This is a genomic window from Streptomyces sp. CB03238, from assembly GCF_002099185.1.
GTDB lineage: Bacteria > Actinomycetota > Actinomycetes > Streptomycetales > Streptomycetaceae > Streptomyces.
Window position 1 is genome coordinate 396212 of the sequence record NZ_NBCN01000004.1, and the last position, 81051, is coordinate 477262.

Sequence of the window (81051 nt, forward strand, 5' to 3'; positions counted from 1 at the left end):
CTCGGCGATCCACTTCTGGGCCTCGGCGACGTCGATGACGGTGGCCGTGCGGGCCTCGGTGTCGGTGAGCGTGGCCACCGAGTTCTTCACCGGCGGCCGCCCCAGCAGCTCGGGGCGGCGCTCGCGTACGTACCCGAGATAGCTCTCCACCCGGTCGCAGACGATGAAGACGGCCGTCCGGCGCTCCGTCAGCTCCGCGTCGAGCGGCCGGAGGTGGCGTACCGCGCCGTAGTACGCGGCTCCGCCGGTCGGGCCGGCGAGCAGGCCGCAGCGGCGCAGCAGGGTCACCATCCCGTCGATGGCCTCGTCGGCGCTCACCGCCTCGATCGTGTCGTACGTCGCCGGGTCGAACAGGCCGACCTCCTGCACCTCGTCGGCGGTGCGGATGCCGGGAATGAAGTCGCTCTTCCCGCCGACGAGCCCGACGACGTTCACCGACGGGTCGTGGGCGCGCAGTGCCCTGGCGACGCCGGTGGACGATCCGGCGGTGCCCACGCAGGCGATGAACCAGTCCGGGGCCCGGCCGTCCAGGTCGGCGATGATCTCCGGGCCGGTGCCGGAGGCGTGGGCCTCGGTGTTGCGGGCGTTGAAGTACTGGTCGGTGTGGAAGTGGGCGCTGCCGGGCCGGTTCAGCCGCTGGTGGAAGAGGGTCAGCGGGTCGTCGGTGTCGGTGGGGTCGAGGCACTCGGACCGCCCCGGCAGCTCCTCGATCTCGGCGCCCAGCAGGAGGAGCAGGTCCTTGATCTCGGGGATGCGCATCCGGTTGGTGACGCTCTTGAACGGCAGTCCGTGCAGGCCCGCGATGAGGGCGAGGGCCTTGGCGGTGTTGCCGCTGGACAGTTCGACGACCGTCTCGCCGCGCTCCTTGGCGGCGGCGAGGCCCCCGCGGGCCATGTTCCACGCGGCCCGGTCCTTCAGGGAGCCGAAGGGGTTGAGCATCTCCAGCTTGGCGTAGAGGTCGATGCTGCGCAGACCGTGTACGTCGGGGTCGATGCGCACCAGCGGGGTGTTGCCGATGGCGTCGGTGATGCTGTCGTACCTCATGTGCGCTGTCCCCCCGGTCGTGTGATCGGCCAGTACTGCTCGTCGAGGCACCAGTGCCAGGACTCCCCTTCCCGGTGAACGGCGACTTTGCGGGCGACGGGCTGCCGCTGGGCGTGGGTGGCGCCGAAGTCCATGCAGTAGCCGGCCGTGTTGGGGAAGGCGAGGAGGTCGCCGGGGCGCGGCAGCCGGGGCAGGTGGACGGCGCGGCGGGTGATCAGGTCGGCCTCCAGGCAGAGGTTGCCCATGAGGTACACGGCCGCCCCGTCCCCACGGGCCGGCGTGCCGTCGCGGGGCAGGAGGACGGGGTCCATGAGGACGCCGTGGTCCTCCAGGCCGACGTCGCCGGCGTTCATCGCCAGGCGCACCAGGTGGCCGCCCGAGCCCGTGCCCATGCCTGAGCCCGTGTCCGGGCCTGTGTCCGGGCCCGTGTCCGTGTGCCGTACGTCCAGCACCCTGCCGAGGGTGAGCCCGCACTGGTCCACGAGCGCCCGGCCGGGCTCGACGTACAGGTCGTGGAGGCTCTCCAGGAGCAGGGTGCCCAGGGGGCGGCCGCCCAGGGCCGGGGCGGGGCGCGACAGCAGCGCGTCGAGGTAGTCGGCGCCGGCGAGCGGGCGGTGGGCCGGGTAGAGGCTCAGGGAGCCCTTGAGGGTGCCGCTCTCCATGCGGAGCCCGTAGCCGTGGCCGCCCCAGGTCATGGGCGGGCGGCGGCCCATGACCGCGTGGGTGAGCTCGGTGGTGTAGCGGGCCCACTGCTCGGCGTGGGCCAGGTAGCTGATGCCGAAGCCGCCTCCGACGTCGACGGCGCGCGGGGAGAAGCCGCGTGCCCGCATCTCCTCCATGGCGCGCAGGCACCCTTCGAGCGCCGTCGCCTTCTCGTCCAGGCTGGTGGTGTCGAGGTGGTAACCGACGCCGATCGGCTCCACCGCGTCCCGGTGCCGGTCGACGGTGTCGAGCAGGTCCTTCAGGGACCGCGCCGGGGTGCCGAAGCGGCTGCGGCGGGACAGCAGGGTGGTGCCGGACGTCTCGAACTCGGACAGCCGCAGCACGGCACGCAGACGCGGCAGGTCGTACGCGCGGACGAGAGCGGCGGCCTGTTCCACCTCATCCGGCCCGTCGGCGTTGACGACCGCCCCGGTGCGGGCGGCCAGCCACAGGAACTCCGGGTCCTTGGGCCCGGTCGTCATGATCCGGTCGCCGGTCCAGCCGGACGCGAGGGCGTGCTGCAGCTCGCCGAGCGACGCGGCGTCCAGGGCGGCGTCCGTGGTGACGAGCCGCCGGACCAGCGCGCTGGAGCGGTTCGCCTTGTGCGCGAAGAAGATCCGGCCGGTGAGCCGGTGGTGGCGGAAGACGGAGCGGAAGCGTTCCACGTTCCGCGCGATCTGGTCCGGCAGCACGATGTTGAGGGGCGAGCCCAGCGCGTCCACCAGGGCGTGCAGGAACGGGCCGCCCGACTCCAGGAGGGCGGCCGACCGCCGCTCCAGTCGCGGTTCCAGGTACAACGGCTCTCCGGCCGTACCCGCTGCGTTGATCCCAGCCGTGTTCCTGGCCGTGTTCGTCCCAGCCGTGCTCATCCCAGCTGTTCCTCCCGCGAGGAATGCCGACCGGCGCCGTCGTCGTCCCGCTCTTTATGCCCAACTTTCCCCGACGGGATGGCCTTGCGGAACGAGACGGCCGGATTCAGCCGTCGCGGGCCGTCACGTCACGCCCAGGGTGATCCCCAGGCCCATCAGCGTCGCGCCGATGGCGCGATTGAGGGTCTTCTGGGCGCGCAGCATCGACGTACGCAGCCGTGAGTGGGAGAAGAAGAGCGCGACCAGGCCGAACCAGAGAAGGTGGGCGAGGGACATGAACAGGCCGTAGGCGCCCTGCTGCCAGCGGGCCGTGTCGGGGCCGACGACCTGGGTGAAGGTGGAGACCACGAACAGCGTGGTCTTGGGGTTCAGTACGTTCGTCAGGAAGCCGGTGCGCAGCGCGCCCCACCGGGACAGGGTCTGCTTGCTCTCCAGGTCGACCGTCACGTCCGCGCGGGAGAAGAACGTCCGCAGGCCGATGTAGACGAGATAGGCCGCGCCGACCAGCTTGATCGCCGTGAACAGCGCGGTGTTCGCGGCGATCAGCAGGCCCACACCCAGCATCGTGTACGTGACGTGGACGAGTACGCCCGCCGCGACTCCCGCGGCGGCGAAGAGGCCGGTCGTACGGCCGTAGAGGTAGCTGTTGCGTACGACCATCGCGAAGTCGGCGCCCGGGCTGATGACCGCGAGGACCGTGATGACGGCCACGGCGAACAGCTCAGGCATACGGGGCGCTCCCCGCCTTGCGGTCCACCTCCACGGGCGGCTCCTGCGGTGCCTCCAGGTCGCGGACCATCAGCGTCGCGCCCGCGACGGCGCCCGGCATCAGGAAGACGGCGACGAACGGCACCAGGAAGGCGAGGGTCAGCGGGACGCCGAAGCCCAGCGTGAGCATGCGGCGGCCTCGCAGCATCGCGAGGCGCTCCTTGAGCTCGACGCGGCGCCGCTGGAGCGCCACCGCCGTGAGTTCCTCCGCCAGGAAGAAGCCGGAGACGCAGAAGCCGAGCACGGGGACGACGGTCTGGCCGACGACGGGGATGAAGCCGAGCGCGAAGAGGACGATCCCGTACAGCGCGACGCGTACGAGGATGCGCACGCTGTCGCGGGCGGAGATCCACAGTTCGCGCCAGAGCGGCAGCCCGGACCGGGGCACGTCGCCGCCCTCGGTGCGGTCGACCTCTTCGGAGAGCGACTCGTAGAAGGGCTGTCCGACCAGGAGGGTCACGGCGGTGAAGGTGACCACGGCCAGGAACAGGCCGAAGGCGAAGAGCAGCGCGGTCAGGAAGCCGCGGAAGACGCCCTGCCAGGGCGAGGACCAGTCGTCCGCGAAGGGCGTCGCCCACGCGGTCAGGTCGTCAGCGCCGTACGCCAGACCGACCAGCGCACCCGCGTACAGCACCAGGGTGACCAGGCCGGGCAGCAGCCCGAACCCGAACCACCGGCCGTGCCGGCCGACCCAGCGCTGGCCCTTCATCAGATAACCGAAGCCCACCCCGAGATCACGCATGGGGTCACCCTATCGGGGCACGGCGGGGAATTTCACGGGCCGGTGGGCTGCTTGATCATCCGAGACGACCATGGATACGAGGGAGCGCGGATGTCGGACCAGCAGGCCGTTCAGGGGACCGTCGCCGAGGGTTTTGAGGTGGTCCGGGAGGAATTCGCCGCCGTGGCGGCCGGAGAGAGACCCGACCATTCGGCACAGTTGACCGCGTACATACATGGGCGGAAGGTCGTCGACCTGTGGGCGGGGCCCGACACGGACGGCGACACCCTGTACGCGGTCTACTCCTCCACGAAGGGCGCCGCGCACCTGGTGGTGGCGCTGCTCGTGCAGGACGGGACGCTGGATTTGGACCGGGAGGTGGCGCACTACTGGCCGGAGTTCGCCGCGGGCGGCAAGGGCGCGGTGACGCTGCGCGAGCTGCTGGCCCACCGCGCGGGCGTGGTCGGCGCGGACGACGGCTTCACCTCCGAGGAGCTGGCCGACGACCGGATGATCGCCGCGCGGCTGGCGGGGCAGCGGCCGTACTGGCGCCCCGGCGCGGCCTTCGGCTACCACGCGTACGTCATCGGGGCGCTGACCGGTGAGGTGGTGTTCCGGGCGACCGGGCGGACGCTGCACGAGCTGTACGAGGAGCGGATCCGCGCCCCCTACGCGCTGGACTTCCACCTGGGGCTGCCGGAGGAGCACGAGCCGCGTTTCCGCTCGGTGCGGCCGATGGACCCGACGCCGGAGCAGCAGGCGGAGATCGACTCGTGGGCGGTGCCGGACGTGCCGGGCACGCTGATGTCGATCGCGTTCAACCGCAACGGTGAGCAGCCCACCGACATCGAGACGGTGCTGAACTCGCGGCCGGTGCGCGCCAAGGGGCCGGCCTCGTACGGCGGTGTGGCGTCGGCGCGCGGGCTGGCCGGGATGTACGCGGCGGCGATCAGCGGGACGGACGGGCGGGCGCCGCTGCTGAAGCCGGACACGGCGGCGCGGTTCGCCCAGGTCCACTCGGTGGGCCACGACCTGGTGTCGGGGCAGCACAAGTCGTTCGGGCTGGGCTTCCAGGACATGACGTCCCTGTACCCGTTCCTGGGCATCGGATCGTTCGGCCACAGCGGGGCGAGCGGCTCGCAGGCGTTCGCGGATCCGCGGTCGGGCCTGGCGTACGGGTACACGCGCCGCCGGTACGCCTTCCCGGGCGGCGCGGCGCCGGAGAACGTCCGCCTGGCGCGGGCGGTGCATGCGGCGGCGCGGGCGCTGCAGCGGTGATACGGCCGGAGGGCCGCACCCTGGGCGGGTGCGGCCCTCCGGCACACGTACGGACGCGTACGCGGGCGCGTGATCAGGCGACGTCGAGGTCGACCGTGATGTTGCCACGGGTGGCCTTGGAGTACGGGCAGACCTGGTGGGCCTTCTCGATGAGCTCCTTGGCGGTGGCGGCGCTCACGTTCGGGATCTTCGCCGAGATCTTGACGATGATGCCGAAGCCCTCGGCGTTCTTGCCGATACCGACCTCGGCGGTGACCGTCGAGCCGGAGATGTCGGCGCCCTCCTGGCGGGCGACGACACCGAGCGCGCCCTGGAAGCAGGCGCTGTAACCGGCGGCGAACAGCTGCTCGGGGTTGGTGCCCTCGCCGGACCCGCCCATCTCCTTGGGCGGGTTCACGACGACGTCGAGCTTGCCGTCGTTGGTGGCGACGCGGCCGTCACGCCCGTTCTCGGCGGTGGCGACGGCGGTGTACAGGACGTCGGACTGCTGGATCGACATGTAGAGGTTTCCTCCTGTGATGCGCCGCGACTCGCGCCCACGATCGCGGCGGGCTGGAGGTGAGCCTATCGGGTGAGCGAGACGATCATCTTTCCGGTGTTCTCGCCGCGCAGCATGCCCAGGAACGCCTCGACGCCGTTCTCCATGCCCTCGACGACGGTCTCCTTGTACTTGAGCTCGCCGGAGGCCAGCCAGCCGGCGACCTCCTTGACGAACTGCGGCTGGAGGGCGGCGTGGTCGCCCACCAGCATGCCCTGCAGGCGCAGCCGCTTGCCGATGACCAGGGCGAGGTTGCGCGGGGCGGGGGTCGGCTCGGTGCTGTTGTACTGGGCGATCATGCCGCAGATGGTGGCGCGGCCGTGCACGTTGAAGGAGGAGATCGCGGCCTCCAGGTGCTCGCCGCCGACGTTGTCGAAGTAGACGTCGATGCCGTCCGGGGCGGCTTCCTTGAGCTGGGCGGAGACGGGGCCGTTCTTGTAGTTGAAGGCGGCGTCGAAGCCGTACTCCTCGGTGAGGAGCGCGACCTTCTCGTCCGAGCCGGCCGAGCCGATGACCCGGGAGGCGCCCTTGAGCTTCGCCATCTGGCCGACCTGGCTGCCGACCGCACCGGCCGCGCCGGAGACGAAGACGACGTCGCCCTCCTTGAAGGACGCGACGTCGAAGAGCCCGGCGTAGGCGGTGAGGCCGGTCATGCCGAGGACGCCGAGGTAGGCGGAGAGGGGGGCGAGGGAGGCGTCGACCTTGGTGGCGTGCTTGGCGTTGACGTCGGCGTACTCGCGCCAGCCGAGGCCGTGCAGGACGTGGTCGCCGACCGCGAAGCCCTCGGCGTTCGAGGCGATGACCTCACCGACGGCGCCGCCGTCCATGGGGTGGTCGAGCTGGAACGGGGGTACGTAGGACTTCACGTCGTTCATCCGGCCGCGCATGTACGGGTCGACCGAGAAGTGCAGGTTGCGGACGAGGATCCGGCCCTCGGCCGGCTCGGCGACGGGCGCCTCACGGAGGGCGAAGTCCTCGGGCTTGGGCCAGCCGTGCGGGCGGGCGACGAGGTGCCATTCGCGGCCGGACGCGGGAAGAGCGGACATGCGGCGTGCCTCCTGGATTTGCTCATACATTTACTTCACTACCTGAAACAACCATGCGCCTGGATATTTCAGGTTGTCAAGTAAGTGGGTATCCTGATCCACATGGCCAGCAGACGCACAGACCCGCTCACCCTCGAAGTGGTCGAGCTCATCGGCACGGTGGTGGCCCGCTACCACGAGGAGTACGAGCAGGCCGCCGCGCAGCACTCCCTGACCGGCGCACAGGCACGCGTCCTGGGGCTCCTCACTCTGGAGCCGACACCGATGCGCCGCATCGCGCAGTCGCTGCGGTGCGAGCCGTCGAACGTGACGGGCATCGTGGATCGCCTGGAGGCGCGCGGCCTGGTGGAACGCCGCCCGGACCCGGCGGACCGCCGGGTGAAGATCGCCGCGGCGACGGACGAGGGCCGCGCGACGGCCCGGCGCCTGCGGGAGGCCCTGGACTTCGCCCGCGAGCCGCTGGCCGCCCTCTCGGAGGAGGAACGGACGGCCCTGCGCGACCTGCTGCGCCGCATGCTGGGGGAGGCGTGACGGAACCCCGGACGGGGGCCTACACGCACCACCAGAGGAACCAGTCGCAGGACTCGGTCGGGGTCGGGTCCGGGGAGGGTTCCGAGGGAGGCGGATCGTTGGGGGCCGGCTCGTCGGGCGCCGGCTCGTCCGGATTGTCGGGATTGTCAGGTTTGCCGGGGTTGTCCGGAGGCGGGTCCGCCGGGGCGGAATCGTCCGGGGCCGGGGCGTCCGGCGCGCCCGGCTCCTCCGGGTCGCCCGACGGCCGCGGGGCCGAGGGACCGGTGCCCGGCTCGCCCGAGCGCGCGGAGGCGGACGTGCCGGGCACGCCCGACGGGGCGCCGGACTCCACCTCGCCGGCGCCCGGGCCGTCCTCGGGGCCGCCCGACGCGGAGGTCTCCGCCACCGGTTCGTCCACCGGGCTCGGGGCGTCCGGCCGGCCGGAACCCTCCGGCTGCTCGGGCGGCGGCTCCGGTAGGACCGCGTCCTCCTCCTGTACGGCGGTGGCGGCACCGTCCTCGCCGGGGTGCTCGATCGCCAGCTCGGCCAGGCTCAGCAGACCGGCCGCCAGGATCAGCGCCACCAGCCCGATCAGCAGCTTGCGCCCCCGCCGCTTGCGGGCCCTGCGCCCGGCCGGGCGGGACCGCCGGGAGGCGGGCTGCGCCCGGCGCTCCTGCCCACGCGCACGGCGAGGCCCCGCGGGCGGATGCTCCTCGTCCCGGTCCAGCTCGTAGACGTGGTCCGCCGCGGACACGTGCGCGTCGTCGTGCCGGAGCTCCTCGACAGGCGTACCGCACCCGGCACAGGCCAGGGCCCCGTTGAGGTGCCGCTGACACTGGTGGCAATAATCCATGGCGCCCGCAGAGTATGCGGCCCCCACACACCACAGGTACCCGCACCTGTGAGGATCCTGTGTGGAAACGGCCAACGCCCGGCGCGCCCGCTCGTTTCATGCGGAACGGGCAGGATGTCGGCATGAGAGCCTCCGGCACCCCCTCCGCCCCATTTGGCCCCCTGGACTTCCAGCTCGTCCTGCTGCGCCGGATGGCCGACCACCAGCCTGGCCTCGTCGAGGACGCCCGCCGCGAACTGGGCGTGTCGATCGCCGACATGCGGGAGGCCAACCGCCGCTGGCAGGCCATGACCCGTTCCCCCAGGTCCCGCGGCACGCTCGCCCGCTACCGCTCCGTGCTCGGCGAGCCCGCGTCCCGGGCCCGCCGCACCATCGGCGACCTGGAGTGCGACGCCCTGCTGTGGCCGGTGCCGCTCTGGCCCGGCCTCCGCTTCGAGGTGCTGGTGGCACCCGGGGGCGGCCCGGTGTGGAACGAGTGGCTCGTCCGGGCCCCCGGAGCGCCCGGCCCCGACCTGCGTACGGTCGCCGACCTGCGCCCCTGGAGCTGCACCGTCGACGAGGTGGCCCGCGCCTTCCCGCCGGCCCGCCCGCTGGAGGGCAGCGCACCCACCCGGTGGCGGCTGGCGTTCACGCCGCCCGACGGCGCGCCGGTCGTGGCGGAGTTCACCTGGGGGCTGCTCCAGCGCCTGCTGTAGGTGGCGCGCCAGGTAGCTCCTTCGGCCGCTGTCTGTCACCCCGTCAGCTCCCCCGGCGCGCGCCGCGCGCCCCGCGAACGCACGATGCGAGGACGTACCGCTCCTGGGAGGATCCGCACCGTGACCGTCAGTCTCGAGCAGTTGCGCCGCTGCCACGTCGCCGTCGACCTGGGGGCCGCCAGGACCCGGGTCTTCGTCAAGGGTGTCGGACTCGTCGTCGACGAGCCGAGCGTCGCCGCCGTCAATACGCGTACCGGCGCGCTGATCGCCGTCGGCGAGTTCGCGGAGAAGATGACCGGCCGCACCCCCGATTACATCCGCGTCGTACGCCCCGTCTCCGGCGGCAGCGTCGTCGACATCGACATGGCGCAGCGGATGCTGCGCCACCTCCTCGGCGAGAAGCTCCGCCGCCAACTGCGCCGCAAGCCGATGCTGCGCGCCGCCGCCTGCACCCCGCACGACAGCGACCCGCTCGCCCAGCGCGCCACCATCGAGACGCTCGTCGGGCTCGGTGCCCGCCGCGTCGAGCTGGTCGACACACTGATCGCGGCGGCCGTCGGCTGCGGGCTGCCCGTCGAGCAGCCGACCGCCACCATGATCCTGGTGTGCGGGGCGGCCACCACCCAGGTCGCCGTGCTGTCGCTCGGCGCGATCGTCACCGCCGAGCGCATCCCGGTCGGCGGCAACGCCATCGACCACGCCGTCATCCAGTACCTGCGCCACCAGCACGAGCTGATGCTGCCCAGCCAGTCCGTACGCCCCCTCCAGCTCGCCCTGCACGGCAACGGCCTCACCCCGCACGGCCCGGCGTCCACCGAGATCCACGGGCGGGACGTCGCCACGGGCCTGGCCCGCTCCGTCCTCGTCGACACCGCCGCCGTACGCCAGGCGCTGCACACCCCGCTGACGGCCGTGCTCGACGGCATCGGCAAGGTGCTGCGCGACTGCCCGCCCGACCTGGTGGCCGACCTGGTCGACCGCGGCATCATGATGGTCGGCGGCAGCGCGCTGCTCCCCGGCCTGGACCAGATGCTGCGCAACGCCACCGGGATGCCCGTGCACATCGCGGAACGGCCCGACATCTGCGCCGTCCTGGGGCTCGGGGCCATGCTGGAGGGCCGCATCCAGCCCCTCACACTGAACCCGCTCGCCGAAGCCGAGTGACGCGACGGGAGACACGACCGGTGACGCAGGGATGACGCCGGGGTGACCGCGGGCGGGCTTCCGGCGCTGCTCGAAGCGGTACTGAACGTCGGTACCGACCTCGAACTGCGCACCACCCTCCAGCACCTCGTGGAGACCGCCGCCGAACTGACCGACGCGCGGATCGGCACCCTCACGGTCGTCGGCCCCGGCCCCGACCGCGGCCGGCCGGCCGACGTGTACACGGTGGGCACGACCGAGGCGGAGCCGCTGCCCGACGGGCCCGGAAGCCTCGGCGTGCCGGTCCGCGTCCACACCGAGGTGTTCGGCCACCTCTGGCTGGCCGGGAAGCGCGGCGGGCCGTTCACCGAGGAGGACCTGGCGACGCTGCGCGTCCTCGCCTCACAGGCGGGCATCGCGATCGGCAACGCCCGGCTGTACGAGACGGCCCGGCAGCGCGAGCGGTGGATCGAGGGCGCGGCGGCCGTGACGACGGCGCTGCTGACCGGCGAGGCGGCGGCCGACGCGCTGACGACCGTGGCCGAACGGGCCCGGCTGCTCGCCGACGCGTCGGCGGGCGTGGTCCTCCAGCCCACCGGCGAGGGCGGGATGGAGATCGTCGCCGCGTCGACGCCCCACGACCCGGGCGACCTCATCGGCACCACGATCGCGCCGGGCTCGCCCGTCCTGGTCCAGTTGCTGGGCGGCGAACCGGTGTTCATCGAGGACTCGGCCACCGATCCCCGGATGACGACGCCCGTACGGGCCCGGTTCGGTCCCTCGATGATGCTGCCGTTGCAGAGCGGCGGGAAGCTGATCGGCACCCTCGCCCTGCCGCGCAGGCACGGCGGCCGCCCGTACACGGCGGTGGAGCGGCTGCTCGCGTCCCAGTTCGCCTCCCAGGCCGCACTCGCGCTGGTCCTCGCGGACGCGCAGGCCGACCGGGAGCGGCTCGCGGTGTACGAGGACCGCGACCGGATCGCGCGTGACCTGCACGACCTGGTGGTGCAGCGGTTGTTCGCCACGGAGATGATGCTGGAGTCCACCCGGCGGCGGGCGTCCGGCGCGGCCGCGGACCTGCTGGGCCGGGCGGTGGACGAACTGGACTCCACGATCCAGGAGGTCCGCACCGCCATCTTCGCGCTCCAGCAGCCCCCGGCCGAGGCGCCCCGCTCCTTCCGCGGCCGGGTGCTGCGCGAAACCGGCGGCGCGGCGGTGCCGCTGGGCTTCCAGCCGTCCGTCCACTTCACCGGCGCGGTGGACACCCTGGTCACCGGCCCGGTGGCCGACCGGCTCCTCGCCGCCCTGCGCGGCGCCCTGGCGGCGGCCCACCGCCGCGAGGGGCTGACGGCGGTGGACGTCGAGGTCGACGCCACGGCCGCCCTCCCGGACGGCCGTCCGGGCATCCGCCTGACGGTCACCGACGACGGCACGCGGGACGACGGCACGCGTGGCACCACGGTCACGTGGCAGGCGCCGCGCTGACGCGGCTACGGCGCGGGTGCCGTGCGGGTCGTCTGCTGCCGGAAGCCTCCCGGGCACCAACGCAGCCTGGGCAGGAAGGCCCCACCGGCCTCGTCGAGGTGATCCTCGGTGTACCCGATCGACGCGTCGCCCGGCCCGCGCGGGTGCCGTGCGGGTCGTCTGCTGCCGGTGGGTGGGGGGCATGGCCCCTCCGGGCTCACCTCCTCGAGGCCGGCGGCCTCGGGTACGTCGGAAAGGGAGCCTTTCCGACGCCTCCCCCATTCTCTGCGAGGGCGACCCTGCACAGCCCGCTCCGGGCCGTCGTCCGGCTGACGGTGAGCGCCGAAGCGCATCATTCGGCGCAGCAGCGCGCGGCACCCGGACCGCGCCCCGCCTTGACTGGTCTCGTGGACACCGCCGTGAAGACCGACGACACCGCCGCCCCGGCAGCGGTCCCCACCGCCGCGTACCGCAACCTCGTCGTGGCGACGGTCGGGTTCACGCTCACCTTCTGGGCGTGGAACCTGATCTCGCCGCTCGGCGGCGACTACCGGGAACGGCTCGGCCTCAGTTCCTTCCAGCAGTCGCTGCTCGTCGCCGTGCCCGTGCTCGTCGGGTCCCTCGGCCGGATCCCCGTCGGCGCGCTGACCGACCGGTACGGCGCCAGGCTCATGTTCCCGGCCGTCTCGGCGCTCACCATCGTCCCCGTACTGCTCCTCATCCCGGCCAGGGGCTCCTACGGCGCGATGCTCGCCGTCGGCTTCCTCCTCGGGCTGGGCGGCACGACGTTCGCGATCGGTGTCCCGCTCGTCAACTCGTGGTTCCCGCCCGCCAAGCGGGGCTTCGCGATCGGGGTGTTCGGCATGGGCATGGGCGGCGTGGCCCTGTCGGGTTACTTCACGCCCCGGATCGCCGAGCACGGCGCCACGCTGCCCTTCCTCGTCGTCGCCGTCGCGCTCGCCGCGTACGCCGTGCTGGCCGCCCTTCTCATCACCGACCGCCCCGACCGGCCCGTTCCGTCCGACTCCCTGATCACGCGCCTGGGCCGGGCCGGGCGGCTGCGCGTGACGTGGGAGCTGTCGGCGCTGTACGCGATCGGGTTCGGCGGCATCGTCGCGTTCGGCGTCTACCTCCCGACCTACCTGAAGAGCTGGTACGACCTGTCGCCCACCGACGCCGGGACGAAGGCGGCCGGTTTCGCCCTCGTCACCGTCGCCTTCCGGCCCATCGGCGGATGGCTGTCCGACCGCGTCCACCCCGCGCTGGTGACGGCTGGCGCGCTCGGCGTGGTCGCGCTGCTGGCGATCGTGCAGGCCTTCGACCCGCCCCTGTACCCGGGCGGCACCGTCGCGCTCCTCGTCATGGCAGCGGGCCTCGGCACCGCGAGCGGCAGCGTCTTCGCGCTGGTCGCGCAGGTCACGCCACAGGCGCAGGTGGGCAGCGCCACCGGCATCGTCGGTGCGATGGGCGGCCTGGGCGGGTTCGTACCGCCGCTCGTCATGGGCGCGATCTACAGCGCGAAGGACTCCTACTCCATCGGCTTCATGCTCCTGTCCGACCTGGCACTCGCGGGCTGCGTCTACGCGTACGGGCGGATGCGTACGTCCTAGAACCGCGCACCTCCGGGGACAATGGCGGGGCCCATGTGCTGCGATGCGAGGAGGACGACGAGTGAGTTCGCTCTTTCCGGCCCTGGAAGCCGGATCCGGACGGTCCGCGCTCCACTTCGGGGACCGCTCGCTGACGTACGGCGAACTGCGCGCCGCCGCAGGCTCGTTGGCCGCCCGCCTGGCCGGGGCCGAGCGCGTCGCCGTGTGGGCCACGCCCACGCTGGAGACCGCCGTCGCGGTGGTGGCCGCCCTGCTCGCCGGCGTACCGGCCGTACCGCTCAACCCGAAGACGGGCGAGCGCGAGCTGACGCACATCGTCACCGACAGCCGCCCCGCGCTGGTCCTGGCGGCACCTGGCGACGAACTGCCCCCCGCCCTCGCGGCGCTGCCCCGAGCCGACGTCCTCACCCGCGGTGACGCGCCGCCCCCGCCGGAGCCGCAGGACCCGGAGGCCCCCGCGCTCGTCGTCTACACGTCCGGCACCACCGGCCCGCCCAAGGGCGCCGTCCTCCCCCGCCGGGCCATCGCCGCGACGCTCGACGCCCTGGCGGACGCCTGGACGTGGACGTCCGACGACGTCCTCGTGCACGCCCTGCCCCTCTTCCACGTCCACGGGCTGGTCCTGGGCGTTCTGGGCCCGTTGCGGCGCGGCGGGTCGGTGCGCCACCTGGGCAGGTTCACCACCGGCGGCGTGGCGCGGGAGCTGGCGGGCGGCGGGACGATGCTGTTCGGCGTCCCGACGATGTACCACCGCCTCGCCGAAGCCCTGACGGACGACCCGCAATTGGCGAAGGCGCTGGCGGGCGCGCGGCTGCTGGTCTCCGGCTCGGCGGCGCTGCCCGTCCACGACCACGAGCGGATCGCCGCGCTGACCGGACGGCGCGTCATCGAGCGGTACGGCATGACGGAGACGCTCATGAACACCTCCGTCCGTGTGGACGCCGACCCGCGTCCCGGCTCCGTCGGCGTGCCGCTGCCCGGCGTCGACCTCCGCCTGGTGGAAGAGGACGGTACCGAGATCCACGACGGGGAGACGATCGGCGAGATCCAGGTGCGCGGGCCGAACCTGTTCACCGGCTACCTGAACCGGCCGGACGCCACGGCCGCCGCGTTCGACGGGACCTGGTTCCGCACCGGCGACATGGCGGTCCGGGACGCGGACGGGTCGGTACGGATCGTGGGACGCAAGGCGACCGACCTGATCAAGAGCGGCGGGTACAAGATCGGCGCCGGTGAGATCGAGAACGCGCTCCTCGACCACCCGGGAGTGCGGGAGGCGGCCGTGACCGGCGAACCGGACCCCGACCTGGGTGAACGGATCGTCGCCTGGATCGTCCCCACCGACCCGGACAACCCACCCCCGGCGGACGAACTCGCGGACCACGTGGCCACCCAACTCGCACCGCACAAGCGCCCCCGGACGGTCCGACACCTCGATGTCCTGCCCCGCAACGACATGGGAAAGATCATGAAGCGGTCGCTCCATGGCTGACCGCAGCTCCGCCCGCGAGGTCATCGCGCTCGTCACGGACTCCTTCACGGAACACACGCCACCCGCCCGGCCCTGCGGGCCCGACGGGCCGCTGTCCTGGGAGGGTTACGGCGCTTCCCGCGCGCGTGCCGCCGCCCGCACGGGCGAGGACGAGTCGATCGTGTACGGCACGGCAACCATCGGCGGACACCGTTGCACCGTCCTCGCCTTCGAGTTCGGCTTCCTCGGCGGCTCGCTGGGCGAGCGCGCCGGTGACCGCCTGGAGGACGCGTACTGCCTCGCCCGCGAGGAACGCGTCCCCCTGCTCTCCCTCGTAGCGACGGGCGGCAGCCGCATGCAGGAGGGCATGGTCGCGCTCACCCAGCTCCAGCGGGTGGCCCGCGCGACGGTGCGACTCCGCGAGGCGGGGCTGCCGCACATCGCCGTGCTGCGCGACCCGGCGACCGGCGGCGGATGGGCGACGGTCGGGGCGGGCGCGGATGTGATCCTGGCGCTGCCCGGGGCACAGATCGGGTTCGCCGGATCACGGGTTCGCCCGCCGGACGCCGACCCGGCCGCGTACACGGCCGAGGGCCAGCTGGCGGCGGGGCACGTCGACGCCGTCGTACGCCCGGAGGAACTGCGCGGGACGGTCACCCGCTGGCTGACCGCGCTGACGAGCCCCGCCGAGCAGGCCCCGCCACCGTCCACCCTCTCCGACACCCCGCTCCCCACCACCGGGTGGGACGCGGTGCGCCAGGCCCGCCACCCGGCCCGCCCCCGCGCGGAGGCGTACCTGGACGCGTACTTCACGACCCGGCTGCCGCTCGTCGGCGACCGCTGCGGCGGTACGGACCCGGGGCTGCTGTGCGGCTTCGGGATCCGCGCCGACGGGCGGGCGGTGGCGTACGTCGCGCAGTGCGGCACGGCGACCCGTCCGGCCGGTTACCGCACGGCCGCCCGGGTGATCCGGCTCGCGGACCGGCTCGGCGTCCCGGTGCTGACGCTGGTCGACACACCGGGCGCCGCGAACGACGCGGAGGCGGAACGGGCGGGCGCGGGCGCCGCGATCGCGGACGCGTTCACGGCCGTAGCGGGTGCCCGCGTCGCCATCACGACGCTCTTGATCGGCGAAGGCGGCTCGGGCGGGGCGCTGGCACTGGCCGCCCCGGGCAACACCTGGGCCACGCCGGACAGCTACTTCTCGGTGATCGCCCCGGAGCTGGCCGCGGCGATACTCAAACGCCCGCCCGAAGACGCCCCGCACACGGCCGAACAGCTCCGCCTACGCCCCCAGGACCTGCTGGAACTGGGAGTGATCCGAGGCATCGTCTGACCCGGACCCGCACCCGGAAGACGACCGGGGTGGGGCCGTGCGGGGTCGGCCCCGCAGAGGTTGGCGGCGCCGTGACGGCCCCTTTTCCCGTGCCCAAGGCCGCCGGCCTCGAGAAGACGAGCCCGGAGGGGCCACGCCCCCACCCACCGGGCGTGGCCGCCGCCCGGCACGTTCACCGCTCCGTGACGCAGTCCTCGGACAGGGCGCCCGCCTCGGCGGCGTCGAGGGCGGCGGCCAGTTCGTTGAGGCGGGCGCGCAGCTCGCGGACCTCCTCCAGCGGCATCCCGGTCGCGGCGGCGATCCGGCGCGGTACACCCACGGCCCGCTCCCGCAGCTCGGCCCCGGCGGGGGTGGGCCGGACGGTGACGGACCGCTCGTCCTCGGCGCTGCGCCGCCGCTCGACGTACCCGGCCGCTTCCAGCCGCTTGAGCAGCGGTGACAGGGTGCCGGAGTCCAGCCGCAGGTGCTCACCGATCTGCTTGACGGGCAGTTCACCGTGCTCCCAGAGGACCAGCATCACCAGGTACTGGGGGTAGGTGAGGCCGAGGTCCTTGAGCACGGTGCGGTAGACGCTGTTGAAAGCGCGCGTGGCGGCGTGCAGCGAGAAGCAGATCTGGTGGTCGAGGCGGAGGAAGTCCTCGTCCCGCACAGTCCCGAGCGTGTCCATGGCTCCAGGGTACGTGAGCACGATTAAGTTGCGCACAACTAAATAGCGCGCAATACTCCACCGGTACCCACCACACCCCGCTCCGAGAGGACAGGACCCATGGACGCCCTGTACACCGCCGTCGCCACCGCCAACGGCCGCGAAGGCCGCGCCGTCAGCTCCGACAGCCACATCGACCTGCCGCTCGCCCACCCCACGCCCCTCGGCGGCAACGGCCGGGGCACCAACCCCGAGCAGCTTTTCGCCGCCGGGTACGCGGCGTGCTTCGCGAGCGCGATGGGCGCGATAGGCCGCCAGGAGAAGATCGACGTCAAGGACGTTTCCGTCACCGCCGAGGTCAGCATCGGCAAGGACACCGACGGGGGCTTCGGCCTCGCGGTCGTGATGCGCGTGGAGCTGCCGGACCACCTCCAGGGCGAGCCGGGCCGCGACCTGCTGGAGAAGACCCACGCGTACTGCCCCTACTCCAAGGCCACGCGCGGCAACATCCCGGTCCAGCTCGTCATCGAGTGACGGTCAGGTCCAGACGCCGCGTGCGGTAGCTGTCGCCGTCGAGGGTGACGACCTCCGCGTGGTGGGCCAGCCGGTCCACCGTCGCGGAGGCCGTCGCGGCGTCGCCGAACACCTCGTCCCAGCGCCCCAGCGGCCGGTTGCTGGTGACGATCAGCGAGGACCGCTCGTAGCGGTGCGAGACGAGCTGGAAGAAGAGGTGGGCCACCTCGGGCTCGAAGGGCACGTAACCGACCTCGTCCACGATGAGCACCGGATACGCGTCCAGCCGGGCCAGCTCCTTGCGCAGCCGCCCCGCGGCCTTGGCGTCCGCGAGCCGGGCGCCCCACTCGGCGGCGGTGGCGAACAGCACCTGGTGGCCGGCCTGGCAGGCCCGTACGCCCAGGCCGACGGCCAGGTGCGTCTTGCCGGTGCCCGGCCCGCCGAGCAACAGCACGTTCGCCTTGCGCGCGACGAAGTCGACCTTCCCCAGCCGGGCGATCACCTGGGGCTCCGGGGCCCGCAGATGCCCCTCGTCGAACATCTCCAGCACCTTGCGGGCCGGGAACCCCGCCGCCTCGATCCGCTCCTCCGCCCCCGTCTCGGGGTCCTCCGGCCCCTTCCGCTCCCCCTCGGCCGCCCCGTCCCGCTGCGCCGGAATGACCACCGCCTGCCGTTCCTCCTTCGCCCCGGGCGCCTTCGTCTCGTGCACCCTGGTCTCGTGCGCGGCCATGGGCCCGGACATGTACGCCAGGATCGCCGCGGAGGCGATGAACGCCATGTGGATGACCGTCCCCCAGAGCAGGTCGTGCCGGGGCGTGTGGTGCACGTCGACGAACATCTGGAGCAGGTGCACCGAGGAGATCCCCACAATGGCGGTGGCCAGCTTCACCTTCAGCACGTTGGAGTTGACGTGCGACAGCCACTCGGGCTGGTCCCGGTGCCCCTGCAGCCCGATGCGGGAGACGAAGGTCTCGTACCCCCCGACGATCACCATGATCAGCAGATTGGCGATCATCACCACGTCGACGAGCTTGAGGACGGCGAGCATGACGTGCGTCTCGTCCGCGTGCCCGCTGATGACGTGGTGAATGAGGTGCCACAACTCATTGAAGAACTTGTAGACGTACACCCCCTGCGCGGCCACGAGGCCGAAATACAAAGGGGCTTGGAGCCAACGGGTGGCGAACAGAGCGCACCCCAGGGTGGTCATGTTCGACGGGGACGAGGCGGAGCGCGGCACGGGACCTCCAACGGCGGGGGATTCGTCATTCTTGTGTGCCGCCGCCGACAATCTGAATTGGATCCACCCGTTGGGGTTAATAGAATTCCAGTATGGAAGCCGAAAAATGAGCGACGCTGTCCACCCGGCACGGGGCGGCCACCTCGGTCTCGCTGAACGGCCCTGCCGAGGACCGGGGTGAGTACGGCCACGATCTGAAGGACCCGCGCCACGCCTTCGACCTGGCGGCGGAGCTGGGCATCGGCTCCCCTGTCGGCAAGGCCGCCGGAGAGCGCATGGCCGAAGCCGCCGAGCAGTACGGGACCGATGTCGGCGCCGGCTCCGTGCCCCACCTCAGCGGCTGGTAGCCGACGGCCCACGAGGCCCACGAGGCCCACGAGGCCCACGGAAGACCTACCCGCCCGCGGGGCTCACCCGCCCGGGAGCGAGCCGCGCCGCACCCGCGACCGCTCGGGTACTCGTGTCGGGTTGCCGGAAGAGGTCCGTCGGGCGAACGTGGCTGAAGGTGCCCGTCCAACCGCGGTGCCTCCCGGCGGCTGTACAGGTGGGGAGCGTCCGGGTCCCCGGCGAGGTAGTGGGGCTGAAGCCCTTCCTTGGTCCGCTCCATGCCGAACTCCCGTGGGCAAGCCCGTCACCGTATGATCAGTGGCCGGAACGCGTCCTGTACGTGCGACTTGGACTCCTTGACGTACTGCTTGGCGTCAGGACCGGTGTCGAGGCCGATCAGGCTCTCGTACTGGATCTTTGCCGGGCAGCTGGAGCCGGCGATCTGTACCTTGCGCTCGGCGACGAGCCTGCCGGTGCGCAACTCGTACACCCTCACCGGGATCGCGATCTTGTGGAAGGTGACGTCGATGGCCTTGTCGTAGCCCAGGCCGTACTCGTAAGTGCAGGTCTGCACCGCCGTCCCGAACGTCGCCTCTCCCGCGCAGACCACGAGGACGGCCTTGCTGGGGTCTTCCGTCCGCCACGAGCCGGGCAGCTTTCCGTGGTACGAGGTGTCGTCGGCGAGGAACAGCGCCCGGTTCGTACCCTCGCGGTACGGGGCGGCGCCGCTGTACTTGGCGGGGGCGGAGCAGTACTGCGACGACGAGGGGGTCTCCGCAGAGATGAGCTGGCGCACGTGGTCCAGCTCGATTGCCCGGGTGGCCTGTACCTCGCCCTTGCGGGCGGGGCCCGCCTCTTCGGCCTTGGGGTACTTGTCGAGCAGTTGCCGGTAGCGGGCCTGCGCGTCCTGCCACTCCTGGGCGTCCATGTGGGTGTCGCCGCATTCGAGGAGCGACTGCGGGGCGATGGCGGCGGCCCGCTCGGGAGCTTCCTCCAGGAGATTGCCGTAGGAGTCCCGGCCGGTCAGCAGCCAGTCGGTGACCGTGGCCGTCTCGCACGGGTCGCCGTCCGGCAGCGTTTCGAGGAACCGGTCGAGGACGGTCCTGGCCGCGGGCTCGTTGGCGTCGTCGGCGAGGACGTCGTCCAGACGCTCGAAGCCCGCGTGCAGTTTCCCGGTGTCCCCGGCCAGGCCGGCCTTCAGCGCCCGGTCTGCCGACCTCACATCGGCGCAGACAGCGGCGAGTTCATCGCCGTGTGCGGACGCCGAGGCTCCCGTCACCCGGTGGCCGAACCACACCGTGTCCTGTTCCTTCACCACTCGTGTGCAGTCACCGGCCGCGTGGGCATCGGCGACCCGGCTCTCGATGCCGAGGGCGTCGGCCCTGAGCGTGCCTATGACAGCTATGACTGTGACGGCCACGGCTGCCGCACTCACTCGGCGGGCGATGTGCACGATGCGGCCGGCCGGCGCACGGGTCGCCGCGTACCACCCGTGCGCGGTCACAGCCATCCAGCACAGCACCGCGAGCACCTCGCACCAGGGCTTGGCCACTGCGGCCACCATCCAAACCAGTGCGACCGTCAGGGCCAGCGCGGCCAGGCCGAGGCCGCGCCGGCCGAGCCGGAAGTAGCCGAGGCCGAGCAGGGAGGCGTTTCCCAGGGCTGCGGCCCAGGGATCCTGCGGTCCGTCCGTCGGCGGGGGTGGTGGTGCAGGGTCGTCGGGCCAGCGCAGTGGCGGCAGGGCGGGGGCCGGGCCCTGCGATGGCTCGGGCCGGCGCGTCGGCTGTGGCTCCCGCTCGGGGTCGTGCCCTCCGTGCGTACCGTTCTCCATGCGACTGCTCCCCCCGTAGTCGTATGCGTCGGGGCCCTTACCCGCCGCGGATATCCAGAATGCGCGAGTGCGCCCGGGACCGGTCCCGGTGCGAGTGCCGCGCCACTGCGGTCGAGTGCTTTCGGGGTGCTGGGAGGGTGGAGGCGGATCTTGTTTCGACAATGCCGTGAACGAGGCGCTCAACAGTGTCAATCCCCTCGCTCTGTGGAGACCTTCTTATGCAGCCAGTTCCTCGGTGGAGCCGCCCCAGTAGTCCTGTTCGTAGTCGATCGGCCTCTTCCAGCCGCACGCGCTGTGCAGCCGGCGTGCGTTGTAGAGACCGCTGATCCACGTGGCGAGCTTCAGCCGGGCCCCGGTGCGGGCGGCGAAGGTGTGCCGGTGGACGTACTCGGCCTTGGGGATTGCTGTCGAATGCCTCGCTGACGGCGTTGTCGAAGCATGAATCGACGCGGCCCATGGCTGGGTCCTCGCTACCGAGAGGCCCTGCCTTCGTGTCCGCAGCCAGCGGCGATCAAACCGATCGGGACCGCGTTCGACGCACACCCCTCAAGATCGGGACTCCAACAGCCACTTACGCCAACGCCTTGGTCCTCACACGCCGTAGTGGACGAATGAGACCCATGCCGGGGTGGTCGAGGGTTCGCGTACGTTCGCTGATGAGAGCCTTGCCCAGGGCCTGGACGCTGCCGCCCCCACCCTGGGCTCGCATCCGCACGCCGATCAGCAGGTCTCTGCTCCCGGCATCGAGCAGCCCACCTCATCAGACTTCCCGCCCGTTGGACGACTGGGCGTTGCCACTCGGCATCGCGTCCTCGAACTCCTCCACGTGACCGGCGGGGAGCTGTTCACCGTCGGGGTCGGACACAACGCACACCCCCCATGTGAACCCGCTGTCGAAGGCGCCCTCACTGGTGTACGACCCCATCTCCAAGCCGCTGCGAGCGAGTTCAACGTCATAGGCGTCCACACACTGGTCATACGACGCGTCTGCCGCCTTGTCATAGTCCGGGCCTTTGAGGCTTACGAAGCCGACGACCTCGTTCTCATGCTCCTCCGAGCAGTCCTGCAGGTACGGCACGACAGCTCCCTTGTCCTCCCCTTCCTTGTCCTCTTCGAGGCGAATGCAGTCACCCACCCCCATGTTTCCGAAGAACAGTTCGTCTCCGACTCCGCGGAACTGTCCCACCGGCCCGGCGATTCCATGGTCACTCTTGGTGAAGATGATGCATGCGGTCCGCTGCGTTGCCTGCCAACCCTCCTTGCTCGGAACGAGCGCGTAGATCCGCGTGTCCGGGAGGCTTTCCGTCAGCTTGACGTGCTTCTTCTGGCAGGTGGCTTCGGCGTGAGCGCGTGCCTGGTCGAGCGACTTACCGGGCAGCAGCGAAACAACCTGCCCGTCGACCCAGTCGTCCTCGCAGTGTGCGGGCTTGAGCTGAGGCAGTCCCTGGAATTTGGGCCACGTGGCCTCGAGGCAGTCTCCGCTGCGCAGCTCGTCGTCGAGGCCGACCGCAGCACCGTAGGGAGGGCCGGTATAGGCCGGCGACGGCTTCTTTGAAGCTGACGCGGCCGGGGGAGACTGTTTGCCTTCCCCGTTGGCAACGGTGGCGTACACAGCACAGACAACCGCTGCGACCACCATGGCCGCGAGGACCCCGCCCACCCATACATACATGCGCCGGGAGGCCCCCGTACGGCTCGGCGGCGGATCCCCCATGGGCAGGTAGTCCTGCGAACCTTGGGCCTGGAATGTCATGACTGCCTCCGTTCTCGCGGCACTCGCTGTGCTGCCGTCACCGATGTGCGGCTTACTGTGCTCCACGACAGTTGGGACCGGTCCCGACCGCCTCGACGCGACGGCGTCGCGAGGGAGCCGGCCCGACCTGGGCATCAGGAGGGCAGCCCGCGGACGCATGGCAGGGCTCTACGACGGAGCCGTGCGCGACAGGCACCGTGATGCCATGACCGGGGAAGGCGGCCCCGGTACCACCTGCTGAACATCCCCTGCCGCCCCCGCGGCCCCCACTTCCTCCGCGTCGCTGTCGGCACCACCGGCCGCGCTGGTGAACGCTCCGTCGGCGACAGCGACGAGGAAGGCGGGTTCCACCGCGCCGGGCAACTCGTTGCCGCCGTGAGAGGGCCGGTGCCATCATGCATGGGTGCGCGCCCAGGTCATTTACCTGCTCACGTAGGGCTGGGAAGGCCACGCTGCGTGCACGCAGAGCGCTGACAGCACGTCTGCACCGAAAAGGCACCCTACGGCCTGGGCCGCCGTGGCGGGACGGGGTGTGACTGAGCCGCGCCGCACCAGCGCACCAGGTCGCAGGCGGGAAACGACCGGAGGAGGGGCTGGGGGCTGGAGCATGGAGTCTGGTGAGGTTGTCGACGGGCGGTACACGCTGGTCCGGCTCATTGGGGAGGGGGGCTTCGGCGAGGTCTGGGAGGCCGAGGACGCTCGTATGCAGCGCACCGTGGCGCTGAAGATCGCCAAGCTCGGCACCGGTACCAAGGAGGCCGAACGGTTCGTACGCGAAGCGGTGACCGCCGGCAGGCTCAATCATCCGCACATCGTCACCGTGCACGACTACGGCACCGCGGAGGTCGACGGTCTGATCCGGCCCTACCTGGTGATGGAGCTGATTGATGGCGAGCCGCTTGACGCGGTCCTGGCCCGCGCGCTCCCGCTGTTGAGCCAGGCACTGCTCTGGGCGGAGCAGATTTGCGACGCCCTGGCCGCAGCACACCACCACGGCGTGATGCACAGAGACATCAAGCCGGCGAATGTCCTCGTCCAAGCCGACGGCCGGGCCAAGGTCGTCGACTTCGGAATCGCGAGGAACCTCGCAGAGGATCGGAAGCTCACGACGACTGGCGGGTTCATCGGCAGCCTCGCGTACATGGCACCGGAAGGCTTTTCCGGCGAGGTCAGCGGTCCCCGCTGCGACCTGTACGCGCTCGGCTGCCTCCTGACCGAACTGTGCACCGGCCACCCGCCGTTCCCCGGCCCCCACCCCCACAATTTCCTGCACCAGCACACCCAGGTTCCGCCGCCGGCCCTGCGGACCCGGCGCCCCGGCCTACCGGTCGACCTCGACGCTCTGGTGCTGCGCCTGCTCGCCAAGGCCCCCCACAGCCGTCCGCACCATGCGACTCAGGTCCGGCACCAGCTTCACGCGCTGCGCCGCGGCCTGCCCATCCCTGACCAGGGCCTCGGGCTCACACCGCCGGCCGGGGCGGGCAACCCCATCCATTCCGTACCCACGCTGCCTCCCCACAAGGCCGTCCTCGGCCCCGCTTCGGCGCCACGTTCCCTCGGGTCTGCACACCTGAACGACGCACAGCTTCCTGGCACCGCACCGCCTGGCCTGCATGAGCGGGACGCCGGACCCGCAGTGGACGAAGGTCCGTTGCAAGACGCATACGACGTTGCCGTGCCCCCCGGCAAGCGTGGGGCCGCGTTCATCCGGCTGGATTGCCTCGGCAGAGGTGGCAAACTGGCAGCGCTGGGCGTCGCCGCCGTCGTGGCGGCCCTGCTCACCACAGTGATCAAGTGGCCGTTCGATTCCCATCCGGTGCCTCCACGTCCCAGGGTGCTCGCGGTGGTGGGCGACTTCGCCGGCGTCGGCAAGGTCAAGGCGCAGGCGGCGTTCAACAGCGTCCAGCTGGCCCTGGCGCGAACGGAGGGGATCACGGCCCGCACGTACGACAACTCAGGGACACCGGACGGCTCCCAGCAGGTGGCCGAGCGCATCGTCGCCGACGAAGAGATCGTCGGCGTCATTGCCCCGGTGGGTGAGTCACCCTCCGACGTCATGGCCCAGGCTTCGAAGACCTTCGCGCAGCAAGGCATCGCCGTCCTCAGCCCATGGACGCGCCTGACCGGCGACCTCGGCACCACCACCTACCAGGTCATGGGGGCAACGAGCGTGCTGGAGCGGGCCACGGCCGACTTCCTGACCAGCCTTGACGACACCACCATGAGAGTGACCGGCGCGAGCTACGTTTCTGACGGTTCCGACGAAGCCACCGCTACGGTCGAGCGGATCTCCGCCGCCACCGGCAGCGGCTTCCCGTCCGACATCCGCACCGTGGACAGTGGCGTCGCCCAACTGGGCATCGACATCGCGGAATCGGGCCACAACGTCGTGTACTACGCCGGCGCGCCCAAGGCGTTCCACGAACTGGACGCGGCCCTCTCCAGGGCGGACTATCACGGACTGAGGCTCGCCCAGGACACCGCTCTGGACGGCGTCTACAAGGTGAAATCCTCGTGGATGGGCACCCGCAACTACTGCTTCCGCAACTCCGGTTTCGACACCGCTTACCAGAGGAAGTACAGCACGTACCCACAGCTCGGAAGCGTGGAGTCCTACGAAGCCGCCCTGGCGCTCACCGCGGCGCTGGAAGCCGCCAGTCCTGATGCCTCGGGTCAGACCTTGCGGCAGACGGTGACAAACGGCCTCGACAAGGTTCGCCCCAAGGGGCCGTGCAACTACGACCTGCGCTTCGGCCGTGACGGATATCTGCGCAACCCTCCGACTTTCATGGACGTCTACGAGCCAGGCACGAACCTCGGCGAAGAAATCCGCGGTATCACCAGCAAACAGGCCCTCCAGCGTGCAAAGAAACTCATGCGCTGACAGCTGAGGGGGCGGGGCAGGGCTGGAGCCTGCCTGCCGGGCGCTATCAGCGGCGTCGAGTTCCGGGCTTCGGCAGCTTTCCGTTGGTGAGGAAGTTCTCCATGCGGCGACCGGCAGTCGCAGTCGCACGGAGGCGGCCCCTGGTCCGGAGGAGCCCGGGGGTGTTCGGCGGTACGGATGATGCGTTCCACGTCCCGCGGCGCGATCAGGAGCCCGACAAGGAACTGGCAACCTTCCGGGCTCCGACGATCCGGTGCCCGGCCCCCAGGTCGCCCTGGGCCCCGATCACTTCGTCACACGCACCGTCGGCACGAGCCGAGACGGACCGGTCACTCACGGCGTCGAAACTCAGCGTTGCCACAGCGAGGAAGGACGGGAGCGGCGGCAGCGAGCGCGACCTGGCGCTGCCTGAGCACGGAGCCCCGGCCCGTGCCGCGCCGTGCCGGGAACCATCGTGCGCGATGACGGCCGCCCACCAGGCCAGTGCCACGGTTTTGCTCCCAGGGCTGTGCTGTGGTGGCCACCAGCCGGCCGAGCCCGGCGGTTCGGGCCACGGTGGCGACGCACGACTTGCGTCGGCCCAGCATCAGGTAGCCGACGCCGAGCAGCACGCGTTGCCCAGTGCGACAGCCGGAGCGTCATGGGCCCGTCACCTCGGCGCGGGCTCCGGCACGGCAGGTGTTGCCTCATCCATCTCGTTGCCCCTGACGACAGACCAGTACGTCCTGGTCCCGAGTGTCGACGGAGCAGTCCGGGACCGGTCCCGCTGGCCGCTGCCTACGTTTGCCGGACGCCGGTGGCCGGACATCGACAGCCCCCGGGGCGCACCGGACCTGTACCAGGGCACCGGGCGGGGCCGCTGCCACTGAGCAGCCGACCGGAAACGCCGAGGGCACACCAGCTCATGAAGCTGTGGCTTGGCGTGTTGCGCTGCCGTTGCGGCCCTCGTGACAATGAGCGACGAAGGCCACGGTGGCCGGAGGAGAAGACGTGGAAGACTCTCAAGGTCGGTTCAGGGAACATGGCCCAGCGGGGACGACACACGAAGAACTCCTGCGTCAGCAGCGCTTGTTGGCGACTCAGCTGCGAAGCGCCGCAGGCACCCCTGCCGGCCCTTGGCTGCGGCTGCTTGCGCTGGTGATCGATGTGGTGGCGTGGCTAGGGGCGACGGCCGTCCCGATTCTTCTCACCGGCGGGATCGCCAAGCTGTTCGGTTTCGATGCGGGAGAGAGCGGCTCGGGGCCCCCGGCACTCGCCATACCGGGAGTGCTCATCACCATGGTGATCTTCTGGGGTTACGTGCCGATCTGTACGCGCCTTTGGGGGGCGACCCCGGGAAAGCTGGCGCTGCGCCTCCGAGTGATCAACTACACCACGGGGGAGCCGGTGACACCTGCCAGATCCTGGGGTCGCTTCCTGCTGCACGCCCTGTTCGCCGTCACGTGCTGGGGCATCCTGTTGCTGATCGACCACTTGTGGGTGTTCGGCGAGGAAGGCAGAACCCTGCACGACAAGGCGTCGGGGACCACGGTGGTGCGGATCTGAGCAGGGCGCACAATGGCCGGAAACGGTCCGTGGAATTCACGCCGGCCCCCCGCACATCCCACGCGGCCCACCGCCGTCGCCGTATGCCCACCGGCGGAAGCAGCTTCCCCCCTCAGACATCGCCCTCGCCCAGAAGGCGCAGATCCGGCGGCACGAGCGTGGTACTGACCAGCAGTTCCTGGATGAGGTTGTGGTTGAGCGAGTTGCCGACCGGCTCGCCGACCTCTTCCCGGGTCAGGCCGGCCACCCCGTGGGCGGACAGGCGGATACGGACCCGCTCCACGACGTTCGCCGCACGGTGCGGGTTCCAACCGGGCTGCCCGGGCAGCGCGTTGAGGTCGTCGGAGACCTGTCGCCACGACTGGGGCTGCGGATACGCCTCCTGGCGCAGGTACCGCTGCGCCAGGGCGGTGAGGACAAGGCGTTCGTCGAGAGTCAACTCCCATGCGCGGTGCTGGCGCGTGGTCTCGTGCGGCGCGGCCGTCATCGCCGCGGAGCGGGCTCCGATGATCCTCACCTCGAGCAGGTATTCCCGCCCGGTCGGGCTCGGGATGAACAGGGCGCTGTAGCCCCGCAACACCTCTTCCTGCCCCGACAGCAGCAATCGCGTACCGGGCAGCTTGATCGGCAACTGCCCGTCGTTGCGCAGCCACCAGTCCGTACCATCACAGGTGACCCGGCCGTGGATGCGGCTGACGTGGGGATCGTCGGTGCCGATGCAGACGTGTACCTCGGGTTCGTTGCGACCGAAGAGCAGGCTGAAGTGGCGCCGTGGCGTCGACATGACACCGCCGGAAGCGGCCAGTACGTAGATCGTGCCCGCCGGGGCATCGAGGCGCGCACCGACGAGGCTGGCGACGGACGCGGGGAGAAGTTCCACGCGGTGCCGCCCTGAGTTCTCCGCCTTCATGCACGACATGATCAAGGAGCGCGGGCGCCGCGTCCAGACCGGTTCCACCTCGGCGTACAGAACACGACAGCCTGGAGAGCCGCACGACAATGGCTGCCGGAACCCTGGTGGGCAGCGGTCTCGGGCGCACTGAGCATGGCCCTGCGCGGCAGTCGACGGTCGGCGGCTCAGGGGCAGTGCACGAAGGCGGTGACCGCCCGGTCGTTCTGCTCCGGGGAGAGGTTGGTCGACGTCCAGCTGTTCACATGGGCCAGTTGCCTGCCGTCCTGGTCGAGCAGGGAGACGGGGTTGCCCCACGTGCGCACGGACGAGACCATGAATTTCAGTCCGCCGAGGTCGATGGTGCCGCAGCTCGGCGCGTACCCCATCCAGCCCGTGCCGTCCCAGCCCTCGAAGATGCACGTGCGGCCGTAGGGACAGGCGTCGTAGCCCGCCGTCTGCCCGCTGCTGACGAGGGCACCTGCTGCCTCCCCGGAGGATGGAGCGTCGGGCTTCGGCCGTCCGGTGTCCGGTGCAGGGGTGGACTTCGAGGGCCGGTTCGCGGGTGCAGCGGATGAGCCTTCGGGCTCGGGGCGTTCTTCGCCGTCGCCGGGGCGCTGCCGTGACGGTGAGGCACTTGTGCTCGGCCGCTCGCGGTCCCGGCTCTCGCTCGGGGTGGGGGTCGGCGTACCGGTGGAGGGGCTCGCCGATGCGGATGCGGACGGCCCGGCCGTGACCCGTTTGCCGCGCGGCAGCAGGTCCACTGCGAGCCAACTCCCCGCGCCCGCCAGCAGGACGGTGGCCGCCGCGACGGCACCGACGAGCGCGCGGCGACGTCGGGGCCGGGCCGTCCGCGGGCCGGTGTCCTGCGGAGTCGGCGGGTACGGGGCGGCCGGCTGCCCGGCCGGTGGTGGCGGCACCGTCGGCGCGCCGGCCGCCACAGGGGGCTCGCCGGTGGGGACCTTCCCCCAAACCCGTACTGGATGGCTGTGTCCGGCGGCCGCCAGCGTGCGCAGGAGGTCGCGGACCTCGTCCGCACGCTGCGGCCGCTCGCCCGGGTTCTTGCTCAACAGCTGCAGCACGAGGTCGTCGAGTTCGGCCGGAAGGTCCGGGCGCAGGCTGCGCAGCGGCGCCGGCGGTGTCTGGGTGTGCTGCTGACGCATGGCACCGAGGCTGGAACCGGGAAACGGCGGCCGGCCGGTGCACAGCTCGGCCAGCAGGCAGCCCACCGCGTACAGGTCGGAGCGGGGATCGGCCGTGATGCCCGCGAAGCGCTCGGGCGCCGTGTAGGCAAGCGTTCCGATGACGATCCTCGGATCGGTCCGGGTGCGTTCCTGCGCCGGGCTCTTGGCGATGCCGAAGTCGACGAGCTTGGCCCGGCCGTCGGCCTGGACCAGGACGTTCGCCGGCTTGACATCCCGGTGGACCACGCCCCGGTCGTGCGCGGCGGCCAGGGCGGCGCAGATGTGCTCGACCCACGTCAGGGCCTGGGAGAGTGGCGGCAGCCCGCGCCGCAGTACGGCGTCCAGCGGCTCGCCGTCGACCAGTTCCATCACCAGATACAAGCGCTGTCGCCCACCGGATTCAGCGACGCCGTAGTCGTGGACCGTGACGATGTGCGGATGGTTGAGTCCGCCAGCGGTCAGTGCCTCGCCCAAGAACCGCTCAGCGTGTTCCGGGCTGCCTTCCTGGTCGGCGACCTTGAGGGCGACGGGGCGTTGCATACGAGTGTCCCGGGCTTCCCAGACCGTGCCGAAGCCCCCCGACCCCAAGCGCCGGATCAGCCGATACCGGCTGTCGACCACTTCGTGCGGCTGCATGTATCGCTCCCCCAGTCGGCACCGGCTGCTACGTCTGCTGCGCGACGCGGCCTGTCATCCGCGGCAAGGGAGCCTATCCGGGACACGATCCGGCCCATGAGGCGCCCGCACAAGTCGCGCCGCGCACCCGTACGCCGTGCCTCGCGGGACCGGTCCCGACACGCCGTCGGTAGCTTGCTGATGAGCGCCACCGGCACAGCGAATGACGGCTTGAGCCACAGCTTCACGAGGTCGAGCCGGCCTTCCGTAAGGCAATCCACGGTCCGTCCGCAGACGACAGGAGGAACAAGGTGAGCTCGGAGTACAACGTCAATGTCAACACCGACGTGCTGCGCGGCATCGAAGGGATCGTCAACGACGCCTTCGACCGCATGACCACGTCGGCCAAGACCATCGGCGCGCAGAGCGACGCGGTCGGTGTCGCCTACCGCGGCTCGGGCACGGCCACCGCGATGGACACCTACACCAACCTCTCCGGCGCCGCGCAGGCCCTCGGGGAAGCACTTTCAGGGCTGCGCGACGACATCGGTCTCACCGGCGAACACGGCCACGCGACCGATCAGGAAGCACAGGCCGCGACGGCTCGCGGCGCGGGGATCGGCGTCGAGCAGGGAATGCGGCACACGGCGGTGTAGCAGCGTCGGGGCCGCTTGTGCGCGACGGCCCCACAGATCAGCAGTCCGGACATTCACGAGGAGATCCCATGGCAGGCGGCCACTATCAGTTCAGCGACACCGGTCTGTCGGACATCCAGTCCGTCGGCCGCACCCAGATCGAGGAGTGCAACGCGATCTGGCAGGACGTGATCACCCGGATCCAGGCGCTCTTCCCGAACGGCGACATCGACGCCGGACTCGCGGGCGTACTGGCCGAGCGTAACGACAAGTACGTCCAGGACGTGACGCGTTACGCCGATGACCTCGGCCTGCAGAACACCGCGATCGGCAACGTCCGCGACATCGCCCTTGAAGGCGGCGCGGCGATGCGCCGGGCAGCGGCGCTCTGACCCGGCCACGACGGGACGGAACAGCACAGTGCATCGGGGGACAGTGACGATGACAGACGACGGAGTTCAGCATCTGAACGCCGCGGCCGCGCGCGGCACACAGCGTGACGCGGCCGGTGCGGAGGGCCTTGCGGCGCTCAAGGAGAGGTTCGCCGAGATCGCCTCGGCGGGCACCATGTTCGGACGCGTGCCCAACGGCGCGGCGGCCGCGGCCGCCTTGGAAGAGGCCGCGCGCCGGATGCTCGAAGAGCTCGAGCGCGCGGGCGTCTCGGTGCAGAACGTTGTCAACAACGCGGGTGTCGTCGCCGGGATCGCCGACGCCACGGACGAGCTCGCGGAACTGCAGGCGCGTTTGGCCGTGCCGGACGGGCCTCCTGGAGCCGGGGCGGGCCCGCCCGCTGACGGTGGCGGGCGCTGAGGGGTGACGTGACCGTCATGAGTGACGACTTCGAGCAGACCGTACAGATCGTGCACAGCGCCGACCACCTGGCGATCCGCGCTGCGGCGGGCGCCTGGATCGCGCTGGCCGCCGCGGCCCAGCAAGGCCAGGACCAGCTGAGGGGGGCCGCGCAGCGGACCACCCAGGAGAAAGGCGAAGGCCTCGCCGAGCTGGCCACGCGCCTGGAAGCCCTGAGCAGTTGGGGCGGCGGCGCGTCCGACGTGGCGATGGCGATCGGCCGTCAGCTGCAGACCGCGGGCGACGCCACGGCGGTCGCCGCGGAGCGGGTCATCAGCCTGCAGGTGGAGTACGAGAAGCAGTCCCAGGGGGCGCAGAGCGACGCCGGTACGGGACGGCAGGAGCAGGAGCGGCAGCTGCTGGGCGAGGAGGCCCGCAAGGTGCTGCGCACCCTGGACTCCGAGTACGGCCGGGTGACCGGCGGGGGCGCGCCCACGGCTCCTGATGTCGGCGCGGCGTCGGCGGACGGTGGCGACGGTCGGGGCACGGCTGACGCGGCCCGGCCCGCAGCCGCGGGCACTTCGGCCGACGGCCCGTCGGTCGCGGCGCCGAACGGCAGCGAGGTCGGGGCGGGGGCCTATCCGCATGCTTCGGTGGTCGGTCCCGAAGGCGGGGAGTTCGCGGGCTGGGTGACAAGTCCGAGCACCGGATTCCTCGTCGACCCCGTCACAGGGCGGGAGTTCGACCCGGTCACCGGCCGTTGGATCGACCCGGTGACGGGCCGCCCGTTCGGCGCGGTGACCGAGTACGCCACGCGTCTGTCGGGCCTGGGCGACGGCCCCGGCGCGCTGGCCCTGGTTACCGGGGTGGGGCTGGTCGCCACGGGCGGCGCGGGCGTCACGAACGGCGGCCTCGGCAGCTTGTACGGCGGCGTCGTCCCACCCGGCGTGGGCGCCGCAGGCCCGACCTCGGGTCAGGTCTCACAACAGGCGCTGCGCAATCTCGCACACCGGGCGGAGGTCGCCAATCGCTTCGCCCAGCGCGAGGCGGCCCTGGGCGGGCGACCGTACATGCCGCCGCCGGGGGCCGCGCACTGCGGTGCAGCGCGGGGGAACGCACCACGTGGCGGCCCCGGCCGTACACCTCTGCCGGGTGCGGGCGGAGTATTCAGGGGCGGCGGCGTGCGAACGGCGGACGCCCTGGCGCGCCACGGCTTGGCACCCCGCCCGGCGCCCGCACCGCCCGCGCCCTCCGCTGCCCACGCGTCCGCCGCCGACCGGCGCCCGCAGCAACGCCGTTCCGGCGGCGATCTGACCGAAGACCCCGACGTCTGGTCCAGCGGCCGCACAGCCACCCACGGCACCCTCGGCGAAATAGGACCCGCCCCCGGGCGCGGGCTACGACCCGGCCCTGGGCCCGGCCCTCAAAACGGAAGGCAGAATCCCTGATGCCCGACGACGGCCTTGAATACCTGCCAGACGGCCTGCGTGAAGGCGGCCGCGGCAGCTACCTGTGCGCAGACGAGGCGGACGAAGCACAGCAGCGGCTTCGGTCGATACGGGCAGACGCGTCGTCGTGGGGCGGGGCCGAGGAGTTCGTAGGGTCAGTGAACGAGACACGGGACGTACAGGCTGGCGGCGTACAACGTGCTGCAGAAGAGCGCGAGTTGATGGGCAGAGGCGCCCATCGGTCGGCGGGCATCGGGGAGGCGACGGACGCCGATGCCTCGGCTGCGGTGACCCAGCGCGGGGCCCCCGGGCAGGAGGCCAGTGCCCCGGCCCGGATCGTCGCTGACGGCATGTGACGGCATACATGGTGACCGATGAGAGGGGACCGATGCCCAGTGTGAGCTTCACGCGTGAAGAGATCGTCAAGGCCGCAAACGTCGACCCGTGGGACGTCGCCCAGGGCTTCGACCAGGAGGTGAGCGAGCCGGAAATGGCCGCCGCTTCGCGTGCCTTCGCCGAAGCGGCGTCGTCGGCCGGCGACGCCGGGAAGACGGCACGCCTCGCCTCGGCCATACAAGGAGAGTCGGCGCAGACCGACTGGATACCTCATCACGACCCCGAGGAGAACATCCGGATCACGGACCAGTCGCTGCAAGGAGGAGGCACGGACATCGAGGTCACCGCCCACCGCCTGAACCAGGCGATGGGCTTGGCGATCGAAACGCAGGACGAAGTGACGCGACAAGAGGAGAAGCTCACCCGGCTCTTCGCCGAGCGCGTGGAGGCAGCACATAGGGCACTGAGCGAGCACTCCGCCGCACAGGGCGGGCCCCTGGCCAGATCCGCCGAGCAGGACGGCATGGCCGCCGCTGCCACCGCTGCCGCCGCAGAGGCAATCAGGAAGCAGTACCTGGACCTGGCAGTCCAGGACGCCCACAACGCCCACACCGCGATGCGGGACGCGATCGGCCACTACCGATCTCAACTGATGAAAATCGGAGCCGACCTCAAAGACCACGGCTACGACGTCGCGTACGGGCCGCACAGGGACATGTGGTACGGCGAGGGAGCCGCGGAATATCAGGCCGAGTTGACGCGGGTGGAGGCTAACCGCGACATCGCCGACCCGGCCGGTGTGCAAGAGGCCGTCGGCCCGCTGAAGCAGATGATGGAGCAGGTCAGGAACGGAGAACCGCTGAGTCCTGCCGAGCGGGCGTACCTGATGAGGTACTTCAACACGCTGCGGCCGGAGGATCTGCGGAACCTCGGGAATCTCGACGCGCAGGTCTCCTCCACCGAGGACTTCTTCAACGCTCTGGTGCAGATCGGGGACGCGCAGAGCACCATCGCGAACGGCATCAACGCACTGACCAACCAGGCGATGAACGTGGAGCAGGGCGTGGAGACGGCGGATATTCCGCAGTCCGTCGCCCATTTCGTGCACGCCTACGACGCCAACATGTTCCTCGGAATCAGCCAGCAGGGGGATGAGGAGGCCCGCCGCAGAGTCGATGAGTTCAATGCTTTCGGAAGCCTCATGGGGCAGTCCGACCTCGCTGGAGGTAAACGGTTCAGCGCCGACTTGATCGGTGCCGCGGTCAGTTTCCAGGAGGCCGTGGAAGCCGGGAACGCAGAACTGGCGACAGACAGTCAAAGCGGGACGACCGTCCAGGTCGACAACCCGCTGCGTAACCACGGAAGCAGCGGCATGCTCCACGCCGCCGCACTCAATCAGCCGGCTGCCATCGGTGCCTTCGCCGACACCGAGATGACCAGCCGCCTTCTCGGGAAGCAGTGGGCCGACAGCGCCGGGGTGGCCGAACTCGTGCGGTCGGCCGCCATCCAGGCCCCGGGCGACGAGGGCCTGGCCCATCAGCAGCGCGATGCCACCAGGAACATTCTCAGCCAGACGGCTCGGCACCCCGACCTCGTGCTGGGCGACGGGATGGTGCAGGGGAACGCTGTGCATCCCGTGAACCACGACGCCCTGCAGACTGCGGTGGTGGACACCGCCATTGCACACATAGGGGACCTGAACACCCCGGGCGGCGGCCGGATGGGTTTGCCCACGGCCGAGCAGGAGCAGCTCTTCGAATTCTTCGCGAAGACCGAGCCGGGCACGCACGAGCGGTTCAAGACGCAGGTGGCGGAATGGGAGCGGCGCCAGATTGAGCAGCTCCTGGAATCCATTCCGCATAAAGCGAACCCCGCTCACGGGATGGAGGTGCAGCGGATCGTGGACGAGGTCGGATTTGTGGACGGGATGGTGGCACACGGCGAGCGCAAGGCATACGAAGACGTGATGCTTGACGAGGACGACAGCCGGGAATTCAAGCAGAAACTCGCCACGGGCGGGGCGAAGGCCCTGGTGGGGGCAGTTCCCATTGTGGGAGGCGCCTTGAGTGAAGGCGTCGACCTGCTTGTTCCCGAATACGAACAAAGGGTCAAGGACCAGATGGAAGCGCGGAATCGCGAGGGCGTCCACACCGGCGATCTGGCCATCCGCCAACTCGCCGCCTCCGTGGCGGAGCAGAACCGGCTGGACGCCCACGCGCCCGCGGAGCGGCGCCTTAACGGTTCAGAGGTACTGCTTCCGAACTTTCGCATGAACCCAGGTCGTCTGGCTCCCGAGCTGAGGGACATGGAAGTCGTCCATAAATACAGCGACGAGATGGAGGACATCGTGATCAGACGCGCACAGTTCGCCGGAGGATGAGCGGACGACCGACCGGCGTTGGTGTCCCTTCCGTTAACCGTCACACCGGGTCGAAGGAGCCTCAGTGACCCACGGCACCCTGTTCCATCGCCCTCCGCGGGTATCCCAGCCCGCCGTGCCTCAAGGCGATCTGCCCCTCCGTCCACCCCCCGCGCTCCCGCACCCCACCACCTCCAACGTGTGGTTGATAGCCCTGCCCGCGCTGAGTGGGCTCGGGTCGGTGATGTACATGCTGACCATGGGGCGGGGCCCCCTGGGATACATCGTGGGGACGATGTTCCTCGTGTCCTCGCTGGCCATGGTCGGCGGATCGCTGATCCGAGAGCGGGGGCAGGGCAAGGGACAACTGCAGGCCGAGCGGCGAAAGTTCCTGAGGTATCTGGAGCGGATGCGGGGCCAGGTGCGCGCGACCGCCCAGGCGCAGCGGCAGGCCCTGCGGTGGGGAGCGCCCGCGCCTGACACTCTGTGGGCCGTTGCCGAGAGCCGTCGGCTGTGGGAGCGGCGGGCCACGGACGAGGACTTCGGGGTCGTGGGGATCGGCACCGGGCCCCGCTATCTGGCGACGCCGCTCGTGCCGGGGGAGTCCGCGCCGGTGGAGGACCTGGATCCGCTCAGCGCCACCGCCCTCAAGCGCTTCATCAGCGCGCATTCCGTCGTACCCGACCTGCCCGTCCAGATCGCCCTGCGGCGCTTTGCGTCCGTGCGCTGCACGGGCGGCGCCGACGACGACAAGGAGGCCGTGCGTGCGCTGATGCGGGCCATCGTGCTCCAGGCCGTCACCTTTCACGCACCCAAGGACCTGCGGCTTCTCGTGTGTACGGGTGATCCGGACGCGGGCGACTGGGGGTGGGTGAAGTGGCTGCCCCACGCCCGCCTCGAGGACGAGTTGGACCATGCCGGGCCGGCACGGGCCGTGCATCCCACCCTCACGGGTCTGGAGGACATGTTGGGTGCCGAGTTGAGCCGGCGGACCCGGTTCAGCAGGGATGCCGAGCCCGATCCCGACCTGCCGCATCTGCTCGTCGTCCTCGACGGAGGCCTTGCCCTGGGGGGAGAGGCGGTCCTGGACCGCGGCGGGATGCAGGGTGTCACCGTGCTCGACGCCGACGGTGCCGCCGACGCGCTGACCGAAGCGCATGGAATTCACCTCGAAGTGAGCGGCGAGGGACGGCTGTTGGTGCTCGGGCAGGGGCCGCTGGGCGAGGCCGACGAGGTGGGGCGGGCCGATACCGTCTCCGTCGCCGAGGCGGAGGCCTTGGCGCAGCAGCTCGCCTCCCGGCGGCTCGACACCGCGACCGCCCGCAGCGGCGACCTCGGCAGCGCCGACACCACCCTCCCGGCCCTCCTCGGCATCGCCGACCCCGCACGCCTCGACCTCGAACAGCTGTGGCGGCCGCGACCGGTGCGGGACCGGCTGCGCACACCCATCGGGATCACCGACGACGGCGGCGTCATCGAACTGGACATCAAGGAGTCGGCCCAGAACGGCATGGGACCGCACGGGCTGCTCGTCGGCGCCACTGGGTCCGGCAAGTCCGAGCTCCTGCGCACCCTGGTGATCGCGATGGCCGCCACACACTCCACCGAGCAGCTGAACTTCGTGCTCGTCGACTTCAAGGGCGGCGCGACCTTCACCGGAATGGCAGGGCTGCCGCACGTCGCCGCGGTCATCACGAACCTCGAGGACGACCTGGGCATGGTGGACCGGATGCAGGAGGCCCTGTCCGGGGAGATCAACCGGCGGCAGGAAGTGCTGAGGGACGCCGGAAACCTGCAGAACGTCCGCGACTACGAGCGGGCCCGCCAGCGCGGGACGCCCCTCGCACCGCTGCCGAGTCTGTTCATCGTCGTCGACGAGTTCTCCGAACTGCTGGCTCAGAAACCGGATTTCGCCGAGCTGTTCGTCCAGATCGGGCGCCTCGGACGGTCTCTCGGACTGCATCTGCTGCTCGCCTCGCAGCGCCTGGACGAGGGGCGCCTGCGCGGCCTCGAGGCGCATCTGTCGTACCGCATCGGACTGCGCACCTTCTCGGAACAGGAGAGCCGCACCGCGCTCGGCGTGCCCGACGCGCACCATCTGCCCACCGCGCCGGGCCACGGTTATCTGCGCACCGACACCACCACGCTGCGCCGCTTCCGCGCCGCGTACGTGTCGGGCGCGCACCGCCCGCACGAAGAGGGGCCGCTTGCCCTCGCGGGCCCGGTGACGGTGCGTGCGTTCCCCGCGGCATATGCCCCCGTACCCGCCGAGCTGCGCGCCCCCGAGGGGCTGCCCGCCCTTGACGAGGAGCAGGAGGGGGACGGTGAGGCCGAACCGCGGTCCACGGTCCTCGGCGTGCTGGTGGAGCAGATGGAGGGCCAGGGCCCGCAGGCCCACCAGGTGTGGCTGCCGCCCCTGGACGAACCGGAGACCCTGGACGGCCTCTACCCGGACCTCGCCGTACGGGAGGGGCGCGGCCTGGGCGCCGACCCGGCGCGGCCCACGCTCGAAGCGCACATCGGCATCGTCGACCGACCCTTCCACCAGCGGCGCGACCCGCTGACCGTCGACCTGTCAGGCGCCGGCGGCCACTTGGCGGTGATCGGGGGCCCGCGCAGCGGCAAGTCGACCGTGCTGCGCTCCCTCATTGGCGCGCTGGCGCTGCGGCACACACCGGCCGAAGTGCAATTTTACTGTCTGGACTTCAGCGGCACCCTCTTCGCCATGTCGGGGCTGCCCCACGTGGGGTGCGTGGCGGGACGGGCGGACGCCGAGGTGGTCAACCGCACCGTCGCCGAGGTCCTCGAGGTCCTGGAGCAGCGCGAGGCGCGCTTCAGGGAGCTCGGCGTGGACGCCATGGCGGACTATCGCAGGCTGCGTGCCGAGGGCACGGCGGAGGACGCCTTCGGCGACGTGTGCCTGGTCGTCGACGGCTGGCAGGTGCTGCGCCAGACCTACCCCGACCTGGAGGCCACGCTGATGGCCGTGGCCGGGCGGATGCTGACGTACGGCATCCATCTGGTCGTCACCGGAAACCGCTGGCTCGACCTGCGCATGGGCCTGCGCGACCTGGTCGGCACGAAGATCGAGCTCAAGCTCGGAGACGCCCTCGACTCCGAGATCGACCGCAAACTGCAGCGCACCGTGCCCTCGGGCAGCCCAGGCCGCGGTCTGAGCCCCGACCTGCAGCACTTCCTGGCAGCGATGCCCCGCCTGGACGGCGAGCGCAGCGACACCCGACTGGCGCAGGGCATGGCCGATCTGGTGGCCCGGGTCGCCGACGCCTGGCCGGGGAGCCCGGCACCCAGGGTGCGGATGCTGCCGCGGCAGTACCCCCTCGCCGCCGTGCCCGCCGAGGCACGGGCGCGCGGCGTGGTCATCGGCGTCGAGGGCAACCGCCTGGACCCGGTGGTGTTCACGCCCGGCGAGGACCACGGGCTCATCGCGATCGGCGACAGCGAGTGCGGCAAGACGACCCTGCTGCGCGCCGTGGCCCACCAGGTCGTCGACGCCTGGCTGCCCGAACAGGCCAAGCTTGTCGTCGTCGACCACCGGATGAGTCTGCTGCGGGAGTTCGACGGCCCGAGCCTGCTCGGCTACGCCACCAACCAGAGCCTCACCGAGGAGATCGTCAGCGGTCTCGTCGAGGGCTTCACGCGACGGCTGCCCGGCGCCGACGTCACCCCCGAACAGCTCCAGGACCGCTCCTGGTGGCGGGGCCCGGACATCTACGTCCTCGTCGACGACTACGACCTGGTGGCCACCGCCGCCGGGAACCCGCTGCGGCCCCTCCTGGAGTTCCTGCCCCAGGCGCGCAGCGTCGGACTGCACCTGTACGTCACCCGGCACTCCGGCGGGGCGGCCCGCGCCACCGGCGACCCGCTCCTGGCCCGGATGCGCGAACTGAACTTCCCCGGCGTGGTGATGAGCGTGCCCAAGGACGAGCAGCCCTTCTGGGGCCAGCGCCCGACCCGCCGCTACCCCGGCCGCGGCCTGCTACTGCACCGTCGGCTCGGCACCGTACCGGTGCAGCTGGCGCGCCAGGACCGGCCACGGCCCGCCACCCCGACCACCGCCCACTGACCGGCACCGCCCCAAGCCCGACAGGACCCCGAAGGATGTGCGCCGTGGGACCGACGTCATGACCGCCCCCACCTCCAACAGCCCGACCGCCGGCAGCCCCACCGCCGAGCGCCCCGATGCGCAGGAACACCACACCGCCACGTACAGCAGCACCATGCAGCTGACACCGCTGCGGCAGAGCCCCACCGCGCCCGGCGACAGCGGCTTCTGCCGCGTCGCGGTCGCCGGCCCCCGCGGCCGCGCCGACCTCGCGGTCCCCACCGAGGTGCCGCTGGCCCGCCTCCTGCCCGCGCTGCTGCGCCACGCGGGCGAGGAACCGGGGCCCGACGGCGGTACGACGCACGGCGGTTGGACTCTGCGGCGCCTGGACGGCAGCCGTCTGCAGCACAGCAGAACGCTGGCCACCCAGGAGGTGCGCGAGGGCGACGTGCTGTTCCTCACCCGCGGGGACGAGGAGCTGGGCGGCCCGCTGTACGACGACGTGGTCGAGGTCATCGGCGACGAGGGGGTCCGTCGGGCCTGGGGCGGATCCGGAGTGCGTCCCGCCGCTGCCGTGTTCGCGGCCCTCGCCGTGTGCGCCGCCGCCGGTCTGCTCGCCACGGCGCCGGGACGGCTGCCCGGCGTGATCGGGGTGCTGCTTGCGCTGCTCGCCCTCGGCCTGGGCGCGCTGTTCTCCCGGGCGTTCGGCGATCTGGCCGCGGGCGCGGCGGCCGGTGTGCTCGCCGCGCCCCTCGCCGTGGTGGCGGCGGTGCGCCTGCTCGGCGGCCCGGCCCCTCTCACCCACGGCATCGGCCCCGGCGGGCTGTTGCTGGCCTGCGTGGTACTCGCCGCGATCGGGTCCGCGGGCCCGGTGCTGATCGGGGGCGCCGACGGGCTGTTCGGTGCGCTGACCACCGCGGGCCTGCTCGCGGCGTTCGGTGCGGCCGTCTCCGCCGCGGGTGACACCAGCCCGGCCCGCGCCGCCGCCGTGGCCGCGCCCTGCGCCCTGGCCGCCACCACCCTGCTGCCCGCCCTGGCCCTGCGCTTCACCCGCGTCCCCGGCCCCCACCTGGCTGCCACCGCCGACGACATGGAGCAGCTGCCGGAACCGCCGCCCCAGGACGCGCTTCGGGTACGGGTACGCAGGGCCCGGACACTGCTCACCGGCATGCTGGCCGGAAGCCTCACGGTGGTCGCCACCGGAGTGCTGGTCCTGGCGGGCGCGGGCCGGCCGTGGCCCGGTGTCCTCGCCGCGCTGCTCGCCCTGCTGACACTGCTGCGGGCCCGCCTGTTCAAGGAGTTCGCGCAGGTGCTGATCCCGCTGGCGGCCACTGCGGTGATGTTCCTCGGCGCCGCAGCCGTGGTGATCACCGGGCAGCGTGGTGAGCAGCCGGCCCTGGTCGCCGTGGCCCTGCCGATCTGCCTGGTCGTCGCTGCGATCGCGGCCACGGTGGCAATGCTCAGCGGACGGCGCGGCCTCAACCCCCGCCTCGCCCGCACGCTCGACGTGTGCGAGACGACGCTACTGCTGTCCGTGATCCCGGTGGTCCTCGCCGTGTTCGAGGTCTACACGGCCCTGCTGAAGCTCAAGGCGTGAGCGCCATGACGCCACGTTCCGCACCCCGGCGGGCCCGGGCGCCACGCCGGTCGGGGGCGGCGCTGCTCGCGGCCGCCACCGCGGCGCTTCTGCTGCCCGCCGCTCCCGCCACCGCTGCCCCGCACCGCGTGGACACCTCCTGCCGCACGCGGCCCGAGAAGGGAGAGCCACTGCCCCCGGACGTGCCGAAGGAACCCCTGGCCGAGCGGCTCGGCCTGGCCTCCGCCTGGGACCTCACCGAAGGTCAGGGCGTCATGGTCGGCGTCATCGACTCCGGCGTCGACCGCACCCACCCCGAACTGCGCGCCGCCGTCGACGCGGGCAGCGAGTTCGTCATGGTGCGCAGCAAGAAGGAGTTCGAGCGCCAGGAGCCCGAACCGGACGCGGACTGCGAGGGACACGGCACCGCCGTCGCGGGCATCATCGCCGCGAGCCGCGGCGGCGAAACCCGAATCGCCGGAGTCGCTCCCCGGGCCCGGATCCACCCGGTCCGCATGGTCGACGGCGTCGACCGGAGTTCGCCCCGCGCCCTGGCCGCGGCCATCGACGACGCTGTGGACGCCGGGTCCACGGTCCTCAACCTCTCCCTGGCCCTGCCCGTCGACCGGGCCGAGGTGCGCCGGGCGATCGCCCGGGCCGTCGCGCGCGACGTCGTGGTCGTCGCGGCCGCGGGCAACGAGGGTCTCCGCGGCACGAAGGTCTACCCGGCCGCGTACGACGGCGTCATCGCGGTCGCGGCGGTCGGCGACGACGGCACGGTGATGGAGGAGTCCAACAGCGGCGACTGGGTGGACCTCGCCGCTTACGGCGACGGCCTCGTCTTCCCCGCGGCGGGCGGCTCCGGCTACCGGACGGACCAGGGCACCAGCTACGCCGCGCCCCAAGTGGCCGGCGCTGCAGCTCTGTTGCGCAGCCGCTTCCCCGACCTGTCGGCCGCGCAGATCGGCGAACGCCTGACGGCCTCCGCCGACCCGTTGGGCGGCGCGGACGACACGCGGGCCGGAGCGGGGCTCGTCGACCCCTTCGCCGCGCTCACCCGCCTCGGCCCCGCCACATCCGACGCGGTCCGGCCGAAGGAAGGCTCCGGACGCGTCCCGCTGCAGGCGCTGCCGCGCGAGGAACCCTGGCTGTCCCGGCAGGCCGCCACCGCCGTGCTGTGGAGTGCCGGACTGCTGTGCGCCATCGCGGCCGCGCTGTTCGGCGCCCCGGCGATCCGCCGTGCCGCCGCCCGCGGCTGGCGCCCCGGCCACCCCGGTGTCCGCACACATCGGGTGAACCGTCACCCGGACCGTGCGGCGGCGCCACACGCCGACACGCTAGCCCGCCTCACCCGACGAGCGGAGCCCGGGCACCACCCGACGACCCCGGCCACGGCACGTCAGCCGTCGGCCCTCACCACTCACCGGACCGGATGATGGCCACCACACGAGAACAAGCCGAATCCCATGCCTACGAGAACCGGCGGCAGGTCACCAGCCTGATCCAGGGCCGCGACGAGGCACAGCACGACCCGCGGCGGCGCCTCAACCGGGCACTGGCGGGCGGCAGCGCCCTGGCCGTCCTCGCCATGGCGGGCTTTGGGACCGCCGGCTGGCTGGGCGCGGGCAGCGGCCCCGACCTGCCCGGCGACGGCGCCGTCGTGGTCAGCGGCAGCGGCGATCGCTACGTCATCACCGACGGGGTCGCCCACCCAGCCCTGAACCTCTCCTCGGCCCTGCTCGTGGGCGGCGGCAAGGAGCCGGTGAAGGTCCGCGCCGAAGCGCTCGACGCGGCGCCGCGCGGCCTGCCCGTCGGTATCCCCGCCGCCCCCGACGCCCTGCCGCCCGCGGACAGGCTCTCCACCGCGCCGTGGACCGTGTGCACCGTGCCCGCGCACAGCGGGAGTTCCGCCGCGCGCACCGAACTGTTCGTCTCCGTACCCGACGCCGCACCTTCCGGCGCCGCCCGGTCGGCCACCGTCCTGGTCAGCGCCCCCGACAAGGAGCTGTGGCTGCTCACCGAGGGCCGCCGCCACGCCCTGAGCCCCGCCATGCGGGACGCACTGGGCCTGCAGCGCGCCGAGCCTGCACCACTGTCCGACGACATCCTGGCAACCGTCCCTGAAGGCCCGGCCATCGAGGCTCCCGAGCCACCGCCCGCCGCCGGGGACGCGCCCGGCGCGTCCGGGCTGCCCGACGGCGCGGCCGTCGGCGACCTCGTCACCGGTGACCCCAAGGGCCCTCACCCGCAGTACTACCAGGTCCGCCGGGACGGACTGCTCGCTGTCTCCGCCCTCACCTACGCCGTGCTGCGCACCGACAGCGGCGTCGAACACATGCTGTCGGCAGCGGACTTGGCGCGTGCTTCACGTTCCGAGGAGAGCGACCCCGGGCAGGACGCCTGGCCCGAACAGTTGCCACGGGCCGAGGAACCGGCGCGCGATCAGCCGGTATGCGTCAGCACTACCCCTGGCGGTGCGAGCGGGGACGCCGCCTGGCAGGCCACCGTGCACCTGCCCGCCCAACTGCCGCGCCCCCAGGGCCTGAAGCCCGTGGCCGCCGCCGACAGCGCCGCACTCGGCGAACTCGACCGGCTCTACATTCCCGCAGGCCGCGGCGCCCTGGTCCGCGCAGCCACCGCCACCGGACCGGGTGGCACCCACACCCTGATCACCGACAGCGGCACCGCCTACCCGCTGTCCTCGGCGGACGCCGTCAAGCGGCTGCGCTACGACCCCGACGCCTCGCGCACCGTACCCAAGAGCTTCGTGCGCCTCCTGCCCGAAGGGCCCGTCCTCGACCCGGAGGCGGCGGCGGAGGAACACACCGGACGTACCACGGAGGACCAGTGACCACACCGCCCACCACCCCGGCCGCCACCACCCGGTTTTCCACCTCCCGGGCCGTCACCGCCTCGGCGCCGCGCGCCGAGACACGCCCCGGCCGCACCGTCGTCAACAGGGGACGTCTCGTAGCGGCCGAGGCGGGCCTGGGCTGTGTGGCGGCGGGCATCGCGGTCACCGGGCTCGCCGGTTACGCACTCGCCGCGGCCGGAACCGCCCTGCTCACCCTGACGGTGCTGCGGATACGCGGACGCCGGGCGAGCGGACACCTGCTGCGGCTGCTCCAGCGGGACGCGTTTGCCACGCCGCCTCCCGCTGTCCCACCCCGCACGATGCCGCGCGGACTGGCCCGCACGCTCTTCCCCGCGCTGGAGGTCACAGACGCGAGCGACCGCAACGGCGCCACCGTCGGCGTCATCCACGACGGACGCGGCTACGCCGCCGTACTTGAAGTGCCCACCACCACCGGCGCCGCCAGGATCAGCGTCAACGGCCTGATCCAGTGGCTCGGCCGGGACCCGGCACGGCCCGCGGCCGTACAGGTCGTCGTCGAACAGTTCGCGCCCCCGGGCATCGGACATCTGCGCCACTTCGCGCCCGCACGCTCCTACCGCAGCATGCCGCAGACCGACCACCCCGTGGCCGCCCGGGCCTGGCTCGTGCTGCGCCATGAACCTCTGCAGGCCCCGGAGGTGGCCGAGGCCCGGGGCGGCGCGGCGGCCGGGGCACGGGCCGGCGTCGTCGCCGCCACCGCACGGCTGCGTGCCGCCCTGCGCTCCGACGGTCTCACCACAGAGCCTCTCGACGCCGCCCGCACGGCCCGCCTCCTGGACGACCTGGGCGACCCGAGCGGCACCGGCCGCCTGCACGCCGACCACTGGTCCGGCACCGAGGCCACCCACTCCTGCCTGACCGCGCACCTTGCCACCCAGGCCGACTGGGGCCGCCTGCTCCGTGCCCTCGCCCCCGCCGAAGCCGCCCGTGTCGTCACCGCGCTGACCCTGAGCAACGACGGCCCCGACACCGCGGTACGCACCATCGTGCGCCTGGTCAGCCCCCGCGCCGACATCGCCTGGCGCGAACACCAACGCCTGGTGAGCCAAGGTGCTCTCCACCCTCTGACCGGGCAGCAACACGCGGGCCTGGTGGCCACCTTGCCGCTCGCCCACCCGCCGCGCAGCCTCGTCGACGTCACGGGATTCACGATCGGAGCGCACACGACATGACTCCTTCCGCCACGCCATCCCGCACGGCTGCCCCGCACGTCTCACCAGCCTTCCCGCAGCCCGCGCTCGCCGACCTGCCGGCCACCCCCTGGCACGGCGACGAGGCGCCGGACCTCGTCCTGGCCGCGCCCGCCGCCGGGATCCACCTCGGCGTCGACCGCTCCGGCATCCCCGTCTCACTGCCGGCCTTGGCACCCCGGCCCGTGCGCGTCGCCGCCCTCGGGGACCCGCTCATGGGCCGCCTGCTGGCCTGCCGACTGCTGGCCGTGGGCGCCTTCGTCACGGTGCGCACCGGCCACCCCGCGCAGTGGAGCGCCCTGCACGGCGCGTCCGCAGGCCGCCTGGTCCTGGCCGACACCGCCGCGTGGCCGCCCCGCCGCGGCGCGGCCCCGGGGTACGGCCACGGCCCCCAGGCCCTGGTCACCGACCTGCCCAAGGCGCCCACCGCCACCGAGGCCCCGGGCCCCTGGACAACCGTCGTGCACGTCACCCGACACCCCCAGCCACGCAGCGAGTTCTGGCGCACGGCCGAGCTGCTCCTCGCCCTGGAGGCTCGGCACGCGGCGACGGTGGCCACCCTCCGGGGTGGCGACGCGGGACGGGTCACCAGCGGACTCGACCCCAGCGAGATCGCCCTGTTCCGCGCCGACCGGTCCACCGTGCTGCGCGTAACTCAGGAGGCGACCGAACGCGACCTGTGCATGTCCGCTCCCAGGGCGGGCGGCCGTTGACGCCCGGCGGCCGGCGGCCCCCGGGCCGGCCGACTGTGTGAGCCGACGCTTCAAGCGCCTGGTGGAGCTGTCCGGCCTGACCCCGGTCCGGCTTCATGATCTCCGGCACATCTCGGCCGGTCTGTCGCTGCTCCAGGGCAACGACCAAGGTGGTCCAGGAGCGACTTGGGCACCTCTCGCGCCAGATCACCTCGGACACCTGCACCAGCGTCCTGCCGGAGCTCGCACGACGCGAGGCCGCGTCCATGACGTCCGTGATCCCGCGCAGCGTCTCCTACGACGTGCTCCGTCCGCTCGACCTTCCCCAGAAGCTCTTCAGCGACGGGATGGCCGTTGTCTACGCCGACGGCACCCGCAACCGCGACGGCGTCTGGACCGTCAGCGTGAAGGCACGGCACGACGGGCGCTCACTCGGCAAGATCAAGACGGCGGCCGCCGGCCAGGAGAACGCGAACCTGGCCGTGATCCAGTGGGTACGCGACCACTGCAAGGAGCCCGGCCTAAGGATCTTGTCGGCGGACAAGACCACCGCGCACCTCCCGGAGCTCGGGAAGGGGCGGGGCCTCGCCCGCTTCGTCATCGACGGCGAGAGCGAGAGGGAACTCGAGAGCTTGGCTCGCGTTCTCTTCGAAGCCAGCGAGGAAGGCCAAAGGCGGTCTGAGGAGGTGGCGTAGGCCCCTCAGGGACCCGTCCGGCGCCCTCCGGGCCCGTGCGTGTCCCCTGGATCTTGGTCTGAACGGATGAACGGAGGTCGCCGCCCTGGAGCGGTGCCCCCCGTTCTCGCGTTTTCGCAGGTAGAAACGTTTCTGCGTGACCACTGTGTGGTGGGGCGGGTGGGACTCGAACCCACGGCCGACGGATTATGAGTCCTTTTCGGATCTTCCGATCAGTCCCCAATCTTGCTTCGATCTCCCCATGATTGCAGGTCAGAGGCCCTGGGATGTTCTGGCTCCGCGCCGGCTTCTCTGATCCTTCCGCGTCCTTCCGTCCCCTGCGCGTCCTGGCGGTCCACCAGCCCGCCGGAGGACCACCGCCGGTGGAGCTCCTGCCTCGGAACTGGACACCCGGGGAGACGTCCATGGCGCCGTCGCCGCCCCGGCTCAATGTCCGAGGTCGGCCAACAGGTCGTCGAGTACCGTCTCCTCCCCGATGCGCACGCCGAGTTCGGTGAGGGCAACGGGCAGGTCCGGGTCCCAGTGCCGGGTGCCGTGCGGGGCGGAGCACGGGTGAGCTGGCGCAGGGTGAGCACGACGGGTTCGCCGGCGTCGGCCGCCCAGTCGATGGCGGGGGTGCCGCGCAGGCCGAGGGTGAGGACGGTGGAGGACAGGGCGCCCTTGAGGAGCCCGGCTGAGGCCCAGGCCCCGCGGCGCCACTCGGTTCCGCCGCCGTCCGGGAAGCCGGTCAGGGCGCGGGCGCCGGACAGGACGAGGGTGGCGAGCGGGGTGCCGTCGTCGAGGGCATGGGCGTCACCGAAGGCGGTGGCGGCGAAGGCGGGCAGGGAGACAGCCGGGTCGGCGGGCAGCCGGCGCAGGGCCTCTGCGGTGTCGCCCAGCAGTCTCCGCGCCGTGTGCGGGCTGCGGGCGAGCCGGCGTACGAGACCGTCGCCGCGCAACCGGTCGGCCCAGGCAGTCAGTTCGGGTCTGACCGTGCGGATCAGGATGCCGAGGGGTTCGTACGCGTCCCGCCATGCCTGCTCCTCCCGCTCGCGGACATCGGCGACCCGGGCGACGGGACCGGTGAGGGCGGTGACGGCGGCGCCCAGGCCACCGGGGCTGACGCCGGAGCGGCGCAGGACGGCGTCCACCGCGTCGAGGCGCACGCTGAGCGAGCGTCCGGCGCCGGGGCCACGGCCCAGCAGCCGCTCGGCGGCGGCGCGCTGTGCGGGGGTGGGGTCGGCCAGGGTAACCGGGCCGGTCAGGGCCTCCTCCCGTGCCATGCGGCGGCGTACGCGGTCGACCAGCCAGGCCAGGTCAGGACCGCCGAGCAGGCGGGCCAGGCGGTCGCGGTCGACGGGCGCCGGGGGCTGCCCGTCGTTCACGGCCACAGGGCGTCCTCGCGCTCAGCGGTGGAAGTCCTCGACCGCGGTGACCCGGGAGGTGTCCGGATCCGCCCGCAGATTGCCCCACCCGACGAGGCTGTCCAGCGCCTTGACAACGGCGTCCGGGGCGGCGGGGCGGTGCTCCGACGGCAGAGCGGCGTGGACGTCCTCGGGCCGCAGATGCACCGCGAACCGCTCCTTGGCCGTCAGGAACGCCCTCATCACGCCGCGGTAGAGAACACTGTTGGGTGCGGCGAGGTGCACGAAGGGCGCGTATGTGAGGTTTCCGGACGACTCGGTGCATCCGGAGGACTCGGCGGGCTGCGGCGTCATCGTCCTGGCATTGCCCCTGAGGCAGACGCCACGCTGAAACCGCGGCCCAGCCTTTACGGAGAGCTATCGAGTCCTCTGTGACCGTTACCGCCCCCACCGGAGATCTCCAGTGTAGTAACATGTAGGACATGGAGACGACCGCCCGCGAGTTCAACCAGAAGTCCTCCCAGATCCTCGCCGCGGCGGCACGCGGTGAGACCGTCACCGTCACCAAGAACGGCACCCCTGTCGCCCGGGTCGTGCCTATCACCGAAAACGACATTCCCTCGTTTCCGACCGACCCCATGGGAGACATAGAGCTGCCCGACCTCGGCCTGCCCGATCTCAGCGATGACGAGATCGAGGACGTGCTGAAGGGGATGGGTTCGTGAGCCTGGTCGCCATCGCCGACACCAACGCTCTGTACCGTCTGCTCGACCCGAACCTCACAGGCCACCAGCAGCACAGGAAAGCTCTGGCAGCGGTCAGCCATCTCGTCATCTCCCCCATGGTCCTGGCCGAACTGGACTACCTGATCACCGCACGTGCGGGAACCCGCAAGGCACTGACGGCAGCCCGGTTCATCGAACGCAACACGGCCACCCGGCGCTTCGAAGTCCCCTCGATCAGCGCGCACTTGAGTGCCGCCATCGCTGTCGCCGAGGGGTACGCAGACGCGGACGGCGGAAAAGGGGTCGGCCTGACAGACGCGATGAACGTGGCCCTGGCCGCCGCTTACCGCACTGACGCCATGTTCACCAACGACCGCCACTTCCGCATGATCCGCCCACTGACCGGCCATCCGGCTTTTCGTCTTCTGCCCGACGATCTGTAGCGGCTCATCAGGCACGCGCCCGCCAAGCGCGAGTACCGCAGTGCGAGTCCCGTCGACCTGCTGGTCGCCGCTGCCGTGGAAGCGCAGGCACCGGGCCCGCCCCTTCACAGACCGTACCGGTCGAGGATGCTCATCAGCTTGCGCCGGCGTTTCAGTTCCGCCCGCAGGCCGGCGAGATGTTCGGTGTACGCCTCCTGCGTCCCCAGCGCGCGATGGCAGTCACGGGCACCCAGCAGCAGCCGCGCCAGGTGCTCGTAGGCACGGTCGCCGGTCGGCTCCTTCAGCCGCTCGACCAGCCGCAGGTAGACCGCGAGCGCCTCAGCCGGGTGCGTCTCGCGCGACAGGTCGGCGAGGTGTTCCCACTGCCGGCCGTCGGCGATGCCCTCGGCCTCGCGCCAGGCCGCGTCCGCATCGCCGTCATCGAGCAGCGCGTCGATCAACACGGGCCCGCCGTACCGGCCGCCGCGCTCACGGCGGGCGTCTTCCCTCAGCGCGGCCAGCGCGGCCACGCGCTCGGCCTCCCAGCACTCTGCGGCCCGAGCGGCAGAGCGCAGCTGCTGGTAGGCGGCCAGGGACCGCTCGACACGGAACCGGTCCCGGCGCACCGTGACCGCGTCCGCCGCCCGCCCCATCTTTGCGTACTGGACACATACGTGCTCGACCAGACGGCCGTCGATGTACGTCTCAGCGGCGCAGTCCCGCAGTCCCCGCTCGGCCCAGGCGAGTGCCTCGTCCGCACGGCCCGCCGTTTCCAGTTCCTCGGCGATGAGCAGATGGGTGGCACCGGACGGGTCGAGGTCCTGCGCGTGCACGGCGACCAGTGCGTCGACGTCGCCCTCCGCCTTGACCAGGCGCTCCATCAGGTACCGCTCCGCCCAGCCGGACGGCCTGCGCCTGAGTGCCTCGGCCGCCAGCTGCCGCATGCGGGCCAGTCCGCTCGGCCCCAGCACCTCCGCGTAGTCGAGCGGGTCCAGGTCTGTCACGTCGTTGCTGTCGTCAAGCACCGTGCCGACCAGCCACTCGGCCAGCCGAGCCGGATCAGGGCATGCGACCCCGCACGCCCCCAGATGGGCCTCGGCCACTGCGGCGGCGGCCTCCCCGACCACACCGTCGGAGTCGTCGATCTCCCCGTACGCCTCCCCCAGCACCCGGATCGCCTCCTCGGCCAGACCGACCGCCTGCGCCGCCTGCCCGTCGGCGGTCAAGGCGCGCAGGGCGCTCGCCGCCTCGGCGACTTGCCGCGCATACCCGGAGGCATCCGCGTACTCGATGTACCCGTACCTGGCGAACGGCCGTGGATCGATCAGGGCGATGATCCGATCCCGGACCGTACTGAGGTCGGAACGAGCAGTGGCCGCCCGCAGCTCCAAACGCCGGCGTAGTTCCCGGTCCTCGGCGACCTGCTCCCGCACCAGCGCCAGGAGTTCGTCACGTGGCAGCGCCGAAAGCCACGCCTCCAAGCCGGAAACTCGCGCCCGTGCGGCGGCCCGCTGACGCGGGATCGTCTTCGCCCGCCGCAGCACGGTCAGCCCGACCGCCACACAGTGCTTGCAGAAGTTGGCTTCCTGTCCGTACGGGCAGTTGCACCATCCCGAGATCCCCTCCGCGGCGCCGAGGGTGAGCTCCACCTCGTAGACATCCGTACCGTGCACCACGGCGGTGACCGAGCCCTCCCCCACCTCCAGCCCACTCACCGCGTCCAGATACCCCAGCCCCCGCTCGAAGGACCGAGCCCCGGCCAGCGCCCTCAGATCGTCCTCGTCGAATCCCGCCACTTTCCGTGCCACACCGGTATTCAACCGTGGAAGGCGCGGTGCCGACCGAGCCTGCGGCACCCCGGCGTACGGAGGAGGCAGTACAGAGCCGAGGCGCTCGAAGCCTCCCATCCACGGCACCAATCAGGCGATACGACCAAAGTCGGCTATGACTCGCATGTCGCCTGCCCGTGTCCCCTGGATCTTGGTCTGAACGGATGAACGGGGGTCGCCGCCCTGGAGCGGTGCCCCCCGTTCTCGCGTTTTCGCAGGTAGGAACGTTTCTGCGTGACCACTGTGTGGTGGGGCGGGTGGGACTCGAACCCACGGCCGACGGATTATGAGTCCTTTTCTGATCTTCCGATCCGTCCCGGCTCTTACCCCGTCTTTCCTATAACCGCAGGTCAGACAGGCTTTGCCGTTCGGGCTCTGCGCCGGCCTTCCTGATCTTTCCGCGTCCTTCCGTCCCCTGCGTGTCCCCTGGCGGTCCCCGGAGAGCCCTCCCGAGGGAGTTACTTGAGGCGCCTGCCTGCATCGACGCAGGTTGAGCGGTGAGGGAAGTCGAGGTCTGGAACTCGCACGCAGCGGAGTGCCTTACCGGCGCAGCGGGTTCTTACCTCCTGTGCCCGGAGGTGGAGCATCGCGGCTTTTCGCAGGTCAGCCGCCGTGCTCAGCGTACCCCGTTGATCGGTCGGATCGCCCGTTCCCTCTCAGATCGATGCCATTTCCTCGGCGGAACGATGAGTCGGCGGCTGAGCCACCGAGCACGAGGACTACATGTGAGCTCAGATCGCGCACCGATGAGTTTCCCGCGCCGCGCCGGTCCGTACGCGTGAGACCGACTCACGGAAGGCTGGCGCCATGCGGAAACTGATCTACGGCATGAACCTGACCCTGGACGGCTACATCGCCGCGCCCGGCGACGACATCGGCTGGAGCGTGCCGAGCGACGAGCTGTTCCAGTTTTGGTCCGACCAGTTGCAGGCGACCGACCTGACGCTGTACGGGCGCAAGCTGTGGCAAACGATGAGCTCCTACTGGCCGACCGGCGACCAGCAGCCCAACGCCACCCCGGCGGAGATCGAGTTCGCGCGCCGCTGGCGGGACATGTCGAAGGTGGTGTTCTCCTCGACGATCGACAAGGTCGACTGGAACACCCGCCTGGTCACCGGTGACGCAGTCACGGAGATCGCCCGGCTCAAGGCCGAGGACGGCGGCCCGATGGACATCGGCGGCGCGACGCTCGCCGGGGCGGCCATGCGGGCCGGGCTGATTGACGAGTACGTGCTGGCCACCGCGCCGGTCCTGGTGGGCGGCGGCACGCCGTTCTTCACCGCGCTGGACAACTGGGTGAACCTCAACCTGGTGGAGACGCGGACGCTCCCCTGCGGCGTGATCTTGACCAGGTACGAGACGAGGCGCTGAGCGCCCGTCCTGGGTGACCCCGACATCATGGGTGTCTCCGGAGCAGGGTGGCCCCGGCGAGGCTGCCGGGGCCACCGTGGTGGTCAGAGGGTGTCGAGATCCGCGCGGCTCGCAGCGAATCGCGCTGCGGCCTCGCGGTATGTCGCCAGGAGCGGGGCCGGGTCGCACTCGGTGCGGATGCCGTCGAGCAGGATCTGGGCGAGCGTGTAGCCGGGGTCGATGTCGAGGGCGTCCGCGAAGGCGTGGGTGGCGGTGACGGTGTCGTCCTGTCGCCAGGCGACCCAGCCGAGGAGGGTGAGGAGCGGCGGGGCTTTGTCGGTGTGCGGCGGTACGCAGCGCCGGGCGAGGTAGCCCCAGAGATGGCGTTCGTAGGGGAGGTCGCTCTCCTCGCCGCTGGACAGCGCGGCGTCTCGGGTTTCCCGGTCTTGCAGGCCGAGGATGATGCGGGCGGCGATCTCGTCCATGAGCTGAGGTCGGCCGTTGCGGAAGTCGGCCAGGGCGCCGTCGATGATGTCGACGGTGCCGTACTGGGCGAGGATCCTCCGGTCTTCGGTGAGGGTCCGGGGGGCGTAGTCGGCGGTGGCTGCGTCGAGGGCCTCGCGGTAGCGCACCGCGGTGGTGTCGGTGGTGGGGCGGTACTCGCTGGCGATCTCGACGGCGTGCTGGAGGTGTGCCGCGCGGTGGGCACGGCCCTCGCGGGCGGAGGTGAGCCAGTCTCGGGGGTCTTCACCGTCGATGGTGGCGAGGTGTATGCCGGTGGCCAGCTCGTAGTCGGGGTCGGTGGTGATGGCGTCACGCAGGGCGAGCCGCGCGGCGATGAGGTCGCCTTGCCGCCAGGCGACGAAGGCGAAGAGCGTCAGGATGGGCACGGCCTCCTGCGTGAACGGTTCGGCGCAGTGCCGGGCGAGGTAGGCCCACAGGCGTCGGGCGTGGGGAAGGTCGTCGTCCTCGGCGTGGGCCATGCCGGCCTCCACGGCGGCGTCGTCCTGGAGGCCGACGATGAGCTGCGTGGTCAGGGCGCGGCTGAGGGCGGTCGCCCCGTCACGGAACCGGCTCATGGCGGCGTCGATCTGGTCCAACGTCAACGCGAGCGTGGCGTCGCGTCCGGCGTTGGTGGCGCACCGCCAGTTGAAGTGGTCGGCGGCGGTTTGCAGGTCCTTGAGGAACGCAGGGTCCGCCGTGGCCCGGAACTCCTTGATGATGTCGCGGGTGCGGGGGCCGCGTGTACGGCCGAGGCGGGTCATCTGCGCGGTGACGCTGGTGGGGTCGTCGGGGAACGGGAGCGGTTCACCTTCGCAGCAGCCTTCGGTGGGGCACTCGTACGCCCACCACCGGTTCGAGACGAGCCCGATCGTCTGGAGAACGGTGGCGCGGTGCTCCATGAGTGCGGTCGTGAGCCAGTCGGTGAGCGGGGCGAGGAGCGCGGCGGTGTCCCAGGGGGTCTGGCCGGGGCGCGGTTCGCGGCAGAGGTAGATGATGACGCCCTGGTCGGGGTTGTGCCCTTGGTCGTGGGCGTAGGCCACGAATTGGCGGGCGGCGTTCTCGGCTGTGGCCTGCCACTCGGCGGGGTCCTCGGGCAGGGGGCACGTCATGGTCGGCCCGTCGTGGAAGTTCGGGCCGGGGGCGTGGAGGGCGATGCTGTCGTCGGGGTAGTGGCCGAGGAGGTACGGCAGGATCTCGGCGAGGTTGGGCAGGCTCGTGACCTGGATGGTGTTGTCGCTCGTGGTCACTTCTGGGTTCCTTCCTTCTGGGGTGTGAGGGTGGGCTGCCCGATGCCTTCGGGTGGAGGTGGGGCGGGGATGCCGCGTGGCTTGTTGGTGAGGGCTGGGAGTAGTCGCTCGCGGACGAGCGCGCCGAGGTCGGCGGCCAGGGCTTTGCTGGTGCGGGTGGTGAGGACGGTGTGCCAGGTGCGGCCGGGCTGGAGCCGGGCGTCGTTGGCGGCTTGTGCTTCGGCCTGCTCGATGGCGGTGCCGTCGGGGATCGGCGGCAGGTCGGGGCCTGCGGTGATCCAGGTCTGGATGGCGAGGCTGCGGGGCTGGATGCGCAGGCCGATGCGGTGGCCGTCCCTGTGGCGGTAGGCGGCGGTGCGGTGGGGGGTGTCGGTGTCCTCCTTGTGCCAGGGCGGTTCGAGGTCGGGGGCGATCTGATCCAGGGGTGGCACGTCGATCTCGTCGCGGGGCGCGGCGAAGGCCGGGCGCCGGCGGCGTGGTGCGGGGGTCGTGCCGGGTCGGTCGAAGGTGTCGGGTTCGGTCACGCGGCGTTCTCTTTGCTGGGCATGAGCTGGTCGACCAGGTCGAAGGCGCGGCGGAAAGCGACGATGGTGCTGGCGGTCTCCATGTACCGGTCGCGCTGCTCGAAGGCTTCTTTGGCTTCGGCGCGGGTCTTGGCGTAGTCGTCTTCCGGTGCGAGGGAGTCGGCGCAGCCAATGAGGCAGCGCGGGCCGAGGTCCCAGATGATCGCGTTGACGGCGGCGCACCCGGCGGACAGCGAGTCGATGTCGTTGCCGTACCAGTGGAAGTCGTGCGGGTTGAGGCCGAGGTCGCGCAGGCGTTGGGCGACTGAGCGGAACATCGTGCCGCTGCCGACGGCGGGTTCGCGGAAGGACATGCCGGGTTGGATGTCCTTGTCGACGGTCATGTTGGCCATCAGGTCGGTGATGCACGCCGGCGTGTGGTACTCGCCGCGCCACTTCTTGTCGCTCTTGTGGCGAAGGCCGGTGAGCAGGGGGCTGAGGACGTCGGCTTCGGAGCGTTGCCAGGGGTCGTCGTGGCCGGTGAGGTCCATCAGGCCGGTGTTGATGGCGGCGCGGGTGACGGCGTGGACGGCGCGGAGCTGCTGCTTGTCGGGGTCGGGGTTCCAGGCCCAGTCGTACAGGCGTATCGCGCGGTTGAGCAGGTCGGGGCGCTTGATCCAGTGGCCGAGGTAGATCTCCTTGAGGAGCTGCGGGAGTTGTTCGGGCTGGAGGTTGAGCACCCAGTCCGCGAGGCCGGGGACGTTGCGGAGCAGGGAGAGCCCGGCGACGGTGCCGAGGGGAACGTCGATGCTGCTGCCGCCGAAGCTCTGGTACCAGGCGTCGAGGACGTTCTCCGCGATCTTGCGGGCGTGCTCGTGCGGGTCGCGCGGGGCGTGGTAGCGGCGGGCGGTGATCTTGCCGGGCGTACGGGCGGCCTTGGTCCTGGGCGGGGGCTTCTTCGCCCATGAAGGGGCGGGCCGTTCGGCGGCCGGGGCCGCGGTGCGGGGCATGAAGTCGTCGGACACGACGGCGTAATCCTTTCTGCGGGCGCGCATGGGGCCGCCCCGGTGCGCAAGGCGCGGCCGGGGCGGCGTGTGGGTGGTGAGGGCTGGATCAGTGGGTCTGCTGGAGATCGCGGAGGGTGGCGAAGATGCCGCGGACCTCGACGTCGTAGGCGGCGGCGGGGTACCCGGCCTGGCGCAGGCCGTTGATGAGGAACATCAGGGCTGCCTCGTCGGCGTCCATGTCGCTGATGAGCTGGTCGAAGCTGGTGTCGCGCAGCTCGTCGGGGCGGTGCTCGTAGCCGATGCGCAGGGTCTTCTCGATCTCGTCGATGGTGGCGGCGGTCTGCTTGTCGGTGAGGCCGAGCAGGGCGGACCAGGAGGCCAGGGTTGCGTCGTCAACGGGGAGCTTCATGGGCTGATGCCTTTCTGGGGGGTGCCCGGCCGCACGGTGGCGGCCGGGCGCGGGCGGGTCAGGAGGTGTGGAAGGGGTCGTCGCGGTGGTCGGGGTGGCAGGCGGCGTACAGGCCACCGGGGAGGCGTTCGGTGATGACGCCCCATCCGGCCCAGCGCATGACGGCGAGGTAGCCGAGGTCTCCGCCCGCGAATCCGGTGCGGCCCTTGGCGCCGGGGTCGGGTGCGATGAACACCCAGCCGGGCAGTTCTCCGGTGTCATCGGGCACGACCTGGAAGCCGGGGCGGAGCTCGTGGACGCCGTCGGTGTGGATGGGCGGGAGTCCGGCGGTGGTGAGGATGCGCACGGCCTCTTGGACGTACCGGTCGCCGTGGCACTCGGGCAGGGTGCCGACGCCGGTGTGGATGGGGCGCTGGTACGCGGTGAGTCCGGCGCTGGCCTTGTAGATGTCCATGAGGAGCTGGGCGTCGTCGCGGCGGCCGGCGTGGCGCATGGCCAGGTTCGCGACGATGACGATGGAGTGCCGGTCCTGGGTGAACAGGCGGCGGAACTGGTCGAGGGTCATGCCGGTGGTGACCTGGATGCGGGCGAAGGTGTGTGAGGCGAGGCGAGCGGCGTGTGCGACGTGTTCGGGGTCGAGCCCTATCTGTTGGGCGAGGTGCTGAATTCCGGGCGAGTAGTCGGTCATGTTGGTCTCCAAGAGGACGCTTGCGCGTATGGGTGCGCCCCCGGCGGTTGACCGGGGGCGCGGGGTGTGTCCTGGGGGTTGGTGGTGCTCAGCGGCGGCGGCCACCGCATCCGGCGTAACCACAGCCGCCGCAGAAGCCGCCGCTGTTGCACTCGCAGCCGCATCCGCCGTGGTTGTGGGTTTCCATTTCCAATTCCCCTTCCGCTTCGGGTATTTCCCGAATTCGTTACTTATATCTTAATGGCAAATACCCCAGAAGCAAGGTATGCCCAACCGAATGAGAATTGATTTTCCTCAATTCAATTCCCTAATTCGCGGCTGCGGGAATGAGGTCGGGCCAGCGAACGGCCTCCAGCGCCCGCCGGTGGGTATCGGGCACCGGCACCGTCGGGTAGCCGAGCCAGTCGAGCCCCATCGCCGCGAGGATCGTGGCGTCGGCCTGGTCATAGCGGCCGGGCCCCTCACACTCGACGCCGTACCGCTCGACCGCCACCGAGCGCACCATCCCTTTGGCGACCCGGGCCCGGTCCTTGCGCGGCCACTCCTGGGCGGGGTTCGCCCGGCCGGTCGCGTAGATCGTGCGTCCGTGCGGGGTCACGACGGCGTACGGGATGCGGTTGCGCCACAGATACTGGGTGACCAGCCACCACAGCCCCGCCAACTCGTGATGCCCGGCCTGACCGCCCTGGGCGTACGCGGCGCCCTCGACCACCACCAGGTCCGCGCCGTCCTTCACGCTCAACGCGATGGCCGCCAGCAGCCAGTCCAGCCGCTCGTGGCTGCGGCGCCGTCCGGGCCGGTAGGCGTACGCCCAGTCCGCACCGGCAACGCCGGTCGAGGTCAGCGCCAGGTCAAGGCCGACGACGCGCGGCTGCCACTCCCCCTTCTCCTGCACGCTGGGCAGGGTCACCGGGGCGCTCTGGAGCTCGGCGGTCACGCGGCACCTCCCGCCCGCCGGATGACCTCGGCCATCGACAGCTCCCGCCGGAACGGGACGCCCAACTCCTCCTCCAGGTCGGCGTACTCGCGCGCCAGCTCGGGCCGGAGCCCGGCCGCACACGTCAGGTCCGGAGCAGAGGCGAGGACGCACAGGCTGCACGAGAGCCGGGACATGCCGGCGTCGTACGCCCAGTGGTAGGGCAGACCGCGGTCCCGGATGCGCTGCCACACCTCGGCGGTGCTCCAGCGCAGCACCGGGTACCACTGGGTCACCGTGCGGCGCCCGTTGCTGGCCCGGTGATCGACTTCGACGGCGGGCCGCCGGGCGCGGGCGCGGGACTCCTCCGCCCGGAACCCCATGACGTGCACGATGCGCGCTGGGCGGCCGGAGACGCCGAGGGTGTTCACCTGCTCGGTCATGAACCGGCGTGCCACGCCCCTCTTCTCCGAGGTGCAGAACCGGGTCATGAGGTGCGGGAACTGGCCGCGCGCCCGGATGCGGTGGAACAGGGACGGCCACTTCGCCATACGGCGGACCTCGAAAGGAAGTCCGTAGTGGGCGGCCTGGCGCCGTGCCAGATCCACGGTGCCCGGCCACTCCACGCTGTGGCCGCGCGGAGTGCGGCCAAGGTCGATATGCAGGACCACCATGCGGTCGCGGACCCCGGCCTCGTCGCCCAGGCGTACGGCCTCGTCCATGGCCACGATGCTGTCCTTGCCGCCGCTGTTGCTGATCACGATGCGATCGGCGGAGACGAGGTCGGGTACGGGGTCCGGGCCGTGGACGGTGCGGGCGCTGACCAGTTCAATCTGGCTGCTCATCGGCCGTCCCTGCGGGTCGCCTCGCGGTGCTTGGTGATCAGCCGCTCGGCCTCGGCCATGGCAGGGTCCTTGTGGCGGTCGAGCCACTCACCGTCGTAGCTGCCGACCGGGCCCCACAGGTACCAGCCGGTGTCGTGGTAGCCGTCTTTCGGGTTTCGGCGGCGGTGGCCCAGCTCCCACCACCCGTCGCGCCAGCGCCACAGGCGCTTCGCGTCCACGTCGCGCACCCAGCCGGCACGCTCGGCATGGGCCTGGAGGCGGGCGACGTCGGTGCGCAGCATCGCTGCTTCGGCGGCGGCGTCCAGGTCACGCGGGGCGGTGCGCTCGGCGCCGCCCGTCTGGCAGGCGGGTATGCCGGGACGCAGGCCGAGCTGCTGCACGGCTTCGTCCCGCTGGCGGGCGACACGGCGCAGCAGGCTTGCCGCGCCACGTATGCCCCGCTCCTCCAGCCAGTTCGCGGTGGCGTCGATCTCGACTCCCACGGAACGGTCGTTCATCGGTAGCTCCTTCGGTGGGGCCGCCCGGCTCGCGCCGGGCGGCCCTGATGTGCGGGGGGTTACGGGCGGGCGGCCTTGGGGGTCTTCGGGTCCTTCTGGATGCAGTTGCCGGACTCCGGCATCGCGCGGCGGCCTGCGACGAGGTCCTTGAACCGGGCGCCCGCGCGGAACTTCACGACGCGGCTCGCGCCGACGTGCATGGGCTCCCCCGTCTGCGGGTTGCGCGCGGCGCGGGCCGGGCGCTCCTCGGGGGTGAGGCTGCCGAAGCCGGTGACGGAGAAGACGTCACCGGCCACGACGGCGCGGACGATCGCGTCGAGCGTGGTCTCCACGGCGAGGGTCGCCTGAGCGCGGTCGCCGGTCGCGTCGGCCACGACCTTGATGAGCTGGGCCTTGTTCACTGGGCATTCCTTTCGGATCTCTGGCTGTGCCGCAGGAGTTGAGGGGCGGGCGCGCCACGCGGCGGGCAGGGGCCTGAGCCCGAAGCCGGGGTCCGCGTCGCGGTCGCACAACGCAGCACGGGAGTGCGCTACATAGTTCATGAATGTCATCTACCTTTGGTCAGTCGGGAAGCCTGATGAGGAACTTCCCGACCGCGAGCACCTGGGAGATGGGCAGCGTGACGGCCGCGTAGTCGGCGCAGACCAACGTCGGCTCCTCGCCGCGGCCGGGCCGGGCAGACACGACCCACACCGTTCGCGTGCAGTCCGCGTACCGTGCCCCGACCTCGAGGAAGGTCCCGGCGAAGAGGAATCGTCGGGTGCGCAGGGAGGAGGACCACCCTTCGCCCGGTGTCGGGCCGTCCCAGGTGTGCGGGGTCTGGAGGCCGAGGAAGTCGGGCCCGGCGGTCACCAGCGTCCCCACGGGCCCCAGGGAGCGGAACTCGATCGCCTCGCCGTCCTCGCCGGCGTTCCCCCACAGTGCGAGGTCGTCGGCGTTGAGCTGCACGGGGCGGCCGACGGCCAGGGGGTGGTCGCGGGCATCGAGCACGAGGCGCAGCAGTGCGCGCCAGGGCAGGCGGCCGACGTGGGAGGCGGCGGGGACCGTGATCTGCGCGGGGCCTTCGGTGAAGCGGAGCTGCTGGTGGCCGCCGCTGGTGACGTGCTCGACGGTGACGGTCTCGGAGGATTCCAGCCAGCCGCGCAGCGCGGCGGCGTCGTCGTAGTCGACGGGGGCCGTCCACACGTCGCCTGTGACGGCAGTGCGGGCGACGGCGAGCGTCCGGTCGCTGCATGCGACGGCGTGGAGGTGACCGGGGGTGCAGTCGAGGATCAGGGGGTCGAGGTCGCCTGTGTCGTCGTCCGCCCGGAAGCGGTGCGGGGCAACTCGGTCGAGGATGGCCGCCAGATCGCGGGCCTTGATGGTGAACATGCTCTTTCTCCGCAGGAGTTGTAGGGGTGGTGATCAGGTGCCAGAGGCGCGCTTGCGGGCCCGGCGGGCCTGCTGGGCGAGCCGTCCGGCTTCCCGGCACAGGGAGCAAGCGCGCTCCCCGCGGCGGTTGTGGGCACGGGCCCCGGCTTCGGTGCCATGGGTGATCGGGCGCCGCCCGCGCTCACGCAGCTCGGCGGGCCGTGCGTCCTCGCAGGTCGCAAGGACCTGCCCGTTCCTCCAGAGCCGCCCGCCGCATACGCCGTCGAACAGGCTCGCGCTCGGCATGACCAGGTCGATGCACTGCGCTCGGAACGGGCACCCGTGGCAGGCGGCGAGGAGGGCGAGGACCAGCGGCTTTGTCGGGGCTTCGGCCGCCGTCTCCTCGGACGTGAAGCGGAAGTCCCCGGCGCAGGGGGCCCGGGCGACCCACCCGTTGCCGCTCATCTGCTCCTCCTCCCGTGTCCTAGGCGGTCGGCGGCAACGGCATCAGGCGCACCTGATCGCTGGTGCTGACGCCGTACGGGTGGACGTAGTCGCCGGGCAGGGGCATCAGGTGCCGGTCGGCCAGGACCGGAAGCGCGAGCAGCTGGCCGAGGAGCCGGGTGAGGGCGGTGTCGCAGGTGGACGACCAGCGCGGGCGGGGCGTGCGCACGGGGGTGCCGTCGTCGGCGACGCCTTCGAGGATCTCGATGACCCGCCCGGCGGCCCGGCCGTCGACGATGAGCGCGGTCGCCTCCGGATGGTGCTCGTGTACCAGCTCGGCCACGCGGGCAGCCCGGTCGGCCGGGGGCAGCTCCAGCAGCCAGGAGTTGCCGTCGGCGGCCGAGTTGCGGTGAACCGATGCCCACGCCGGGGAGGAGTAGGGGGCGAGCGCGGTCTGTACGTCGGACTCGATCTGGTCCGCGATGTAGTCGAGCGGGTGCTCGTCCTCGTCCCCGCCGCGGTTGTCCCACGGTTGGGGGCACGTCCCCAGCGGACTGGGCTGCGCGCCCAGCACGCCGTGCAGGTCGAGGGTGCGGGAGTTGTAGTAGGCGAAGGTCACGTAGACCGCCTCCGGGCAGGCGGCTCGGATCTTCGCGCTGATGTGATCGAGCACCGCGAGGCTGTACGCCTTGTCGATGCGCAGGCGCTCGGCCTCCAGTTCCTCGCGCTGCTGGGCGAGGATGGCCACCTGGTCGTGTGCTGCCGGTGTCATGGCAGGGGTATCCCTTCTTCTTCGGGGGTGGGGTCAGGCAAGGACGGGCTTGAGGCGTTCGCCCAGCCAGCGGGCGACGTTGACGCTCACCGCGTTGCCGGCCTGCTGGGTCTGGGCGGCCTTGGTGCCGACGACCTGATACGTCTCGGGGAACCGCTGGGCCGACAGCTGCTCCCGGGGCTGGAGCATCCGGAAGTAGCAGTCCTCGATGGCGGGCGCGCTGCGCACGATCGCCGCGGAGTCGCGGGTCGAGAGGGTGCGCAGGGGATCGCCCGCGGTCTTCGGCGCGGCCTTGCGGTACGGGATCACCAGCGTGTTGCGGGCGCGGGTGCGGACGTTTCCGTCGGGTACGACCAGGCCGTGGTGGCGGGCCGTGGCGATGGTGCTCAGTGGGGCGTCGATCGGCGCGGCGTCGCAGTTGTTGCGGAACTCCACGATGAACGGGTCCACCGTGACGAGGGCTTCGCTCTCGCGGGTGGTGCGGGTGCGCATCGGCTCGGCGGCCGAGGAGGCGGTGTCGTTCCACGAGCCGCCGACCGGTACGAGCAGGGCTTCGCCGAGCTTGGCCGTGCGGGTGGGCAGCGGCCGGGTGTGCGGGGCGAAGGCCCGGTCTGTGCCGTCCTTGCCGTGGGTGAGGGTGACGACGGACGGGTCGTACGGGAACTTCGCCAGCCCGGCTTCGATGCGGCGCATCGTGTTGGGCACCAGTGGGCGGGTGCGGTCCCCGATGCGCTGGCCGATGTCGTCCCACATGATCACGTCGGAGGCGGGGCGCACGTACGGCTCCACCAGCGCGTGACCGCAGCGGCTGTTCGGGCACCGGTAGTCGTACTGCTGCTGGTACTTGCCGACCTTCACCCGCGCATCGCGCCAGCTCTGGCGCGCCTTGACGTCCCGCCCGCACTCGAAGCAGTACGCCAGCGGCCGCGGCGCGAGATCCGGGCGCCGAATCCCAGCGAGGGTGAAGACCAGGTACACGCGGTCGCGCCACTGCGGGGCGTACGGGTTGGTTTCCGACCCGATGTGCGCGGAGGACACGGAGACGATCTGGACGCGGTAGCCGAGCTTTTTCATGGCGCGGATCCACTCGGGGAACAGCAGCCAGTCGGTGATGAACTCGACGACGTTCTCCACGACGACGCAGGGGAACCGTTTCGCCTCAGCCGCGCGCAGCACGCACCACGCGGTCACGCGGGTCATCTCGAACGCCTCGGGAGGCAGTTCGCGCCACTGCTCCTCTTCTTCGAACAGGGCGTCCTGCGCGGGGTCGGGGCGCTTCTTCCCGCCGGCGGGGCTGACCTCGGTGCAGATGACCGAGGCCCACATCACGAGGGCCTTCGGGAGCCAGCGCATGGGGTAGTTCTGGATGTCGGCGCAGCGCGCCGCCGCGTTCGGGTGGTTGAGGCCGAAGGTGTCGACGGCGGTCTGCCAGTGGTTGATGCCGAGGATGGGGTCGAAACCGGCTTCCAGCAGGCCGGTGGCGTCTCCGCCCGCTCCGCAGAGCAGGTGGATGGATCGGGGCACGGTGATGGTCTCCAAGAGGCGGGGCCGCCCGGCCCGGTTCGCGGGCCGGGCGGCCGTGGTCAGGACTGGTCGGAGGCGCGTAACGCGCGGTGGTGTCGGCTGTCCTCGACGCCGAGGGCGGTGAACCCCAGCAGGCCGAGGGCGCACGCGATCAGCAGCCAGATCACCGGTCCGCGCCCCCGGTGGGGCGCGGTGCGCGGCGCGGCCGGTCAGTCATTGCTGCGGGTGACGCGGACGGTGGTGATGTGTCCGGCGCTCTCGAACAGCGCCAGCGGGTAGCCGTCCCGTTCGGGCCGCTGCCAGACGCGGCGGTAGCCCTCGTGGTCGGTGAGCCGCTGCGACCACTCCGAGAACCGGGCGGTGGCGCTCGCCGGGCCCTCGATCCCGGCGGTCGAGTTGTGGTTCGCGCCGTACGGCGCGGTGTGCGTGGCCGACACGATCAGCCGGGGCGCGCGGCTAGGAACGTCGAGGCCGTCGATGCGGGCCATCAGCGGGATGAGGCTGTTGCCGTGGTGGCGCTGGGGGCCGTTGTGGGTGGAGTCGTACAGGACGGTGTGCCTGCCCGTGTTCTCCGCCTCCTGGCGGACGGCGGTCCAGCCGTTCACCTCGCCGGGGTCGGCGGGCAGGCTGTGCTCGGAGGCGATGATCAGTTCTGTGCCGTCCCGCAGGTCGGCGCGGACGTAGAACTCGCCGCCCCCGGAGGTCTCGATGTCGGTGACCCAGCCCGCGTAGCGCAGGGGGGTGATGACGTGGCTGTAGCCGTGGAACAGCCGTTGCCACAGCGGGTCGCTGGTGCGGTTGTGATCGGGCAGAGCCGCGATGGTGGTGGTCATGTGCTGGTCTCCAAGAGGGTGTGCACGGCGGGCAAATGAAAAGCACGCCTGCCGTAGAAAAATGTCACCTATCTCAGGCGACGCGGGTGTCAGACGGTGGGCAGTTCACTGCGGGCGAGGATCTGCACCGACCACATCCGGCCGCCGCGAGTGACGACGCAGCCGATCGCGCGCCCCTCGTGGGGCAGGACGAAGCCGCTGCCGCCTTCTTCCTCGCTCAGGTCGCTGACGAGTTCGCGGACGCCGTGTTCGGCGCACTCGGCCGAGCAGTACAGGTGGCCGCCGAGGCGCGGGGCGACCGGTGAGCCGTGGATCACTTCGGCGACCACGACGTAGGCGTCGGAGGCCGGGGTGAGTGCGTCGGTCAAGGTGTTCTCCAAGAGTTGGCGAGTTCGGCCAGTTCCGAACTCTTGCTTATATCTTAATGGCGTACACCGGGGCGTCAATGTTGCTGATCTTGCTAACGCCTTTGCTGTCGCCGGGCGTTGGCGGCCTGCTCGCGTCCCATGCGGGCCAGGTCGTACACCCGCTGACGGGCCATCTCCACAGCCTGTGGGTCCGTCTCGGCCATACGGCGCTCCCGCTCGGCGAAGAACTCGCGTAGCCACTCCTGCTGACTGCGGTGCTCACGGTCGGCAGCGTCGCGCCGCGCCTCCTCACGCCCGGCACGCGGGTTTGTGCCGCAGCCCCGGCAGCTCGCCACCGGCTCGGCGTGCCTCGGGCAGCCCGCCCCCTGCCGCGCCCCCGGCTCCCCCGCGGTGTCAGCCGTGGGGGTAGGGGGGTTAGGAAGAGAAGAGGAAGAAGGTGGAAGAGAAGGGGTTTCCCCAGGGGAACCCGCCCGGTTTCCCTGCGGCAACCCACTGGGTTTCCCCGCGGCAACCCTGCCCGGAGCCGGATCAGGGTTCCCCTGGGGCAACCCTGCCTCCGGAGTGGCCTCAGCAGCGGCCCTCGCCTCTTCCCTCGCGGCGACGTCCTGCTGTGTACGGGCTGCCGCCGACGGCTTCCGTCGCGGGGACTTCCGGGCCAGCCGGGGGTTCTTCGGGGCACGCTGCGCCGCACGGCGCCGCTCGATCAGCTCCTCCGTGGATGGGATGGGCGGCACACCGTGCGGGAACACCCGGTACTCGGCTCGCAGGCCAACCCGGCCGACCGTGACCCGCTCGACCAGGCCGAGCCCGACGAGCTGAGTCACCACCGTGATGACCTGCTTCTCCCCCACGCCGGCCCAGGCCATCATCCGTTCCAGACCCGGCCGAGCCAGCCGCGTCTGGTCGTCGGCCGAGTCAGCGATCTTCATGAGCACCGCTTTCTGCGTCTGGTTGATCACCTCCTTCGGCAGATAGGCGGCCACCACCATCAGTTGGATGCTCACCGGCACCTCTCCGTGTTCCGTCTGGTTCCCGCCGCGCTGGGGCAGGGGCGGAGCACGTCGGCCCCGCCCCCGCCCGGTGGCGCGATCAGGGCTTCTTGCTGGCGGTGACGTTGATGCTCACCGCGGTTCGCCGGTCGTGGTCGAGGCGGGTGGGCACGGGGATGCCCACCTCCTTCAGCGTCGCCTTCATGGCTGCGGCGTCCGGCGCCATCGGCACTTCCAGCCCTGCGCGGCGGTACAGCGCGACCATCGCCTCGACGTCATCGACCTTGGTCGGGTTACCGCCGCTCCACTTCAGGACGTTGTCGCCGTAGACGCCGGGTTCGGAGCCTTCGAGCTGGGCGCGCAGGAACTTCTGCCGGTCCTTGAGCGGCTTGATCTGCTCGGAGACCTCGGCGTACTCGGCCAGCGCCTTCGCGCGTTCCTCGTCGTCGTGGATGAGCTGGCTCTGCGGAGAGCGCCCGGCGACGAGCGGCCCCCAGCACGCGGTACGGAACGGGCAGTGGTCGCAGATCGCGGAGATACCAGGCCCCTGGAAGGTGCGCGGCAGCTCCTCCGGGCAGGCAGCGGCCCGCACCTGCTGAACCCACCAGCGGGCACGGCGGGCGCGGTCGGCCTCGTAGGCGATCTCCTGAACGTGGTCGTCGCCCGAGTCGCGGTTGATGAACCTAAAGCGGATGCGAGCGACCGGCACCGGCCCGAGGTGGGCAAGCTGCCGCTGGCCCCGGACGCTGGCGAAACCTTCCGTGCCGAGCAGGTCGGCGTACAGGTACACCTGCCGCAGCTCGGCCTCGCTCGCGCCGTACCGCAGGACGCTGTCCCACTGGTACGTGCTCTTGGTCTTCACGTCCTCGACCGTCGTCTCCTCGGCCGGGAGCGTGGGGCGCAACCGCTTCGGGAGCCGTGCGGCGGTGGCGCTGTCGAGCTGGACGGCGTCGATGTGCCCCCGGAGGGTCTGGTCCTCGACGCGGCGCTCGACGAGCCAGCCGTACTCCTCACGGGCGGCCTCGAGTATCCCGGCGTGCAGCCAGGTCCCGAGGATCGCCTTGCGCTTCTCACCGACGTCAGTCGGGGTACGGCCGTGCAGGATGTACCCGGCCCGGCGTGCGCACACGGTGTCGCTGGCACCGAGCTTGGTCTGCTGGGAGCGGGGGCGGCGTGCGTCCGCCGCGTGAGCGGCGGGCCACAGGCTGACGGGCCGCTCCGGCGCGATGGCCATGGTGGTCACGGTGTTCTCCAAGAGGATGGGGTGCCGCCCGCCGACAGCGGGCGGCACCCGGTGTCGGCAGGGGTCAGGAGGCGCGGCGGGGCGCGGAGGTCCCCTTACGCGGGGTGCGCTTCGCCCGGGCCGGGGCCTCGTCGGACTCTGCGGCGGTGTCCGGCTTGGCCTCTGCGGCGGCCTTCTTCGCGCGTGCCCGCTTCCTCGGCGCGGGCTTGTCCGTGCTCTCGTCCTGGTCCCCGGCCTGGGAGTCCTCGGCGGACTCCTCCTTCGCGTCGCCGCCCTTGTCGTTACCGCCCTTGTCGTCGCCCGCTTCGAGCCCGGCGGCCTCGCGCAGGCGCCGGGTCGCCTCTTCCGCCTCGCGGACGACGGCTTCGGCGTCGGCACGCGCCATCTCCTCGTCCACGTACACGCCGGACAGGTCCTGCGGTGCGGCCATGCGCAGCGCGCCGGCCTCGGCGCACTTGCGGAGCATGTGGGCGGGCATCTGCTGCCACATCTTCGCCACGACGTACGCGCCCTGCTTACGGTCGTAGTACGTCGGGGCGAACTCGTCCCAGCGGGCGATGAACGGGAACCTGGCGTTGCCGCGCAGGACGGTGACCTTGACCGCGGCGGGGTACGCCTTCGACAGCCAGACCTCGTGGGCGTTGCCCTCGGAGTCGTAGTAGACGGTGTCCTCGTACGAGATGGACTCCCCGGCCTTGATAGCCGCGCGGTGGGCGACCGTGCGGAAGCCGTCGATACCGGTCTGGATGGTCCAGGTCTTCTCCGGCTCGTCGGGGTTGTCGGCGGCCTTCCAGTTGGTACGGCCGATCATGTAGATCTGCCGCGCGAACGGGTCGAGGCCGGACCGCACGCAGAAGTGGAAGAACAAGGCCAGTTGGGCACGCGGCGCCTGGGCGAGCCCGGGGCTGATCAGCGACAGGGCGGCCACCTGACGCGCGTCGAACTCCACTTGGTCGGCGCGCAGCACGACGGCGCTCTGGGAGACGCTGCGTTCGGGCAGCTTCTCGGGGCCGGTCGGCACCGGGACGGCCGACGCCGTGTCGCCGTCCTGCTGCTCGGTGGGTTGGTTCATTGGTCGTATCTCTCCAAGAGGGTTAGTTCACTCGGTCCGCAGGCTGCGGACCTCGAAGGCGCCCGCCCATTCGGGGTGGCGCTCGATCAGAAGCCGGACGTACCGGCTGCGGAAGTTGTTGTTGAGGCGGAACTCGTCGCCCTCGGTCGCCGTGACGTAGCGCCAGCGCAGGACCTCGAAGAGCATCCCGATGCCGACACGGCTCGCGCCGCGCTTCAGGTAGTCGGCAGTCAGGGCCTCCAACGCGCGCAGCACCCAGGGGTTGAGCTCGTGGAAGGTCTCGAACTGGGCCTGGATCGACGCCGGCTGGCCGTCCGGCTGCCTCACGGTGTGGATGACCAGGCCCGGTATCTCGTCCTGGACGGCTGCCATACCCACCCCCTGGTGACGTCTTTCAAGAATGTCACCTATCTTGCGGGTCGGCGGCCAGATGATCAACCCCACCGGCTACAGGCGCGACTTCACACACTCAGCCGCAGGTCAGGCGGACGCCCGCTCGGCCGCCTCCTCCATGCGCGCCTCACGAGCCTCGTTGGCTGTCGACGCGGCCCGCAGGGCGTCGATGGCAACGTTGGAGTCGGGGTGTTTGAGGACGTAGAGCGAGAGGGCCCCTTCGAGGACCAGAGCCTCACGGGCATCCATGACCGCGATCTCGCCGCCGTCCGGTGTGGCGGTGAACTGCACTGCTGCCTCCTTGGTGAACTGCGGACCCCCGTAACGGGGATTACTTATATCTTATTCGCAATTCGGGGCTAAGTACAGTGTTTGCGCAGGTCAGAGGTCCTTTCGGGCGTGACGGCCTCGGGTCAGTACGCGGCTGCCGGGCCCGTCGTAGGTGCCGTCGCGCAGAGCGGCGACGACCTCTTCGTCCACGTCCCAGGGCAGGCTCCGCGCGCTCTCGCGGAGCTTGGGGACGGCGTCGAGGACAGTGTCCAGCATCCAGAGCATCGACCCAGACAGCAGCCAGTCGGGCTCCGGGAACCGGCCTGTCGCGATGGTCGTCGCCAAGTTGCCCTGCGCGGGCAGGTGGAACAGCTCGATGATCTCCTGCTGACCGACGATCGGCGGCAGCTCGTCCCCCAGGTCCGGCTCCCAGCCCTCGCCCTGCTCCGCGATGATCCGTGCCTTCACGTCCAGGTCGACCTGGCGAAACCGCGCGGTGGTCGCTCCCCACCCGGCTGCGAAGCCGAGCGGCCAGTACCGCACCCCACTGACGATGATGGCGGTCTCCGGATCCAGCACGCTGCCGCGGCTCGGGGACAGCCACTGCGCGACCTGCTTCGGATCGACGCGGTACAGCGCGGCGAACTCCTGGTGCCCGACCAGATATGGCTTGCCCCGACTCATCCCCGTCCTCCGGTGTCTGCCCTGGATGCAGAGGGCAGCGTAGCCCTACGCGTTCGCCGGCGGGCGCGGCGGTCACTGCTATGGTGGCGGCGGTCTTTCTCCAAGAGGCCAAACGGCCCCCGCTTCGGCGGGGGCCGTGTGCGTTGCCGCGTGCTCTACGCGGTCTTGCCCTCGGGCTGGTCGGCGGTGGAGCTGAGCCGAGTCGAGCCCTGCTCCTTCCTCTGGCGCGTGAACCGCAGGGCGTGAATGGTGCGCCCGCCGGTCACCTCGCGGAAGGCGGTCGCCACCTCGCCCTTGGTCAGCCGCCGCCCTCCCAGGGTGAACAGCGGTCCGTCCGTGCGGGCCCCGATCAGCTCGCGCAGCGCGTTGGCCGCCGACACGGTGATCCCGGCCTCGTAGACGCCGCCTTCCTTCGCGTGCCGGATGATGACCAGGCGGTCATCCAGCTCCGCGTCCGGAACGTCGAACGCCAGAACCTCATCCAGCCGAACCTCCGACTCCCAGAGCAGTTGCCACACCGCGCGAACGGCGGCCGGGACCGCCGGGTTCGCGAGCGCGGTGTCCACCTCCAGGTCGGTGACGAGCAGGTGTGTCGTGTCCATCATGACCCCCAGGCCGCAGGAATAAGTGCGCCCTCACGCTATGCGCGCTGTCGGACAACACCGCTTGGCGGCAGGGGTGTTCGTCTCAGCCGCGGGCCAGGCTGAAGGCGGTGAGCACCACGGCGGTGATGCTGGCCAGTACGGCGACGGTCGGCAGCGGCCACCTAGTCTTCTCCAGGGTACTCACCCTTTCCTCCAGGTCCTCCAGGGCCTTGTCCGTTTGGTCGCTGCGCTGGACGAGCAGCGCCAACTGTCCGTCGATGCGCGCGAATCCGACCTCCAGCGCCTGGCGCAGCTCCGCCAGGGCGAGCGCGACCTGTCCTTCGGGCACGATCTCCTCCTTCCTCTCGCTGCCCGGTGGTCAGTGCTGGGGCGTGGCCGGGTCGCGCTTCATCGGCAGCCACGAGGCCGTTCCGGGCCTGCCCAGGACGGTGCCGAGGGTGGACTTCAACGCGCTGAGCGCGGCCGGTATCGCGGAGACCGCGGCGGCCTGCCACGCCGACAGGGACACCATGTCCGTCGTGCTGGAGGCTGCCATCAGGCCCAGCAGCGACTGGAGGTAGGTGGCAACGGTGCGCTCGGCAACATCGGCAAGGGCCTGCGGCATCGGGTCGTGCTCCTGGTTCGAGGTGGTGGGGGTCGGGTCAGCGGCACCGGCCTGGTGCGGGACGCGCAGGTCCGCCCAGGTCTGCGGGCCGGGAATGCCGTCAGCGTCGGCGCCGTGGTGGCCGCGCTTGATCTGGTAGGCCGCATACGAGCGGCGGTGCGCGTCGTTCCACACCGGGCCGGGCGGCGTGTCGTAGGAGTCACAGCCCTCGGCGATCAGCCGCTTCGCCATCGCGGCGATCACCGGGGAGGAGCGGCCCTCGCGGAAGAAGTGCTTGCCCGGGTACGCCGCGTACTTCGGTGTCGGCTTCGGGTCCGGCTTGGGCTTCGGCTTCGGGTCCGGCTTGGGCTTCGGCTTCGGGTCGGGCTTCGGCTTACCGGCGTCCCTGAGATGCCGGGCGACCCGGGCGCGGAAGTCGTCCATGTCGATGCCGCCCGGGTCCGGCTTCCCCGGCTGCCACTCCTTGTGGCCGATGACGGAGTGCTCGTTCCAGCTGTGCGCACGGCAGATGGCCGCCGCCGCCCGCGCCATCGCGTCGAGCTGGGCCGCCGGCCACGGCTGACTCCCGGTGTTGATGCACTCGAAGCCGTAGAAGTGCCGGTTGCCGTCGGTATCCGCTTCGTTGTCGCGCGGGAGGTCCGTCTTCTCCGCGATGACCGCGAGCAGGACGTCGGTGTCCCCCATGCCGGCGTGGTTGGTCCGGCCGTAGCCGACCAGGTGGATCGTCCCGGACCGGTCGATGACGCCATGGCACAGGGGGCCTGGGAGATCCTGGTAGCCGACGCGGCACAGCTCCACCATGTCCTTCTCGGAGCTGTACGGCCCGGTGTGGTGGATCATGACCCCGTTCGCGGGGCCCCAGTTGCCGTGGGTGTTCCGGTTGTGGGTGCGCCATGTGCCGTGCTCGACCACGCCGAGCCCGGCGCCCTTCAGCACGGACAGGAACCTGTCCGCGCTCAGCGGTGTAGCCACGCGCTTCGTCCTTCTCCCCTGCGCCGGATGGCAGTCGGCCGTGGCCGCCGCGGCGGTCCGGTCCCTCGGGAGTGCGAAGCGGGTGGAGGGTCACCCAGGCGTCATGCTACCGGCGGCACACCGGCCGGTAGCCGGGGCGCGCAGCCGGTCAGGTATCGGCGCGGTCGGTCCGGAACGATGTGCTGTCGAGGCTGATCCAGGACGCGCGGACGCTGCCGCCGCCCTGGACGCGCAGCCGCACCAGGCCCTTCGGGTCGATGTCGAGCTGGAGGCTGCGGCGTGCCGCGTCGGAGGGGACATCGACCGTGCGTGGTGCTTCCGGCCAGTACCCCTCGGGCAGCAGCGCGACCAGTTGCTCGTCGGCGGCCCGGCCGCTCGCCAGTCCGATACGGCCGCAGAATTCGGTCGTGTCCCAGGGGTTGGCGCGGAACTGCGGCGGCTGCTCCTCGTCGGGGACGGTGGTGTCGCCGGTCAGCGGAAGGTCGCGCCACTCCGGGTACGGCGCGCGGCGGGCGCGCTCCAGGGTGACGACCCGCTTCTCCAGCTTGGCCAGTCGGCGGCCGAGGTCGGCGATCGTGTCCGGCACCTACTGCTCCTCTCCTTCGCCCGTCTCGTCCTCGGGCTTGTTGGTGCGCTCCAGCTTCAACGTCACGCGCTCGGCCGTCTCGCCCTCGCCGGGCCGCACCGTCCAGCCGACGATCCGGCACCAGCCGTCGTACTCGGTGTGCGGCTCGAACAGGCGGATCCGAACGTCGTCCCCGATGCGCAACGCGTGGATCGGGGCCGCCGGGTGGTCGATGATCTCCAGCTCGGTCAGGGCGGGCAGGACCTGGCGGGCCAGCCGTTCGCGGCGGGCCCGCTGCTTCAGCTTCGCCTCGTCCTTCTCGCTCGTCTCCAGCCGGTGTTCCAGGCGCAGGCGGCCGTTGCGCACGCCGTCCACGACGACCTTGCGCTTCTTGCCTTCGCCTGCGCCGAGCCCGATGACCCACTGGGCGTAGGAGTCGGCGTCCTTGATGACGTGCGGGGTGCCGACCACGTTGGCGCCGGTGGTGAACGTCAGGTCCTCGCGGCGTCGGCCAAGGCGTGGCGCGCCGAGGATGATGCGGCGCTCGGCGCGGCGCCCGCGCCATGCCACGGTCTCCGACCACTCCAGGCCGTCATCGATCTCGGCCATCTCGTCCACGATCTCGCCGAGGTTGCGCGGGTCGGTCTTGGAGGTGGTGTACGGGTCCTTCGCGGTGCCGGTCTTCGCCTTCGACTTCGTGTCGTCCACGACCACGCCGAGGTCGCCGTCCGGCTGCGCCTGGGCGTAGGCCCACACATCGCGGATCACGTCGCACGGGTCCGCTTCGACGTACGGGCCGCGTCCGTCGAGGTTGCCGTGCAGATCGAAGCGGCGGTGAAGGTAGCTCGTGAACCCGGAGGCTTCGACGGGCAGGGTGTTGCCTTCCGGTTCGGCGCGCCACAGCAGCCCGCCCCAGTCGAGGCGGGCGTTGCGCTCGACGAGGAGCACGGTGTCGCCGGCGTCGAGGGCGTCACCAAGGGAGCGGCGGAACGCGGTCGGCAAGGTCGCCTTCATTGAGCCGGGCCCGGATATCTCCGGGCCGTATTCGACCTCGCTCAGCGGCAGGTTCCAGTGCAGAACGTCGCCGGTCGCGGCCCGCGCGACGATGTAGCGGTAGTCGGCCATCGTCACGCAGGCCCTTCCGTGAACGCGACATCGAGCGTGACCGTCGTGCCCTTGGCCACGGTCAGGTCGCCGTCGCCGTACTTGTCGTTCTGGTTGATCTCGACGGCCAGGTGCTGGCGGGTGCCCCGGTAGGCGGGCGGCAGGGCGAGCGTGTCGGCCAAGGTCACGGAGGAGCGGCGGGTGGTGGTGCCGTCGTCGTCCACAACGGTCGCCTTAGCGGCGCGCTCCCCGAGCCGGGTGCGCAGCTCTGCATAGACGGACCCCGCCTCGGCGCGCAGGCCAGAGAGGGTGACGACGATGGTGGCCGTCGTCGCCCAGGCCGGGACGTCGAGGTCCCACGCGGCTTCCTTGGGCCAGGCCGCCCACTGGCCGTGCTTGCCGGGCACCTTCTCCGTGGTGGTCGGGTGCACGGTGCGCAGCGTGCGCTCGGTGCGCGGGTTGGCCAGCCGCCGCAGGTCGGTGATCATCTCGGCGGTGATCGTCGCGGTGTTCCGGGGGATGGTGATGCGGGCCAGCGGGATCGCCGTCATCTCCCGTAGCGCGGTGGTGTCCTGGGAGCCGATGTTCTGGATGAGGTGGAAGTAGCCGATGTTCTGGCGTCGCGGGTCGCGGTCGCCTTCGAATTCCGGGTCCTCGATGCGCAGCACGAGCAGGTCGGTGCGGGCAACGGGCCCGGTCGGCGGCACGTCGACCACGGTGTCGCCGATGTTGGACTGTGTGTAGGCCCCTTGCCACGGCCGGGCGCCGTGGATCAGGGTGGAGCCGTCGCCAACCCGAACACCGGGGCCGGGAGTCTCCAGCGGCCGGACCTTCAGGTCCTCGCTCCCGGCGACGCCCTGCCGGCCGCGGGCAAGGTCGCGGATCATCAGGCGCATCGCGCGGGCGGAGTGGTCGGCCCCGCGCACCATCATCGGGGGTTGCAGCGTCACGAGTGCTCTCCGTTCACAGGGTGGTGTACGCCGACCGCCACGCCACCTCGAGGCGCGCGGTGCCGGACGGGTCGTTCGCGCTCCACGCGATCTCGGACCGTCCGGGCGGCAGGGTGAACAGGTCGAGACGGGATGCGGGGCTGAGGTCGTTGGCCACGTTGACGGTGCCGTTGCGCAGGGCCCAGCAGGTGCCGGGCCGGGTCTCCATCTCCACCCACTCGCCGTCGCGCAGCGACAGGTCGAGTTCGAGGACGCGGCGGGTGACGGTGTTCCAGATGCGTGGGTCGGTGACTGGGCCGTGCACGCGCAGGCTCGCGTAGGTCGGCACGTCACCGTGGTTGGTGACCCAGCCGGGGCGGTCGTCGGCCGGGTGATGGTGCGGGTCGGCCGGGCGGCGGCAGGCGGCGGGTCGGCCCATTGCCTCATCGACGGTGCGGTCCGAGCTGCGGGGGCGGGCGGCCTGGTCCAGGCCGAGCGTCAGCTTCGACAGCTCGTCGTCGTACCAGCGGGGGTTGTCCAGGCCGACAAATTCGATGTCGAGGGGTATCCACCCGTGCACCGCGTTGGCTGTGCTGGTCGCCTCCATACGCCGAAGTCGCCCGTACATGCGGCGCGTTGCATGCCCGGGCCACCGGCCCCGCAGAACGTGACGGCCGTCGGGATTGGTACGGGCGTCGGGGGTGTCCAGGGCCCGCTCCAGCCGGGCGAGGATCTCGGCGGCCTTCACCGGGTCGCCGGGCGTCTTGATGCCCGCCTCGAAACGCAGAGGGCGCGGACCGTAGAAGTCTCGGCCCGGTGAGGTGCCGTCGCTGTTGGAGTTGTCGGCGTCCTGCGGCCGGGTGCCGGGTGACCCGAGCCCTTCGACGTTCCCGACCGGTACGTAGCTGCCGGTGCCAAGGACGACACCGCCGATCTCGTACTGCCAGGGGGCCAGTTCGGGGCGGCTGTGCTTGTTCGGTGCTGTGGTCATCACACTCTCCCGCCCCGCTGCGCGTTGCGCAGGGTGCGCATCATCTCGTTGCCGATCTGCTCGGGGGTGGCGGAGCTGTCGGTTACGGTGACCGGCATCGAGCCGATCAGCGGCTGCTGCTCGCGCACGACGACGACCTGGACCCGCCCGCCGGCGCGGGCGTCCACCACACGGGTGCGGGCGCGGTCGCTGCCGGTGCGGATGTCGAAGGAGCGCACGACGCCCGCCATGGCCGCGACGCTGCGGGCCTGCTTGAAGCTGCTGGCGAGCATCGGGTTGTAGTCGCGGCTGCTGCGGCCTCGTACGCCGCCATTGGCGTACCACTCGACCTGGCCACCGAACCGGTCGACCACGGTCTCCACGATCGCCTTGCTGCGGTCGCGCTTCGAGGCGGCCATGGGCACGTACGCCTCCCCGCCGGTCTCGGGCTCACCCCATATGCGCCAGCTCCCGGCCGGGGCGATCTGCGCGACGTGCTGCTCGCGGCGGCGGGGACCGGTGATCCCGCCGTCGGCGAAGTAGTCGACGACTCCGCCGTCGGCCTGCTTCTTGGCAGCGCGGGCCTGGGCGTCGGCCTGCTGCTGGATGGCGTCGGCGATGGAGGCGTTCGACTCGCGAAGCTGGTCGAAGATCGTCACGTGGCGCGTGGTGACGGTCACCTCTTTGCCGCGCAGCGCGTTGATGCGGCCCTGGATCGTGTCGGCCGCCTTGGTCGGGCCCCCGGTGGGAACCGTGACCTTCACGTCCTTGGAGCCGGGGATCTTCTCGATGCGGAAGCCGAGCGACTCCAGCTCCTTGCGGGCGCCCGCGGTCGGCGCGCTGACCCGGACGCTCTTCGCGCCGGGCGTCGCCCGGATCTTCGCCTGCACGGCCTCAAGGCTCTTGATCGCCGCGGCGGTCGGCGCCGACACCTTCACGTTCTTCGAGCTCGGGGTCTGCCCGAGCTTGTCGATCAGCACGTCCAGGTTCTTGCGAGCGCCCGCTGTCGGCGCGGTGATCTTGATCTGCCGCGTGCCCGGCACCGTCTTGACGGTGAAGCCGAGGCTGCGCAGCTTCTTCTGCGCGCCGTCGCTCAGCGAGTCAACCTTGATCGTCTTCTGCTTCGGCAGCCTGTGGAACTCGGCCTGCACCGCGATCAGGTTCGCCAGCGTGCTGTCCATGCCCTTGGTCTGGAGCAGCAGGCTGACCTTCGACGGCAGCAGGCCGAGGCTGTCGGCGACGCCCTCGGCCTGGGCCTTGGTCAGCCCATAGCCACGGGCCGCCTTGATCGCCTCGGCCCGCGCCCGGCTCATCTCCCCGCGGGCCTTCGCCAGCGCCGCGGGCAGCGACTCACCGTTGCGGATGGCCAGGTCGTACGTCGCCAGCGAGGCATCGGCCGCCGCGTCGGACAGGGCGGTGAGCTGGGTGTAGAGCTGCTGCCCGTTCCTCGTCGTGGTGTTGAGGGTCTTGTCCTGGTTGACCAGTTGCCTGCCGCCGTAGCCCTGCTCGCGGTTGACGTTCTTGCCCCCCTCCTTCAGGTCGAGGACGGCGGAGTTGACCTTCGCCTTCGCCGCCTGGAGAGAGATCTGGCCGCCCGACAGCAGGTCGAGGGCGCTCTTGAGGGAGCGGGTGCGGGTGTCGGCGTCGGCCGTCTCGTCCGCCAGCCCGCCGACGGCGGCCTTGAGCCGGTCGTAGGCGGAGGTGCCGTCCCCAGCGCCCCGGGCCGCCTTCGCCAGTTCCTTAGCGTTCTTGACCGACTCGGCCATCTCGCCCTTGACGCTGCCGAGGGCGTCTGCGGCGTCCTTGTACTGCTGGCCGACGTCCGAGTAGACCTGCTTGGTTGCCTTGCCGCCCGCCACGTCCTTCCACACCTTGTGCTTGTCGGCGGTCGCCTGCAGCTGCTTTTGCAGCGCCTCCAGCGAGTTGCCCTGCCCCAGATAGGCGTCCGTGAGCGACGCGAGCGGCACGCCGGCCTGCTCCATAACCTTGGTGAGCTGGCCTTGTTCGGTCTTCGTGTCCAACAGGGCCTGGGCCGCCTGCTGGCGGACGTTGCTGTCGATCTGTCCCCCGGACTCACGCAGCGCGGACGTCAGCGAGGAGATTCGCTGCTGATGTTCGGCGGCGGCCTGCGCGGCCTTCTGCTGACGAGCGGCGAGGAGGCCCAGGCCGACGGAGACACCGGCCATGGCGATCCCGAATGGCCCGCCGAGCGCGTTGCTGACGCCGCTCACAGCGGAGCGCAGCCCCGAGCCCGCCGCACGGCCGATGCCGTTCAGCGTGCCCATGAACGTCACCCCGGCGCCGTTCGCGCTGCGGAACGCCGCCGTCATGTTGCCGAGGAAGCCGACCCGGGCCTGGACCGTGGCCCAAGCCGCGCCGTACCGGGACAGCGACACTCCGGCGGAGGCCGCGAGCGTCTGCTGGACCCGCATCTGCTGGGCGAAGCCCTGGAACCCGCTGCGGACAGGACCGGTGACCGTGTTTGCGACGCTGGTCAGGGACGGCTGGACACGGCGGAACAGCAGCATGGCCAGGGCGGCCGACTGGATCGGGCCGGGCAGGGCGCCGAAGGCGCTGACGAGACCGCCCACGATGTGCCCGATCGGCACGAGGACCAGGGACAGGCCCGAGACCGCGTCCATGGCCACGTTGGCGACGGTGGCGATGATGTCGAGCGTGCCGGCCGCTGCACCGCCTTCCTCGCCGAGGTCGGCCACGGCGGACACGATGGGCTCTGCCGCGTCGGCCGCGTTGTCCAGGACCTGGCCCAGGGTCTGGGCGGCGTTGATCAGCAGGTTCAAGCCGGTGGCCAGAGCGTCCTCGCCCAGCTCCTTTAGTGGCCCGACGAAACGTTTCGCCTCATCGACGAGGCCGCCAAGCCCCTCTTGGGTCTTGGCCTTTAGGTCCGGCCCGTACAGGACGGCGAGGTTGCGGCCGTACTCGAGCGCGGTGGTCAGGTACGGGGTCGCGCCGGACATCCCGCGGGTCAACAGCCGGGTAACCCACTCCAGCCCGGGGGCCATCCCCTCGTAGAGCGCGAGGCCGGTCTGCCGGGCCTGGGTGCGCAGCTGCACCATCGCGCCGGACAGGCCCTGGCCGCGCGAGGCGGTGATGGACGCGGCAGCGCCGGTCTGCCGTACGGCCATCGACAGGTCGTCGAAGGACTCGGTGCCCTGGTGCGCGAGCGCCACCGCACCACTGAGCGCCGGTTTCCCGAACGCCCTGGTGACGCCTGCCGCGAAGTCCTTCTGGGACAGGTCGTGTTCGGCCTTGGCCAGGCCGTCGATCACGACGCGCAGCCCGCGGAACTGCCCCTGGGCGTCCCAGGCGTCGATGCCCAGATCCTTGAGCGCGGTGCGCATCTTCGGGGTGGGCGCCGCGAGGTTCGCAAAGATCCCTCGCAGGCTAGTACCCGCTGTCTGCCCGAGGATGCCGGCCTTGCCGAGCATGCCGACCGCGGCTGCGGTGTCCTCCAGGGACACACCGAGGGCATTGGCGACCGGCCCGGCGTACCGCATCGAGTAGTAGATGTCGGTGATCGAGCCGGACGCCGAGTTTGCCGTGGCCGCCAGGGTGTCCGACGCCTTGGCCGCCTGATCAGCACCGAGGCCGTACTGATCCATGATGTCGCCCAAATACTTGGCCGACGTGGCGGCGTTGACGTCAGCCGCCGCCGCGAGCTGGAGCGAGGCGCGTACGGCGTCGATCGACTGATCGGCGCGGAAACCGGCCTTGCTCAACTCGACCATGCCCTCGGCCGCGTCGGCAGCGGTCGAGCCCGGCAGGCTCAGGTCGTTGCCGAGTTCCTGTGCGACGACGGCGGCGCGCTTCATCTGCGCGGCGGTGGCGCTGGTCACCGCGCGGAAGAGGTTCATCTGCCGCTGGTAGCGGTTGCCCTCCTCGACCATCTCTCCCGCGCCGAGCAGCAGGCTTCCGCCCGCGAGCATGTTGGTCGTGGAGATACCTCCTCTGCCCGCGCCGGCCATGGCGCGCTGGAGGCGGGACATGGAGCGGGCCCCGTCGTCCCCGGCTGCTCGAAGGCTGGCGCGGGCGGCCGAGGCACGGGCGGCGATTCGGTTCAGCTCGCCGACGGCCGCCCGGGAGGAACGATTCAGCGCGGCGAATTGCGCAGCGAGCCGCGCCCCGTTGGCGTCCAGCCGGGCCAGGGACCGGTTCGCGGCGTCGGTGCGGTCGCCCAGGGTCCGCATCTGGGCGGAGGCAGCACGGGTTCCCGCGATCAGGTCGCGGACCTCGGCGCGCATCGCGACCGTGAGGGTGAACCCGGCCACCGCGGCGGCCTCCTTACGTGGTGCGGGGGTGGATCAAGGGCGCGGCTCGTACTGCTCGCGCGGGAGGAGTTGGATCTTCACGCCGTAGCCGGACCGGTCCTGGGGGACGTGATCGCGTTCCTGCTCGATCAGCTCGCAGCCGGGGCAGCGCAGGGTGTCGGTGACGTAGGCGTGGGGGTCGCCGCCGCGTTCGCGGTCCCACTCCTCCAGCCGGGTGTGGCACTCCGGGCACACCGACCTCTGCCACTCCGCCCAGGCCAACGCCTTGGCCCGGTCGAGGTCGGACCAGCGGCCGTCGCCGCCGAGGAACTGCGAGTGCGGGATGCCGTACCGCTCGCACAGCTCCAGTTCGGCGCGCAGGCCGGCGTCACGGCTCAGCCTTTTCCCAGCTCGACCCGGCTCTCCTGCTGGATCTGCCAGGCGGCATCCCACAGCGCGTTGGCGTCCGGCGCCGACCAGCCGTTCAGCAGCTCCTCGGCCTCCTCACGGCTCATGCCGTCCACGGAGGCCGCCGCCACCAGCGCGGCGGGGAAGGTGTCGGCGTTGAAGATCGCCCCCTCCTCCGCCTGCTGCTCGGTGGGCGGGTGCTCGCTGATCAGCTCCTCCAGCACCGGGCGCGGCAACGCGCGGAAGGTCAGGAACTCCGAGGCGGCGTCGAGGGCCTGGAGGGCCTGGTCCCGCGCCGCATCCGCGTCGGTGGCCTGGCGCGCGGCCAGCTCGTCACCCGGGTTGGCCTCGGCGACGAACCGGGCACGGCGGGCGGCCTGCTCAGCCTCCTCGTACCGCTGGTGCAGTTGGGCGTCATCGCAGATGCGGAGCCGGTTCTGCGCCTTGCGCCTACGGCGGAGGCGCTCCATCTTGGCCGACCACGCCCCCTCCGCCGACGTGGCGGAGGGGGACGGGCGCTTGGCCTGTGCGGGGCGCGACACGATCAGCCCTCGTCGGCGTCGTGCTCGCGGACCGTCGCCTCGGTCTTGGTCTTCGTGGTGCTGACCACGGTCACGTCGACGTGGTCACCGTCGGGGTGGCCGTGCCCGTGGTCGTCGTCGCAGTCCTCGTCCGGCAGCGGACGGGGATGGGCCTGCGGCACGGGGCGGTCGAGGCACGGCTCGTTGGTGATGGTGAAGTCGACCTTGAACTTCGCGGCCTCGTTGCCGGTGCTGTAGGTCGCAGCACGGGTGGCGACCTGCACGGGGAACACGTCCACCGAGCGGGAGCCGGGCAGGTCTCCCTTGCGGAGCAGGATGACGTAGCCCTTCGCGCCCTTGGGGAGCTGCTGCTCGATCGCGTCGGAGAAGCGGTCCTCGTAGAAGGTCAGGCTGGAGTTCTCGGCCTTGTCGTTGCCCGGGATCGAGGAGTTGAAGGTCGAGCCCATGTCGGGGGTCTCGATGGGGTCGTTCTCCAGCGCCCAGCCTTCGATGTCCGAGACGGCGTCGGTCAGGGCGAAGGCGTTGGTGATCTCTCGGCGGCTGGGGTACTTCGGATCGTTGAGGTCCTTCACCCAGAGGATCTTGGAGATGCCGCGCCGCAGAAATCGGGTCTGGGTCTTCTTCGTGCTCGTGGACACCGGTCCGCTCCCACTTCTGGGGCAGCGTCCCGTGCCGAGGCCCTGCCCCTTGAGGTTCAAAGGGGGTTCGCCTGGCCTGGGGCCTAGCGTCCGCGCGGGCCTCCGCGGTGAGGATCAGAAGAATCGATTCTTCATGCTGGGGTCACGGTGATCGTGACCCGCTGCACGTAGGACACGATAGCGCCTGCCGCCGACACCGAGGGTTCTCCTCCGGCGTCGTAGGTCAACTCCCGGTCGATGACGCGCGCTTCGGGAACGTGCAGGTCGTGGGTCCAGCTTCCGTCGGTCCGGCCGATGACGCCGGCTCGTACGCGGTCGGCCAGCCACTCGACCTGATCGGCTCGTTCCCCGACCGAGGTGACCTGGTAGCTCCAGGCGGCATCGGCGTGCCAGTCCCACAGGGGCGGGCCTGCGAACTCGGCGGGCAGCGAGTCGAGGATGGTGTACGGGACAGGCGCGGGCTCCCAGCCGGACTTTCCCTGAACCCGCGGGAGTTCGCCCACACCGCACGGGCGGCCCGTGACGTGCTCCAGGAGGGCGGCGAGCGCGCGGGTCACCGGAAGACGAGCGGTCACGGCAGCACCCCGTCCGCCAAGGCCTGGATGAACCCAGGTTCGGTCTGCCGGAACGCGGGCTCGACGTGCGGGAACGGCGGCTGCCGGTAGTGCCGCCCGAGGCTGTCCACGCCGACGAAGCCGTACTCCAGCCGTCGCGCCTGCGGGGCGTCGGAGAACACCTCGGCGGTCACCTCGCCGCCGCCGGTGCGCATCCGCACGTCCCAGGAGGCGCGGTACTGCCCGGTGATCACGTTCGGCCCGGGCCTGCCGCTCGCGTTCCGCTGGATGCGAACCCGCAGCAGCATGGCGTGATGCCGTGTGATCGTCCGCGTGCGGGCGCGGGTGGCCGGGCCCATCCGGGCCAGCGCGGCGGCCAGCGCGATCGGATCACGAAACGCGGTCGCGTCCGGGTGGGCGTTGGGGTGTGGGTTCGCCGGTGCCATCAGTCGATCCTTAAGAATGTTGGCGGTCCGGGAGGACCGGGTGTGGCTGATCAGTCGATGCCGCT

Annotated in this window: 76 protein-coding genes and 1 pseudogene (1 of these 77 running past the window's edge); 27 read left to right on the forward strand and 50 right to left on the reverse strand. The window is 71.3% G+C overall.

Features of this window, described 5'->3' with window-relative positions:
• The 4 genes from BKD26_RS09090 to BKD26_RS09105 form a co-directional block, all read right to left on the reverse strand.
• On the reverse strand, positions 1-1044 hold the 5' portion of the coding sequence (locus BKD26_RS09090) for a pyridoxal-phosphate dependent enzyme (RefSeq protein ID WP_084897303.1). 276 nt of this gene lie to the left of the window's left edge; only the first 1044 of its 1320 coding nucleotides appear in the window; the start codon lies at positions 1042-1044; its stop codon lies off the left edge, out of view.
• Positions 1041-2615 (reverse strand): hypothetical protein, encoded by a 1575-nt coding sequence (locus tag BKD26_RS09095; RefSeq protein WP_084897304.1) that lies wholly within the window; start codon positions 2613-2615, stop codon positions 1041-1043. Before BKD26_RS09095 ends, BKD26_RS09090 begins: the two co-directional genes overlap by 4 nt.
• 123 nt (positions 2616-2738) lie before the next feature.
• On the reverse strand, positions 2739-3344 hold the full coding sequence (locus BKD26_RS09100) for a LysE family transporter (protein ID WP_084897305.1): 606 nt from the start codon (positions 3342-3344) through the stop codon (positions 2739-2741).
• Positions 3337-4125 (reverse strand): EI24 domain-containing protein, encoded by a 789-nt coding sequence (locus BKD26_RS09105; RefSeq protein ID WP_084897306.1) that lies wholly within the window; start codon positions 4123-4125, stop codon positions 3337-3339. Before BKD26_RS09105 ends, BKD26_RS09100 begins: the two co-directional genes overlap by 8 nt.
• Before the next feature lie 90 nt (positions 4126-4215).
• Between BKD26_RS09105 and BKD26_RS09110 the strand changes: the two genes are divergently transcribed.
• The gene (locus tag BKD26_RS09110; protein WP_084897307.1) at positions 4216-5382 is read left to right on the forward strand and encodes a serine hydrolase domain-containing protein; all 1167 of its coding nucleotides are present in this window, start codon (positions 4216-4218) and stop codon (positions 5380-5382) included.
• A gap of 73 nt (positions 5383-5455) precedes the next feature.
• Here the strand turns inward: BKD26_RS09110 and BKD26_RS09115 are convergent, their stop codons facing one another.
• Positions 5456-5881, reverse strand: coding sequence for an organic hydroperoxide resistance protein (locus BKD26_RS09115; protein WP_073751683.1), 426 nt, complete (start codon positions 5879-5881; stop codon positions 5456-5458).
• A gap of 65 nt (positions 5882-5946) precedes the next feature.
• Entirely contained in the window at positions 5947-6966 is a 1020-nt protein-coding gene (locus BKD26_RS09120; RefSeq protein WP_084897308.1) for an NADP-dependent oxidoreductase, read from the reverse strand.
• 102 nt (positions 6967-7068) lie between these two features.
• Between BKD26_RS09120 and BKD26_RS09125 the strand changes: the two genes are divergently transcribed.
• On the forward strand, positions 7069-7497 hold the full coding sequence (locus BKD26_RS09125; protein ID WP_084897403.1) for a MarR family transcriptional regulator: 429 nt from the start codon (positions 7069-7071) through the stop codon (positions 7495-7497).
• Between the two features lie 19 nt (positions 7498-7516).
• Here the strand turns inward: BKD26_RS09125 and BKD26_RS09130 are convergent, their stop codons facing one another.
• Positions 7517-8329, reverse strand: a complete 813-nt coding sequence (locus BKD26_RS09130; protein WP_143662625.1) for a hypothetical protein — start codon at positions 8327-8329, stop codon at positions 7517-7519.
• Positions 8330-8451: 122 nt separating this feature from the next.
• On the opposite strand from BKD26_RS09130, the gene BKD26_RS09135 reads away from it, so the two are divergent.
• The 6 genes from BKD26_RS09135 (at position 8452) to BKD26_RS09160 (ending at position 16048) form a co-directional block, all read left to right on the forward strand.
• On the forward strand, positions 8452-9024 hold the full coding sequence (locus BKD26_RS09135; RefSeq protein WP_084897310.1) for a hypothetical protein: 573 nt from the start codon (positions 8452-8454) through the stop codon (positions 9022-9024).
• Positions 9025-9144: 120 nt separating this feature from the next.
• On the forward strand, positions 9145-10188 hold the full coding sequence (locus tag BKD26_RS09140) for a rod shape-determining protein (RefSeq protein ID WP_084897311.1): 1044 nt from the start codon (positions 9145-9147) through the stop codon (positions 10186-10188).
• 42 nt (positions 10189-10230) lie between these two features.
• Positions 10231-11652, forward strand: coding sequence for a GAF domain-containing protein (locus BKD26_RS09145; RefSeq protein ID WP_084897312.1), 1422 nt, complete (start codon positions 10231-10233; stop codon positions 11650-11652).
• Between the two features lie 386 nt (positions 11653-12038).
• Positions 12039-13241 (forward strand): MFS transporter, encoded by a 1203-nt coding sequence (locus BKD26_RS09150; protein ID WP_084897313.1) that lies wholly within the window; start codon positions 12039-12041, stop codon positions 13239-13241.
• A gap of 61 nt (positions 13242-13302) precedes the next feature.
• Positions 13303-14733, forward strand: coding sequence for an acyl-CoA synthetase (locus BKD26_RS09155; RefSeq protein ID WP_084897314.1), 1431 nt, complete (start codon positions 13303-13305; stop codon positions 14731-14733).
• Positions 14726-16048, forward strand: coding sequence for a carboxyl transferase domain-containing protein (locus BKD26_RS09160; protein WP_084897315.1), 1323 nt, complete (start codon positions 14726-14728; stop codon positions 16046-16048). Before BKD26_RS09155 ends, BKD26_RS09160 begins: the two co-directional genes overlap by 8 nt.
• 172 nt (positions 16049-16220) lie before the next feature.
• Here BKD26_RS09160 and BKD26_RS09165 read toward each other — a convergent pair whose 3' ends face one another.
• Positions 16221-16715, reverse strand: coding sequence for a MarR family transcriptional regulator (locus BKD26_RS09165; RefSeq protein ID WP_073751669.1), 495 nt, complete (start codon positions 16713-16715; stop codon positions 16221-16223).
• A 99-nt stretch (positions 16716-16814) separates the two neighbouring features.
• On the opposite strand from BKD26_RS09165, the gene BKD26_RS09170 reads away from it, so the two are divergent.
• Positions 16815-17228 (forward strand): organic hydroperoxide resistance protein, encoded by a 414-nt coding sequence (locus BKD26_RS09170; protein WP_084897316.1) that lies wholly within the window; start codon positions 16815-16817, stop codon positions 17226-17228.
• On the opposite strand, the gene istB is transcribed toward BKD26_RS09170, so the two are convergent.
• The 3 genes from istB to BKD26_RS09190 form a co-directional block, all read right to left on the reverse strand.
• Complete coding sequence (gene istB / locus BKD26_RS41985; RefSeq protein ID WP_107417809.1) at positions 17218-18417, reverse strand: IS21-like element helper ATPase IstB; 1200 nt, start codon at positions 18415-18417, stop codon at positions 17218-17220. The two genes, BKD26_RS09170 and istB, sit on opposite strands and share 11 nt — an antisense overlap.
• A 661-nt stretch (positions 18418-19078) precedes the next feature.
• Positions 19079-20605, reverse strand: a complete 1527-nt coding sequence (locus BKD26_RS09180) for a hypothetical protein (protein ID WP_084897318.1) — start codon at positions 20603-20605, stop codon at positions 19079-19081.
• A gap of 760 nt (positions 20606-21365) precedes the next feature.
• On the reverse strand, positions 21366-22358 hold the full coding sequence (locus BKD26_RS09190) for a septum formation family protein (RefSeq protein WP_179166476.1): 993 nt from the start codon (positions 22356-22358) through the stop codon (positions 21366-21368).
• Positions 22359-22965: 607 nt separating this feature from the next.
• On the opposite strand from BKD26_RS09190, the gene BKD26_RS09195 reads away from it, so the two are divergent.
• A complete protein-coding gene (locus BKD26_RS09195) occupies positions 22966-25242 on the forward strand; it encodes a bifunctional serine/threonine-protein kinase/ABC transporter substrate-binding protein (protein WP_084897320.1) in 2277 nt (758 codons plus the stop codon).
• A gap of 990 nt (positions 25243-26232) precedes the next feature.
• Positions 26233-26787: an RDD family protein gene (locus BKD26_RS09200; protein ID WP_179166477.1), complete on the forward strand. Its 555-nt coding sequence runs from the start codon at positions 26233-26235 to the stop codon at positions 26785-26787.
• 112 nt (positions 26788-26899) lie between these two features.
• Here the strand turns inward: BKD26_RS09200 and BKD26_RS09205 are convergent, their stop codons facing one another.
• Both BKD26_RS09205 and BKD26_RS09210 read right to left on the reverse strand, forming a co-directional pair.
• Positions 26900-27697: an FHA domain-containing protein gene (locus BKD26_RS09205; protein WP_241518582.1), complete on the reverse strand. Its 798-nt coding sequence runs from the start codon at positions 27695-27697 to the stop codon at positions 26900-26902.
• Between the two features lie 167 nt (positions 27698-27864).
• On the reverse strand, positions 27865-29496 hold the full coding sequence (locus tag BKD26_RS09210; protein WP_084897322.1) for a serine/threonine-protein kinase: 1632 nt from the start codon (positions 29494-29496) through the stop codon (positions 27865-27867).
• 290 nt (positions 29497-29786) lie between these two features.
• Between BKD26_RS09210 and BKD26_RS09215 the strand changes: the two genes are divergently transcribed.
• The 13 genes from BKD26_RS09215 (at position 29787) to BKD26_RS09275 (ending at position 46154) form a co-directional block, all read left to right on the forward strand.
• The gene (locus tag BKD26_RS09215) at positions 29787-30131 is read left to right on the forward strand and encodes a hypothetical protein (protein WP_084897323.1); all 345 of its coding nucleotides are present in this window, start codon (positions 29787-29789) and stop codon (positions 30129-30131) included.
• 68 nt (positions 30132-30199) lie between these two features.
• A complete protein-coding gene (locus tag BKD26_RS09220) occupies positions 30200-30502 on the forward strand; it encodes a hypothetical protein (RefSeq protein WP_084897324.1) in 303 nt (100 codons plus the stop codon).
• Positions 30503-30551: 49 nt separating this feature from the next.
• Entirely contained in the window at positions 30552-30920 is a 369-nt protein-coding gene (locus BKD26_RS09225; protein ID WP_084897325.1) for a hypothetical protein, read from the forward strand.
• A gap of 17 nt (positions 30921-30937) precedes the next feature.
• Positions 30938-32347: a hypothetical protein gene (locus tag BKD26_RS09230; RefSeq protein WP_143662626.1), complete on the forward strand. Its 1410-nt coding sequence runs from the start codon at positions 30938-30940 to the stop codon at positions 32345-32347.
• Entirely contained in the window at positions 32347-32703 is a 357-nt protein-coding gene (locus tag BKD26_RS09235) for a hypothetical protein (protein ID WP_084897327.1), read from the forward strand. Before BKD26_RS09230 ends, BKD26_RS09235 begins: the two co-directional genes overlap by 1 nt.
• A gap of 41 nt (positions 32704-32744) precedes the next feature.
• Positions 32745-35063 carry a hypothetical protein gene (locus tag BKD26_RS09240; RefSeq protein ID WP_143662627.1) on the forward strand — a complete coding sequence of 773 codons (2319 nt, stop codon included), beginning with the start codon at positions 32745-32747 and terminating at the stop codon, positions 35061-35063.
• A 115-nt stretch (positions 35064-35178) separates the two neighbouring features.
• Complete coding sequence (eccCa, locus tag BKD26_RS09245; protein ID WP_277622358.1) at positions 35179-39126, forward strand: type VII secretion protein EccCa; 3948 nt, start codon at positions 35179-35181, stop codon at positions 39124-39126.
• A 58-nt stretch (positions 39127-39184) separates the two neighbouring features.
• Positions 39185-40702 carry a type VII secretion integral membrane protein EccD gene (gene eccD, locus BKD26_RS09250; RefSeq protein ID WP_084897330.1) on the forward strand — a complete coding sequence of 506 codons (1518 nt, stop codon included), beginning with the start codon at positions 39185-39187 and terminating at the stop codon, positions 40700-40702.
• 5 nt (positions 40703-40707) lie between these two features.
• Positions 40708-42117: a S8 family serine peptidase gene (locus tag BKD26_RS09255; protein ID WP_143662628.1), complete on the forward strand. Its 1410-nt coding sequence runs from the start codon at positions 40708-40710 to the stop codon at positions 42115-42117.
• On the forward strand, positions 42117-43532 hold the full coding sequence (eccB, locus tag BKD26_RS09260; protein WP_084897332.1) for a type VII secretion protein EccB: 1416 nt from the start codon (positions 42117-42119) through the stop codon (positions 43530-43532). The genes BKD26_RS09255 and eccB overlap by 1 nt, the downstream gene beginning before the upstream one ends.
• Complete coding sequence (locus BKD26_RS09265; protein ID WP_084897333.1) at positions 43529-44749, forward strand: type VII secretion protein EccE; 1221 nt, start codon at positions 43529-43531, stop codon at positions 44747-44749. The genes eccB and BKD26_RS09265 overlap by 4 nt, the downstream gene beginning before the upstream one ends.
• Positions 44746-45480, forward strand: coding sequence for a hypothetical protein (locus BKD26_RS09270; protein WP_084897334.1), 735 nt, complete (start codon positions 44746-44748; stop codon positions 45478-45480). Before BKD26_RS09265 ends, BKD26_RS09270 begins: the two co-directional genes overlap by 4 nt.
• Before the next feature lie 245 nt (positions 45481-45725).
• Positions 45726-46154, forward strand: coding sequence for a hypothetical protein (locus BKD26_RS09275; RefSeq protein ID WP_143662629.1), 429 nt, complete (start codon positions 45726-45728; stop codon positions 46152-46154).
• A gap of 212 nt (positions 46155-46366) precedes the next feature.
• Here BKD26_RS09275 and BKD26_RS09285 read toward each other — a convergent pair whose 3' ends face one another.
• Together BKD26_RS09285 and BKD26_RS09290 are read right to left on the reverse strand one after the other, a co-directional pair.
• On the reverse strand, positions 46367-47524 hold the full coding sequence (locus BKD26_RS09285; RefSeq protein ID WP_241518584.1) for a TIGR02679 domain-containing protein: 1158 nt from the start codon (positions 47522-47524) through the stop codon (positions 46367-46369).
• A gap of 15 nt (positions 47525-47539) precedes the next feature.
• A complete protein-coding gene (locus BKD26_RS09290) occupies positions 47540-47851 on the reverse strand; it encodes a DUF2397 family protein (protein WP_241518585.1) in 312 nt (103 codons plus the stop codon).
• Positions 47852-47979: 128 nt separating this feature from the next.
• Between BKD26_RS09290 and BKD26_RS09295 the strand changes: the two genes are divergently transcribed.
• Together BKD26_RS09295 and BKD26_RS09300 are read left to right on the forward strand one after the other, a co-directional pair.
• On the forward strand, positions 47980-48222 hold the full coding sequence (locus tag BKD26_RS09295; protein ID WP_084897336.1) for a type II toxin-antitoxin system prevent-host-death family antitoxin: 243 nt from the start codon (positions 47980-47982) through the stop codon (positions 48220-48222).
• On the forward strand, positions 48219-48665 hold the full coding sequence (locus BKD26_RS09300) for a PIN domain-containing protein (RefSeq protein ID WP_084897337.1): 447 nt from the start codon (positions 48219-48221) through the stop codon (positions 48663-48665). The genes BKD26_RS09295 and BKD26_RS09300 overlap by 4 nt, the downstream gene beginning before the upstream one ends.
• 104 nt (positions 48666-48769) lie before the next feature.
• On the opposite strand, the gene BKD26_RS09305 is transcribed toward BKD26_RS09300, so the two are convergent.
• A complete protein-coding gene (locus BKD26_RS09305; RefSeq protein ID WP_241518586.1) occupies positions 48770-50452 on the reverse strand; it encodes a DUF6880 family protein in 1683 nt (560 codons plus the stop codon).
• An 828-nt stretch (positions 50453-51280) separates the two neighbouring features.
• On the opposite strand from BKD26_RS09305, the gene BKD26_RS09315 reads away from it, so the two are divergent.
• The gene (locus BKD26_RS09315) at positions 51281-51844 is read left to right on the forward strand and encodes a dihydrofolate reductase family protein (RefSeq protein ID WP_084897339.1); all 564 of its coding nucleotides are present in this window, start codon (positions 51281-51283) and stop codon (positions 51842-51844) included.
• An 83-nt stretch (positions 51845-51927) separates the two neighbouring features.
• Here BKD26_RS09315 and BKD26_RS09320 read toward each other — a convergent pair whose 3' ends face one another.
• The 34 genes and pseudogenes from BKD26_RS09320 to BKD26_RS09480 all read right to left on the reverse strand — a co-directional run bounded on the left by BKD26_RS09320 (position 51928) and on the right by BKD26_RS09480 (position 80986).
• Entirely contained in the window at positions 51928-53574 is a 1647-nt protein-coding gene (locus BKD26_RS09320) for a DUF4192 family protein (protein WP_179166478.1), read from the reverse strand.
• On the reverse strand, positions 53571-54098 hold the full coding sequence (locus BKD26_RS40185) for a hypothetical protein (protein ID WP_179166479.1): 528 nt from the start codon (positions 54096-54098) through the stop codon (positions 53571-53573). The genes BKD26_RS09320 and BKD26_RS40185 overlap by 4 nt, the downstream gene beginning before the upstream one ends.
• Positions 54095-55102, reverse strand: a complete 1008-nt coding sequence (locus BKD26_RS09325) for an N-6 DNA methylase (RefSeq protein WP_143662630.1) — start codon at positions 55100-55102, stop codon at positions 54095-54097. Before BKD26_RS09325 ends, BKD26_RS40185 begins: the two co-directional genes overlap by 4 nt.
• Positions 55103-55190: 88 nt before the next feature.
• Positions 55191-55493 carry a hypothetical protein gene (locus tag BKD26_RS09330; protein WP_084897342.1) on the reverse strand — a complete coding sequence of 101 codons (303 nt, stop codon included), beginning with the start codon at positions 55491-55493 and terminating at the stop codon, positions 55191-55193.
• 58 nt (positions 55494-55551) lie between these two features.
• On the reverse strand, positions 55552-56181 hold the full coding sequence (locus BKD26_RS09335) for a hypothetical protein (RefSeq protein ID WP_084897343.1): 630 nt from the start codon (positions 56179-56181) through the stop codon (positions 55552-55554).
• 307 nt (positions 56182-56488) lie between these two features.
• A complete protein-coding gene (locus tag BKD26_RS09340; RefSeq protein ID WP_084897344.1) occupies positions 56489-57118 on the reverse strand; it encodes a hypothetical protein in 630 nt (209 codons plus the stop codon).
• Complete coding sequence (locus BKD26_RS09345) at positions 57115-57942, reverse strand: phosphoadenosine phosphosulfate reductase family protein (RefSeq protein ID WP_084897345.1); 828 nt, start codon at positions 57940-57942, stop codon at positions 57115-57117. Before BKD26_RS09345 ends, BKD26_RS09340 begins: the two co-directional genes overlap by 4 nt.
• Entirely contained in the window at positions 57939-58439 is a 501-nt protein-coding gene (locus tag BKD26_RS09350) for a hypothetical protein (protein WP_084897346.1), read from the reverse strand. Before BKD26_RS09350 ends, BKD26_RS09345 begins: the two co-directional genes overlap by 4 nt.
• Positions 58440-58498: 59 nt before the next feature.
• Positions 58499-58840, reverse strand: a complete 342-nt coding sequence (locus BKD26_RS09355; RefSeq protein ID WP_179166480.1) for an HU family DNA-binding protein — start codon at positions 58838-58840, stop codon at positions 58499-58501.
• 160 nt (positions 58841-59000) lie between these two features.
• Positions 59001-59810: a hypothetical protein gene (locus BKD26_RS09360; protein ID WP_084897348.1), complete on the reverse strand. Its 810-nt coding sequence runs from the start codon at positions 59808-59810 to the stop codon at positions 59001-59003.
• Positions 59811-59843: 33 nt separating this feature from the next.
• Entirely contained in the window at positions 59844-60254 is a 411-nt protein-coding gene (locus BKD26_RS09365; RefSeq protein ID WP_084897349.1) for a hypothetical protein, read from the reverse strand.
• A 19-nt stretch (positions 60255-60273) separates the two neighbouring features.
• On the reverse strand, positions 60274-61005 hold the full coding sequence (locus tag BKD26_RS09370; protein ID WP_084897350.1) for a hypothetical protein: 732 nt from the start codon (positions 61003-61005) through the stop codon (positions 60274-60276).
• Positions 61006-61038: 33 nt separating this feature from the next.
• The gene (locus BKD26_RS09375) at positions 61039-62529 is read right to left on the reverse strand and encodes a DNA cytosine methyltransferase (RefSeq protein ID WP_084897406.1); all 1491 of its coding nucleotides are present in this window, start codon (positions 62527-62529) and stop codon (positions 61039-61041) included.
• Positions 62530-62738: 209 nt separating this feature from the next.
• Complete coding sequence (locus tag BKD26_RS09380) at positions 62739-63362, reverse strand: hypothetical protein (protein ID WP_084897351.1); 624 nt, start codon at positions 63360-63362, stop codon at positions 62739-62741.
• Positions 63363-63451: 89 nt separating this feature from the next.
• On the reverse strand, positions 63452-63730 hold the full coding sequence (locus BKD26_RS09385) for a hypothetical protein (RefSeq protein ID WP_084897352.1): 279 nt from the start codon (positions 63728-63730) through the stop codon (positions 63452-63454).
• A gap of 92 nt (positions 63731-63822) precedes the next feature.
• A complete protein-coding gene (locus BKD26_RS09390; protein ID WP_143662631.1) occupies positions 63823-64719 on the reverse strand; it encodes a helix-turn-helix domain-containing protein in 897 nt (298 codons plus the stop codon).
• A 100-nt stretch (positions 64720-64819) separates the two neighbouring features.
• Positions 64820-65953, reverse strand: coding sequence for a PD-(D/E)XK nuclease family protein (locus BKD26_RS09395; RefSeq protein WP_084897407.1), 1134 nt, complete (start codon positions 65951-65953; stop codon positions 64820-64822).
• A gap of 73 nt (positions 65954-66026) precedes the next feature.
• Positions 66027-67034, reverse strand: coding sequence for a phage recombination protein Bet (gene bet / locus BKD26_RS09400; protein ID WP_084897354.1), 1008 nt, complete (start codon positions 67032-67034; stop codon positions 66027-66029).
• A gap of 27 nt (positions 67035-67061) precedes the next feature.
• Positions 67062-67406 (reverse strand): hypothetical protein, encoded by a 345-nt coding sequence (locus BKD26_RS09405; RefSeq protein WP_107417801.1) that lies wholly within the window; start codon positions 67404-67406, stop codon positions 67062-67064.
• 108 nt (positions 67407-67514) lie between these two features.
• Positions 67515-67718: a hypothetical protein gene (locus tag BKD26_RS09410; RefSeq protein ID WP_084897355.1), complete on the reverse strand. Its 204-nt coding sequence runs from the start codon at positions 67716-67718 to the stop codon at positions 67515-67517.
• A 90-nt stretch (positions 67719-67808) separates the two neighbouring features.
• Entirely contained in the window at positions 67809-68381 is a 573-nt protein-coding gene (locus tag BKD26_RS09415) for a hypothetical protein (protein WP_084897356.1), read from the reverse strand.
• Positions 68382-68536: 155 nt separating this feature from the next.
• On the reverse strand, positions 68537-68986 hold the full coding sequence (locus BKD26_RS09420; protein ID WP_084897357.1) for a tyrosine-type recombinase/integrase: 450 nt from the start codon (positions 68984-68986) through the stop codon (positions 68537-68539).
• An 82-nt stretch (positions 68987-69068) separates the two neighbouring features.
• The gene (locus tag BKD26_RS09425; RefSeq protein WP_084897358.1) at positions 69069-69314 is read right to left on the reverse strand and encodes a hypothetical protein; all 246 of its coding nucleotides are present in this window, start codon (positions 69312-69314) and stop codon (positions 69069-69071) included.
• A gap of 330 nt (positions 69315-69644) precedes the next feature.
• Positions 69645-70562 (reverse strand): annotated as a pseudogene (locus BKD26_RS09430) (peptidoglycan-binding protein); the annotation flags it as partial.
• Positions 70563-70710: 148 nt separating this feature from the next.
• The gene (locus BKD26_RS09435) at positions 70711-71148 is read right to left on the reverse strand and encodes a hypothetical protein (RefSeq protein ID WP_084897360.1); all 438 of its coding nucleotides are present in this window, start codon (positions 71146-71148) and stop codon (positions 70711-70713) included.
• A complete protein-coding gene (locus BKD26_RS09440; protein WP_143662632.1) occupies positions 71149-72258 on the reverse strand; it encodes a hypothetical protein in 1110 nt (369 codons plus the stop codon). It lies immediately after the preceding gene.
• On the reverse strand, positions 72255-73181 hold the full coding sequence (locus tag BKD26_RS09445) for a hypothetical protein (protein ID WP_084897362.1): 927 nt from the start codon (positions 73179-73181) through the stop codon (positions 72255-72257). Before BKD26_RS09445 ends, BKD26_RS09440 begins: the two co-directional genes overlap by 4 nt.
• Positions 73182-73194: 13 nt before the next feature.
• Positions 73195-74151 carry a phage tail domain-containing protein gene (locus BKD26_RS09450; protein WP_084897363.1) on the reverse strand — a complete coding sequence of 319 codons (957 nt, stop codon included), beginning with the start codon at positions 74149-74151 and terminating at the stop codon, positions 73195-73197.
• Positions 74151-78419 (reverse strand): phage tail tape measure protein, encoded by a 4269-nt coding sequence (locus BKD26_RS09455; RefSeq protein WP_084897364.1) that lies wholly within the window; start codon positions 78417-78419, stop codon positions 74151-74153. The genes BKD26_RS09450 and BKD26_RS09455 overlap by 1 nt, the downstream gene beginning before the upstream one ends.
• Positions 78420-78452: 33 nt before the next feature.
• A complete protein-coding gene (locus BKD26_RS09460) occupies positions 78453-78851 on the reverse strand; it encodes a hypothetical protein (RefSeq protein ID WP_084897365.1) in 399 nt (132 codons plus the stop codon).
• Complete coding sequence (locus tag BKD26_RS09465; RefSeq protein ID WP_084897366.1) at positions 78794-79348, reverse strand: hypothetical protein; 555 nt, start codon at positions 79346-79348, stop codon at positions 78794-78796. Before BKD26_RS09465 ends, BKD26_RS09460 begins: the two co-directional genes overlap by 58 nt.
• 2 nt (positions 79349-79350) lie before the next feature.
• Positions 79351-79986 carry a hypothetical protein gene (locus tag BKD26_RS09470; RefSeq protein ID WP_084897367.1) on the reverse strand — a complete coding sequence of 212 codons (636 nt, stop codon included), beginning with the start codon at positions 79984-79986 and terminating at the stop codon, positions 79351-79353.
• A gap of 131 nt (positions 79987-80117) precedes the next feature.
• Positions 80118-80561: a hypothetical protein gene (locus BKD26_RS09475; protein ID WP_143662633.1), complete on the reverse strand. Its 444-nt coding sequence runs from the start codon at positions 80559-80561 to the stop codon at positions 80118-80120.
• The gene (locus tag BKD26_RS09480; RefSeq protein WP_084897369.1) at positions 80558-80986 is read right to left on the reverse strand and encodes an HK97 gp10 family phage protein; all 429 of its coding nucleotides are present in this window, start codon (positions 80984-80986) and stop codon (positions 80558-80560) included. Before BKD26_RS09480 ends, BKD26_RS09475 begins: the two co-directional genes overlap by 4 nt.
• Between the last annotated feature and the right edge of the window lie 65 nt (positions 80987-81051).

Bases quoted from the DNA above. Each gene is read 5' to 3' on its own strand.
- BKD26_RS09095 (WP_084897304.1), bottom strand. From the start codon at position 2,615: ATGAGCACGGCTGGGACGAACACGGCCAGGAACACGGCTGGGATCAAC.
- BKD26_RS09100 (WP_084897305.1), bottom strand. From the start codon at position 3,344: ATGCCTGAGCTGTTCGCCGTGGCCGTCATCACGGTCCTCGCGGTCATC.
- BKD26_RS09105 (WP_084897306.1), bottom strand. From the start codon at position 4,125: ATGCGTGATCTCGGGGTGGGCTTCGGTTATCTGATGAAGGGCCAGCGC.
- BKD26_RS09110 (WP_084897307.1), top strand. From the start codon at position 4,216: ATGTCGGACCAGCAGGCCGTTCAGGGGACCGTCGCCGAGGGTTTTGAG.
- BKD26_RS09115 (WP_073751683.1), bottom strand. From the start codon at position 5,881: ATGTCGATCCAGCAGTCCGACGTCCTGTACACCGCCGTCGCCACCGCC.
- BKD26_RS09120 (WP_084897308.1), bottom strand. From the start codon at position 6,966: ATGTCCGCTCTTCCCGCGTCCGGCCGCGAATGGCACCTCGTCGCCCGC.
- BKD26_RS09125 (WP_084897403.1), top strand. From the start codon at position 7,069: ATGGCCAGCAGACGCACAGACCCGCTCACCCTCGAAGTGGTCGAGCTC.
- BKD26_RS09130 (WP_143662625.1), bottom strand. From the start codon at position 8,329: ATGGATTATTGCCACCAGTGTCAGCGGCACCTCAACGGGGCCCTGGCC.
- BKD26_RS09135 (WP_084897310.1), top strand. From the start codon at position 8,452: ATGAGAGCCTCCGGCACCCCCTCCGCCCCATTTGGCCCCCTGGACTTC.
- BKD26_RS09160 (WP_084897315.1), top strand. From the start codon at position 14,726: ATGGCTGACCGCAGCTCCGCCCGCGAGGTCATCGCGCTCGTCACGGAC.
- BKD26_RS09165 (WP_073751669.1), bottom strand. From the start codon at position 16,715: ATGGACACGCTCGGGACTGTGCGGGACGAGGACTTCCTCCGCCTCGAC.
- BKD26_RS09170 (WP_084897316.1), top strand. From the start codon at position 16,815: ATGGACGCCCTGTACACCGCCGTCGCCACCGCCAACGGCCGCGAAGGC.
- istB (WP_107417809.1), bottom strand. From the start codon at position 18,417: ATGACCACCCTGGGGTGCGCTCTGTTCGCCACCCGTTGGCTCCAAGCC.
- BKD26_RS09180 (WP_084897318.1), bottom strand. From the start codon at position 20,605: ATGGAGAACGGTACGCACGGAGGGCACGACCCCGAGCGGGAGCCACAG.
- BKD26_RS09190 (WP_179166476.1), bottom strand. From the start codon at position 22,358: ATGACATTCCAGGCCCAAGGTTCGCAGGACTACCTGCCCATGGGGGAT.
- BKD26_RS09195 (WP_084897320.1), top strand. From the start codon at position 22,966: ATGGAGTCTGGTGAGGTTGTCGACGGGCGGTACACGCTGGTCCGGCTC.
- BKD26_RS09205 (WP_241518582.1), bottom strand. From the start codon at position 27,697: ATGAAGGCGGAGAACTCAGGGCGGCACCGCGTGGAACTTCTCCCCGCG.
- BKD26_RS09210 (WP_084897322.1), bottom strand. From the start codon at position 29,496: ATGCAGCCGCACGAAGTGGTCGACAGCCGGTATCGGCTGATCCGGCGC.
- BKD26_RS09220 (WP_084897324.1), top strand. From the start codon at position 30,200: ATGGCAGGCGGCCACTATCAGTTCAGCGACACCGGTCTGTCGGACATC.
- BKD26_RS09225 (WP_084897325.1), top strand. From the start codon at position 30,552: ATGACAGACGACGGAGTTCAGCATCTGAACGCCGCGGCCGCGCGCGGC.
- BKD26_RS09230 (WP_143662626.1), top strand. From the start codon at position 30,938: ATGAGTGACGACTTCGAGCAGACCGTACAGATCGTGCACAGCGCCGAC.
- BKD26_RS09235 (WP_084897327.1), top strand. From the start codon at position 32,347: ATGCCCGACGACGGCCTTGAATACCTGCCAGACGGCCTGCGTGAAGGC.
- eccD (WP_084897330.1), top strand. From the start codon at position 39,185: ATGACCGCCCCCACCTCCAACAGCCCGACCGCCGGCAGCCCCACCGCC.
- BKD26_RS09255 (WP_143662628.1), top strand. From the start codon at position 40,708: ATGACGCCACGTTCCGCACCCCGGCGGGCCCGGGCGCCACGCCGGTCG.
- eccB (WP_084897332.1), top strand. From the start codon at position 42,117: ATGGCCACCACACGAGAACAAGCCGAATCCCATGCCTACGAGAACCGG.
- BKD26_RS09270 (WP_084897334.1), top strand. From the start codon at position 44,746: ATGACTCCTTCCGCCACGCCATCCCGCACGGCTGCCCCGCACGTCTCA.
- BKD26_RS09275 (WP_143662629.1), top strand. From the start codon at position 45,726: ATGACGTCCGTGATCCCGCGCAGCGTCTCCTACGACGTGCTCCGTCCG.
- BKD26_RS09290 (WP_241518585.1), bottom strand. From the start codon at position 47,851: ATGACGCCGCAGCCCGCCGAGTCCTCCGGATGCACCGAGTCGTCCGGA.
- BKD26_RS09295 (WP_084897336.1), top strand. From the start codon at position 47,980: ATGGAGACGACCGCCCGCGAGTTCAACCAGAAGTCCTCCCAGATCCTC.
- BKD26_RS09315 (WP_084897339.1), top strand. From the start codon at position 51,281: ATGCGGAAACTGATCTACGGCATGAACCTGACCCTGGACGGCTACATC.
- BKD26_RS09330 (WP_084897342.1), bottom strand. From the start codon at position 55,493: ATGAAGCTCCCCGTTGACGACGCAACCCTGGCCTCCTGGTCCGCCCTG.
- BKD26_RS09335 (WP_084897343.1), bottom strand. From the start codon at position 56,181: ATGACCGACTACTCGCCCGGAATTCAGCACCTCGCCCAACAGATAGGG.
- BKD26_RS09345 (WP_084897345.1), bottom strand. From the start codon at position 57,942: ATGAGCAGCCAGATTGAACTGGTCAGCGCCCGCACCGTCCACGGCCCG.
- BKD26_RS09350 (WP_084897346.1), bottom strand. From the start codon at position 58,439: ATGAACGACCGTTCCGTGGGAGTCGAGATCGACGCCACCGCGAACTGG.
- BKD26_RS09360 (WP_084897348.1), bottom strand. From the start codon at position 59,810: ATGTTCACCATCAAGGCCCGCGATCTGGCGGCCATCCTCGACCGAGTT.
- BKD26_RS09365 (WP_084897349.1), bottom strand. From the start codon at position 60,254: ATGAGCGGCAACGGGTGGGTCGCCCGGGCCCCCTGCGCCGGGGACTTC.
- BKD26_RS09370 (WP_084897350.1), bottom strand. From the start codon at position 61,005: ATGACACCGGCAGCACACGACCAGGTGGCCATCCTCGCCCAGCAGCGC.
- BKD26_RS09380 (WP_084897351.1), bottom strand. From the start codon at position 63,362: ATGACCACCACCATCGCGGCTCTGCCCGATCACAACCGCACCAGCGAC.
- BKD26_RS09390 (WP_143662631.1), bottom strand. From the start codon at position 64,719: ATGGTGGTGGCCGCCTATCTGCCGAAGGAGGTGATCAACCAGACGCAG.
- BKD26_RS09395 (WP_084897407.1), bottom strand. From the start codon at position 65,953: ATGGCCATCGCGCCGGAGCGGCCCGTCAGCCTGTGGCCCGCCGCTCAC.
- bet (WP_084897354.1), bottom strand. From the start codon at position 67,034: ATGAACCAACCCACCGAGCAGCAGGACGGCGACACGGCGTCGGCCGTC.
- BKD26_RS09405 (WP_107417801.1), bottom strand. From the start codon at position 67,406: ATGGCAGCCGTCCAGGACGAGATACCGGGCCTGGTCATCCACACCGTG.
- BKD26_RS09415 (WP_084897356.1), bottom strand. From the start codon at position 68,381: ATGAGTCGGGGCAAGCCATATCTGGTCGGGCACCAGGAGTTCGCCGCG.
- BKD26_RS09420 (WP_084897357.1), bottom strand. From the start codon at position 68,986: ATGATGGACACGACACACCTGCTCGTCACCGACCTGGAGGTGGACACC.
- BKD26_RS09450 (WP_084897363.1), bottom strand. From the start codon at position 74,151: ATGACCACAGCACCGAACAAGCACAGCCGCCCCGAACTGGCCCCCTGG.
- BKD26_RS09480 (WP_084897369.1), bottom strand. From the start codon at position 80,986: ATGGCACCGGCGAACCCACACCCCAACGCCCACCCGGACGCGACCGCG.